This window comes from Streptococcus infantarius subsp. infantarius ATCC BAA-102 (assembly GCF_000154985.1).
GTDB lineage: Bacteria > Bacillota > Bacilli > Lactobacillales > Streptococcaceae > Streptococcus > Streptococcus infantarius.
The window spans coordinates 115344-230686 of record NZ_DS572692.1 but is presented as its reverse complement, the minus strand read 5'-3'; the positions used below and the strand labels follow the sequence as shown (position 1 = coordinate 230686).

Here is a 115343-nt window from a genome sequence, read left to right as displayed (position 1 = left end):
ACTGTCTGTGCTTATCTTTACAACAATACAGTCGAATTCAATCGTGGTGATGCTGGAACAACTGGACAAGGTGTCGTGATTGCAGCGCAACATTAGGGAATGACTGCAACGGTACTTCATAGCTCATCACAATTGTCAGCTGCACTGAAAGAAGGACATCATGTTCTGGCTGCTGTTCAACAAGATAAGTTCTCACCTTGGGGCTTTGGAACAAGTCACGAAATTGTTCTTAAAGGGTATTCAAATGGAAATACTTACGTTTATGACCCATATAATGCAGCAAACAACGGTTGGTATCCTATCGAATGGCTTTGGAGAGAACAAAGTACCCAATCAGGTGATATCAATGGTTTAGGCAATTCATTTGTTAAAGTGACAGATATTTAAAATGAAAAGGAAGTATTTATACTTCCTTTTTTACGTCGTACTTTTGCTAAAGTTTTTTGAAACTGCTATCATGGTATTAGAAAAAATTGAAATGGTGAAAAAGATGATAAAACTCATAGCAGTGGATATGGATGGAACTTTTTTAGATGAAAAAGGCCAGTTTGATGCCAAGCGTTTTGAGCAGCTATTGGATGAGCTGGATAAAAGAGGAATTCTATTTGTCGTGGCGACAGGCAATCAAATCTCTCGAATGAAGATTGTGTTTGGAAATTTGGCCAATCGTTTGGCTTATGTTGTTGGTAATGGTGGTCACTTACTTGTTAAGGATCAGACGATTTACCTCAAAAATCTAAACGCGCAGCAATTGCAACACTTTTTACAATACTATGAAAAACATTTTGACGACTATCATGTCGTGATCTCATCGCCCGAGCATTCTTACATGACAAAAGGAGCTTATAGCTGTCAGAATCTAGGCGATCCAGAGCGCTTGAAGTATTACAATGCCAGCTTTCCAAATGTGATTTTACTTGATAATATGCTTGAGTTGCCACATGAAAAGATTAATAAAAGCACCACGCAGCTCCCAATGGCTTTGTTTGAAAGTGTTATCCAGGATTTTAGAAAAGAATTTCCTGATTTAGTGCCAATGGCAAGCGGACTTGGGGCTATTGATGTGGTTTTGCCTGGTGTTGACAAAGCGCTAGGGATAAAAGAGCTGATGGCCTTAAAAGGCATTTCAGCTGATCAGGTCATGACATTTGGAGACGGTGATAACGATATCTCTATGTTACGCTTAGCGAAATATTCTTATGCCATGGAAAATGCTAGCAAGACAGTGAAAGCAGTTGCAAACTTTATAGCACCAACGAATGCTAAATCAGGTGTTTTTCAAATGATTGAACAATACCTAGAATCACATTAAAAAAGCACTCCTGAAATCATTCAGGAGTGTTTGCTTTATTTCATGCGAGCAAAATAGTTTTTTGTTTCACGGATAATAACTGGTGATAGAGCAAGCAGAGCAATAAGATTTGGTAGAGCCATGAGGCCATTAACGATATCAGCAATAATCCAGATAAGCTCAAGTTTTAAGAATCCACCAAGAGCAACCATGATGACAAAAATAACGCGGTAAAGTTTGATATGTTTTGTTCCGAAAAGGAATTCGAAACATCTTTCACCGTAGTATGACCAACCAAGAATTGTCGTAAAGGCAAAGAGAACAAGACAGAAAGTTAAAGCAAGAGCACCAGGAGTTCCAAAGATAGATGAGAATGCTGCTTGAGTCAGAGGGGCACCTTCTAGACCAGCTACAGTCCATTTTTCAGTAACGATGATTGAAAGACCAGTCAAAGTACAAATGATAATTGTATCAATAAAAGTACCAGTCATTGAGATAAGCCCTTGTTCAACAGGTTCTTCTGTTTTTGCAGCGGCAGCAGCTATTGGAGCTGAACCTAGACCAGATTCATTTGAGAAGACCCCACGCGCGATACCTTTTTGGATGGCTTCTTTAACAACGGCACCAGCAAAACCACCGACAGCAGCTGTACCAGTAAAAGCACCAGTGAAGATTTGACCAAATGTTGGAAGAATTTGATCGAAGTTTGTAAAGATTACGGCTAAAGTTGCGAGAATGTAGATAATCGCCATGAAAGGAACAACTTTCTCAGCAACTTTTGAAATTGATTTGATTCCACCGAAGATAATGATGGCAACAATTACAGCAACAATAATACTTACAATCTGTGGCGCTAAGCCAAATGAATTTTCAAGTGATGAAGTAATTGAGTTAACTTGTGAGAAAGTACCAATACCAAAGTAAGCAACAAGGATACCAGCGACAGCAAAGAAGATTGCAAGTGGTTTCCAGCGTTTGCCCATACCATTTAGGATATAGTACATTGGTCCACCAGAAACTTCGCCGTTATCATCGCGTGTGCGGTATTTGATAGCAAGAAGTCCTTCAGAGTATTTTGTTGCCATTCCAAAGAAAGCAGCAATCCACATCCAAAAGAGGGCTCCAGGACCACCAGCTTTGATAGCTGTTGCCACACCAACGATGTTACCAGTACCTATTGTTGCTGCAAGAGCAGTAGCAAGAGCGGCAAAACTAGAAATATCCCCTTGACCTTTATCGTCTGCGAAAATTAATTTAAAGGCTTTAGGTAATTTTAAAACCTGGAGTAAGCCAAGACGAATAGTTAAATAAATCCCTGTTCCCACCAAGAGAATAAGCAGTGGGGCACCCCAGACAATATCATCTAGCATTGTAAAAAAGTTTAGCATATACGAATAAGTCTCCTATAAAACATAGCGTCCTATGATGCCAGTTAGAATAGAAAAAAGGAGTTATCGTAGTGATAACTCCTGAAAAGTGATAAGAAGACTGACAAAGATAATACACCTTACCTGTTAATCGATTCTTATCTTCTGTCCTTTTGCCTGAGAGTTTGAGCTAGATGTGTATATCTAGCCTTGCCCCTTCGGCGCCTATCTAGTTCTTTCATGTTAGTATTACAATACTCAGTCCTTAAAAACATACTAACGAAAGATCACTAGTGTCATTTAAAAAATGACTAGGTCTCTCCAGAAGTCCGTCCATCACCCAGTCCTGTCTATGACACCTGAGAGCGTAACTCCTTCGGCGAAAGGCAAGCTTTCTTCTCCTGAATGACATCATTCGGTTTGCTATTTGATTTGAATACTATATTAAAGAAAAAACCGAACTTTGTCAATAGTATTTTTTGAATTGTTTGGAAAAAAATATAAATTACAAAAAATCAAAGAATGATTTGCGATAAAATATTAATGATCTTTTCGATATCTTGATTAGAAATATTAGCATAATTAACGATGAAAGACTTGTCAAAGTGCTTGTTTTCCCCTTGATAATAGTGAGAAATAGCTGTCATTTGCAATCCATTTGCTAGAGCTTGTTTGTAAATGTCATCTTCTGTTAGGTCACTTTTAATGGTCATAATAAAATGCAAACCAGACTCTTCTTCATGGATGCTGATGTAATTTTTCAAAGGACTTGCTAATAAATTTTGAATCAGATAATCACGTTTTTTCTGATAAAACAGGCGCATACGGTTTAAGTGTTTTTCAAAATACCCATCCTTTATAAAATAAGCCAGCGTATATTGCTGTAAATTAGAGACAGTATTGTTGTAAAAGCTGAGCTGTTTTTCAAAGCGTTCAAGTAATTGTGGTGGCAAAATCATGTAACTAATACGAAGTGTAGAAGCTAAGCTTTTGCTAAAAGTATTGATATAAATGACTTTTCCGAGGCTATCAATCTCTTGAAGGCTAGGAATCGGTAGCCCTTGAAAACGAAATTCACTATCGTAATCATCCTCAATGATATAACGATTGCCTTGATTTGCCCAACTTAAAAGTTCATAACGTTTGCTGATAGATAAAATAGCTCCTGTAGGAAATTGGTGCGAAGGAGAAAGGTGGACAATATCGGCATCTGTTTCTTTTAGTTGTGACATACTAAGTCCGTCATTTTCCATATCAATGAAGGTTTGTTTGACCTGAAATTGCTGATAAATTTTACGGATTTTTGAATAACTTGGCTCTTCTAAAGCAACTGTTTTATCAAGCCCAAGTAATTGAATGAGAATAGTATACAAATACTCGGTTCCTGCACCGATGATAATTTGGCGAGGGTCGACAGCCATTCCACGGTAATCGTTTAGGTGTTTAGCAATAGCTTGTCTTAGTAGTAGTACACCTTTACTTGGTGAGGGGTGAACAAGTTCATCTTGGCAGTTATTCAGAACTTGACGAACAATTTTTGACCACGTAGCAAATGGAAATGTTTCGGAATTGGTCTGGTTATTACTAAGTCGTAGATAAGTTTTGGCTTCATCTGGCCTGCTTTCTGGATTTGAAAGTAACCTTATGGTTTTTTCAACGGGCGGATGGTGTGGATTGATTTCTGAAACGAAGAATCCTTTTTTAGCTTGACTGTAAATGTAGCCTTCAGCTTTTAATTGTTCATAGCTGGTTTCAACTGTAACGATAGATATGCCAAGGTGTTTGGCAAGGTTACGTTTTGATGGTAATTTTTCTCCAGCTTTTAAAATCCCAATGGTAATATCTTTTTTGATTGCACGATAAAGTTGTTCGTAAAGGGGAATAGCACCCTTTTTATCCAATGAATATGTAAGCATAACATCTCCAATCTGACCCTATAAAAAAGTTTTTAAGTGACGCTTGATACCATATCAGTTTTTATTATAATGAAAAGCAATAAAAATGTAAATGAGGTGTTTTTATGGCAAACCAACGTTATCAACTTAACAAGCAACTAGCTCAAATGCTCAAAGGCGGAGTGATTATGGATGTGACCACTCCTAAACAAGCAAGAATCGCTGAAGCAGCGGGGGCTTGTGCCGTTATGGCACTAGAAAGAATTCCCGCTGACATCCGAGCTGCAGGTGGTGTCTCACGCATGAGTGACCCCAAAATGATTAAAGAAATTCAAGAGGCGGTTTCCATTCCTGTTATGGCAAAGGTTCGTATTGGGCATTTTGTTGAAGCTCAGATTCTTGAAGCTATTGAGATTGATTACATTGATGAAAGTGAGGTGCTATCACCTGCTGATGACCTTTATCATATTGACAAGACTCAATTTGACGTGCCTTTTGTGTGTGGGGCTAAAAATCTTGGCGAGGCTCTACGCCGTATTGCAGAAGGCGCTAGCATGATTCGTTCAAAAGGAGAACCAGGTACTGGTGATGTCATTCAAGCGGTTCGCCACTTACGTTCATTGAAAAAAGAAATTGCTCGTCTTAAGGCTCTTCGTTCGGATGAACTCTATCAAGCAGCAAAAGAATTGCAAGTTCCTTATGATTTAGTCAAAGAAGTTCATGAGACTGGAAAATTACCAGTTGTTTTGTTTGCGGCGGGTGGTGTGGCTACGCCAGCAGATGCTGCGTTGATGATGCAACTTGGTGCAGAAGGTGTTTTTGTTGGCTCTGGAATTTTCAAATCAGGTGACCCTGAAAAACGTGCGCGTGCTATCGTTCAAGCTGTGACAAATTATCAAGATAAGAAATTACTTGCCAAGTTATCAGAAAATCTAGGCGAAGCCATGGTCGGCATTAACGAAGAAGAAATTCAATTGCTTATGGCTGAACGTGGGATTTAGGAGGTTGATATGGTTTTAATTGGAGTGCTTGCCCTGCAAGGGGATTTTGCAGAGCATAAAGCAAAGTTAGCCTCATTAGGTGCACAGACAATTGAGATTCGTCAGCTAAAAGATTTGGAAAAGCCGCTAGACGGTTTGGTGCTTCCAGGTGGTGAATCAACGGTACAAGGAAAATTGTTAGCTGATTTAGGGCTTTTAGAACCTTTGCGAGAAAGGATTCAGCAGGGGTTGCCAGTTCTTGCGACCTGCGCTGGCTTGATATTACTAGCTGAAAATGTAGAAAATCAAGCAAAGCGTTATTTAGGAACTTTGCCAGTCACCGTTAAGCGCAATGCCTACGGTAGACAATTAGGAAGTTTTGCGACGGCGCTTGATTTTGCGGATTTAGGTCAAGTGCCAGCGACTTTTATCAGAGCACCATACATTAGTGAGGTAGAAGATGAAGTTGAGATTTTGTCAAAACATCAAGGGAAAATCGTCGCTGCTCGTTATCGCAATCAAATCGGACTTTCTTTTCATCCTGAAGTTGATGAGAATGACAGCATTCATTCTTATTTCTTGAAGATTTGTCAAACAAAGTGAAACCAGCCAACATTATTTCTTTAAAAAATGGTACAATAGAAAAGCATTGATTTTAATGAAATAATTAATATAGAGAGGAATAAATCTCGGATGGTTTTCTTGGCTAATGGGAGCTGATGGCAGAACCTCCGTGGTCTTTTATACGATGAATCCTTTATTAAATGGTATGAATGATAAGCAGGCTGAAGCTGTTAAAACGACAGAAGGTCCGCTTTTGATTATGGCAGGTGCGGGCTCTGGGAAGACTCGCGTGTTGACACACCGCATTGCCTATTTGATTGATGAAAAATTTGTAAATCCGTGGAATATCTTAGCGATTACCTTCACCAATAAAGCTGCGCGTGAAATGCGTGAACGTGCTATGGCCTTGAATCCAGCAACGGCTGATACGTTGATTGCTACCTTCCACAGCATGTGTGTGCGCATTTTGCGTCGTGATGCTGACCATATTGGTTACAATCGCAATTTCACTATCGTGGATCCAGGTGAGCAACGTACGCTCATGAAACGTATTTTAAAGAACCTCAACCTTGATCCTAAAAAATGGAATGAACGTGCCATCCTTGGAACCATTTCAAATGCCAAGAATGATTTGCTTGATGAGATTGCATATGAGAATCAAGCTGGTGATATGTACACGCAAATTGTTGCTAAATGTTATAAGGCTTATCAAGCGGAACTTCGTCAAAGCGAAGCTATGGACTTTGATGACCTTATCATGTTGACGCTTCGTTTGTTTGACCAAAATCCAGATGTTTTGGCTTATTACCAACAACGCTACCAATATATTCACGTAGATGAGTATCAAGATACTAACCATGCTCAGTATCAGTTGGTTAAACTCTTGGCATCTCGTTTTAAAAATATCTGTGTCGTCGGTGATGCTGATCAATCTATCTATGGTTGGCGTGGTGCTGATATGCAAAATATCCTTGATTTTGAGAAAGATTATCCTGAAGCCAAGGTTGTTATGTTGGAAGAAAACTATCGTTCCACTAAGAAAATATTGCAAGCAGCTAATGCCGTTATCAATAATAACCGCAATCGTCGTCCGAAAAAACTTTGGACACAAAATACTGACGGGGAACAAATTGTTTACTACCGTGCGCGTGATGAACGTGAAGAAGCAGTCTTCGTTGCTTCAACGATTGACAATATTGTCCGTGAACAAGGGAAAAACTTTAAAGATTTTGCGGTTCTTTACCGTACCAATGCGCAATCACGTACTATTGAAGAAGCGCTGCTCAAATCAAATATTCCTTATACTATGGTTGGTGGAACGAAATTCTACAGCCGTAAGGAAATTCGAGACGTAATTTCATACTTGAATGTTATTGCCAATACTGCCGATAACATTAGTTATGAACGTATCGTCAACGAACCAAAACGCGGTGTCGGTCCTGGTACGCTTGAGAAAATCCGTGACTTTGCTAATCTTCAAAATATGAGTTTGCTTGATGCATCAGCTAACATCATGCTTTCAGGTGTCAAAGGAAAAGCGGCACAAGCCGTTTGGGATTTGGCTAATCTTCTTATGAATCTTCGTACTGACTTGGACAAATACAGTGTTACTGAACTGGTAGAAACTGTTCTTGATAAGACAGGTTATCTTGATGCCCTTCGTGTGCAAAATACACTTGAAAGCCAAGCACGTATCGAAAATATCAAAGAATTCTTGACTGTTACGAAAAATTTTGATGAAAATCAAGACGATGCCCCAGAAGATGAATCTGGTATTGACAAACTAAGTCGTTTCTTGAATGATTTGGCTTTGATTGCAGATACAGATGATGGTAATGCTGAAACAGCAGAAGTGACTTTGATGACCTTGCACGCTGCCAAAGGTTTGGAATTTCCAATTGTCTTCTTGATTGGTATGGAAGAAGGGGTCTTCCCACTTTCACGTGCTGCTGAAGATCAAGATGAATTAGAAGAAGAACGCCGTTTGGCATATGTTGGTATTACGCGTGCTGAGCAATTGCTCTTTGTGACAAATGCCAATACACGTACCTTGTTTGGTAAGACAAGTTATAATCGTCCATCTCGCTTCATCCGTGAAATTGATGATGAGTTATTGCAATACCAAGGTTTGGCTCGACCTGCTAATTCTTCATTTGGTGTTCGTTATAGCAATAGCAGCGATCAATCAATGAGCTTTGGTAAAGGCATGAGCCTCCAACAAGCTCTTCAAGCTCGCAAAGCGAAAGTTCAACCGACATCACATGGAGCGCAGCCATATTCAAAAGCCGTCAAAGGAGTACCTTTTGGCCAATCAGCTAGTACTTCAAAAGAAGCAGTCGACTGGCAAATCGGAGATATCGCTCACCACAGAAAATGGGGTGACGGAACTGTCCTTGCAGTTACAGGCTCAGGCAAAACTCAAGAACTAAAAATCAATTTCCCAGAAGTTGGACTTAAAAAACTACTAGCCAGCGTTGCACCAATTGAGAAGAAATAATAGGAGAAGTAATACCAAAAGAAATCCAAGGAAAACTTGGATTTCTTTTTTTAAAATTCTCAATCAGCAACAGTTTTAGTAGAAGCTGACAATTTAAAGACAGCAACAGCTAAAGCTAGAAATGTAATCCAAGTAGATGTGATATTCCACGAAGATAAACTACTAAATAATACTGTTCCGACAGGAAGGAACAAGGTGAACAAAAAAGTTAGAAAACTATTTGTTTGTGCTAAGGTATTGGCTAGAAGATTGCTCAATAATTGAGAATTAATTTTAGGATTAACTTTTCCGACTAAATAACTGGCAAATGCTAGTAGTAAAATACCGATACTTAAGGGGAAGTGGATAAGATTTGAAAGACCGACAATTGATTTTTGAGAAAAATAATCGTGTGGTGTCAAGCTTCCAATCAAAATACCGCCGACTAAGATAAACTCAATAAGAAGCAGTGATTGGCTGTAGGATAGGTGACCAATTTTTGCAAGCAGTAGCCAAATATTATAAATAGCATTAAGTGAGCCACTGAGCATATTTAAGCAGAGAATTGCTAGGAGTAAGTGAATAAAATCAGCGCTATTAGTTTCGTTAAAAATCAACATAACATTATGGTATAAGTTAGAAAATTGTTCTTTGAATGATAGTTCATTATCGCTTGATAAAACATCGTAATCAGCGTCGTCTTTAATGATTAATATAACCAGAGCTGACAGCATAAAAGAGAGTGCTGGTATAACCATTGTTACATTAGCTACTCCTACCATAATTTTTGAATGAAAAACAGTTGCAGCATAGATGACGAAAACAATATTATATAGTGATGAACCAATAGTGTTTAAAAATCGAGAAACTGTTAGGAAGTGATATACCTTATTTGTAAAAAAACAATTTCATATTTTTGACTCCTTAACTGATTTTGTATCATTATAGTATTTTTTAATCAAGGAGTAAAAACGTTGAATATATTCAAAAGGAGTCCAGAGGACTGTTTTTAAACGAGCTACAAATAAGAAAATCAGTCATGTTCTTTAAAGAGTTTTTTGTAGATAAAAATAATAAAGAAAATATAAAAAAATAAGCTCTTGAATATATTCAATATTATAATCAATTTAAGTTTTCGCTGATTACTTTTTGCATTCCAGAAGAGTAATAATCGGCAGCTAATTGGCAATCTAAAATCTTTAAAATTTGGATTGCATCATTCATTTGTTTCAATCCATCTTGTTTATGCCCTTGCTTGTAATCAAACAAGCCCTTTGCCCATAAATAAATCGTACGGTAATATGCTTCGCTTTCTTTGTAAAAATGATTTTGGATTTGTTTGTTAAAATAATTAGCATTAATAAAATCATTTTCATCAATGCAAAGCATAAAACCATTTAGCAACATTGTATGAATAATTTTTCGGTTTTCGTCTAGTTCTCCTAAAAAATCAGTTTTTCGGAGACACTCTCTAGCATACATTGTAAATAGTTCAGGAGATAACAGAGTAGAACAAATCGAAAAGAGAGATAGTTCATGCTTTCCCCTGATTTCAGTATTAAAAAGATAATTATAAAGGAACGTTTCTTCTTCAGATGTTAGTTCTGTTGTTTCATCAAAGGCTTTCATGTGTGCTTTGATGATTATGGTGTAAAGCATCTTTGTATTTCTATTATTCTGCTTATTTTGCTCACTTTCATATAATTTCTGTAAACCACCTTGATCAAGCTTTTCTTCTAAAGAATAGATTTTTTCTTGTAATTCTACTAAATCACTTTTCAAAAATCCTCTTGTTAGATATAGAAATTCATTAATTTCAATATGTGCGTTTTCAAGAGCTATCAATAATTTTTGAGCAGAAAGGTCATGTTTCCCACTTTCAAATTTTGAAAGCATCGAAGGTGAGAAGTATCCACCAGTAGCATTTGCTAGCGAAATATGTCTTGCTTCTCTTAATTCTTTGAAGGCCTGTCCTAAATATTTCATGTATTACTCCAGTTTATTAAGAATTCTTTTGTAAAAATTATACCTCTTTTTATCAATTCACTGCAAAAATTGTGTCATTTTTCTGAAAATTATTGCGCTTTCAAGTTGAATGTGTTATAGTTATTCTGTAAATTTAATAAGACATTTGGGGTGCGTAAAAGCTGAGATTATACCCATTGAACCTGATGCAGTTAGAACTGACGAAGGGAAATGTGTAAGCAACAAAAAGCTGTTTTTTTGTTGTGCAAAAATCGATATAAGATAGTTCTTTTGTAAAGTCAAAAGAGCTGTTTCGCAGTTTTTAAATAGATAAACTCCATTTGAGATTTTTCAAATGGAGTCTTTTTATTTCTGTGAGCTTTTGGTGCATGTTAGTGTCAGGAAAGGAATTATTATGGCGAATAATCGTGTACACCGTTTAACTGTTCTGGCTATCATGATTGCTTTGGATTTTTTGCTAACACCGCTGTTTCGGATTGAAGGCATGGCATTTATGTCCAGTGTGATGAATATTATTGCGGCAACTTTCATGACGCCTATTTATGCTGTAGCTATGGCATTAATTGTTGCTATTATGCGGATTTTAACTCAAGCTGGTGTGGCTAGTGTAGCTCCATTAGCTATTATTGGATCTGTCCCAGGAGCTTTTTTAGCCACTTATTTTTACCGTTTAACGAAAAAGCCTGTCATGGCATGGTTCGGAGAGTTTCTTGGAACAGGGATTATTGGTTCGCTACTTTCTGCACCAGTTATGGTTTGGTTTTGGACCATGTCAGCTCATGGGGATGACGAGTTACTTGCAAAAGCAAGTCAGGCACAATCTTTGGTCTTTTTTACCCCACGATTTGTTTTGGCGACTTTGATTGGGGGCTTTTTGGCAATGGCTGTGCTTCGTGGCTTGAAGTATTCAACACATTTCATGAATTTGAAAAAATTATATGCCTTAGAAAGTCTCAAGGAGGATGGATTACAATGACAGATGCAAAAATGTTTGACGGTTACGCAGACGCGTATGACCAATGGTTTATGACAAATAGTAATGTCTTTGCCAGTGAATTAAAACTGTTGCACCGAGCTTTACATGATATTGAAAAAGAAACCATTCTATCAATTGGATGCGGTAGTGGTCTTTTTGAATCAGCTTTGCATAGACAATTCGGCATTCAGGTTAAATACGGTGTTGAGCCGTCAAATGATATGGCGACAATTGCTAGAAAACGTGGCATGACAGTCAAGATTGGGGATGCAGAGACAACGTCATTGTCAAAAGAAGCCTATGATGTGATTTATTTAAACGGTTGTTCGAGTTATATCAAAGATTTATCGTCAGCTTACCAGAATTGCCATCATGCTTTGAAAAAGGGAGGTCATTTGATTTTGTTGGATGTTCCAGTGGAGAGTGCTTATGGTATTTTGTATAAATTTGCTGCTCATGTTGGTGGTTATAATAAAGAAATTTTTCATAAAATTGCCCCAACTTTTCCTTATCCAATCGAGTTAGTCCGCTCTGCTGTTTTCCATTCTCCTCTTGAAAAAGAAGCGATTTTAAGAGATGAACTTGGCATGACAAATATTCGATATTTCCAAACCCTTGCAGTTCAGCCTATCTATACTAATGATTTTGTGGAGGAACCGATTGAGGGATATGACAAAGGAGGCTATGTTGCCCTTGTTGCCCAAAAGTAAAAGTGTTATTTTTCTTGATTTAGACGGTGTTATTTTTGATTCTTATGGTTTGTGGGATAAGGTGATTGAGAAGGTCTTGGCTTTAGCCAATATTTCCTATACTCAAACGATAAAAAAACACCTCTGGCGTTTAAATATGATTGAGTCGCAAGCTTATTTATCAGCTTTATTTGCCAAAGAAAACTTGACTTATCCAGAAAAGAAAACTCAGCAGTTACTTGAAGAGGCTTATCAAAAGGTTTCACTCATGCCGCAAGCTGTAGAGACCTTAGCCGATTTAGCTGAAGAAGATTTTTTGATTTATGCAGTCACATCAAATTATGATGATTTAGCCAAAATCGGTTTAGAATCGGCAGGGGTATTACAATACTTTTCTGGTAGTTATTCTTGTATTGCGCTAGGATTTCCTGATAAAACAGAAGATTTTTATCAAGCGGTACTTGAAACTGAAGCCTTATTTGACAAGACGATTTTTTATCTGGAAGATAGCACGCGCCACTTAAAAACAGCTCAAAAGTTTGGTATTCAAAGTGTCTATCTGTCAAATACTGATAACCCACAAGACAATCAAGAGCAGGCATTTCGCACCATTCGTCACTTAAAGGAATTCACAACAATAGTAAAGGAAGAAATGAATGATTAATGAAATGAAAGAACGTAGTCAAATCTTTATCGATAAGATTTTAGCAGATGATTTTATCAAGCAAATGATGGCGGGCAATTTGTCTGATGAGGCAATTTGCCATTACTTAAAAGCGGATGCTATTTATTTGGAAAAATTTGCTGATATTTATGCTCAGCTATTTGCCAAAATTTCCGATAAAGCAAGCAAAGACTTCTTTTTAGGACAGATTGACTTTATTTTTAATCATGAGGTTGGAGCTCACCATATTTTAGCTAAAGCAGTTGGAAGAGATTATCATGATTTTATTGCTGATAAAGCTTGGTATCCAAGTTCTGACCATTACATTAAGCACATGTACTATCAGCTAAGTCAAGATAATCCAGCTTACATCTTGTCAGCCATGCTTCCATGTCTATGGATTTATCAGCAGGTTGCTAAAAAAGCACTTGAGACTGGTAAGGTTGCAAGTGATAATTCATTTAAAGCATGGTTTGAGTTTTACGCAGCTGACGAAGTAACAGCTTGTTTACCGACGTATTTTGACCTACTAAAGCGATTTAGTAGTCAACTACCAGAAGAAAAAAGAAAAGAAATGATTCGTGTCTTTTTGGAAAGTTGTCAGCATGAACGCAATTTTTTCCAAATGGCAACTGATCAGGAAGAGTGCCCAGAGGAGGTAAGAAATGTCTAAATTACAAGTAGCTTTAACAATTGCTGGAACTGATCCAAGTGGTGGGGCGGGTATCATGGCTGATTTAAAGAGCTTTCAAGCGCGTGGGGTTTATGGAATGGCGGTTGCTACCAGTGTAGTTGCACAAAATACCCAAGGTGTTCAAGCTATTTGTAATCTTGATCAAATGATTCTTGATGAGCAGCTAAAAAGTGTCTTTTCTGATATTAATCCAGATGCTATTAAGACAGGGATGCTGGCGGAAGTTGAAACCATTGAATGCGTGAGTCAGTATTTAAATACTATGTCATGTCCTTACGTCCTCGATCCTGTCATGGTAGCAACAAGTGGCGATCGTTTGATTAGCCAAGAAGCAGTAGAGGCTCTTAAAGAAAAATTGCTTCCTTTGGCAACCATTATTACACCAAACTTACCAGAAGCTGAAGTACTTTTTGGACAAAAATTAAAAGATGAAGATGCCATTTTCAAAGCTGGAAAGTCTATTCAAGCTAAATACGGCGTTAAAAACGTTGTCATCAAGGGTGGCCATTTACAAAATGAAGCTAAAGATTTTCTCTTTTTAGAAAATGGTCAAGTGCAGACATTTACCTCTGAATGCATTGCGACCAAACATACACACGGAACAGGTTGTACCTATGCAGCAGTCATCACGGCAGAATTAGCCAAAGGTCGTTCTGTTCAAGAAGCAGTTGGAACAGCTAAGCGTTTTATCACCGAAGCTATCAGAACTGCTCCAGAACTTGGTCATGGAAATGGTCCAGTTAATCACGTCACATACAAAGGAGATTAAATGACTTATTTAGATGACTTACGAGAAAATAATCCTTTGACCATTTGTTTAACAAATCATGTGGTTAAAAATTTCTCAGCAAACGGACTTTTAGCTCTAGGAGCTTCCCCTGCTATGAGTGAGTATCAACCAGATTTGGAAGATTTTTTACCAAACGCTAGTGGTCTTTTGGTTAATATTGGTACTTTGCAAGAAGGAAGTTGGCAACTTTACAAGGACGCTCTAGATATTGCTGAGAAGTATTCGGTGCCAACTGTTTTGGATCCAGTTGCTGCTGGTGCTGGCCCTTATCGTAAGAAAGTTGCGTCTGATTTACTAAACCATCACAAGGTTTCACTTTTACGGGGAAATGCTGGTGAAATTGCTGCGCTAGTTGGACAAGATGTTAAAAGTAAAGGTGTTGATTCTACAGACGTTGATGACATTGGACATCTTGCTTGGTTAGCTAATCAAAAACTTGAAATTCCAGTTGTCATCACAGGAAAAACAGATGCCATTGCGGTCAATGGTCATGTTAAACTTCTTAAAAATGGTAGTCCCTTAATGCCACTTGTTACAGGAACAGGCTGCTTACTCGGAGCAGTGCTAGCTGCATTTATCGGCCTTGCTAAAGATGGCGACTTAATTGCTTGCTTAGAAGAGGCAATCTCGGTTTATAATATCGCAGGTGAGTTGGCAGAAGTTGCGGCAGGCAACGCCCTACCTGGAAGTTTTCAGATAGCATTTCTAGATGCTCTTTGCAAAATCACAAATCAAGATGTTGAACGCTTGAAGAGAGTTGAGGTGTATTGTGAATAAAGAACAATTACAGGTTTATTTTATTTGTGGCACGCCAAATTGTCCTAAAGGGAAATTTTTGGATATCTTAGAAGCAGCTTTTAAGTCAGGGGTGACCTGTTTTCAATTTCGTGAAAAAGGTCAAGGTGCACTTTCTGGGCAAGAAAAAAAAGAACTTGCTTTAAATGTTAAAAGCCTTTGTCGTAAGTATCACGTTTTATTTTTCATCAATGATGATATTGATTTGGCTTTAGAAATTGGTGTTGATGGTGTTCATCTAGGTCAAGATGATATGCCAGTTCGTGAGGCTAGAAAGTTGTTTCCAGATAAGTTGATTGGTCTATCGGTTGGAAATGCTAAAGAATATCATTTATCAGCTATTGATGTTGTTGATTACATTGGTGTAGGGCCTATTTTTCCAACTTCTTCAAAATCTGATGCTGGGCAAGTAATCGGATTAAATGGTCTGAGAGAAATGCGTGAATTGGATAAAGACATTCCAATTGTGGCAATTGGTGGCATTACATTTGGTGATGTAGCTGCTATTCGGCAATCTGGAGCAGATGGTGTTGCTATAATTTCAGCTATTGCTCAGTCCAAAGAAGTTGAACTTGATACGCAACGATTTGCCAGAGCATTTGACTAGGATATAGTTTGAAACTATACCTAGTCTTTTTTAATAAGTATTAGTCAATATTTTTAAAAGAGTGTAAAATTGTATGTACATTCAGAAAATTCAATGATTGGAGTACATGCCATGACACGAAAATATAACTTTGAAACTTTACAATTGCATGCTGGTCAAGAAGTTGACCCAACAACAAAATCTCGTGCTGTTCCAATTTACCAAACAACATCATATGTTTTTGATAATGCTCAAGAAGGTGAAGATTTATTTGGTTTGAAAAAACCAGGAAATATCTATTCACGTATCGGGAATCCAACGGTAGAAGTTTTTGAAAATCGTATTGCTGCCCTTGAAAATGGGGTTGGAGCAGTTGCAACATCATCTGGTATGGCAGCTATTACTTATGCTGTTCTTGGGCTTGCTCACGCTGGCGACCATGTGGTGGCAGCGACAACTCTTTATGGTGGAACATTTAACTTACTCAAAGAAACTCTTCCGCGTTATGGCGTGACAACAACATTTGTTGATGTGGCAAATCTTGAAGAAGTTGAAGCAGCTATCAAGGATAATACAAAACTTGTTTTGATTGAAACGCTTGGAAATCCTGTTATCAATATTCCTGATATCGAAAAAATTGCTGATATTGCGCATGCTCACAAGATTCCATTGGTAACTGATAATACCTTTGGTACACCATATCTAATCAATGTTTTCTCACACGGTGTTGATATTGCCGTTCATTCAGCAACAAAATTTATCGGTGGACATGGAACAACTATTGCAGGTGTAGTTGTGGATTCAGGAAACTTCGATTGGGAAACATCTGGTAAATTCCCACAATTTGTAGATGAAGACCCATCATATCACAATATCAGCTACACTCGTGATATCGGAGCTGCAGCTTTTATTACAGCCCTTCGTGTGCAATTATTGCGTGACACTGGTGCAGCTTTGTCACCATTTAGTGCTTTCTTACTTTTGCAAGGTCTTGAAACATTGTCACTTCGTATTGACCGCCATATTGAAAACACTAAGAAAATCGTTGACTTTTTGTCCAATCATCCAAAAGTTGAAAAAGTCAACTATCCAAGCTTGCCATCGAGTCCATATTATGACTTGGCTCAAAAATATTTCCCTAAAGGTGCTGGTTCGATCTTTACTTTCCACATCAAAGGTGGGCAAGAAGAAGCGCATAAATTTATCGATAACCTTGAAATCTTCTCTGATTTAGCAAACGTTGCAGATGCCAAATCTCTTGTTGTTCATCCAGCGACAACAACTCACCAACAACTTTCTGAAGAAGATTTGAAAGCTTGTGGAGTCACTCGAAATCAAATTCGTGTATCTGTTGGTCTTGAAAATGCTGAAGACCTGATTGAAGATTTGCGTCTAGCATTTGAAAAAATCTGATTGTTGATTCTTATTAAGTTCATAGGGTAAAAGCAAGCAGCCTGTATGCCAAACAGGCTGCTTTTTGGTAGGTAGAATGAAAGTGAAAAATAGCTTAGTTATTCTAAGGAGGAAGAAAGTTGTTAAAGCTTGAAGAAATGACTCGATTATTTGAAGAAAACGCTGATTCGGCAAAAGCGCAAGTTATGTCTGCCTACATGAAAAATCGATTTTCTTTTTATGGTATTCAAACACCAAAACGCCGAGCGCTTTACAAATCATTTTTAGCCAATGAGAAAAAATCAGAAAAGCTTGATTGGTTTTTTTTAAAGCAGGTCTGGCAAGATGATCACCGTGAGTGTCAGTATTTGGTTCTTGATTACTTGCGTACGATGCAAAGATTTCTGACTTATGATGATATTGAAAAGCTTGAATATTTTGCAAGAAGCAAACAGTGGTGGGCTAGTATTGACATACTAACCGTTGTTATTGGTCGCATTGGATTAACGGATGAGAGAGTTGATAAGGTGATGAAAGCGTGGGCACATGATGATAATATCTGGCTATGTAGACTAGCCATTCTTCACCAGCTTGGTAGAAAAGATCAGACTAAGATTGATTTACTCCAAGAGATTCTTCTGAGAAATCTAGGTTCAAAGGAATTTTTTATCAATAAAGCCATAGGTTGGGCTTTACGTGATTTGTCAAAAACTAACGCTGCTTGGGTTAGACAGTTTATCATGACAAACAAAGAACACTTATCACCACTTTCAGTTAGAGAGGCAAGCAAGTATCTTTAACTTTCAAGCATATTCTTCGTTTAAAAAGAGATTTTTTGGTAAAATGAAAGGAAAGTAAAAGGCTTTCTTTTCTTGCAAATAACAAAAAAACTCTCATAAATGGAAGGAATAAACGATGACAACTTTTCTTGGAAATCCCGTAACTTTAATTGGTAAACAACTAAAAATTGGTGAAACAGCACCAGATTTTTCATTGCGAGCATCTGATTTAAGTATTAAAAGCTTGTCTGATTTTGCTGGAAAGAAAAAAGTAATTAGCGTTGTGCCATCAATTGATACAGGTATTTGTTCAACACAGACACGTACGTTTAATAAAGAACTTTCAGCTATGTCTGATACCGTGGTAATTACGATTTCAGCAGACTTGCCATTTGCTCAAGCACGCTGGTGTGGTGTTGAAGGTCTTGATCAAGCGGTTATGTTGTCTGATTACTATGACAATGAATTTGGGAAGACTTATGGTCTTTTAATGGCAGAATGGCATCTTCTAGCGCGTGCTGTGCTTGTTTTAAATACGGATAATCAATTGGTTTATGCTGAATACTTGGAAAATGTTAACTCAAATCCAGATTATCAAGCGGCTCTTGCTGCCGTAAACTCACTATAGTTAAAAAATCTCACTTAAGCTAAAGTGAGATTTTCTTAGTATTATCATACCATTTTATTAAGCGAAGCAACTTTAAGGATTATATCAGTGACTTCTTCAGAACTTTCAAATCCACCATTACTTACCCAAAGAGAGATAATACTCTCAATGGAAGATAAATAAACTTCAAGCGCATATTGATAAGGAATTTCATAATAGCTCACGAGAATATCTTTGAAATCAGGGATAGTGAAAAGAAAGCTGTAAATAAAATCTTTGATAGTTTTAGAAAAATCGGAAGAAGATGATTTTGAAATGGCATAAACAAACTCAAAATTCCTGCGGATGTAGTCCAGACACTGGATGATAACAGTCCGACTATCAGAAAAAAGAGTGTCGTCATTTAGAATAGCTAATAACTCATCAAGTGTTTCATTTTTTAGTTGGTCCATCATGTCACATTTATCAACATAATGAAGGTAGAATGTTCCGCGATTAATGCCAGCAGTTTTGGTTAAATCTGAGACACTAATCTCCTCAAATCGTTTTTCCAACAAGAGTTTAGCTAAAGCTTGTTTAAGATAGTTCTTGGTTTCTGTTTGTCTCTTTGCCATAAAAATCAGCTCCTTTCTTAGTCCTGGTCTAAAATGAACAGTTTGTCTATTTTTGTCCTTGTTTAATAATTTATCAAATTATATAATATAGTCCAAATTAAATCAACAAGATGTCTAATTAAGAAAAAATAAAAAGGTGAATTTCATGGCTTATATTGAAATGAAACATTCTTATAAACGTTATCAAGCAGGTGAAGCTGAAATTGTGGCTAATAATGATATTAATTTTGCCATTGAAAAAGGGGAATTGGTCATTATTTTAGGGGCATCGGGAGCTGGAAAATCAACTGTCTTAAATATTCTTGGTGGTATGGACACGAACGATGAAGGGCAAGTTTTGATTGACGGTGTTGATATTGCTAAATATAATGCAAAAGAATTAACAACTTATCGTCGTAACGACGTTGGTTTTGTCTTTCAATTTTACAATTTGGTACCTAATTTGACCGCCAAAGAAAATGTGGAGCTAGCATCAGAAATTGTCAGCGATGCAAGAGATGCTGAGCAGACTTTGATTGATGTGGGACTTGGAAAACGTCTTAATAACTTCCCAGCACAGCTATCTGGTGGTGAACAGCAGCGTGTTTCAATTGCGCGTGCGGTAGCCAAAAATCCCAAACTATTGCTTTGCGATGAGCCGACTGGTGCCCTTGATTATCAAACCGGAAAACAAGTTCTAAAAATTTTGCAAGATATGTCACGCCATAAAGGTTCAACCGTGATTATTGTTACACACAACTCAGCTCTTGCTCCAATTGCTGACAGAGTGATTCATATGCATGATGCCACGGTAAGTAGTATCGAAGTGAACGAGCATCCTCAAGATATCGAAACACTAGAATATTGAGGTGGTGGCTATGTCAAAAAAGACTTATTGGAAAGATATCAGAAAATCAATCGGAAGTTCAAAAGGTCGTTTTTTATCTATCATGCTTTTGATGATGCTTGGAGCTTTTGCCTTTGTTGCTTTGAAAGTAACAGGACCTGACATGCAAAGGACAGCAAGTGCTTATCTTAAAAAGCAAAATACCATGGACTTGTCAGTCATTGCAAGCTACGGTTTTAGTGATAATGACCAAAAAGAGCTGGCAACGATCAAAGACAGCAAAGTTGACTATGGCTATCTGACGGATGTGACAATTAAAAATACCGATGATGCTATTCGTGTGTTTTCAAATAGCAAGCACATTTCAAAATATGAGTTAGTTTCAGGTGTTTATCCCAAAGCTACTGATGAAATTGCTTTAGCTTCAACCATGCAAGAGAAATACCACCTTGGTGATAATATCACCTTTACGCAGTCTGACGAACAAGGTATTTTGAAAAAAACGACATTCAAAGTTGTTGGCTTTGTCAATTCATCAGAGATTCTTTCAAAATCTAGCCTTGGAACATCAAGTGCTGGAAACGGAGTATTGAAATACTATGCCGTCGTTCCAGAATCAGCCTTTGACAGTGATTTTTACACGATTGCTAGAATTCGTTATGATGATTTAAAAAAACTAAATCCATTTTCTAAAACTTATAAGGAAAAATTAGCTAAAAAAGAAAAAGCTCTAGAGGATTTGCTTTCTGATAATCCTAGTCAACGTCTAGCACAATTAAAATCAGAAGCGCAAACCTCACTTGATTCTAATCAAGCAAAGGTCGATGCAGCTAAATCTCAACTGGAAGCCCAAAAAGCTATGCTCACTCAATTACCAAATGAGCAGCAATTAGCAGCACAAGAATCAATCAATCAAGCCCAAGCTCAAATTACTGAGAGTGAAAAGCAAGTCAACGAGGCTAAAGTTAATCTTGATGCTATGAAAGAGCCAACATATACATCGTATACTCGCTCAAGTTTGCCTGGTGGAGGAGGTTTTCAGACTTATGCTTCTAGTACCTCAAGTATTGGCAGCATCGGCAATGTCTTTCCTGTTGTATTATATGTTGTTGCTGCTTTAGTGACTTTCACAACAATGACGCGATTTGTAGATGAAGAGCGTACTAATTCAGGAGTGTTAAAAGCTCTTGGTTACAGTAACAGTGATGTTATTATGAAATTTGTTATCTATGGTTTTGTTGCTAGCATGACAGGAACAATCTTGGGAATTTTCTCTGGTCACTATGTTTTGTCACGAGTCATTGCTGAGATTGTTACAGGAGACACGACTTTAGGAAGTACGACTTATTATTTTTATTGGTCGTATACTTTGATTGCAATTGTATTTGCTCTTGTTAGTGCGGTTTTACCAGCCTTTATTATTGCTAGAAAAGAGCTTAGTGAGAAACCTTCTCAGCTTTTGTTGTCAAAACCACCAGTCAGAGGGTCAAAAATTTTCTTAGAACGTATCGGCTTTATCTGGCGCCCTTTGTCATTTACGCATAAAGTTACTGCCCGAAATATTTTCCGATACAAGCAGCGCATGCTGATGACCATATTTGGTGTTGCCGGTTCGGTTGCCCTTTTATTTGCTGGACTAGGCATTCAATCGTCATTAGGAAAAATCACTGATAATCAATTTTCACGTTTGATGCCTTATGACATGATTGTGGTCAATAGTGATGATAGCAGTAGCCAAAAAGAGTTGACGTCTGTTCTAGATTCTAAAAAAGTATCCAAATACCAAAGCGTATATTTATCACATGTCACAGAAAGTATTTCTGGATTGACAGATAAGCAAGACATTTCAATTTTGGTTAGTCAAGGTAAAAGTTTTGGTGACTTTATTCACTTGAAAGATGCTAAAACAGCACAAGACTTGACCTTAACAGATGATGGTGTTGTCCTATCAGAAAAATTAGCTGACTTATATCACATAAAAGCTGGTGATTCATTTGATTTTAAAGATCAAAATGGGAATAAGCATTCTCTTAAAGTCTCTGCAATTGCTGAAATGAATGTTGGTCATTATCTTTTTATGTCACAAAAAGCTTATGAAAAACTCTTCGATGAAGAGGTTAAAGATAATGCTTACCTTGTCACACTTAAAAATCATTCTAGTAAGAATATCGAAGATATATCTACAAGATTATTAGCCATGGATAGTGTATCAGCTGTTAGCCAAAATGCTTCACTGATTAAGAATGTTAACTCAGTCGTTGTCTCTCTTAATGGCGTAATGACGATTCTAATCATCATATCCATTTTACTTGCTGTAGTTATTCTTTATAATTTGACTAATATTAATGTGGCTGAACGTATTCGAGAATTATCAACGATTAAGGTTCTTGGATTTTATGATAATGAAGTGACCATGTACATTTATCGTGAAACCATTAGCTTATCACTAATTGGTATTGTAGTAGGATTGATTGGCGGAAAATACTTACATCAACTGATTATGAATATGATTGGTTCAGATTCAATTAAGTTTGGGACTGAAGTTGGCTTATCAATCTACATCATTCCAATTATCGTTGTTATTGGAATACTATTCTTGTTAGGTTGGCTTGTTAACCATATCCTAAAAACAGTCGATATGCTAGAAGCATTGAAATCAGTGGATTGAGTTATTGGAAAAAAACGAACAAATAGTAAAGGAGCAGCGAGTCTACTGCTCTTTTAACTTGTTTAATGTTCGGATTAGTATTATAATACTAACATGTAAGGAGAGATAGCTATGAGTGAATTGATTGAGAAATATGAAGCAAATCCGATTGCCAAAGTTTCTTTAAGTGACGTGACAGAGCATTTTAAAGGAAAGGCTGTTTCAAAATTAGGAGATACAGGAAATGTATCGGTTGTTAACTTAAGTGATATGACTGAGACTGATATTGATTATGACCATTTGAAAAAGATTGATGCTGAACAAGACAGTGTCTCACGTTACCTTTTAGAAGATGGAGATGTTTTAATTGCCTCAAAAGGAACAGTAAAAAAAGTTGCTGTTTTTCATGACCAAGATAGGGCAATCATTGCATCAGCTAACATCACTGTGTTAAGACCGACTGCTGACATTTCAGGGACATATATCAAATTATTCTTAGAATCTGAATTAGGTCAAGAACTTCTTGAGACAACTAATACCGGAAAAAATGTGATGAATTTGAATACGAAAAAGATTGTTAGTATTAAAATACCAAAACTTCAGCCACTCAAACAGGCTTTTCTCATTCAACGATATGAACAAGGTCTGAAAGATTACAAGCGAAAAATTACTAGAGCAAACCAAGAATGGCAACATATTCGTGATGATGTTGAAAAGAACCTATTCTAGATATATAGAAGAAGTCCTCGAGACTTCTTTTTGTTATAATAGGAGTAATTATAAAATCAAGCGAGGAAATTATGAATAACATTAAGTGTCCCCATTGTGGAACAGTCTTTACCATCAATGAAACAGAATACAGTCAATTGCTAGCTCAAGTCAGAAGTAGCGAATTCGACAAAGAAATTCATGAGCGTTTAGAAAAAGAAAAGGCACTTTTAGAAGAAAAATCAAAAAATGATTTGCAAGTTCAAGCTAGTGCTAAAGATAGAGAAATTGCAGATTTGACTACGCAATTAGAGCAAGTAAAACAAAGTCTAGAACTCGAAAATCAACGCCAACTAGCTAAGAAAGACCAAGAAATTCTCGAGTTAAAATCTAGCTTGGAAAATTTCCAATCAAATAAAGATTTGGAACTAACAAAAGCTTTAACGGAAAAAGATAAAGAGGTAGCTGAGCTTAAAAATCAACTCGAACGTTTATCACTTGAAAATAAAACAAGTCTGGTAGAAGCAGTTGCTAGCGTTGAAAAAGAACGTGATGATGTTAAGTCGAAATTAGCTCTCCAAGAAAAAGAAGCTGAATTATCTCTTGCATCTGTTAAAAGAGATTACGAAGCTCAATTGAAAGCTGCCAATGAACAAGTTGAATTCTACAAAAACTTCAAAGCTCAGCAATCAACTAAGGCAATCGGCGAAAGCTTAGAAGTTTATGCTGAAACAGAATTTAATAAAGTGCGTGCCTATGCTTTCCCAAATGCAACCTTCGATAAAGATAATGAAGTATCAAGCCGTGGCTCAAAAGGGGACTTCATTTATCGTGAAACTGATGAAAATGGTATTGAAATACTATCTATCATGTTTGAGATGAAAAACGAAGCCGATAAGACAAAAACTAAACACAAAAACAAAGATTTTTACAAAGAATTAGATAAAGATCGACGTGAAAAAAAATGTGAGTATGCGGTTTTAGTTACCATGTTAGAAGCTGACAATGATTACTTCAACACAGGAATTGTCGATGTTAGCCATGAATATGAAAAGATGTATGTGGTTCGTCCGCAATTATTCATCCAATTGATTGGTATTTTGCGAAATGCTGCGCTTAATTCTCTTAAGTACAAACAAGAATTAGCCTTGGTTCGTGAACAGAATATCGATATTACACATTTTGAAGATGACCTTGAAACCTTTAAAAATGCTTTTGCGAAAAACTACAATTCAGCAAGTAATAACTTCAAAAAAGCCATTGATGAAATTGACAAATCAATCCGTCGTATGGAAGAAGTGAAACGATTTTTAACAACAAGTGAAAACCAACTCCGCCTTGCAAATAATAAACTTGACGACGTTTCAGTCAAGAAATTAACCCGAAAAAATCCAACAATGCGAGCAAAATTTGAAGCTCTGAAAGATTAAAAAGATGTCATCTTTTATGACAGATGAAGTCAGTTTTAAAATTCTTGTGCTATAATGAACCTATCCCTAATAAAAGAGGTTATTATAATGAACAATATTATAGATTTGACAAGACCATTAGCTGAGGTTGTAAAAGAACACCCTGAGATTAAAGCTATTTTGGTTGATTTAGGTTTTAAACCGTTAGCGCAAGCGACTATGCTAAATACCGTTGGCAAAGTGACTTCTCTGAAAGCAGGAGCAAAACTGGCTAATGTCTCACTTGATAAAATTCAAAAAGTACTTGAATTTAACGGTTATGAAGTGATTGGAGGCAACAATGACTGAAAATCGTATTGAAGTACTAAAAGATATTTTGTTGCGTTTACACCATGGTGCTGATGCTGATTCAGTTCAAGAAGATTTTAATCAAACCTTTAAAGGAGTTTCTGCTCTTGAGATTTCAATGATGGAACACGAATTAATGGGAGATGAGACTGGCATCACCTTTGAGGATGTTATGGGCTTGTGTAATGTCCACGCTAACCTTTTTAAAGGAGCTGTGTCAGATGTTGATGTCCCAGATGCGGAACAAGAAGGGCATCCTGTTTATGTATTTAAGCAAGAAAATCTCGCTTTACGCTCTGCTATGTTGCGCATTCGCCGTATTATTGAAAACTATGAGAAACCTGAAAATGCAGACTTTCGTGATGATTTGTTACGTGGTTTGAAATTTCAAATGAGACTGCTAGGACAATTTGATAATCATTACAAGCGTAAAGAAGAGCTCTTTTTCCCATTGATGGAACAGCATGGTCATGATGCTCCGCCACGCGTCATGTGGGGTGTGGATGATGATATTCGTGAGCTCTTTAAAAAAGCACAAGCAGCAGTGGGTAAATTACCAGAAATATCAATTGCTGAAGTGTCACAAGCTTTTGAAACTTTTGCTCATGAATTTGAAGAAATGATTTTCAAAGAAGAAGCCATTCTCTTGATGATTCTTCTTGAAGTTCTTACCCAAGATGATTGGTTAGCAATTGCTGATGAAAGTAACGCGTACGGTTATGCCATTATTAAACCAACAGCTAAATGGCAACCAAAACGTGAATCATTTGACAGCGAGAAACCAGAATCCACTTCTGTAATAGTTAATTCTGATGATTTTTGTCAGACTAATGCTGAATCAAATGATAGTCAATTGACGAAAGTTATCGATACGCCAGAGGGACAGTTCACCATTAGCTTTACACCTAAAAAAGAAAAGCCAGCTGTTGATCGCACAACTGCTCAGCCATTTGGCAACGGGTATTTGTCAGTAGAACAAGCCAACCTGATTTTAAATCATCTCCCTTTGGAAATAAGCTTTGTTAATAAAGAAGATATTTTCCAATACTTTAATGACAATACTGTTCCAGAAAAAATGGTGTTTAAACGTACACCGAGTCAGATTGGACGTAATGTTGAACTTTGCCATCCACCAAAAGTGTTAGATAAAGTCAAAAAAGTCTTTAAATTTCTTCGCTCTGGCGAACGCGATAAAGTTGTCATGTGGTTTAAATCTGAAAAAATGGGAAAATTCATCCATGTCACATATGCAGCCGTTCGTGATGAAAATGGTGAATTCCAAGGTGTCTTAGAATACGTACAAGACATTCAAGAATTTTTAGACATTGACAGTGATGTCAAACGTGACATTTAAAAAAAAGCACAAACAAGTTAAAACAATGCAAAGTTTTAGCTTGTCTTTTTTTACTGAAAACGGTTATAATAGAAATTATGATTAACGGAATTATTAATTTGAAAAAAGAAGCTGGAATGACTAGCCATGATGCAGTCTTTAAGCTTCGTAAAATTTTACATGAAAAGAAAATTGGTCATGGTGGAACGCTTGATCCTGACGTTGTTGGAGTCTTGCCAATTGCTGTCGGAAAAGCAACACGTGTGATTGAATATATGACAGAAGCTGGAAAAGTATACCGTGGGCAGATTTGCCTAGGTTTTTCAACCACAACTGAAGATGCCAGTGGTGAAGTTGTTGAGAAGACTCCAGTTTCAACAGAGCTGACAGAAGATACCGTTGACCAAGCTATGGAAAGTTTTATTGGTGATATTACTCAGATTCCACCAATGTATTCTGCTGTTAAGGTCGATGGGAAACGATTATACGAATATGCTCGCGCTGGACAAACAGTTGAGCGACCTGAACGTCATGTGACAATCTATGATTTCAAACGCACTAGTCCATTAGAATTTAAAGATGATTGTTGTTATTTTGACTTTGAAGTTGCTTGTAGTAAAGGAACTTACATTAGAACCTTGTCAGTCGATTTAGGAAAATCACTTGGTTTTGGCAGTCATATGTCTTATTTGGAGCGCCAAGCTTCAGCTGGTCTTCAATTGGAAGATGCATTGACTTTGTCTGAAATCACTGAAAAAGTTGCGCAAGATGATTTTTCATTTCTTTTGCCAATTGAGTATGGCGTTATGGATTTGCCACGTGTAGCTTTGACAGAAGATCAAGTTACAGAGATTTCATTTGGGCGTAAAATTGCTTTAGATAGAACTGAAGAACAATTAGCTGCTTTCTATCAAGATAAAGTTGTTGCTATTCTAATTCCACGTGATGACCTATACAAACCAAATAAAGTGTTTATATAATGGAATGGAAAAAATGAATATTCAACATATAAAAGATGCTCGAGATATCAATCGTACTCGAGACAGTGTTTTAGTATTAGGCTACTTTGATGGCCTGCATAAAGGGCACAAAGCCCTGTTTGACCAAGCTAGATCAATCGCAAACCGCAATCAGCTAGACTTAACTGTTTTGACTTTTAATGAATCACCACGTCTAGCTCTTGCTCGTTTTACACCAGAATTATTATTGAATTTAACGGCGCCAGAAAAGAGTTACGAAAAATTTGCTGAGTATGGCGTTGATGACCTTTACTTAGTTGATTTTACATCAGCATTTTCAAAAGTGTCGTCAGAAGAATTTTTGAGGACTTATATCAAAGCTTTGCGAGCAAGAACTATTGTCGTTGGTTTTGATTATAAGTTTGGACACGATAGAAAAGACGCAGCTCATTTATCAGAAATTTTTGATGGTGATGTTATTGTAGTTCCTGAAGTTCAAGATAACGGAGAGAAGATTAGCTCTTCACGTATTCGTCAAGAGATTCTATCAGGGAATGTTTCTGAGGTAAATCGTCTATTAGGTTACGAGTTTTCAACCCAAGGAATTGTTGTTCATGGCGATGCTAGAGGTCGCACGATAGGATTCCCAACAGCAAATCTTGCTGTTTTAGATCGTGTTTATCTTCCAGGTGATGGTGTTTACGTGACAGATATTATTGTTTCAGGAAAACGCTACCGCTCAATGACAAGTATCGGAAAAAATGTGACTTTTGGTGGCCAAGATTTGCGACTGGAAGCAAATATTTTCGATTTTGAAAACGATATCTATGGCGAAACGGTCGAAATTATCTGGTTAGATAAAATTCGAGGTATGATTAAGTTCGCTGGAGCCGATGAATTGGTTGAACAGCTAAAATCTGATAAAAAATTTGCTCAAAATTGGGGAAAAAATAGAAAACTTTTTTAAAATTTTGTATAATTAAGTTAAGAAGATTAGAGAGGTGGTTTTATGATTACTTTATTTTTGTCACCAAGTTGTACAAGCTGCCGAAAAGCACGAGCTTGGCTTAATGAACACGATGTTAAATTTCAAGAACACAATATCATTACCAGTCCTCTTAGTCGCGATGAATTAATGGCTATCTTGGCCTTCACAGAAAATGGAACAGAAGATATTATCTCAACTCGTTCAAAAGTTTTCCAAAAGTTAGATATTGATCTTGACGAGTTATCTGTTTCAGAATTGATTGATTTAATTGCGAAGAATCCTGGTTTGCTTCGCCGTCCAATTATTTTGGATAACAAGCGCATGCAAATTGGATTTAATGAAGATGAAATTCGTGCATTTTTACCACGTGATTATCGTAAACAAGAATTGCGTGACGCAACGATAAAAGCAGAAATTGAAGGATAGAAAGGAATAACTCTTCAACAGGTTAATATCTGTTGAGCTATGGAAAACGATTCGTTTTCTTAAGAGTTTGGGCATCTTTGTATGAAAAACTACAGCTATCCACTTGATTTGTCTTGGAGCACTGAAGAGATAGCATCAGTGCTTCATTTTTTGAATCAGGTTGAGGCCGCATATGAAAAGAAAGTTGCTGTTAGCGATTTATTAGACAGCTACGCAACCTTTAAGACAATTGTGAAAAGTAAAGCACAGGAAAAACAAATTGATCGCGAATTTCAACAAAGCAGTGGCTATTCAACTTATCAAGCCGTAAAAGCTGCTAAAGCAAAGGAGAAAGGATATATTTCCCTTGGAAAATAAGTTTCAATTTGCTAAAGACATTATTCGTGACGCAGGAGACTTTATTAAGTCTAATATGGTTAAGGATCTCGAAATCGAAGAAAAAACGCGTTTTGATGATTTGGTAACGAATCTAGACAAAGCAACTCAAGAATTACTAATCACCAAAATTAAGCAAGCTTATCCAAGTGACCATATCTTGGCGGAAGAAAATGGTGTACATCACGATATTGTCGATGGTAATGTCTGGGTACTTGACCCGATTGATGGTACTGTCAATTTTGTGGCGCAAGGTACGCATTTTGCTGTTATGATTGCTTATTATGAAAATGGAGTCGGTCAATTTGGTTTGATTTATGATGTGATGAATGATACCTTGTATAGTGGTGGTGGTCAATTTGATGTTTATATGAATGATCAAAAATTACCACCGTTTCAAGATCGCCCATTGAACCGTTTCTTGGTAGGATGCAATGCAAACATGTTTGCTAATAATTATCATGGGCTTCGTGATATGATTGAGCAAACTTTGGGAGTTCGTGTTTATGGCGGTGCTGGTATCAGTATGGCAGCTGTTATGGCAGGACAATTGATGGCCTACTTTTCATATATTCAACCTTGGGACTATGCCGCTGCTAAGGTGATGGGTGGTAAGCTTGGCTATGTTTTGTTAACTATTGATGGTGAAGAACCTGATTTTACACATCGTCAAAAAGTCATGTTTGTTCCGAAAGTAAAATTATCAACGATACAAACTTACTTATCTCAAACCTAGTATTTTTACTAGGTTTTTCTTTTACAGCTATGGTAAAATAAGAATGAATTTACAGAAAACGTTTTTATTAGATAATATTGATAAAAGGAGATTTGTTTATGATGAATTGGATAATGACACAAAATGTTGTCTTTTTAGCCTTTTTAGCAGGCCTTTTTACTTGGGGATGTACCATTCTTGGATCTGCCGTTGTTTTTTTCTTTACTAAAGTTAGCCGAAAATTGCTAGATATTATGATGGGATTTGCCGCAGGTGTCATGATTGCAGCTTCTTTTTGGTCCTTGCTTGACCCAGCCCTTGCTTATGCTAAAGCAGATTATGGTAATCTAGCCTGGGTACCGGCAGCAGTTGGATTTCTTTTGGGAGCGTTTAGTCTTCGTTTAATTGACGCACTGGTTCCTCACTTGCATTTGGGAAAAGATATTTCTGAAGCTGAAGGGATTCAACCAAAGAAAAAACTCTCAAAAACGGCTTTACTCTTTCTAGCCATAACGATTCATAATTTTCCAGAAGGTTTGGCAGTCGGAGTAACTTTTGGGGCTCTTGCTTCTGGTAATATGACTAGTGCTGCGCTTATTGGTGCTTTGGGACTCGCTATTGGGATTGGTTTACAAAATATTCCTGAAGGGGCTGCTTTGTCAATTCCGATTCGAGCTGATGGAAGTTCTCGTTTTCGTGCTTTCTTTCTTGGTGCAATGTCAGCCATTGTTGAACCAATTGGAGCTGTTTTAGGAGCATCGCTTGTGATTATTATGCTACAAATCATACCTTATGCCCTTGCTTATGCAGCTGGTGCTATGATGTTTGTTGTAGTGGAAGAATTGATTCCTGAATCACAGACAAATGGAAATACAGACGTGGCCACTCTTGGATTAATGGTTGGTTTTGTTATCATGATGGTAATGGATGTAGCGCTGGGCTAATAACTTTATATTCAAAAAAGAGATTGAGATAAAATACCTCAATCTCTTTTTGCGTACAAATTATTTGAAACAGTTTTCAAAATTTATTAAAATGGACAAAAAAAGAAAAAGGTGATGCTATGGCAATTACAGTCAATTTATATTATAAAGGTGTAAACGGCAGTGTTAGACAGTTTGTGGAAGAAATGGAAAAATCTGGTATAGCAGATGCTATTCGTGCTGAAAAAGGTAATTTACGCTATGACTATTTCTTTCCGGCTAAAGAAACTGAGACAGTTTTATTGATTGATAGTTGGGAAAATCAAGAAGCCCTTGATATTCACCATGCTTCACCAATGATGACTACTTTAGCGAAATTGCGCGATAAATATGATTTGCATATGACAGTTAAACGTTATATTTCAGATAATAGTGACGTTTATGACAGTGCTTTTATTCGCCATTAATTTATCAATTACATCAATTATTAAGTTTTCTACAGGAGGTATTCAGATGACATCATTTGCATCATTTTTTACAGAAATTACTGCACAAGAAGCTAAAAAGTGTTTAGAAGTAGCAGAAGGTTTTATTCTCTTTATTGGTCGCCCTAGTTGTCCATATTGTCGCCGCTTTGAACCGAAGTTAACTCAAGTTGCTAAAGATAATCAACTTACTGTTTACTTTGTAAATAGTGAAGCAGCCGATTCTGATATTCAAGACTTAAGAACAGCATATAATGTTTCAACAGTACCAGGATTATTAGTTGCCAAAGCTGGTCATGTTAAAGTGGTGTGTGATTCGTCGTTGTCAGAAGAAGCAATTTTAGATTTTATCAAGAATTAGATTAGGAGAATATATGGACGTTAAGCAATATGACTATATTGTTATTGGTGGTGGTTCTGGTGGGATTGCTTCAGCTAATCGCGCAGCTATGCATGGTGCTAAGGTGATTCTTTTTGAAGCGAAAGAAGTTGGTGGTACCTGTGTCAATTTAGGATGTGTTCCTAAAAAAGTGATGTGGTACGGGGCTCAAGTCGCTGAGACGATTCAGACATACGCTAGCGAATATGGTTTTCACACGGCTGATGCTACCTTCGATTTCAAAACTTTAAAAGCTAATCGCGAGGCTTATATTGACCGTATTCATGGCTCTTATGAACGCGGATTTGATAACAATGGTGTTGAGCGTGTTTATGACTATGCTAATTTTGTTGATTCTCATACGGTTGAAGTTGCTGGTCAATACTATACAGCTCCGCATATTTTGATTGCGACTGGTGGTCATGCTCTTTATCCTGATATTCCAGGTGCTGAATACGGCATGATTTCAGATGACTTTTTTACCTTAGATAGTCTTCCAAATAGCGTTGCTGTTGTTGGAGCTGGCTACATTGCCGTTGAACTTGCCGGAGTCTTACATGCACTCGGTTCAAAGACAGACCTTTTTGTTCGTAATGAACGACCACTTCGTACGTTTGATAAAGAAATTGTTGAAACCCTTGTTAAATACATGGCCGAAAGTGGTCTACAATTACATACGCACTCAATTCCAAAAGAAGTTAAAAAAAATAACCGATGACTCTTTGACGTTAATTTTAGAAAATGGCGAATCTCACACGGTAGACGCTATCATTTGGGCAATTGGCCGTAAAGCAAATGTAAGTGGATTCGGACTTGAAAAAACAGGAGTAGAATTAACCAAGGGAGGTTTCATTAAAACAGATGCCTATGAAAACACCTCTGTTGACGGTATTTACGCTCTAGGAGATGTTAATGGCAAACTTGAATTAACGCCAGTAGCAGTTAAGGCAGGAAGACAATTATCAGAGCGTCTTTTTAACAACAAACCAAATGCAAAAATGGATTATAAAGACGTTGCCACAGTCATTTTTAGCCATCCAGCGATTGGTTCTATTGGCTATTCGGAAGAAAAAGCTACTGAAGTATTTGGAGCAGATAAGATTAAAGTTTATCGCTCAACTTTTACGCCCATGTACACTGCTCTAGGTAATCATCGCCAACCAAGTAAAATGAAATTGGTTACTCTAGGTGAGGATGAGAAAATTATTGGTTTGCACGGTATAGGCTACGGTGTTGATGAAATGATTCAAGGCTTCTCAGTTGCTATCAAAATGGGAGCTACTAAAGAGGATTTTGATAATACGGTAGCCATTCATCCAACAGGTGCAGAAGAATTTGTAACAATGAGATAACTTTTTTCGTTGCTATAACTTTATTTGATGCTTCAAAAGTCACATCTGTTGTCTGAATGCCTTCCATTTAAATTCCATTTAAATAGGAGAAAGAGTGTCCTCTTTCTCCTATCAAATCTTCCCCAAAGATTTGAAACTATTCATCCAACAGGTGCAGAAGAATTTGTGACGATGAGATAGATTTAAAATTTTTATAAACAAACAAAGCAGTTCGGATAAGAACTGCTTTTTATTGGTTAAATTGCTTATTAAATCAGTCATATGCTTATCTTAAAGTTGTAATTAACATGTGAAATTGTTATCATATAAGTATGAAATTACCTGATAAATTTATTGAAAAATACCGTAATCTTCTTGGACAAGAAGCAGATGATTTCTTGGCTACATTTGATCAAGAAGCCATTTCTGGATTTCGTGTAAATCCTCTGAAAAACACTCAGCATGTTTTTGAAAATCCTATTCCAAATACCCCTTGGGGTCATTATGGAAAAGTATCTGGTAAGTCTGCTGAACATGTTTCTGGTCTGGTCTATTCACAAGAACCTGCTGCTCAAATGGTTGCTCAAGTTGCAGCACCGGGTGAGCACATGCGCGTGCTTGATTTAGCAGCAGCACCAGGTGGAAAATCCACCCATCTTCTTAGCTATATGAATAATACTGGTGTTTTAGTAAGCAATGAAATTTCCAACAAACGTAGTAAGATTCTGGTTGAGAATGTGGAACGTTTTGGTGCTAAAAATGTTGTCGTAACCAATGAAAGCTCAGATAGATTAGCCAAAGTTTTCAAAGAATACTTTGATTTGATTGTTTTTGATGGACCTTGTTCTGGAGAAGGCATGTTTCGTAAGGAACCTCAAGCTACTCAGTATTGGCATGAAGGTTATCCCGCAGAATGTGCGAGTCTTCAAAAAGAGATTTTAGAAGAAGCGATGAAAATGCTAGCGCCTGGTGGCACTCTTGTTTACTCAACATGTACATGGTCTCCAGAGGAAAACGAAGGCGTCGTGAACTGGCTATTGTCAGAATACGACTATCTTGAGCTTCTTCCGATTGAAAAAATCAATGGAATGGCTGAAGGAATTGACATGCCAGAGGTTGCTCGCATGTATCCACACCGTTTTAAAGGTGAAGGACAATTTGTTGCTAAGCTACATGATACGAGAGAACCAGCTCACCGCAAAGTCAAACCTATAAAATCTAATCTAACAAAAGATCAGCTTAATTTATGGCAAGATTTCGCCAAAAAACATCTAAAAATTGAGCTAAATGGGCTCCTACAAACCTTTGGCGATAACCTTTATTTGTTGCCAGAAGGATTGCCTGATTTAGGTAAATTAAAAATTGCTCGCAATGGACTTCATCTAGGAACATTTAAGAAAAATCGTTTCGAACCATCTTTTGCATTGGGCTTAGCACTTTCACCAAATGACGTAGAACAGTTTGTAGAAATTGATATAGAACAGTTCAATGTTTATGTTACAGGAAATGTCTTAAACTTAGAAAATCCATTAAAAAATGGTTGGTATTTAGTTTCTGTAAACGGCAACGGCATAGGTTTTGCAAAAGTTACTGGGAATATTCTGAAAAATTACTTTCCAAAAGGACTTCGCTTTAATCCTTAAACTGTTATAGGTACTAATTTTTGAATGTGATGGCCTGAAAACTACTTTTCAAGCTTTCAGTGATATGTTACTATTTGCATATGAGGTGTTTGTAACACTTCATGTCAATTACTTTTTTATTTTCAAAAAGAAGTAGGAATCGCAAATGAAAAAAATGAAAATTCTTAGCTTTTTATTGCTAGCTACCTCAGTAGCCTTTGTATTATCTGGTTGTTCAAGCTGGATTGACAAGGGTCAGTCGATTACCAGCGTAGGATCGACAGCCCTACAACCACTTGTTGAAGCTGCCGCTGATGAGTTCGGATCGACGAATATTGGTAAGACAGTCAATGTCCAAGGTGGTGGATCTGGTACAGGTCTTTCACAAGTTCAGTCAGGGGCTGTTCAAATTGGTAATAGCGATGTTTTCGCAGAAGAAAAAGAAGGTATCAATGCCGACAAGTTGGTTGATCACCAAGTAGCAGTAGCAGGTCTTGCGGTTGTTGTTAACAAAAAGGTATCTGTTAACAATCTAACAACTGAGCAATTACACCAAATCTTCACTGGGAAAATTACTAACTGGAAAGAAGTTGGTGGGCCGGACTTAACTATTTCAATTATTAACCGTGCAGCAAGTTCGGGATCACGTGCGACATTTGATGGTATCATCATGAAAGGTGATCCAGCTATTCAAAGTCAAGAACAAGACTCAAACGGTATGGTTAAGTCAATTGTTTCGCAAACTCCAGGAGCTATTTCTTATCTTGCTTTTGCTTACGTTGATAGTTCTGTTAAGACTATTCGTCTAAATGGATATAAACCAACAACCGAAAATGTAACTAAAAACAAATGGCCACTTTGGTCATACGAACATATGTACACGAAAGGTAAACCAACAGGTTTGACCAAAGAATTTTTGGATTACGTCATGAGTGATGAAGTTCAAGAAGGAATTGTTGAACATATGGGCTACATTTCAGTCAATGAAATGAAAGTTACCAAATCAGCTGATGGCACCGTTACAGCAAAATAAGGAGATACTATGAGAAATCAAGATCTTGAGAAACAGTTAACAACGCCTTCAAAAAATTCTCGCCTTGAGAAGTTCGGAAAAGGCATCACATTCTTTTGTTTAGTACTAATTGTTTTCATCGTGGCAATGATTTTAATCTTCGTTGCCCAAAAAGGATTATCAACTTTCTTCATCGATGGTGTTAATCCAATCACATTCCTCTTTGGAAGTAAGTGGGATCCAAGTTCAGGATCATTCGGTGCTCTTCCAATGATTTTGGGATCGTTTATTGTAACTATTTTGTCTGCCTTGGTAGCAACTCCGATTGCTATTGGTGCGGCAGTCTTTATGACAGAAATTTCTCCAAAATATGGAGCCAAAATTCTTCAACCAGCTATTGAATTATTAACAGGTATTCCATCTGTTGTTTATGGATTCATTGGTTTGCAAGTTATCGTTCCATTTACACGTTCTATCTTTGGTGGAACGGGGTTTGGTATCTTATCTGGTGTCTGCGTTTTGTTTGTTATGATTTTACCAACGGTAACCTTCATGACAATCGATAGTTTAAAAGCAGTGCCAAGACATTATAAAGAAGCTAGTTTAGCGATGGGAGCCACTCGTTGGCAAACAATCTGGCGCGTTATTTTAAATGCTGCTAGACCTGGTATCTTTACCGCAGTTATTTTCGGTATGGCACGTGCCTTTGGTGAAGCCTTAGCTATCCAAATGGTTGTTGGTAACTCAGCCGTTGTTCCAACCTCTCTAACAACTCCAGCAGCAACCCTAACATCCGTTCTTACAATGGGAATCGGTAATACCGTTATGGGAACTGTTCAAAATAATGTTCTTTGGTCACTAGCGTTGGTTCTACTCATCATGAGCCTAGGATTCAACATGCTTGTTAAATTTATTACAAGAGAAAGAAAGAGAAACTATGCACGCTAAGAAATTTGATAAGTTAGCAACAGGAATTCTCTATACAATTGCTGGAATTATTGTTGCGATTTTGGCATCATTACTACTATATATCTTGGTAAATGGATTACCTCATGTTAACTGGTCATTCTTGACTGGTAAATCATCATCGTATGAAGCAGGTGGTGGTATTGGGATTCAATTGTATAACTCCCTCTTTCTTTTGGTAATCACATTGGTTATTTCTATTCCTTTATCAATGGGAGCAGGAATTTATTTGTCTGAATACGCGAAAAAAGGCCGCTTTACAAACTTCATCAGAACATGTATTGAAATTCTTTCATCTTTACCATCTGTTGTTGTCGGTTTGTTTGGTTATCTGATTTTCGTTGTTCAATTCCAATATGGATTCTCAATTATCTCAGGTGCCCTTGCACTTACTGTTTTCAACCTTCCTCAAATGACACGTAATGTTGAAGATGGTCTTCGTAATGTTCACCACACACAACTTGAAGCAGGTCTTGCGCTTGGTTTGTCACGTTGGGAAACAGTAGTTCATGTGGTCATTCCAGAAGCTCTTCCGAGTATTGTGACTGGTATCGTTCTTGCTTCAGGTCGTATTTTCGGTGAAGCAGCAGCGCTTATCTACACAGCTGGTCAATCAGCACCAGCTCTCGATTGGTCAAACTGGAATCCGCTAAGTGTTACAAGTCCAATTTCAATTTTCCGTCAAGCCGAAACTTTGGCTGTTCACATTTGGAAAGTTAATAGTGAAGGAACGATTCCTGATGCGACTCAAGTATCGCAAGGAAGTGCTGCAGTTCTCTTGATTTTCATCTTAATTTTCAACCTCTCAGCACGTTATATCGGTAAAAAACTTCATGCCAAATTAACGTCAGCAAAATAAAGGAGAAGAGATGACAAAGTATAACTGGAATGAAAGACATATTATTACTTTTCCTGAAGAAAAATTAGCCCTAGCTACAAAAGACCTTCATGTTTACTATGGTCAAAAAGAAGCTATCAAGGGAATTGATATGCAGTTTGAAAAAAATAAAATCACTGCTCTTATCGGACCTTCAGGATGTGGTAAATCAACTTTTCTTCGTAGCTTAAATCGTATGAACGATACCATTGATATTGCGAAAGTCACTGGACAAATTTTGTACGATGGTATTGATGTTAATGCCAAAAACATTAACGTTTACGAAATGCGTAAGCACATCGGAATGGTTTTCCAACGACCAAATCCATTTGTTAAATCAATTTATAAAAATATTACATTTGCCTATGAGCGTGCAGGTGTCAAAGATAAACAATTTTTAGATGAAATCGTTGAGACTTCTCTAAAACAAGCTGCTCTCTGGGATCAAGTAAAAGATGATTTGCACAAATCAGCCTTTACACTTTCAGGTGGTCAGCAACAACGTTTGTGTATTGCTCGTGCTATTGCAGTGAAACCAGATATTCTTTTGATGGACGAACCTGCATCAGCCCTTGACCCAGTTGCGACAATGCAACTGGAAGATACGATGTTTGAGTTGAAAAAAGATTACACAATTATTATTGTTACTCATAACATGCAACAAGCTGCACGTGCTAGTGATTATACAGCCTTCTTCTATTTGGGGGATTTAATCGAATACGATAAAACCAATAATATTTTCCAAAATGCAAAATTGCAATCAACTAGCGATTATGTGTCAGGACACTTTGGTTAGAAAGGCAAGACATGACAGAACCTATTTTAAAAGTAAGAGACTTATCTGTTTACTATAATAAAAAAAAAGCACTCAATAATGTCTCGATGGATTTCTATCCTAATGAAATCACAGCACTTATTGGTCCATCTGGTTCAGGAAAATCAACTCTTCTACGTTCAATTAACCGAATGGGAGATTTGAATCCAGAGGTGACTTTAACAGGCTCAATCGTTTATAATGGACATAACATTTATAGTCCACGAACAGATACGGTTGAACTTCGTAAAGAAATTGGAATGGTTTTCCAACAACCGAATCCATTTCCAATGTCAATCTATGAAAATGTTGTTTATGGCCTACGTCTAAAAGGAATTAAAGATAAGCAAGTTTTAGATGAAGCAGTTGAAAGTTCTTTGATTGGAGCTTCAATCTGGGATGAAGTAAAAGACCGTTTGCATGATTCAGCTCTTGGCTTGTCTGGTGGTCAGCAGCAACGTGTTTGTGTCGCGCGTGTTTTAGCGACAAGTCCAAAAATCATTTTGCTTGATGAACCAACATCGGCTCTTGATCCAATCTCAGCTGGCAAGGTTGAAGATACTCTTTATGGTTTGAAAGATAAATACACAATGCTTCTTGTAACACGTTCAATGCAACAAGCTTCACGTATTTCAGACCGTACAGGATTCTTCCTAGATGGTAAACTTATTGAATACGGAAAAACTCATGAAATGTTCATGAATCCTAAACGCAAAGAAACCGAAGATTATATCACTGGTAAATTTGGTTAGTTTTGGGGATACTCAAAAGGAGATGATACTATGTTAAGATCAAAATTTGATGATGAATTAGAAAAATTGCATAACCAATTCTATGCTATGGGCACTGAAGTGTTGTCACAAATTAACAAAACGGTTCAAGCATTCATCAGCCATGACCGTGAATTGGCAAAAGAAGTTATCGAGGGTGATGAAGTTGTCAATAACTTTGAAACTAAGCTTGAAAAAAAATCTCTCGAGATTATCGCTCTCCAACAACCTGTATCACAAGATTTGCGTACAGTTATCACTGTTTTGAAAGCTTCAAGTGATGTTGAACGTATGGGTGACCATGCAGCATCTATCGCAAAAGCCACTATTCGTGTTAAAGGCGAAGAGCGTTTGCCAGAAGTAGAAGCAGAAATCAAAAAAATGGGTAAAGCTGTTCGTAACATGGTCGAAGAAGCACTTGACGTTTATGTGATTGGTGATGAAGAACGTGCTTATGAAGTCGCTGCTTCTGATGAAGTGATCGATAATTACTTTAAAGAAATTCAAAATATGGCTGTTGAATCAATCCGCCAACAACCAGATACAGTATTTGCTGGTAAAGAATATCTTCAAGTTATCACTTACTTAGAACGTATTGGTGACTATGCTCGTAACCTTTGTGAATGGGTTGTTTACCTTAAAACAGGAAAAATAATTGAATTATAAACAAAAGAAAGGCTGCCTGCTAGTGGTAACCTTCTTTTGTTTACAAGATTTTTAAAACTGACATATATCATATTTTGTGATATAATGATGAAGTTTGAAAGTATTGTGTGTCAATTCTGACATTTGCAAAAAATGATAACAATACTTGGTACCAAACTTAAATTTTAAAAGATTAAGTGATATGGGGCAAACAATATGTTGGTCCTCATTCTATGTTTTAAAGGAGTTATATGAAAACTGTAGAACATTTTATTGAAAAGTTTGTTCCTGAAAATTATAATATTTTCCTTGATATCAACCGTCAAGCTAAAACTTTTTCAGGTAACGTTGCCATTAGTGGTGAAGCTTTAGATAGTGTTATTTCATTTCACCAAAAAGATTTAACGGTTGCTTCTGTCTTGTTAGATAATCAAAACCTTGAATTTACGATTGACAACGACAATGAAGCTGTTCATGTTGAGTTACCAGAAACAGGAATAATGACACTTGTTGTTGAGTTTTCAGGTAAAATTACTGATAACATGACTGGAATTTACCCATCATATTACACTGTTGATGGTGTTAAAAAAGAAGTAATCTTAACTCAATTTGAAAGTCACTTTGCGCGTGAAGCATTCCCATGTATCGATGAGCCAGAAGCAAAAGCAACATTTGACTTGAGTATCAAATTTGACCAAACAGAAGGTGAAATTGTTCTTTCAAATATGCCTGAAGTTGATGCTGAACGTCGTAAAGAAACTGGTCTATGGACATTTGATACAACACCTCGTATGTCATCATACTTGCTTGCGTTTGCTATTGGTGATTTGCAAGGAAAAACAGCTAAAACTAAGAACGGAACAGAAGTAGGAGTCTTCTCTACAAAAGCGCATGCTCTTAAAGCATTAGATTTCTCACTTGATATTGCTGTTCGTGTTATTGACTTTTACGAAGAATATTTCGGTGTTAAATACCCAATTCCATTGTCATATCACGTTGCGCTTCCTGATTTCTCGGCTGGAGCTATGGAAAACTGGGGATTGGTAACTTATCGTGAAGTTTATCTTCTTGTTGATGAGAACTCAACTGTTAAGAGCCGCCAAAGCGTTGCGCTTGTTGTTGCTCACGAATTAGCTCACCAATGGTTTGGTAACCTTGTTACAATGAAATGGTGGGATGATTTATGGTTGAATGAATCATTTGCCAACATGATGGAATACGTTTCTGTTGATGCTATTGAACCATCGTGGAATATCTTTGAAGATTTCCAAACAGGTGGTCTTCCATTAGCTCTTAAACGTGATGCTACTGATGGTGTTCAATCAGTTCACGTTGAAGTCAAACACCCTGATGAAATCAATACTTTGTTTGACCCAGCTATCGTTTACGCCAAAGGTAGTCGCTTGATGCACATGCTTCGTCGTTGGTTAGGAGATGACGATTTCCGTGCAGGTCTTAAAATCTACTTTGAAAAACACCAATATAGTAATACAATCGGTCGTGACCTTTGGGATGCTTTATCAGAAGCATCAGGAAAAGATGTTGCTGCTTTTATGGATGCATGGTTAGAACAACCAGGATATCCAGTGGTTACTGCTGAAGTGGTTGATGATACACTCGTTCTTAGTCAAAAACAATTTTTCATCGGTGAAAGTGTTGATGAAAACCGTATTTGGCCAATTCCACTTAATAGTAATTGGAAAGGACTTCCAGATACTCTAACAGAAGCTCGTCTTGAAATTCCTAATTACAGCAAGCTTGCTTCTGAAAATGATGGAGCTTTCCGTCTAAATACAGAAAATACTGCTCACTATATTACAAACTACAAAGGTGACTTGTTAGATACAGTTCTTGAACAATTGACTGAGCTTGATGCTGTTTCAAAACTTCAAATTATCCAAGAACGTCGTTTACTTGCTGAAAGTGGTGAAATTTCTTACGCTGAGTTAGTTCCACTTTTGACAAAACTTTCTGATGAAACATCATACTTAGTAGCGGAAGCTATTTCTCAAGTTGTTGAAGGTTTGGGTATCTTCTTAGAGGAAGGAAGTCAAGCACAAGCACAATTTAAAGCCTTGATTAGCCGTTTGATGCAAAAGAACTACGATCGTCTAGGATTTGAACCAAAAGCTGGGGAATCAGACGAAGATGAAATGGTTCGTCAAAACACTATTTCATTAATGTTGTATGCTGATAACGAAGATGCTGTCACAAAAGCGGAGGCTATTTTCCACCAACATAAAGACAATATCGAAGCGATTCCAGCCTCAATTCGTATGTCAGTTCTTGCTAACCAAATCAAACACGCTGAAACTGAAGAATTAGTATCTCTATACCTTGATACTTATGTGAAAACTAATGATGGTAACTTCAAACGTCAATTAGCATCAGCGTTGTCAAATACAAAAGAAAATGCAACAGTTGAACGTGTCTTGGCTGAATTGAAGAACAAAGACGTTGTTAAACCTCAAGACTTGGCAATGAGCTGGTACCGTCCATTCCTTGATAAACCATTCTCTCAGGGGGCATTTTGGACTTGGGCTCGTGAAAACTGGGATTGGATTAAAGCTACACTTGGTGGTGACATGAGTTTTGATAAATTCGTTATCTACCCAGCCAACTCATTCAAAACAACTGAACGTCTTGAAGAATACAAAGCGTTCTTTGAACCACAATTAAATGATATGGCCATCAGTCGTAACATCACAATGGGTATCAAAGAAATCTCTGCTCGTCTTGATTTGATTAGCACAAGTAAAGTTGCTGTCGAAGAAGCTCTTGCAGCTGTAAAATAGTAGAAAATATAAAGGGCGTTTGAGTGAAAACTCAGACGCTTTTTGTGTTTTTAGGAAATCTTAAGCTGCTTACGATATGCTTTTGATAAACTGACATTATTGTTTTAAATACTTAGACTTAAGGGTTAAGTAATGATATAATAAGACGAATAAGGGAGCAAGATATATGATTAAGATTTTATTAGTAGAAGATGATTTGAGTTTATCGAATTCAATCTTTGATTTTTTAGATAATTTTGCAGATGTTATGCAAGTCTTTGATGGTGAAGAAGGGCTTTATGAGGCAGAAAGTGGTGTTTATGACCTCATTTTGCTTGATCTGATGTTGCCAGAAAAAGATGGTTTCCAAGTTCTGAAAGAATTACGTGAACAAGGTATTACGACACCTGTCTTAATTATGACAGCCAAAGAAAGTCTTAATGATAAAGGACACGGTTTTGAACTTGGTGCTGATGATTATTTGACAAAACCATTTTATCTTGAAGAGTTGAAGATGCGTATTCAAGCGCTTTTGAAACGCTCTGGAAAATTCAACGATAATACTCTTTCTTACCACGAATTAACAGCTGATACATCAACTAACACAACAACTGTTAACGGTAAAAAGGTTGAGTTACTAGGTAAAGAATTTGATTTATTGGTTTATTTCTTGCAAAATCAAAATGTTATTTTGCCAAAATCACAAATTTTTGACCGTATTTGGGGATTTGATAGCGATACTACAATTTCAGTTGTTGAAGTTTATGTTTCTAAGATTCGCAAAAAATTAAAAGGAACAAGTTTTGCTAAAAATCTACAAACACTTCGTAGTGTAGGGTATATTCTAAAAGATGCTGAATAACATACACAAAAAATTATCAACAGGAACGTTTTCTAATTTTTTCCATTTCTTCATTGTATTTACAGGAATTTTCATCATTATGACCACGATTATCTTGCAGATTATGCGTTATGGTCTATATTCTTCTGTAGATACCACTTTAAAAAATGCAGCTGACAACGCAAGTGATTACGTCACACGAACAATGGAGCGTAGTGATTCCTTACAATCTAATAATAGTTTTAGTAATTCTGGAAAAGGAAAACCCAGCTCAAATGTGGCAAGTTTAAGTAATGTCAGTGTGCTATTGTACGATACAAATGGGAAAATCGTAAATGTAATTGATGCGTTTGTCCAGTTCGGGACATTAGCATCTAGTGTTGATGAAGACACTATTGGTGAGATTAAAGACGAGAAAATGACAACTATCTTTGGTCAAACCGAAAAATACCATGTTTTAACGGTTAGAGTGTATAGTAGTGACTATCCAACGATTGAATACGCGACTTTCTTAATCAGTGTTAGTCAGCTTGATGAGGCAAACGAACGTTATGTAACCATAACTGTTTCAGTCATGATTATTTTCTGGATGATTTCAATTTTAGCAAGTATTTACTTGGCAAATTGGATGCGTAAACCAATTTTAGAAAGTTATGAAAAACAAAAGCGTTTTGTTGAAAATGCTAGTCACGAATTAAGAACGCCGTTAGCGGTGCTTCAAAACCGACTTGAAAGTCTTTTTAGACGACCGAATGCAACAATTCTTGATAACAGTGAAAGTATTGCAGCGAGTCTTGACGAAGTTCGTAATATGCGTATTTTAACAACCAATCTTTTGAACCTTGCTAGGCGAGATGATGGATTGAAAGTTGAATTAGAAGAAATCCAACCTTCAATCTTTAATGAAATTTTTGAGAATTACAACATGATTGCCGAAGAAAATGGTAAAACTTTTGTTGCTCATAATTCTGCGGATCGTCCGATAAAAACTGATCGCACCTTGCTTAAACAATTGATGACAATCTTGTTTGATAATGCGATTAAGTACACTGATGACGACGGTTTTATTGAATTTACAGTTAAAACAACAGAACGCCAGACTATTCTAACCGTCGCTGATAATGGGCCGGGTATTAGTGACGCTGATAAAGCGAAAATTTTTGATCGCTTTTATCGCGTTGATAAGGCAAGGACACGTCAAAAAGGTGGCTTTGGACTTGGTCTATCCTTAGCTAAACAAATTGTTGATGCCTTAAAAGGTGATATTCAAGTTAAGGATAATCATCCAAAAGGAACTATCTTTGAAGTTCGTTTTAACCGACATAATTTTGGTAAATAAAAAAAGGATGCTTTAAGCATCCCTTTTAGTTTGTAAGAGTATTCATTAGAAAAAGAAAAACTCCATTTGGAGTTTTCATTGGATATTATTTAGCCAATTTAGCAGCAAGACGTGCTTTATCGCGGCTAGCTTTGTTTTTGTGAATCAAACCTTTTGATTCAGCTTTATCGATGCTTGCAGAAGCAGCACGGAAAAGCTCTTCAGATGGGTTAGCTTCAAATGCTTTGATAGCAGAACGCATAGCTGATTTTTGTGCTGAATTTTTTTCGTTTTGTTTAACGTTAAGTTCAGCGCGTTTGATAGCTGATTTAATATTTGCCAATGTTTTCACCTCCAAATTAATCTAACTATATTATTATATAGAATTTATTGCGTTTTGGCAAGTCTTAATCACTGTTTCAGGAAAATTTACTTATTTTTTCAAGTAAATGTGATCGATTTTGTGATTATCAGTTTTGTGTAAAATTAATTCTGCCCTATTTCGAGTGGGTTCAATATATTTTTCTAGGTTTACAAGATTGACAGTTTTCCAAACCATTTTGGCAAACTCTAACGCGTCTTTGTATGGCATTTTAACAAATCTATTATAGTAGTTTGTCTTGTCTGTCTTAGCAAGTTCTAGTAAGCTGTCAAAACGTTCTAGGTACCATTTTTCAATTATATCATTTTCAGCATCAATATAGATAGAAAAATCAAAGTAGCCAGTCATATAGATACGTTTGTTTTTTTGATTCTGAAAAACGTTGATACCTTCGACGATTAAGAAATCAGGTGCTTCGATAACTTGTTCTTGATCAGGAACTATATCGTAAACTTCGTGTGAGTAAACAGGAATGCGAGCTGTCATTCCATTTTTGACCGTGTCAAGAAAGTTTAAAAGAAGTTCCATATTATAACTTTCAGGAAATCCTTTACGGTCTAAGATATTTTGCTCTATCAAGACCTTATTGGGATAAATAAATCCATCAGTCGTTACCATTTCAACTTTGCTATCTTTAAATGTTCGAGATAGTAGAAGTTGTAGAAGACGACTGGTCGTTGATTTCCCAACAGCTACAGAACCAGAGATTCCGATAATAAAAGGTCGTTTACTCGCATCTTTTTTTAAAAAGATGCTTTTTGAAAACGAAAGGTTTTCTTGAGCGTTTTTGTAAATTTGAATCAAACTGATTAAAGGAAGATAAACTTCAACAACATCCTGGATGCTGATGTTATCATTTAAACTTTTAATCGATTCAAGCTCCTCAGCTGTGAGAAGCGGCTGAGTTTTTCGATGCAATTCCTGCCAAGTCTCGCGAGAAATAAGATCAAAATTAATAAATTCGTTAGTCATACGAAACTCCTTAAAGAGGTTATCTACTTTATTATAGCATTTTAAGCTTTAGTTGAAAACAGTTACAATGCTTGATATGATAGAAGAGTATGATAAAATAGAAGTGCATTATAAAAGAAAGTGATAGAAGAATGACTAAAATGTATTATGCAGAAAACCCTGATAGTGCTCACGACATTCAAGAATTAAAAGTTACCTTGCTTGGGCAATCGTTTACTTTTTTAACTGATTCAGGCGTTTTTTCTAAAAAAATGGTAGATTATGGGAGTCAAGTCCTTTTAAATACCCTAGATTTCGAAAAAGGAAAGATACTGTTAGATCTTGGTTGTGGGTATGGTCCTTTAGGAATTTCACTAGCAAAAGTTCAAGGTGTTAAACCAACTATGGTTGATATCAATAATCGTGCAATTGATTTAGCGAAACAAAATGCACAAAAAAATGGTGTCGAAGCTGATATTTTCCAATCAGATATCTATGAGAAAGTCAATGGAACATTTGATTATATCATCAGTAATCCGCCAATTCGTGCAGGAAAACAAGTTGTCCATACAATTATTTCTGAAAGTATTAACTATTTAAAAGTTGGTGGCAATTTGACAATTGTTATTCAGAAAAAACAAGGTGCACCAAGTGCAAAAGCCAAAATGGAAGAAGTTTTTGGAAATGTTGAGATTTTAAAACGTGATAAAGGCTATTATATTTTACGTAGTGAAAAAACAAAATAAGTGAATAAAAAATCTTTATTGAATTAGTTATTATTTCTAGTTCGATAAGGATTTTTTTGTTGAATTCCTTTAATGACAAGCTTTGTGACAAATGTCATAGAATAATTATGACATCGTAGTCACTTTTTAAAGTATAATTATTCACATAAAAATCATAAAATACACTAATATAAAGCGATTACAAAACCGAAAGTCACTAATTTTACGGTCGCAAAATCTTGTTGTTTATAGTAAAATGATAGGAAAAGGTTCAGAAATACCGAATATTACATATGACACATATATCATATTCAGTGCAAAAAGGTTGCTATAATAAGGTTTTTATATAGAAGTGAAACAAAATAAGCGTTTTAATGAATTTTCGGTTTTTGCCATTTTTACTCTTTATTAAAAAAATAGCAAAAAAGACTTACATTCTATCAAAAAAATGGTAGAATAGATAGAGTGTAATTATTAATGAAATGAAAATAACATTTTCAGGAAGGAATGGAAATTATATTAATGTCAATTAACAAATACATTGATCACACTTTATTGAAACCTGAAAGCACTCAAGATCAAATTGATAATCTTATTGCTGAAGCTAAAGAATACAACTTTGCTAGTGTCTGTGTTAACCCAACTTGGGTTTCTCATGCTTCAGAAGCCTTAAAAGATTCTGATGTAAAAGTATGTACTGTTATCGGATTCCCTCTAGGAGCTAACACAAGTCGTGTGAAAGCATTTGAAACAAAAGATGCTATCGAAAATGGTGCTGATGAGATTGATATGGTAATTAATATCGGTCGCTTGAAAGCAAAAGAGTATGATTTTGTTGAAAATGATATTCGTGCTGTTGTTGAAGCAAGCGGAGATAAATTAGTAAAAGTTATCATTGAAACATGTCTTTTAACTGATGAAGAAAAAGAAAAAGCATGTCAATTGTCAGTAGCCGCTGGAGCTGATTACGTTAAAACATCTACTGGTTTCTCAACTGCAGGAGCAAATGTACATGATGTTGCTCTTATGCGAAAAACGGTCGGTCCTAACATTGGTGTAAAAGCTGCTGGTGGTGCACGTTCATATGCTGACGCTGAAGCGTTTGTTAAAGCTGGTGCAACACGTATTGGAGCATCATCTGGTGTTGCAATCGTGAACGGTGAAACAGCTGCAGAAGGTAGCTATTAATCAGTACTTACTTTAAAAAGATAACTTATTTTCTATTTGGACGGTCGCGATGACGGTCAGGTGGTAACGATGCCACAGTTTCGTAGACTTAGCCTAAGTCTATTTTCAGAGTGTTCATCAAGCCAATTGGCTTGATAGATTTTAGCAACAAACGTTGCTTATAAGTTTTTTAGGAGGGTTCATTTTTCATGAACAAGAAAATTGTTGGTCTTGGACTTGCTGCAGTAGCAACATTAGCGCTCGGCGCATGTAGTCGTTCAAATTCATCTAGCTCTAGCTCAAAATCAAGCGTAAAAGCTGCGATTGTTACTGATACAGGTGGTGTTGATGATAAATCATTCAACCAATCTGCTTGGGAAGGTATGCAAGCTTGGGGTAAAGAAAACAAATTGAAAAAAGATACTGACTACACTTACTTCCAATCTGATAGTGAGTCAGACTATGCAACAAACCTAGACTCAGCTGTTTCAAATGGTTACAACCTTGTTTTTGCAATTGGTTACAACCTTCACGACGCTGTTGATGAAGCTGCACCTCAAAACAAAGATACAAACTATGTTATTATCGATGATGTCGTTGCAGACCACAAAAACGTTGAAAGTGTATTGTTTGCAGATAACGAAGGTGCTTACCTTGCGGGTATTGCGGCTGCAATGCAATCTAAAACAAAACACGTTGGTTTTGTAGGAGGTGTCGAATCTGATACAATCACTCGCTTTGAAACTGGATTCAAAGAAGGTGTTGCTTCAGTAGATAGCTCAATCAAAGTTGACGTCCAATATGCTGGTTCATACTCTGATTCAGCTAAAGGTAAAACAATCGCTGCAACAATGTATGCTAGTGGTGCTGATGTTATTTACCATGCTGCTGGTGGTTCTGGTACTGGTGTCTTCTCACAAGCCAAAGAAATCAACGAAAAATTACCAGCTGATAGCGACAAAAAAGTTTGGGTTGTTGGTGTAGACCGTGACCAAACTGAAGAAGGTAACTACACTTCATCTGATAAAGTGAAATCAAACTTTGTTTTGACTTCAACAATCAAAGAAGTAGGTCAAGTTGTTAAAGATATTGCTAACCGTCAACTCAAAGGTGATAAATTTGAAGGTAACACAACTAAAACATACGGTCTTAAAGACGGTGGTGTTGATCTTGTTACTAAAAACCTTCCAGATAACATCAAATCTGCTGTAGAAACTGCAAAAGAAAAAGTTATCAAAGGCGAAGTAAAAGTAGATGATGGCGTAAACAAATAATCGCTCTTTTGAAAAAAGCGACCAAATTGGTCGCCTTTTTTCAGGGACTGAGATAAATCTTATTTTTATCTCAGTTAAGTTCATTAAAACATGTTTTAATGGGCTTAACTGACCTAAAAATTATTATTAGACTGAAAGGGATCACACATGACACATGAAAACGTCATAGAAATGCGTGAGATTACCAAGAAATTTGGTGATTTTGTCGCAAATGACCATATTAATTTAGAAGTCAGAAAAGGTGAAATCCACGCTCTCCTTGGAGAAAATGGTGCTGGTAAATCAACTTTGATGAATATGCTTGCTGGTCTTTTGCAACCAACAAGTGGTCAAATCTTAGTAAAAGGTGAAGATGCAACGCTTGACTCACCATCTAAATCAGCTAAGATGGGTATCGGAATGGTTCACCAACACTTTATGTTGGTTGAAGCTTTTACAGTTGCTGAAAACATTATCTTAGGTAATGAAGTGACAAAAGGTCCTGGAATTCTTGACCTTAAAAAAGCAAGTAAAGAAATCAAAGAATTATCTGAAAAATACGGTTTAGCGGTTGATCCGTCTGCCAAAATTTCTGATATTTCAGTTGGTGCGCAACAACGTGTTGAAATCTTAAAAACACTTTACCGCGGAGCTGATATCATTATCTTTGATGAACCGACAGCTGTTTTGACACCTTCTGAAATCACTGAATTGCTTGATATTATGCGTAATTTGGTTAAAGAAGGCAAATCAATCATCTTAATCACTCACAAACTTGATGAAATTCGTGCTGTTGCTGACCGAGTTACAGTTATCCGTCACGGTAAATCAATTCAGACAGTTCCAGTTGCTGATTCAACAAGTAACGAATTGGCTGAAATGATGGTTGGTCGTGCTGTTTCATTTAAAACAGATAAAATTCCAGCCAATCCAAAAGACGTTGTTCTTTCAATCAAAGATTTGGTTGTTAACGAAAACCGTGGTGTTCCAGCTGTTAAAGAGTTGTCACTTGATGTTCGTGCAGGAGAAATTGTTGGTATCGCTGGTATCGATGGAAATGGTCAAACAGAATTGGTTGAAGCATTGACTGGTTTGCGTAAAGTTGAATCAGGTAATTTCTTCATCAAAGGTGTTGACATGATAAACCAACGACCGCGTAAGATTACTGAATTGGGTGTTGGACATGTGCCAGAAGATCGTCACCGTGATGGTATGGTCCTTGATATGACCATTGCTGAAAACATCGCTCTTCAAACTTACTACAAAGAGCCATTCAGTAAACATGGTTTCATGAACTATCATAAGTTGAACGAACATGCTCGTCAATTGATGGCTGAATTCGACGTTCGTGCCGCAAGTGAATTGGTATCAGGTGGAGCTCTTTCAGGTGGTAACCAACAAAAAGCGGTTATCGCTCGTGAAATCGACCGCAATCCTGATTTGCTTATCGTAAGTCAACCAACACGTGGACTTGATGTCGGTGCGATTGAATACATTCGTAAACGTTTGGTTGCCGAACGTGATAAAGGTAAAGCCGTTTTAGTTATTAGTTTTGAATTAGATGAAATCCTTGATGTTTCCGACCGTATTGCCGTTATTCATGATGGTAAAATTCAAGGTATCTTAGACGCTGCCACAACCAATAAACAAGAACTTGGTATTTTGATGGCTGGTGGAAAAGTGGAAAAGGAGGATTCTAATGTTAATGTCTAAGAAAACCCAAAAATGGGCTGTTCCATTGATTGCAGTATTCCTTGGAATGTTGCTCGGAGCAATCCTTATGCTTTGCTTCGGCTACAATCCTTTGTGGGCATATAATGATTTGCTTTACACTGCATTTGGTTCAGTAAAAAATATTGGTGAAATCTTCCGTGCAATGGGTCCACTTATCCTAATTGCCCTTGGTTTCTCAGTTGCTTCAAAAGCTGGCTTCTTTAATGTTGGTCTTCCTGGCCAAGCCTTAATGGGTTGGGTAATGTCAGTTTGGTTTGCTTTATCATTCCCTGATTTACCAAAACCAGTTTCAGTTATTTGTACTGTCTTAGTCGGTCTTATTGCTGGTGGTATCGCTGGTGCCATTCCTGGTATTTTACGTGCTTTCCTTGGTACAAGTGAGGTTATCGTTACAATCATGATGAACTACATCATCTTGTACGGAACCCAATATCTTATCCAAGATGTATTCCCAGATAAAATCATGCGTACAACAGAAGCAACTATCAAAGTTTCTGAAAATGCATCATATCAAACAGAATGGCTATCTGCTCTAACAGATAATTCACGTATTAACATCGGTATTTTCATCGCCTTATTTGCTGTCTTTATCGTATGGTTCTTAATGCGTAAAACAACATTGGGTTATGAAATTACTTCTGTAGGGATTAACCCACATGCTGCTGAATACGCTGGTATGTCAGCTAAACATTTGATTGTAGTTTCAATGATTATCTCAGGTGCTCTTGCTGGCCTTGGTGGTACTGTTGAAGGTCTTGGAACATTCGGAAATGTCTACTCTCAAACAAGCTCATTAAGTATTGGATGGGACGGAATGGCCGTATCTCTACTTGCTGTTAATACAGCTCTTGGTATTCCATTTGCATCATTCTTATATGCCGTTCTTTCAATCGGTAAAACAGGTATGATTGGTATCCCATCAGAAGTTATCGATGTTGTGTCAGCCTTTATCATTTTCTTTGTCGGAGCTGATTACTTGATTCGTCAATTTATTAAAACTAAAAAGAAGAAGGAGGAAAGTAAGATGAGTTTTTCAACAACGTTAGCCCTATTAGTTTCTTCCATGCTAATTTATTCTGCACCTTTGATTTTTACAAGTATCGGTGGAACATTCTCTGAACGTGGAGGTATTGTTAACGTCGGTCTTGAGGGAATCATGGTTATGGGTGCTTTCTCAGGTGTTCTTTTCAACCTCAGTTATGCTGATGTTTTCGGACATGCGACACCTTGGGTTGCTTCAATTGTTGCTGGTTTAGTTGGTCTTTTGTACTCACTTATCCACGCAGTAGCAACTATTAACTTACGTGCCGACCACGTTGTATCTGGTACAGTATTGAACTTGATTGCACCATCGTTTGCGGTTTTCCAATGCCGTCACTTGTTTGGTAAAGGTCAAACAGATACAATTACTCAAACATTCGGTCGTTTTTCATTTCCTATTTTAAAAGATATTCCATTTATCGGAAAAATCTTCTTTAACAATACATCTTTGGTAGCATACGTAGCTATCTTGGTATCATTTATTTCATGGTACATCATCTTCAAGACACGCTTTGGCCTTCGTCTTCGTTCAGTAGGTGAACACCCACAAGCAGCTGATACACTTGGTATTAACGTTTACCTTATGCGTTATGCAGGTGTTATGATTTCAGGTTTCCTTGGAGGAATTGGTGGTGCTGTTTATGCACAAACGATTTCAAACAACTTTGCGGTTACAACAATTGCAGGTCCAGGTTTCATCGCCCTTGCTGCTATGATTTTTGGTCGTTGGAATCCAGTCGGAGCAATGCTTTCAAGTCTATTCTTCGGTTTATCACAATCTCTTGCGATTATTGGAGCACAATTACCATTCTTCTCAAGCATTCCATCAGTTTACCTTAAAGTTGCGCCATATGTATTGACAATCGTTGTTTTAGCAGCCTTCTTCGGTAAAGCTGTTGCACCAAAAGCAGATGGTGTTAACTACATTAAATCGAAATAAAATAAATAAGTTGGTATTATGCCAATTTATTTTTTAAGCTAAATAATTGTAAGCGCTTCTAATATGTGATATAGTTATCTTAATAAATAAGATAATCGAGGTTACTTCTATATGAGTAAAATTGTTGTAATTGGAGCAAATCACGCTGGTACAGCTTGCATAAAAACGATGTTAACTAACTATGGTTCTGAAAACGAAGTGGTGGTATTTGATCAAAATTCAAATATTTCATTTTTAGGATGTGGTATGGCTTTATGGATTGGTCAGCAAATTTCAGGACCAGAAGGGCTTTTTTATTCAAATAAAGAAGAACTTGAGCAGTTGGGAGCAAGAATTTACATGAATTCTCCGGTAGAGTCAGTTGACTACGACAAGAAATTAGTAACAGCTCTGGTTGATGGGAAGCCTCACCTAGAAAGTTACGATAAATTAATTTTTGCGACAGGTTCAAGACCGATTATTCCACCGATTAAGGGAGTTGAGCTAAAAGAAGATAGCCAAGAATTTGAAGCTAAGTTGGAAAACATTCAGTTTGTAAAACTCTATCAAAACGCTCAAGATGTCATTGAAAAGCTTAAGGAAAAAGAGATTTCACGTGTTGCCGTAGTAGGTGCTGGTTATATCGGGGTTGAACTGGCAGAAGCTTTTCAGCGTAAAGGAAAGGAAGTAACTCTGATTGATGTTGCAGATACGTGTCTTGCAGGTTATTATGATGAAGATTTAAGTGCTATTATGGCAAATAATCTTCAAGCTCACGGCATCAAGTTAGCTTTCGGAGAAACAGTAAAAGAAGTTGTTGGCAAAACAAAAGTTGAGAAAATCATCACGGATAAAGCAAGTTATAATGTTGATATGGTTATCCTTGCTGTTGGTTTTAGACCAAATACAAGCCTTGCTGCTGGAAAAGTTGAACTTTTCAAAAACGGTGCTTTTCTCGTTGATAAAAAACAAGAAACAAGTCTCCCTGGCGTTTATGCAATTGGTGATTGTGCAACCATTTATAACAATGCTTCTTGCGAAACGGACTATATCGCCCTTGCTTCAAATGCAGTAAGAACTGGTATTGTTGCCGCTCATAATGCATGTGGTCATAATCTTGAAGGAATTGGAGTGCAAGGATCAAATGGTATTTCCATTTATGGCTTAAATATGCTATCAACTGGTTTAACGCTTGAAAAAGCAAAAATCAAAGGCTTTGACGCAGAAGAAGTAGAATACAGTGACAAACAAAAACCAGATTTCATCGAGAAGAATAACTTCGAAGTCACTTTAAAGATTGTTTATGACAAAGAAAGTAGACGTGTATTGGGTGCCCAGATGCTGGCTATGGCAGATATTTCATTAGGTATTCATCTTTTCTCACTAGCTATTCAAGAAGGTGTAACGATTGATAAATTAGCTCTCACAGATTTGTTCTTCTTACCTCACTTCAATAAGCCGTACAACTACATTACAATGGCTGCTTTAAATGCAGAATAAGACACAAAAAAGCTATCCGTAAGGATAGCTTTTTATTTAAAAACTAGAAATTAGTTTTTGCAAGCAGAAGCGAATTCTTCTTTAGAGAAAGCTTCGTCGATGATAGCTTTCAATTCTTTAGCAGAAGCTTCCATTTTTTGTTGTTCAGCGTCATTCAAAGGAATGTTAACTGGACGAACGATACCGTGAGCACCAACGATAGCTGGTTGACCGATGTAGCAGTCAGTTACGCCAGGGTATTGACCTTCTTGGAATACAGAAAGTGGAAGAACTGCATTTTCGTCATCAAGGATTGCTTTAGTGATACGAGCAAGCGCAGCAGCGATACCGTAGAATGTAGCACCTTTTTTGTTGATGATTGAGTAGGCAGCGTCACGAACACCTTCGAAAAGTTCAACCAATTCAGCTTCGTTAACGTTTTGAACGTCTTTAAGGTAGTTTTCAAGGTTTACACCGGCAACGTTAGCGTGTGACCAAACTGCAAATTCTGAGTCACCGTGTTCACCCATGATGTATGCGTGAACTGAACGTGCATCAACATCAAGTTTTTCAGCCAATGCTTGACGGAAACGAGCTGAGTCAAGTGAAGTACCTGAACCGATAACGCGTTCTTTAGGGAAACCAGAGAATTTCCATGTAGAGTAAGTCAAAACGTCAACTGGGTTAGCAGCAACTAAGAAAATTCCGTTGAAACCAGATTTAACAACTTCAGTTACGATTGATTTGTTGATAGCAAGGTTTTTACCAACAAGGTCAAGACGAGTTTCACCTGGTTTTTGAGGTGCACCAGCAGTGATAACAACAAGGTCAGCATCTGCACAGTCTTCGTATTTAGCAGCGTAGATTTTTTTAGGTGAAGTGAAAGCAAGAGCGTGGCTAAGGTCTTCAGCATCCCCAACAGCTTTGTCGAACAATTGTGGGATTTCGATGATACCAAGTTCTTGTGCGATTCCTTGGTTTACAAGTGCGAATGCGTAAGATGAACCTACGGCACCGTCACCAACAAGGATAACTTTTTTGTGTTGTTTAGTTGCAGTCATTTATCTAAACATCTCCTTAATTTTTTTAGGCTGACGCCTATACGAATAATATTTTAACACGTTAAGTGAGAAATGTCACGAACTTATTGTAAAAATTTGAAAAAAGAAGAAAGCAAAAATTTTAGGCGAAAACTCTCTATTTTTATCTTAAAAGTTAGTGAATTTTTCACAATGATTTTACTGATTTTTTGCCATATTATTATTTTGAAAATACTTAGGAAAACTTTGATAGCTAATCTTACATTTAGTTAATAAGACGTAAAAAGGGGATTGGTCAAGATATGGTTTTACCGTACTTTTGTGGTATAATATAGTTGAGTTTTACACTAGAAAAGGAGTGTTTTTCCTTAATGCAGGATAAGAATTTAATTGACGTAAATTTAGCTTCAGAAATGAAGACAAGCTTTATTGATTACGCCATGTCTGTTATTGTTGCTCGTGCTCTTCCTGATGTACGCGATGGATTGAAACCAGTTCATCGTCGTATCTTGTACGGGATGAATGAGCTCGGTGTAACGCCAGATAAACCTCATAAGAAATCTGCACGTATCACCGGTGATGTTATGGGTAAATACCACCCACACGGTGATTCATCAATTTATGAAGCAATGGTGCGTATGGCACAATGGTGGAGCTACCGCCACATGCTCGTTGACGGGCACGGAAACTTTGGTTCTATGGACGGAGACGGCGCAGCCGCACAACGTTATACAGAAGCACGTATGAGTAAAATCGCTCTTGAAATGCTTCGTGATATTAACAAGAATACTGTTGATTTCCAAGATAACTACGATGGTAGTGAACGTGAACCACTTGTTTTGCCATCACGTTTTCCTAACTTACTCGTTAACGGTGCGACAGGTATTGCCGTAGGTATGGCAACTAATATTCCGCCACACAACTTAGGGGAATCTATCGATGCCGTTAAACTGGTTATGGATAATCCTGATGTCACAACACGTGAGTTGATGGAAGTATTGCCTGGTCCTGATTTCCCAACAGGAGCTCTTGTTATGGGTAAATCTGGAATTCGTAAAGCCTATGAAACCGGTAAAGGTTCTATCGTTCTTCGCTCACGTACTGAAATCGAAACAACTAAGAGCGGTCGTGAACGTATTGTTGTCACAGAATTCCCATACGGAGTTAACAAGACTAAAGTTCACGAACACATCGTTCGTTTAGCACAAGAAAAACGTATCGAAGGAATTACTGCCGTTCGTGATGAATCAAGCCGTGAAGGTATCCGATTTATCATTGAAGTGCGTCGTGACGCATCAGCAAACGTTATTCTAAATAACTTATTCAAACTTACTAGCTTGCAAACAAACTTCAGCTTTAACATGCTTGCTATTGAAAATGGTGTTCCGAAGATTCTTTCTTTGAAACAAATCATTGTTGATTACATTGAACACCAAAAAGAAGTTATTGTTCGTCGTACAGAGTTCGATAAAGCCAAAGCTGAAAAACGTGCTCACATCTTAGAAGGTTTGTTAATTGCACTTGATCACCTTGATGAAGTTATTAGCATTATCCGTAATAGTGAAACAGATGTAATCGCTCAAGGCGAATTGATGAGTCGATTCAACTTATCTGAACGTCAAAGTCAAGCTATCCTTGATATGCGTCTTCGTCGTTTGACAGGATTGGAACGCGAAAAAATCCAAGCCGAATACGATGACCTTCTCACATTGATTGCTGATTTGGCTGATATTTTGGCAAAACCAGAACGTGTTATCACAATCATCAAAGAAGAAATGGATGAGATTAAACGTAAATACGCTGATCCACGTCGTACTGAATTGATGGTTGGTGAAGTTCTTTCACTTGAAGACGAAGATTTGATTGAAGAAGAAGATGTCTTGATTACTCTTTCAAATAAAGGATACATCAAACGTCTTGCTCAAGACGAATTCCGTGCTCAACGTCGTGGTGGACGAGGTGTTCAAGGAACTGGTGTTAATGACGATGACTTTGTTCGTGAATTAGTTTCTACAAATACCCATGACCATATATATTTCATGACCAATAAAGGACGTGTTTACCGCTTGAAAGGTTATGAAATTCCTGAGTATGGTCGTACGGCTAAGGGATTGCCAATTGTTAACCTTCTAAAACTTGATGAAGGTGAAACTGTTCAAACTATTATCAGTGAAAAAGGCAGTGATGATAACGAAAATTACTTGTTCTTTGTCACACGACAAGGTGTTGTAAAACGTACCAAAGAGTCTGAATTTAGCAATATCCGACAAAACGGTCTTAAAGCCCTTAACTTAAAAGAAGGTGACGAGTTAATCAACGTTATCCGAACAAACGGTAATGATGATATTATCATCGGAACTAAGACTGGTTATAGCGTTCGCTTTAACGAATCTGATGTTCGTAGCATGAGCCGTTCAGCAACTGGTGTTCGTGGTGTTAACCTTCGTGAAGGCGATGAAGTTATCGGTGCTTCACGTATTACAGATGACCAAGAAGTTCTTGTCATTACTGAAAAAGGTTATGGTAAACGTACACTAGCTTCTGAATATCCAACTAAAGGTCGTGGTGGTAAAGGTATCAAGACTGCTAATATCACTGAGAAAAATGGTCAATTGGCTGGACTTGTAACAGTTAACGGCGATGAAGATATCATGGTTATCACAGACACAGGTGTCATGATTCGTACAAGCGTCGCTGACATTTCTCAAACTGGTCGTGCAACATTGGGTGTTAAAATCATGCGCCTTGACCAAGATGCGAAAATCATGACTCTAGCTCTTGTTCAACCAGAAGAAGAACAAGAAACTGAAGAAGTAGAAGATTAGAATAATGAAAAAGAAGAAAACACATCGTTTTTTGACTTTCCTTAGGATTACACTTTGTTTAGTTCTATTGCTTTTAGGACTTGCCTTGATTTTTAATAAATCCATTTGTAATTTTTTGATTGGCCATCAGTCAAATCATTATCAAATCAATAAAGTCTCTAAAAAGAAGATTAAAGATAATCAAAATGCTAAAGTGACTTATGATTTCTCAGCAGTTGAACCTGTAACAGTCGAATCAGTGTTAAAAACTCAGTCGGCTAATGTTGACCTTCCTGTGATTGGCGGTATTGCCATACCAGATCTTGGTATTAATCTCCCGATTTTTAAAGGTTTGGGAAATACTGAGTTGTCCTATGGAGCTGGAACGATGAAAGAAGATCAAGTAATGGGTGGACAGAATAATTACGCCCTTGCTAGCCATCACGTTTTTGGTATTTCTGGTTCATCTAAGATGTTGTTTTCACCTTTAGAGAATGCTAAGGCTGGAATGAAGATTTACCTTACCGATAAATCAACAATTTACACCTACGTTATCACTGAAAAATTTTTAGTGACACCTGACCGTTCAGATGTTTTAAATGATGTTCCTGATCAAGCTTTGGTCACTCTAGTAACTTGTACAGATCAGCAAGCAACTGAACGAATTGTTGTTAGAGGTAGTTTAGAATCATCTATTGCCTATGATCAAGCATCAAATGACATTCACAAAGCCTTTGATTACTCTTACAATCAAATGACCTTTTAAAGAAAAAAGTTGAGAGTAAGTTTTATTCTCGGCTTTTTCTAAACATACATTAACAAGGAGATTTTTATGAAATTAAGCGCTGTTCACCATGTGGCACTTATCGTCTCTGATTATGACAAATCACGTGACTTTTACGTTAATAAACTTGGTTTTGAAATCATCCGCGAAAACCATCGTCCAAAACGTCACGATTACAAGCTTGATTTGAAGTGTGGTTCTATCGAACTTGAAATTTTCGGGAATAAGACATCAGATCCAGCTTATGTTGCACCACCAAAACGTGTTGGGCAACCAGAGTACCATATGGAAGCTTGCGGTCTTCGTCATTTAGCTTTTTACGTTGAAAATATTGAAGCCTATAAGGCTGAGCTCGAAGATATGGGAATTTACGTCCAACCTATCCGTCACGATGACTATACTGGCAAGAAAATGACGTTCTTCTTTGACCCAGATGGTCTTCCCCTAGAACTACACGAGTAGAATGTGAGTAAATAACAGTTTTTTTCAGATGCTTTAAACAAGAAGTGCTATAATTAAATACCTAAGTGAAAGGAATTAGTTAAGATGAAATTTAAAAAGACACTCATGGCTTGTGCGCTAGCATTATTCTCAACTCTTACAGTTAGTCACGTTCAAGCAGCAAGTAACTCAGTTCAAAATGTCATTGATGAAACATATGTGCAACCAGATTATGTGCTTGGTTATTCTTTATCGGATGACCAACGCAATCAAACCTTGTCATTGCTTGGTTATGATAGTTCAAAAGACACAAGTGTCAAAACGATTACAACAAGTGCTTATGCTAAGATTATGGATGTTGCTGATGACCCAAGTTTACAATTATACTCATCAGTTAAAATTCAAAAATTGGGATCTTCAGAGACATTAACGGTTAATATTGTCACTCCTGAAAATATCACAAAAGTAACGTCAGATATGTACCGTAACGCTGCAGTAACACTTGGTATCGAACACGCCGCAATCACTGTAGCCTCACCAATCCCTGTAACAGGTGAATCGGCTTTGGCTGGAATTTATTATTCACTTGAAGAAAATGGTGCTAAAGTTTCTGATGAAAGTAAGCAATTAGCACAAGAAGAATTGAATACCTTGTCTACTATCAATGCTGAAAATCAAGGTACAGATGGTTATGACGCTGACAAATTGAACGTTGCTTTAGCTGATATCAAATCAGCAGTAGCAGATGCCGGGTCTAACGTGACAAAAGATGATGTTCGTAAAATTGTTGATGAAACACTTGATAACTATAAATTGAAAGATGTGTTATCAAATAATCAAATCAACATGATTGTTAACTTTGCTTTCAACCTTTCAAAATCAAGCATCATTAATAGCAGTAGCTTCAAATCAGCCTTGGCTTCTTTGAAGGACAGTATTGTTTCAAATGCAGGTTCATCATTCAAGGGTATTAACTTGAATTTTGATTCATCAAGCGCTTTAGAATCAGGAAAAGGCTTCTTGGCTAACATCTGGCAAGCTATTGTCAACTTCTTTAAAAACTTGTTTTAATAGTAAGCTGGATTTTTAAAGAGCTTTTGACCCTAACTTATTTATATTACAATACAAATACCTCATGTTTTGTGAGGTATTTTTTCGTTTTTATAAAGAAACATGGTACTAAGGAGAATAGATGAGAAAATTAAAAGAACCTCCTTTAGCATTAGGTGGCTTAGGATTGAGCTTTTTTTCATTAGGAAACACCTTGAGAGATTATTCAACTCTTTTGCGTTATATACTAGGTGGTATAGCTTTTGTTTTATATTTACTATTACTAACGGCATTTGTAAAATCTTTTAAGAACTATAGACTTGCACTTAAAAATCCGCTAACGGCCTCAATTTTTCCGACACTCTTAATGCAAGGAATGCTGATGATTGTCTATCAGGATGTCTTTCCAGAATGGTATGGATTTACCGAGGAAATCTTCCGAACGATTTGGTGGCTGTCTTTTATTGCATTGATTAGTTACATTGTTATCTTTTCAAAAAGATTTCTATGGAATTTTGAGCTAAGTAACGTCTTTCCATCATGGGCAGTTCTATATATAGGAATAGGAATCTCTAGTTTAACTGTTCCCTGGACGGGATACTCTCAAAGGGTTTTCAGCCTTAACTTTTCTTTTGATTGTTACGGCAATTGCATTAAAAGGAGCAGTTAATTATTTTGAAGGTTTATATTTTTTGTATGTCATCGAGTTAGTAGTAGCAATCTTAACTTTGATTAGAGTGGTAGCAGGGTATATTAATTTTTTTACAGAATAAAGAGAAAGACGTATTTTTTAAAGAGACCGAGGATCTAGTTACCGGTCTTTTTTTGTGTTTCAAAATATATTTTTCAGTTTTTTCAGAAAATTTACGTAAAAAGGTTGACTTTCTTTAGTTTGAGTTGTAAAATAAATCTTGCACAATTCAGAATTATCTGAAAATTGAAAGTTTATTTAGAAAGAGGTCTAGTTTATGACTGAAAGCACAGAACAACAGTCGACCTGGCACACTAAACTTAAAGCACTTGGCCCTGGTATTCTAATGGCATCAGCTGCCGTTGGCGGCTCACATATCGTTTCTTCTACGCAAGCAGGAGCTATCTACGGATGGCAATTGGCTTTGCTAATCATTTTGATTAACATTTTCAAGTATCCATTTTTCCGTTTTGGTTCTCAATACACAATGGAAAATAACAAAAGCTTGATTGAAGGGTACGCTGAAAAAGGTAAAGGTTGGCTTGCTGTTTTCTTCGTTTTAAATGTCTTCTCAGCAATCGTCAATACCGCTGGGGTTGGTATTCTTTGCGCAGCAATTTTATATAATGTCTTCCCAAATGGTTTTGGATTGAGCATTTCACAATTGACTACTATCATTATTGTGATTATTTGGGCCATGTTACTGATCGGTGGTTATCGTTTCCTTGATTCGCTTGCGAAATGGGTAATGACTGCCTTGACTTTGGCAACTGTTTTGGCGGTTGTTGTTGCATTATTCAAACACCGTGAATACGTTCCAAACTTTGAAGCTCCAACACCATGGCGCATGGCAGCTTTACCATTTATCGTTTCATTAATGGGGTGGATGCCTTGTCCAATTGAAATCTCAGCCATCAATTCAATGTGGTCAGTTGAAAAACGTAAAACCGTCAATATGTCAGAGAAGGATGCTGTTTTTGATTTTAATATTGGTTACATTGGAACAGCAATCTTAGCACTTATCTTCTGTGCTCTTGGTGCCTTAATTCAATTTGGCTCTGGTGAAGAAGTACAAAGTGCATCAGCAGCTTACATCGCTCAATTCGTTAACATGTACGCTGAAGTACTTGGTGAATGGGCTCGCTTCTTGATTATTCTAATTGCCTTCCTATGTATCTTCGGTACAGTTATCACAGTTATTGATGGTTATTCTCGTGCTAACAACGAATCCCTTCGATTATTACTTGGTAAGGAAGAATCATCTCAAAAAGCTCTTTATGCTTGGATGACTGTGACAGCAGCAGTTGGTCTTATCATTGTTTATCTATTTGCTGGTAATGTGGCAACAATGCTCCGCTTTGCCATGATTGCATCATTCATTACAACACCATTCTTTGGTTACCTTAATTATTCTTTGGTTAATAACAAAGAACATCAAATCAAACCTTGGTTGAAAGTTCTATCAATCATTGGTCTTATTTACCTCTTTGGTTTTGCATTGTTCTTTATCATTGCTTGGCTAACTGGTAATATTTAATACGTTATTTCATGAAATGAACACTCCCTAAAAAACAAAAAAGAAACAGCACCTTATCTCCCTTGGGTGTTGTTTTTTGTATATAAATATATTTATGTAAACTGATTGGTGGTTGCCTTTTTAATATTAAATGATCTAATTTAGTGCGTAAAAAAACTCCTTCTAGAATAGAAGGAGTTTTAGAATATCTAACTAAAATTATTTAACAAATGCGTTAATTTCTTTTTCGATGTTAGCAATTTTAGCTTCAGCATCAGCTAAGTCAGAACCAACTGTTGCGATGTAGAATTTGATTTTTGGTTCTGTACCTGAAGGGCGAACAGCAATCCAAGAATCATCAGCAAGAACATATTTTAATACGTTGCTTGGTGGAGTTGTCAATTTTTCAACGCCATTTGCGCTTGTAGCAGTTTGAGCCAAGAAGTCTTCAGTTTTAACAATATCAGTTGAATTGAATTGAGCAGGAGCGTTGTCACGGAATTTATCCATGATTTTCTTGATTTCTGCAGCACCGTCAACACCGCTAAGAGTTACTGAGATAGTTTTTTCTGCGAAGTATCCGTATTCTTTGTAGATTTCTTCGATACCATCAGCAAGTGTTAAACCACGTGAGCGGTAGTAAGCAGCAATTTCAGCTACGATAAGAACAGCTTGAACGGCATCTTTATCACGTACGAAAGGTTTGATAAGGTAACCGAAGCTTTCTTCGAAACCAAACATATAAGTGTAGTTGTGTTTTTCTTCAAATTCTTGAATTTTTTCTGCGATGAATTTGAAACCAGTCAAGACGTTAAACATTTTAGCGCCGTAGCTTTCAGCGATTTTAGTTACCAATTCAGTTGATACGATTGATTTTGCCAAAGCTGCATTTTCTGGAAGAGTTCCAGCTGTTTTATGTGCTTCAAGAATGTATTTAGCAATGATAGCACCGATTTGGTTACCAGAAAGGTTACGATATGAACCGTCAGCTTGACGGATTTCAACACCAAGACGGTCAGCATCTGGGTCAGTTGCAACAAGAACGTCGGCGTCAACTTTACGACCAAGTTCTTCAGCAAGAGCAAATGCTTCTTGATTTTCTGGGTTTGGAGATTTTACAGTTGAGAAGTCTGGGTCCGGAACAGCTTGAGCTTCAACAACTTGTACAGATTGAAAACCAGCTTGTGCAAGAGCACGACGAGCAAGCATTTCACCAGTACCGTGAAGTGGAGTGTAGACAATCTTCATGTCTTTGCCGTATTCATCAATCAATTTTTGGTTGATGTTAACGTCTTTAACTTCTTTAAGGTATTCAGCATCGACATTTTCACCGATAACTTCAATAAGACCAGAAGCTTTGCTTTCTTCAAGATCAGCTAATTCGATGGCAAATGGATCATCGATAGCACGAATGAAGTCAGTCAAGGCATCAGCATCAGCAGGTGGCATTTGTCCACCATCTTCACCATAAACTTTGTAACCATTAAATGGAGCAGGGTTGTGACTTGCAGTAACCATGATACCAGCAAAAGTACCAAGGTGACGAACAGCAAATGACAATTCTGGAGTTGGGCGAAGTGATTCGAAAACATATGCTTTAATGCCATGTTTTGCTAAAACTTGAGCAGATTCGAAAGCAAATTCAGGTGAGAAGTGACGTGAGTCGTAGGCGATAGCAACACCACGTTTTTTAACATCTTCACCTTTTGTTTCGATAAGTTTTGCAAGACCTTCAGTAGCTTGGCGAACAACGTAAACGTTGATACGGTTAGTACCAACGCCGATAACACCACGCATACCTGCCGTACCAAACTCAAGATTTGTGTAGAAAGCATCTTCTTTTGTCTTTTCGTCCAAGGCTAACAATTCTTCACGGAGATAATCGGGAAGCCCCGCAAAATCGAGCCATTTTTGATAGTTTTCAGTGTAAGTCATTAATGGAACTCCTTTATATGTTCTTATAAACGCTTTCATTATACCACTTTGTAAAAATTATTTCTAGTAAAAATTTAATATTAGTAAAAATATCGTTAAATCAAGCTTTTTGAGTACTTTTGTCTAGTTACGCAAACGTTTGTGTAAAGTAAAAATTAACTATTTTTTTAACTTCATGTAACTAAAAAAACCACGGTTTTCCCGTGATTTTCATTATTTATGCTCTGATTTTCTGTAATTTTGGAACAATTGCAAGCGTTAAAATAGCTGAAATAATCATCTCTGCAATCGCATTTGTACCAAAGACAACCGCAAGTAGTGCTTTGATATCTCCACTATACACATTTGCAAAGAGGAAGAAAATACCACCTAAAACAAAAATTGTATTTGTCATAGAACCAATAGCACCAGCGACAATGATACCAAATCTATTATGAAGCCATTTGTAAACAAAGTATGGTGTGATACCAATCAGAATACGAGGTACCATGGCAACAATTAATGAAGAAAGATTACCATTTTCAACAAATGGAGAGAAGAGGTAACTTGTTGGTAGAAGAGTCAAAGTGTTCACTGTTACACTGATAACTCCCATTAAAGCACCGAGTGTGGCACCAATTCTCGGTCCGTAAACAATAGAAGCAATGATTACTGGAACGTGAATAAGTGTCGGCTTGATTGGCACAGGCCAAAGGTTAAAGACAAGGCTTGTTAAGAAATTAATAACAAGCATGATAGCAAAGAAAATTGCAACTGTGGCAATATTACTTGCTGCTTTACTGTTTTTCATAACTCCTCCTAAGAGATGACTTTTTTGGCTTCTATTTTGAAAGCCCAATACATTATACAAATTTACAGGTGTCTTGACGAGGGTAAAATTATAGACATTTTTCAATATGCTCGATAATTGTGTCAAGTTCAGCCAGCGCACCGCGACCAAGATCTCCACAAGCTAAAAGGCTTGAACGTGGCTCAATTTCTTCATAACCGACCTCTTTTAAGATCGATAAATTACGCTGGGTTAATGGATTTTCATACATTTTTGTGTTCATGGCTGCCGCAATTAATTTAGGTGTTTCAGCTGGTAAAGCAAGAGCAGTAGCTGTGACCATATTATCAGCTAAACCGTGCGCTAATTTTGCTAAAGTATTAGCAGAAGCAGGGGCAAGGATAAATAAATCAGCTTTTTTAGCTAATTCGATATGATTAACGCTCTTAGGATCCTCTTCGCTCATAACATCAAGATGAACAGTATTTTTTGACAAGACCTGAAGCGTCAGTGGCGTGATAAAATCAGTAGCAGCCTTGGTCATTAAAACATGAACATCATAGCCAAGTTTTGTTAATCGATTAGTTAAATCAGCTGCTTTATAGACAGAAATACTACCAGAAACAGCTAATAAAATACTTTTAGACATGATTTGTCACCCTTTCAAAAATCAAGTTTGCAATAGCTTTTTTAGTGTCCGCTTCATAGACATGAGATTCATCTAGCAAATAAGCATGGTGCTTATCTCCCTTAATCTCAGTTAAATCATTGGCAAGCATATAGCATGCTTTATTTTTTTGTAAACTCTCACGCGCAACAGTAAAAAGCTCGTCTTTGCTGACATTAACTAACAATTTAAAGCCAATTAAGCAAATATCAGGATTCCAAGTTTTCACTAAAGAAATCACTTTTGGTGTTTTTTTCATAAAAAGCACTTGGTAGTCTTCTTTAGAAGAAATCTTAGATTCTGTATTTTGACGATTTAGCAAATCCGAAACGTGTTCAGCCTGTTCAACTTCATTAAGATCTGTCATATAAACAGGCGTATAATCAGACACTGCCATGCTATGAATAAAGACATCATGCGTTTTGACGAGAGGCTCAAGCGTACTTAGCAAACTGTCAACATTTGTAATGATCTGAACAGTTAAAAGAGGGTGATCCTTTGGTTTAACAGCTTCTTTAGTTGTAACCAAAGTTACCTGATACCCTTTTTCTAAAAAAGCTTCAGCGATGTATTTTCCTAAAGTTCCTGTAGCATGGTTAGTAATGCCACGCACAGAATCTATCTTCTCGGTTGTTCCACCGGATGTTATTAAAATTTTCATAGCCTTATTTTACACAAAAACATTTTTTTCGTAAATTGTTTGACACACTTTTAATTTAGAAAGTACCTATTTATTCACAAATATTTACCTAAAAACGAACAATAACAACCTTTTCTCCTGAGAAGTTTGAAGAATGAAACAATTGATTTCAATGGTTTTCAAAACGAACAATCTCTAATAAATTCTGTTATTTCAAGGATTTTAAAAACGTTCTTTGTTATAACGAATGACTATAACTATTGATAAAAAAAGTTGCTTAATAACACTAAAACACGAATAATAATAATTGTTTCAATAAATATCGTGCGTTTTTAAAAAAGTATGTTATAATATTTTTATCAATCAAAAAATATCAGAGGAGAGTCCCCGTGAAATCAGATATCGAAATTGCACAAAGTGTTGAGCTTAAACCAATCACAGAAGTTGTTGAAAAAGTTGGTATCACATTTGATGATATTGAACTCTACGGTAAATATAAAGCAAAATTATCATTTGATAAAATCAAATCTGTTCAAGAAAATAAACCAGGTAAACTTGTCCTTGTCACAGCTATCAGCCCAACACCAGCTGGTGAAGGAAAATCAACAATGTCTATCGGTCTTGCTGATGCGTTGAATAAAATCGGCAAAAAAACAATGCTTGCTCTTCGTGAACCATCACTTGGTCCTGTTATGGGGATTAAAGGTGGTGCTGCAGGTGGTGGTTACGCCCAAGTTCTTCCTATGGAAGATATCAACCTTCACTTCACAGGTGATATGCATGCTATCACAACTGCAAATAATGCCCTTTCAGCAATTATCGATAACCACATGCACCAAGGAAACGAATTAGGTATCGACCAACGTCGTATCATTTGGAAACGCGTTGTCGACCTTAATGACCGTGCTCTTCGTCATGTCACTGTTGGTCTTGGTAGCCCAGTTAATGGTATTCCTCGCGAAGATGGTTTTGATATCACAGTTGCTTCAGAAATCATGGCTATCTTGTGCTTAGCAACAGATATTAAAGACTTAAAAGAACGTTTGGCAAATATCGTGGTTGCTTACCGTTACGACCGTACACCAGTTTACGTGCGTGACCTTAAAGTAGAAGGTGCTTTGACTCTTATCCTTAAAGATGCTATTAAACCAAACCTTGTTCAAACTATCTATGGAACACCAGCCTTCGTTCATGGTGGACCATTTGCCAATATCGCACACGGTTGTAACTCTGTTCTTGCAACAACAACAGCTCTTCACTTAGCAGATTACACAATTACAGAAGCTGGTTTTGGTGCTGACCTTGGTGCTGAAAAATTCCTTGATATCAAAACACCAAATCTTCCAACAGCACCAGATGCTGTGGTTATCGTCTCGACAATTCGTGCCCTTAAAATGCATGGTGGCGTAGCAAAAGCTGATCTTGGTGAAGAAAATGTTGAAGCAGTACGTGCTGGATTTGCTAACCTTAAACGCCACGTTGAGAACGTTCGTAAATTTGGTGTTCCAGCAGTTGTTGCAATCAACGAATTTGTTGCTGACACAGAAGCTGAAATTGCTGCACTTAAAGAACTTTGTGCCGAAATCGATGTTCCAGTAGAACTTGCTAGCGTTTGGGCAAACGGTGCTGACGGCGGTGTTGATCTTGCTAATGCTGTTGTAAACGCCGTTGAAAACGGAAACGCAAGCTACAAACGTCTATACTCAGATGACCAAAGCCTTGAAGAAAAAGTCACTAAAATCGTTACTGAAATCTACGGCGGTAACAAAGTTATCTTCGGCAAAAAAGCTAAAAACCAATTGAAACAATTTACTCAATTTGGTTGGGACAAATTGCCAGTATGTATGGCTAAAACACAATATAGCTTCTCTGACAATCCAACCCTTCTTGGAGCACCAGAAGGGTTTGATATCACAATTCGTGAATTTGTTCCAAAAACTGGTGCTGGATTCATCGTTGCTTTGACTGGTGATGTGATGACAATGCCAGGACTTCCTAAAAAACCAGCAGCGCTTAACATGGACGTTGCTGAAGGTGGAACAGCTATCGGATTGTTTTAATAAACTTACCACTAAAAGGTTGGCTTTTGCTGGCTTTTTCTATTTTTCCAGAAAAAAGTAGCCAGTAAAGTATGATATAATAGAAGTAAATGAAGAAAAAATGATGTGGAGGTTATGATTATCGACAATAAAAGTACTAATAAAATTAAAGCATTACGCTTATTAGATAAAAGCCGACGCAGTTTTCTTCGAGGAATTTTTAGTCGGACAACTGTCATTTCTATCCTGTTGATCTTGCAACTTTTGTTCATCATTGCATCATTTGCTTGGCTAGATCACTATCGTATTTGGGTCGCTATGATTGAACGTGCTCTTGCCATTGCAACTGTATTATATCTTGTAAACAGTGAAATGGACGCTCTATCACGTGTGACTTGGCTTATTCTGGTAATGATTGCACCTTTGTTAGGGTCACTTTTTCTCATTTATACCAAGCTTGATTGGGGTTATCGCGGTCTCAAACTTCGAATGAACCATTTGGTTGATGCTAGCAGCCAATATTTGCAAGATAATTTGGAAACATTGAGAGTTTTGAAAAGTAATACGTCGACGACCTATCATCTGGTTCAGTATTTTGACCGTAGTCGCGGTGACTTTCCAGCTTATCAAAATACCGAAGTGACTTATTTCCCAAGTGGAGAAGAGTTTTTCGAAGAACTAAAAAAACAATTGCTCAAGGCCGAAGAATACATTTTCATGGAATTTTTCATCATTGCAGAAGGTAAGATGTGGGGTGAAATTCTACGAATTCTAGAGCAAAAAGTCAGGGAAGGAGTGGAAGTTCGTGTCCTCTACGATGGCATGATTGAATTTTCAACCTTATCTTTTGATTATACACAACGCTTAGAGAAAATTGGTATCAAAGCCAAAGCTTTTTCACCAATTTCACCTTTTATCTCAACTTATTACAATTACCGTGATCACCGAAAAATCATTGTGATTGATGGTAAAGTAGGTTTCACCGGCGGAGTGAACTTAGCTGACGAATATATTAACAAAATCAATCGTTTTGGTCATTGGAAAGACACTGCTCTGATGCTTGAGGGTGAGGCAGTTGATAGTTTCTTAGTACTGTTCTTACAAATGTGGTCAATCACCGAAAGACAAATAGTTGTCAAACCTTACCTTGCTAAGCATAATAAAAAACGAAAAGCAAATGGTTATGTTATTCCATATGGTGATTCGCCACTTGATACCGATAAAATTGGTGAGAATGTTTATATTGATATTCTTAACCACGCCAGAGAATACGTCTACATCATGACACCTTATCTCATTCTTGATAGCGAAATGGAGCATGCGCTTTGTTTTGCGGCGGAACGTGGTGTAGATGTGCGAATTATTATGCCTGGAATTCCAGATAAAAAAGTTCCTTATATGCTAGCAAAAACTTACTTTAGCAAACTCATGCGCTCAGGTGTTAAAATCTATCTCTACACACCAGGATTTGTCCATGCTAAAGTCTTTATCAGCGATGACAGCAAAGCAGTAGTAGGAACGATTAACCTTGACTATCGTAGTTTGTATCACCATTTTGAATGTGCAACTTATATGTATAAAGTTGATGCTATTCGAGATATTTATGATGATTGCATTCAAACCATGCTAAAAAGTAAACGCGTCACTCAAGAGACGCTTGATAGTCGACCACCCCATGAAAAACTTATTGGATTACTGGTCAAAACTATCGCACCCTTGATGTAGAAACAAAGTATTTGCAAATCTTACCTTCTATGGTATACTAGGAACATGCGATGAGCCTAATTAACTCGATTTGAGAGTTTATTTGCGCAAGAGGAGGTCATTCTAGTTCGACTAGAAACGCAGGAGCGGACTTTGGCAATCTGTGTGAACCTTTTTGCCACATTCATTTTTGAATGCCTCATATCCCCACCAATTTTGGTGGGGATTTTTTTGTTGTCAAAATATTTTTAAAATTAAATAAAATTCAGACTTTTCTTTTGAGTTAAAAAATTGTATAATGTACCTACTATAATTTCTTAGAAAATTGAGAATAGTACACTATTTTTCAGGAAGAGGTATTGAAATGGGCTATACAGTCGCTGTCGTTGGTGCCACAGGCGCCGTTGGAACTCGCATGATTCAACAATTAGAACAATCAACACTCCCTATTGACAAAGTACGTCTTTTGTCATCTTCACGTTCTGCTGGAAAAGTATTGAAGTATAAGGGACAAGATGTTACTGTTGAATTGACAACCGAAGATTCATTTGAAGGCGTTGATATTGCTCTTTTCTCTGCAGGTGGTTCTGTGTCAGCAAAATTCGCTCCATATGCTGTTAAAGCAGGAGCAGTTGTTGTCGATAACACATCTTATTTCCGTCAAAATCCAGATGTGCCACTTGTTGTACCTGAAGTCAACGCACACGCTTTAGACGCACATAATGGTATTATCGCTTGTCCAAACTGTTCAACTATCCAAATGATGGTTGCTTTGGAACCCGTTCGTCAAAAATGGGGTTTGAGCCGTATCATCGTCTCTACTTACCAAGCCGTTTCTGGTGCTGGTCAATCAGCTATCAATGAAACACTTCGTGAAATCAAAGAAGTTGTTAATGATGGTGTTGAACCAAAAGACGTTCACGCTGACATCTTGCCATGTGGTGGTGATAAAAAACACTTCCCAATTGCATTTAACGCTCTTGCACAAATCGATGTCTTCACAGATAATGACTACACTTACGAAGAAATGAAAATGACAAACGAAACTAAGAAAATCATGGAAGAACCAGATCTTCCTGTTTCAGCAACATGTGTTCGTGTGCCTGTTCTTTTCTCACACTCTGAAGCAGTTTACATCGAAACAAAAGAAGTTGCTCCAATCGAAGAAGTGAAAGCAGCTATTGCTGGCTTCCCAGGCGCAGTTCTTGAAGATGATGTTGCTAATCAAGTATACCCACAAGCTGCTAACGCTGTGGGCAAACGTGAAACATTTGTTGGACGTATCCGTAAAGACCTTGATGTTGAAAATGGTATTCACATGTGGGTTGTTTCTGATAATCTTCTTAAAGGTGCTGCATGGAACTCTGTTCAAATCGCTGAAACACTTCACGAACGCGGTCTTGTCCACCCAACTAAAGAGCTTAAATTCGAACTAAAATAACAACTCAAACCAGTTTCTTTTAGAAGCTGGTCTTTGAGCATTTTTAATCAAACAGGTATAAATTCTTAGACAAAGAGGGAGAGTATTATGTCTATTGAAGATTTAAGAGATGTTAAAATCATCACCGCGATGATTACCCCATTTAACGAAGACGGTTCAATTAACTTTGACGCGCTACCAAAATTAATTGAACATTTGCTTGCACATCACACAGATGCTCTTTTGCTTGCTGGAACAACTGCTGAAAGTCCAACTTTGACACACGATGAAGAATTGGAGCTTTTTGCTGCAGTGCAAAAGATTGTTAAAGGTCGTGTGCCATTAATTGCTGGTGTTGGTACCAATGATACTCGCGATTCTATTGAATTTGCGCGTGAAGTTGCTGCATTTGGTGGTTTCGCTGCTGGTCTTGCCATCGTTCCATACTACAACAAACCATCACAAGAAGGCATGTATCAACACTTTAAAGCTATTGCTGATGCTAGTGACCTTCCAATCATTATTTATAACATACCTGGACGTGTTGTTGTTGAAATGACGCCAGAAACAATGTTACGTTTGGCAGAGCACCCAAATATCATCGGTGTTAAAGAATGTACGAGTCTTGCTAATATGGCTTATCTGATTGAACACAAACCAGATAATTTCTTGATTTATACTGGTGAAGATGGTGATGCTTTCCACGCTATGAATTTAGGTGCTGATGGGGTAATTTCTGTTGCTTCTCATGTTAACGGTGATGAAATGCACGAAATGCTAACAGTTATCGAAAACAGCGATATCAAGAAAGCTGCAGCTATCCAACGTCAATTCATTCCAAAAGTTAATGCTTTATTCTCATATCCAAGTCCAGCACCAGTTAAAGCCGTGCTTAATTATCTTGGATTTGAAACTGGACCATTACGTTTGCCTTTGGTTTGCTGTCCACCAGAAGATGCTAAACGTATCATCGATGTTGTTATCGATGGAGATGTGGAAGCAACAAAAGAAACCGTCAAAGGTGTTTTGCGTCCTGATTATTAATTTTCCTATTAACGATATAAAAAGCCAGAGATTCTGTTTCTCTGGCTTTTTATTTTATCGCTCACTTATCATTCTTAAAATGCTGAAAATATCCTGATTATTTGAAAGCTTAATGAATCGTTTTTCTGTCAAAGAAAGGTAGTTATCCTCCAGATAGTTGATTTTATCAGTGAATTTTAGGTCACCTAAGTGTTGGTCCTTAGGAAGTTCAAGTACCAATCCTTGAAGAGAGCTGCTGAAATGCTGAATCCTTGGAAAGTCAGCAAGAACGATATCAATTTTCTGCCTTTGTTTTTGAAAAACTTGCTTGAGGTAATTCAGATTTTTTTCAAACAAACCGCTATCCAGATAAAGCAATAGCGCTTTTTGCATGATAAGGTTGGTATCGTAGTCAATCATTTTCTTATGGTCAAGAAAAGCTTTTGTTAAAGCTGGTGGCAAGATAATGGTCCCCAAACGCAAAGCAGGAAAAATGGTCATTGAAAAGGACTTAAGGTAAATAACGTGACCAGAAGTGTCGTAATAATGGAGAGGCAAATCCGTTGATTTTGCAAAATCTCCCATGTAATCATCCTCGATGATGTAGACATCGTAGCGTTCAGCCAATTCAACAATCCTTTGCTTTTCACTGGTCGAATACGATAAACCAAGGGGATTTGAAAAGCGTGAAATAGTGTAGAAAAACTTGATATCACCAGTCTTAAACAATTCTTCTAGCCTTGCTAAATCAATCCCTTCAAAATCACGTTCAATGGTCTGATAAGGCAACTTTAGAGAAGTAACCAAATCATTCATTCGATGGTAAGTTGGCTGTTCCAAAAGAATCGTCTTCTTGTGATTTGGAAAAGGCAACTGCGAAAGGATGTAAAGCGCTTGTTGGGTCCCTGAAGTAACTAAAATGTCCTCTTTTTTGGCGTAAATGGCACTCTTTTCAAGATATTCTTGCAAGGAATCGATTAATTCTTGTAATCCTTCTTGATGATAGTAGTAGTTAAAGAGGTAATTCTCACGATTCACAAGGGTTTCTGTTAGGCACGTTGTAAAGTCTTCATAAGCCATGTTGTTGTAGTCAGATAAACTGAGATTCAGCGGTGTTTCCTTTTGACTTTTTCCTTCAAGGACATAATAACCACTTTTTTCAACAGCATAAATGTAATTTTTAAACTTTAATTCTAGCAAAGCTCGCTGAACAGTGTCTTTACTACAGTGGAATTTTTGGCTTAGACGGCGAATGGAAGGAATACGTTCACCTTTGTGAAATTTGCCATTTTCAATTTGGTCGATGATAGTTGTTAGGATTTCTTGGTATTTACTAGGCATAATCTGTCCCCGAACAGTTTCTTATGATACCTATTGTATAATAAATTGAATTTTCTTACAATATTTCTAAACTCTTATTTTAAAACCTTTTCAAGTTACTGAATCTGGTTTTGAGGCGAGATTAGAAAGTCGTTTATTATGAATCATGTTACACGTTCTGTGATTGTTGCCAACGATGTTGTTGGGGTTGGAAAAGTGGCGCTATCCAGTGCTTTGCCCGTTTTATCAACTTGTCAAATCGAAGTTATTCCTATGCCGACAGTTTTGTTATCTTCGCATACAGGTGGATTCGATAAGATTGCTATCACAGATTTGACTCAAGCAACAAAGGGATTTATCAACCAGTGGGAGACACTTGATTTTCCATGTCATGGTTTGATTACAGGGTATTTTAAAAACCAAACACAGTTAAAAGAGTTAGCTAAATTTGCTAGCAAGCATAAGCTGTCACGCTTTGTTGATCCTATTATGGCTGACAAGGGGCATTTATATGCGGGTTATGATCAAGATTTTGTACTAGCTATGCGAGAATTTTGTAAAAATGCCAATGTGATCACGCCAAATTTAACCGAAGCTTGTCTTTTAGCTGATTGTCCTTATCTTGGCGAGACTTATACAAAAACTGATATCGAGCAACTCTGTGAGCGTTTATCCCATCTTCATAATAAATACATTATCTTAACCGGAGTTTCTTTTGAATCTGATAATGTTGGATTAGCGCATTATGATAGCGAGAGTGGAGAAATCACTTATCATTTTTCGAAAGCCTATCCATATCATTTCTTTGGAACAGGGGATTTAGTAACGGCAGTTCTTGGGGCTGGTTATTTTCACGACTTAAGTCTAGATGATGTTGCCAAAGTTGCTCTAAACTTTATTGATAAGACCTTACAAAGGACTTTGTCATTAAAGCGAGATTTGCGTTTTGGCTTGTCGTATGAACCTTATTTGCCAGACTTAGCTTTACAAATCAAACAATTAATGGAGGAAAAAGCATGAAAAATCTTACCACACGTCAACTTGTTGAACTTAGTTTTTATTCAGCATTAATCTTTATCAGTGTTCAATTTTTACGTATTCCGCTGGGTGCTCAGTTTGTTCATTTTGGTAATGCCTTGGTTGTAATAGCGGTTCTACTATTTGGTTCAAGAATTGCAGCACTTGTTGCATCTATTGGGCTAGGCTTGTTCGATGTGCTTAATGGCTATGCTGCAGAAGTTTGGACTACGATTTTAGAATCATTAATTGTTTGTTTAGTTCTTCATTTTGTTTTTGAAAAACTTTTGCATTCTGATACTAAAACACGCAATGTGATCATTGTTGGGATCGTAGCTGCCATTACAAAAATCATTAGTAACCTTGTTAAATATACTTTGATTAATAGTCTTGTGGGTGGTCTACATTTGCAAGTAGCCTTTTTTACAGCTTTGGTTAAAATCGGTGGAACATTTGGTTCAGCGCTTGTCACAATCATCTCTGTACCAATTTTATACCCAATCTTAAAACAATTCTTCATTCCAGAAAAAAGTCATACTAAAGCGATTTCTGAATAAATCACAAAAGCCTTTTATAAAGGCTTTTTAGTTTGCGTTTTCAACAGCTAAAGTCATTGCTTTAGCTATCAAAATCATGCTATAATTGAAAAGATTATTATAAATAGGCTGTTTGCGCAGCTATTTTCAAAAAGAAAACAAACGAAAGAATATAAGAGATGAGTATTTTAGAAGTTAAACATTTAAGTCATGGCTTTGGTGAGCGTACGATTTTTGAGGATGTGTCTTTCCGTCTGTTGAAAGGTGAACATATCGGTCTTGTCGGGGCAAACGGTGAAGGAAAATCAACTTTCATGAGTATCGTAACTGGACATTTGCAACCTGATGAAGGAAAAGTTGAGTGGTCAAAATATGTCACTGCAGGTTACTTGGACCAACATACTGTACTGGAAGCAGGGATGACAGTACGTGATGTCTTACGTACAGCTTTTGATGAGCTTTTCAAAACAGAAGCACGTATCAATGACATTTACATGTCTATGGCTGATGAAGGCGCAGATATGGATGCTCTAATGGAAGAAGTAGGAGAGTTGCAAGACCGTCTAGAATCACGCGATTTTTACACTTTGGACACTAAAATTGATGAAGTTGCACGCGCTCTTGGTGTTATGGATTTTGGCATGGAGTCTGACGTCACAGAACTTTCTGGTGGTCAACGTACCAAAGTTCTTTTAGCAAAACTTTTGCTTGAAAAACCTGATATTTTGCTTCTTGACGAACCAATAAACTACCTTGATGCTGAGCACATTGAATGGTTGAAACGTTACCTTCAAAACTATGAAAATGCCTTCGTTTTGATTTCACACGATATTCCATTCTTAAATGACGTGATTAATATTGTTTATCACGTGGAAAATCACGATTTAGTTCGTTATACTGGTGACTATGATAACTTCCAAGCCGTTTATGCTATGAAAAAAGCACAGCTTGAAGCTGCTTACGAACGTCAACAAAAAGAAATTGCTGACTTGCAAGACTTTGTTAATCGTAACAAAGCGCGTGTTGCCACACGTAATATGGCTATGTCACGTCAGAAAAAATTGGACAAGATGGACCGCATTGAGTTGCAAGCTGAAAAACCAAAACCATCCTTTGAATTCAAAGAATCACGTACACCAAGTCGCTTTATCTTCCAAACACAAGACTTGGAAATTGGTTACGATCGTCCATTGACAAAACCACTTAACCTAACTTTTGAACGTAATCAGAAAGTTGCCATCATTGGTGCCAACGGTATTGGTAAAACAACACTTCTTAAGAGCTTACTAGGAATCATTCCGCCAATTTCAGGCAGTGTTGAACGTGGTGATTACATTGAACTTGGCTACTTTGAACAAGAAGTCGCTGCTGGTAATCGTCAAACACCGCTTGAAGCTGTCTGGGATGCCTTTCCTGCATTGAACCAAGCAGAAGTTCGTGCTGCTCTTGCTCGCTGTGGTTTGACATCAAAACATATCGAAAGTCAAATTCAAGTACTTTCTGGTGGAGAACAAGCAAAAGTGCGTTTTTGCCTGCTTATGAACAGCGAAAACAACGTGCTAGTACTTGACGAACCAACCAACCACTTAGACGTTGATGCTAAAGAAGAATTGAAACGTGCTCTTAAAGCCTACAAGGGTAGCGTCCTAATGGTTTGCCACGAGCCTGATTTCTATGAAGGTTGGACAGAAGTTTGGGACTTCAATGAATTAATGTAATGAAAAAGCTTGAGAAATTTCTCAAGCTTTTTTAGTTTTCTGAACTAATTCTGAAAAAACTAATGTATCCTTGATAAAAAAGGAGGTTAGCTTATGCAAATTCAAATTAAACATATCAAGAAAGTCTTCAAGGATAAGGAAGTTTTAAATGATATTTCATTTACCATCGAATCAGGTTCGATTTGTGGACTTTTGGGAGTCAATGGAGCTGGGAAATCTACATTAATGAAAATACTCTATGGTTTAGAAAGTCAGAGTGCTGGTGAAATTTTATTTGATGGAAAAACGAGTAAAGAGATAAAAGATGATAAAAAATTTGGTGCTTTAATTGAGTCACCAGCTATTTACATGAATTTATCAGCTTTTGATAATTTAAAAACTAAAGCACTGCTTTATGATATTCCAGACGAAACTATACAAGAAACCTTGAATTTAATTGGTTTAGCAAATACTGGTCGCAAAAAAGCTGGCAAATTTTCTTTAGGAATGAAGCAACGTTTAGGACTTGGTATGGCAATCATTACCAATCCAGAATTTCTGATTTTAGACGAGCCAACTAACGGCTTAGACCCAGATGGCATCAAAGAACTTTTAGATTTAATCAACTCTCTCAAGCAAAAAGAAATGACGATTCTCATCTCAAGTCACCAATTACATGAAGTTAGTAAGATTGCAGATGATATTGTTATCCTGCATCAAGGAAAAATTCATTACAATCAGCCCAATCAAGACAAACAAGATTTAGAAAAACTCTTCTTTTCTATTATCCATGGAGGTTATGAAAAATGAGAAAAATACTTCAATCAGAATGCCTAAAACAAAAACATGGTGCTTACTTTAAATTATGTTTAGTCTTACCATTTATCTCTCTGTTTATCGCTTTTTTGCTTTGCGGACCAACGATTCTAGAGAATTTTTCAATTTATTGGTGGGAAGCATTGTTTTTATTTACTTTGGCAGGATTGTTATTTGTTTATGATTATAAAGCTGAAGAAGGAGCTGGACATTTTCAAAACACACTTCAAGGTAAATTAACTGGAAAAATTAAAGTCGCAAAAGTCATGACGGCATTAAAAAACCTATTTTTAGCAAGTTGTGTTCTGTTACTTTTTCTTTATCTTGTCTCATTTGTTTTTTGCGGTGTGATGACTGTCCACTTTTTTCGTGACGCTTGGGTACTATTATTGATGCTTATCGCTTCTGCATGGAATGTCCCTCTCTTATTTTACCTTTCAAAATGGATTAATTGTTATTTGGTTTTAGTTCTAAATTCTTTTTTATGTTTGCTCGTTGCGCCATTTTTAGCACAAACGTCTTTTTGGTATTTATTTCCCTACACATATCATTATAAAATCGCCCAAGCTATTCTCCACTTAAAACCTTCTGGAGAAGTAGAAGTACTAAATCACCCTCATCCTGTAGGACTATGCATTGTAGCAATCAGTTTATCCGTCCTTTTATTTCTTATCTTCATCAAAGCACTAAAGGAGCAAAAACGTGGTTAAAATTTTAAAAAGCGAGTTCTTAAAATTAAAAAATTCGGCTATTTTATACCTGATGATTGGCTTATTTGCTTTAGAATGGTTAACCATACCAGTTTATTTATCAAATCATCAAACCTCCTACGCCCTAGAGGCGATGACCTTTTTACCCATGCTAGCTTATTGTTTAATGCTGACTATTGTCTCGCTGCTAACAATAGAGCAAGAAGAACAAGCTAATCACTGCCAAAATATCAACAGTAGTCACAATAGAGCTAAAATCTGGTTGCTTAAGTTGTTAGCGCGTGATCTTATTGTTATTCTGCCTTGTCTTATTTTATGGGGGAGCATTGGATATGTGATCAATGATATCTCTTATGCCTTTTATTCAGGAAGCTTGACTTGGCTTTTACTTGTCTTTCTCAATCATTTTCATCATTTACTTAGCTTATGGGCAGGAAAAGGTCTTAATCTCATTATCTCATTCGTGGAGTGTCTTTTTATCATTTTTGCTTCAAATCATGCTTTTATGGGCAATTTCTGGATTCCTATCATTTTGCCAGTTAATGCTATCTTAATGCCTGAAAAAAAGCTAATGATTAAGACTATTTTCATCTTGTTGACTTGGATACTGATGTTAGATGTTATAGCCGTTTTAACACTTAAACGCAATAAAAATGAGTGAAATCATGTTTCTTATAGTAAAATAGAAACAAATACAATTGAGGTGACAAAAGTGCACAAAATTTTAGTTGTGGACGACGATTTTGAAATTTTAAAACTAATGACTAATATTTTTGAAATGCAAAATTATGCTGTAACAACTTATCAAGTAGTAAACTCTCCTATTGATATCTATGATTTTATGGGATTTGACTTAATTTTACTCGATGTTATGATGCCAAATGTAGATGGCATGGCTCTTTGCCAAGAAATTCGCCATCGTATTGCAACACCAATTATCTTTGTTAGTGCTAAAGATAGCGAAGAAGATATCATTTCTGGTCTCAAACTCGGCGGCGATGACTACATCACCAAACCATTTAGTATTAAACAACTAGTCGCAAAAGTGGAAGCACATTTAAAAAGGGAAGAACGCCTTAAGCAGGCAAAAAAAGACTTTCAAGAATTTAAACGTTAGAATTTTCTACAATGACATTTTACTTGCAGGAAAAAAGCATTTACATTAATGGTGAACGCGTTCCTCTAACCAGTCGTGAATATCATATTCTAGAGCTCTTGTCTAGCCAGCCTAAAAAAGTTTTTACACGTGAAAATATCTACGAAAGCGTATATAACGATGATTCGGATACTCTTTTTAGATCTATTTCAGAATATGTTTATCAAATTCGTCAAAAATTTTCTCTCTATGACATTAATCCTATAAAAACAGTTCGAGGAGTGGGATATCAGTGGCATGATTAAAGCAAAAAAGATTAAAACATTAAAACAACGCATTTTTCAAACCGTCATTGAAGTGATTGTCGGAATCGTCCTTGTTATCTGTTTGATTTTAACCTTAACAAGTGTCCTTGCCTATACTAAACAAATCAGTCTCAGCAATCAGCTAAATATTAGTCTTTCAGATAAGGTCTCTAAAGATATGATTGTCAAAGAAATGACGAAAGTACCTTATGACTACGTTTTATATGACCAGACTGGGAAGGTCATTAAGCGAACAAACGTCACTGAGGATTTGATGTATTACCAAAAAGCTTTTAAAGAGAGAAAAAACTTAAACGAAAATGGGGTTACCTATTATCTTGCCCAAAATTCGCACTACGTTTTAGTTGTCCGACAATCTAGCATACCAGAGTTTTCAAATCATGCGCTTCGCTCAATTTCGTACAATACGCTGACTTACATCATCTTTATCATCGGCTTTTTGATGGTCCTTATTTTTGCAATCACAAGACTGCTCAAAGAATTCACTTCAAATTTTTATGCAATCCAAAAATCAACTCAAAATATGGGAACTAAGTCTCACTCTGATTTCCTAGAGTATTCTAGAATTGCGGAATTTGATGACACCTTAACTGTTTTAGCACAAAAAAGTGATGAATTAGCTGAACTGATTGAAAGAGAAAGAAGTGAAAAGAAAGATTTATCTTTTCAAATCGCTGCCTTAGCTCACGATGTCAAAACTCCGTTAACGATCATTAAGGGAAATATCGAACTGCTTGAAATGACACCACTTAACGAACAACAAACGAGTTTTCTAACATCAATCAATAATAGCCTTTTAGTATTTGAAAACTATTTCAACGCAATACTTAACTATAGTCGTCAATTAAGCGATAACGACCATAAAGAAAAGCTATTCTTAAAGCCTTTTTTAGCTGATTTATCGGTAAAAATTGAAGATATTCTAAAACCAAATGCAATTGATTTCAAGATGAGAAATACCTGTGCTACCGATTCTTTTTTAGCAAATAGCTTAAATCTTAAACGTGCACTGATTAATATCCTAGTAAACGCTACTCAACATGCCCCAAAAGGAAAAATTCGCCTTAGCATTTCAGAAGATGATAGTCATCTCATATTCTCCATTTGGAATGATGGTCAACCATTTTCAGATGAAGCTCTTAAAAATGCCGCAAAATTTTTCTTCACTGAACATAATAGCAGAAGCGGAAAACACTATGGTATTGGACTATCTTTTGCGAGAGGCGTAGCTGAAAAACATCATGGAGGTTTAAGAATTTCAAATCCTAGTAGAGGTGGAGCAGAAGTCATTCTTTCCATAAAAAAATAACCGTTCACGACGAAAAAACGACTATTTACGACATGGTCGTTTTTTTAGTGATTAATCTGATAAAATAGAGGATAGAGATATCACTTTTCATAAAAAGGAAAAAATGAAAGCTACTTATAAGGGAAAAGTTGCAGATGTTTGGCAAGTCAGCAAAGATAATCGAAATAGTCCTGACTGGGTAAAAGAAGCTTTTGCAAAAAAGATATTTTTGCTGGTTAGATAACCACCTTCGTGTTTTAACGGCTGGTTTAAAGCCATCGACAGTTAAAAACCTTAAAACAGGAGCGATTGGAAGCCTAGGTGGCGGATTTGCTGGCTACGGTATGTATGAATTGGCATACTTGGGCGATTATATTGATATTACCAATCGCCGTATTATTGCTCAAAAAACATTTGAAAAGGAATATCAGATTATTGATTAAAAGAGTCAATTCGTTTATAAGAAATCACCCTAAAACGACAGCAAAATTATGGCTAGGATACTGTGCTTTTTATTTAATCATGAGTTACGTTATGCTTGGTCAAAGTCACAATTGGTTTCATGTTTTATATTACCTAACGCTTACTAGTATTCCAATACTAATTTCACTACAAAAGAAAAAATAGACCCCATGTTTCTAAAAACACGGGGTTCTTTTAATTAATTGCGATACTTAATAATCACTTCACAGCGGTCAACCAAGAGTGAAAAACGTTCATCATCTGATTTTTCCTGATAGATGCCAGCTTTAGTCTCAAAGGCAAATCTTTCTGAAGCGAGCGTTTTTGAAGTTTCTTGATAAAGTTGCCATTTATCTTTATGACTTGAAAGTGCAATGAGAGCTTCGAGAACGAGAACTAAAGAAGCAATAATCACTGCCAACAATTTAAAGCAAGGAATTGGTAAAGTAGCTAAAATCGGGATTAAAGCTAAAGTAATGATTTGAATGACTTTAAACACGATAAACCAAGCACGGTGAAAACGAGCTTTCCTATCAGAGCTTTTAATTGCTTGCTCTAAACGCTCTGAAAGATAAGTTTCACTTGTTATTCCTTTGTAATCGTCCATTTGAATCTCCTTGATTGAAAGCTTTTTCCTATGTGATTTTATTGTATCGCCTTGCTAAGAGATAGTCAAGAATTGACTTTATGGTATAATAGAACGTGGTTTAAGATTTTAAAAATCTTAATAAAACAAGAATAAATAGAGTATCAAACACAAGCAAATAAAGCTTACTATGAAAGGATAAATATCTTAATGGCTACTATTCAATGGTTGAATGGGAGCCATGTGGAATTGCAAAATCAAAAAATAGGAAATATAGCCCAAAAGCCTTGATTTATCAGGGCTTTTACTATTTTTTTCTTTGGTAAGTAATTGTAGTGTTTAGCAATAATACGCAAAAATAATCAATTTTTGGTGCCTAGTTTGGTGCCTAGAATTTCACGAAAACATTTTAATAAGTGTTCTCGTTTTTTTATTTTCAGGAGGAAAATCATGCAAAAGGATGAAGAATCATCACGACAAATTATGATGTGTCATCTTATGGCTATCATGAGAATTGATATCGAGAAAGCAAAGAGGATTGTTGTTGAAATGGAAGAGTCTGGTTTAATCCAGTTTGATGACATGGGGAATGTTGGTTTGTTAGTGTTGGAGGGACAATCATGAAACGTATCACCGTAAATCACTATCAAACGTCAGAGCGTTACTATAAGCTCCCAAAACTCTTGTTTGAGAGTGAGCGCTACAAGGACATGAAACTTGAGGTTAAGGTTGCTTATGCTGTTCTCAAAGATCGCTTGGAATTGTCATTAAGTAGAGGATGGATAGATGAAGATGGGGCCATTTATTTGGTCTATTCTAACTCCAAACTCATGGCACTACTTGGCTGTTCCAAGTCAAAATTACTGACGATTAAGAAAACCTTACGAGAGTATGGTTTGATAGATGAAGTCCAACAGTCTTCCAGTGAAAAAGGACGTTTGGCGAATAAAATTTACTTAGGGGAGTTGGAACATGAACGCTACCCCAGGCTCAAATTCAGACGGGGGTAGTGTTCAAAAAATACCAGGGGGGTATCAAAATCAGCTGGGGCCAGTCTTAAATTCAGCCACTAGTGAGACTGAAGTTAGTGAGACTAATATGAGTGAAACTAAAGAGAGTGAGTCAGTCATTGAGGACGAGGAGGAGAAAGAAAGTCTAACAAGTAAGAAAAGTGACAATGACTATTTTCAACGTAAAGTAGACCGAGTCACAAGATACGACAAAGATTATATTTGGGGTTTGGTTCATGACCAGTTGAGACAAGTTGGTCTTTCACAGGCCGCAAGTGATTATGCCTTGATTTATTTTGATCATCGGTATCAGTACGCTTTAGAGAATATGAGGTTTGCGGATAAATTAGAAACGATAGCTGAATACGTCTTTAATGGCGTCTTATCCGAATGGACCAAGGTCCAACGCTTAAAAGAATTAAAAGAGGGTGAGTAAGATGTTTTGGTGGATATTATTAGGTATTTGGGGATTAGGAATGATTTGGTTTATTTTTGAACTTATCACTGCCCCAGAAATGGAAGATCATTGTTAAGAAAGGACGTTACGCAAGAAGTAAGGTCCTTTTTAATTTTGTCAGAAAGGAATGAGAGACATGAAGTTTTTAGATTTGTTTGCAGGAATTGGAGGTTTTCGACTGGGGCTAACCCGTCAGGGCCATGAGTGTATTGGCTTTTGTGAGATTGACAAGTTTGCGAGGAAATCTTACAAGGCCATCTATGAGACCGAAGGAGAAATAGAATTTCATGATATTAGACAAGTCACAGACCAAGACTTTAGACAACTTAGAGGGCAAGTGGACATCATCTGTGGGGGATTGCATTTTCACTCGCAGGCAGATGATTGGGATTTGAGGATACTAGGGGAACTTTGTTCTTTGAGATTGCTCGAGCGCCCAAACAGATCCAACCACGTTTTTTATTTCTCGAAAATGTCAAGGGCTTACTTAGTCACGACAAGGGAGAGACATTTCGAACAATCCTCATAGTAATAAAGAGAAAGGACGATTTGAATGAGCTATTCAAAACTTTTAAAAGAAATCATGTACGATGAAGATAATATTTCATATACAGAAAGAGGGATAAAACCACTTTTTTCTGCTCCAGAGACTGCTCAAATTATAATCATAGCACAAGCACCGGGTATTCGTGCTCAAGAGTTAGGTATATTTTTTAATGATTTAAGCGGCAATAAGCTTCGTGAATGGTTAGGTATTGATAGAGAATGTTTTTATGATTCTGGATATTTTGCAGTGGTCCCAATGGATTATTATTTTCCTGGAAAAGGTAAAACGGGGGACTTACCTCCAAGAAAAGGATTTGCAGAAAAATGGCATAAGAAAACATTAGATCTCATGCCAAATAAACAATTAATACTTTTGATTGGCACCTATGCTCAACGATATTACTTAAAACAGAGATCGACGGAGAAATTAACCAATACTGTAAAGAATTTCGATAGATATCTACCTGAATTTTTCCCCCTTGTGCACCCTTCGCCACGTAATAATATTTGGCAGTCTAAAAATCCTTGGTTTCTAGATCAGGTTATTCCTGCTTTGCAGGAACGTGTTAAAGCAATTCTTAAATAAAGATTCAGAAATATACAGAAGATCGTTTTTAAACAATCTACCAGGAATGGTAGGTTTTTTTATAGTCAAAATTTTTAGAAATAACACTATCGTAACCGAAGAGAATTATATAAATATAAGTCTATGATTAATATCATTAAATCAATTGAACATAGTTAGATGTATTTGAAACAATCTAGACATTCTAGTATTTTTAAAACTTGATATAAATCAATTCTTATATTTTTATACTCATTTATACTAGAGACAATAAGGGAGGTAGAAATCATGCAAAAATGGTTATCAGGTTATCGAAATTGGTTGACAGCAATAACTGGTGCTCTTATTATTCTTGCATTTTCATCCAAATGGGTTTTTAGTAGTGAGCAGCGATCAGCTTATCTACTGTTTGTAGCTTCATTAGTTGGCGGTTTACCAATTTTTGTTCAAGCCTATCAAGCTCTTAGAGTTAAGGTCATTAGCATCGATCTCTTAGTAACTCTTGCTATTTTAGGGGCATTTGTTATTAAAGAGTTTGAAGAATCAGCTATTGTAGCTTTTCTCTTCTTGTTCGGTGCATACTTAGAACAAAGAACATTAGCCAAGACACGTTCTGCGATTAAGAATCTTGTCGAGTTGGCGCCAGAGACTGCATTTCGGAAAGCACACAATAGTGACTTTGAAGAGGTGTCGGTTGAAGAAGTTGAAGAAGGTGACATTCTTATAGTAAAAACAGGTGGTAAGATCCCAGTTGATGGTGAAGTTATATTTGGTGTTGGTACCACAAATGAATCTAGCATAACAGGTGAGCCTATTCCAGTCTCTAAAGGTCTAGGAGATAAAGTTTTTGCTGGTACTATTCTCGAAAATGGGACCATACAACTTCGTACTGATAAAATTGGAGAAGACACAACTTTTGGGAAAATTATTGAATTAGTCGAAGAAGCACAAGACTCCAAATCAAAAGCTGAGAGATTTATTGACCAATTTTCAAAATACTATACACCTGCAGTTTTGGTGCTTGCTATTCTCGTTTGGCTTATTAGTCGCAATATTGAGTTAGCCGTTACTATTTTGGTTCTCGGATGTCCTGGTGCATTGGTTATTGGGGTACCAGTTTCAAATGTGTCAGGGATTGGAAATGGCGCACGACATGGTATTTTATTTAAGGGTAGTGATGTCATTACAAACTTTAGTAAAGTTGATACAATGCTATTTGATAAAACAGGAACATTAACTTATGGTAACCCTCAGGTTGCACAGACAATCTACTATAGCAGTGATAGGAGTCTTGCTGAGAGCTTACTGGCTAGTGTTGAGAGAGAATCAGATCATCCGCTCGCGAAAGCAATTGTGAAAAATTACTCAGGTTCTTTAGTAGAGGTAATTGACTCAACAGAGGTCGTTCAAGGTGGGGGAGTTGTTGCTCATATTCAAAATCACCAAGTTCTCGTAGGGAACTCTTATTTGATGAATCAATATAATATTCCTTTCACTAACCAGATGAAGAGCGACACAGCAGGGATGGAAGCAGAAGGGAATTCAATTGTCCTAACTGCTATTGATGGACAAATAGCTCTTATTGTAGGGATTCGCGACCAGATTAGACAAGGAGTCAAGGAGGATTTAGAGACGCTTAAGAATATGGGAGTAAAAAATCTCATTCTATTGTCTGGAGATAATCAAGGCACAGTTGATTTAGTTGCTAGTCAGTTAGGCTTAACCGAGGCTTATGGTCATCTACTACCAGAAGACAAGGCAGAATTTGTGAGAAAACGTCAGGCAAGTGGAGAAATAGTAGCATTTGTCGGAGATGGTATTAATGATAGCCCATCATTGGCCTTGGCAGATATTGGAATTGCCATGGGAAACGGTACAGATGTTGCCATTGAAACTTCAAATGTTGTTTTAATGAATTCGGATTTTCACAGAATCCCTCATGCGATCGGATTGGCTAAAGCTACACGACATAATATGATTGAAAATATCTTCATTTCATTGCTAGTCGTAGTAGTTCTTCTTATCAGCGTTCTCTCAAGTTCGTGGATGAATATGGCTATTGGCATGTTTGTTCATGAAGGTAGCATTCTCCTAGTTATTTTGAATGCTATGAGGCTTTTAAAATATAAAAGAAAATAGAGATTCTTGATATAAATCAATTTTTTATTCTAAATATCGTACTATACTAAAGATATAATAAGGAAAGGAAGTAAAGATGATGAAAAAAGCTATACTACAGCTTGAAACACTGGCTTGTCCAACATGTATGCAAAAAATTGAGGGAGCCATTAAAAGTGTGGCAGGTGTTGATAAAGACAGTGTTAAGGTTCTCTTCAACGCTAGCAAGGCAAAAGCAAATTTTGATACAAGTCTGACAAATATTGAAGAAATTGCGAATGCAGTACGAGCAATTGGCTATGATGTTCTAAAAGCATCAGAAAAATAATAGGGGGGAAGTTGTAATGTTAAAACAATTTTTTGAAGCAAATGATGAGATGCTTGATTTATATACTAATGCTATCACAAAAGCTCATGGGAAAAATCATCCAGAAGTTTTTGAAGTTCGCAAACTTTATGAAACAATTCAGCATAAAATTCAGGGCAATAATATGGACCTATCAAATGAATTTTCGGAACTGAGGGGTGTTACAAACGATTTTGCAATTCCAGATGATGTTTGTGAGACATTTACTAAAACCTATCAGCTCTTAAAACAATTTGTCGAATTATCTCAAGAGTAGGTTTCGTCAATTAGAAAGAGGTTATCCATGGTTCAACATCTTTGCGTGACACTTGTACCATTATTTAATTATCTGTCAGAAGATGAGCAGATTGAGATCAATCAATTGGCGAGACACCAACAATTTAAAAAAAATGAGATTATTTTCAAACCAGGAGATGAAAAACTAGATATTGTAGCTCGTGGAAGTATGAAAGTCTATCAACTGTCTCCGAATGGTAAGGAACAACTTTTACGAGTTGTTGAACCGGGTAGCTATGAGGGTGAAAATCAGTTGTTTGGTATAAAAAACGAGACACTTTTTGGTGAAGCTCTCGAAACAACTGAAATTTGTAGCTTGAGTAAACAAGCTTTTAATCACGTGATGCTTAGGAACCCACAGATTGCTCTTAAACTATTTGAGTTGAGTGCTCAAAAAATGGTTCAAGTGGAGAAACAAGCTCAGTTTCTATCTATGGAGCGTGTTGAGGAACGCTTAGCAACTTATCTTTTAGATTTATCAAAGGTGAATGGTTGTCATCAAATCAGCCTACCTATGAAAATGAAGGACATTGCTCAATATTTAGGAACGACTCCAGAAACTCTTTCTAGAAAGTTTAAGTACCTTGAGAATAATGGTTATATTGAACGGTCAGGAAGAAAAATTAGTATCCTCGATGGGGATGAACTACTTGATTTATGAAGTATGAAGTATAATGATAGGAAATCTTAGTATACATAATAGATTCTCTTGCAAACAATATATTAATTGTGATAAAATAAATTAATTCTTACCAAGTTTTAGATCATTCATAGTTATTTATCTGAATTTTGTGAGGTGGAATAAAAATAGTGGAGGATAAAGTATGTCTCAAATAGATAGAAATCTTCGTCATCGCTCAAGTATCTATGATAGTATGGTAAAATCGCCTAACCGTGCTATGCTAAGAGCTACTGGCATGACGGATGATAGTTTTGAAAAGCCTATTGTTGGGGTTATCTCAACTTGGGCTGAGAACACGCCATGTAATATCCACTTGCACGGTTTTGGTCAAATTGCCAAAGAGGGTGTCAAAGATGCGGGTGCCTGGCCAGTTCAATTTGGTACAATTACTGTTGCAGATGGTATTGCCATGGGGACACCAGGGATGCGTTTCTCATTGACATCTCGTGATATTATTGCTGACTCAATCGAAGCTGCTATGGGTGGTCACAATGTCGATGCCTTTGTTGCTATTGGTGGCTGTGATAAGAACATGCCAGGTTCAATGATTGCCATTGCCAATATGGATATCCCAGCTATTTTTGCTTACGGTGGTACTATTGCACCGGGTAATCTTAACGGTAAGGATATCGACTTGGTTTCTGTTTTCGAGGGTATCGGTAAATGGAACCACGGAGATATGACTGCCGAAGAGGTAAAAAATCTTGAATGTAATGCCTGCCCTGGCCCTGGTGGTTGTGGTGGTATGTATACTGCTAACACAATGGCAACAGCAATTGAGGTTATGGGGATGAGCCTTCCAGGATCATCATCTCACCCTGCAGAATCAGCTGAGAAGAAGGCTGATATCGAAGAAGCAGGTCGTGCAGTTGTGAAAATGCTAGAAATGGGACTTAAACCATCAGATATCTTGACACGTGAAGCCTTTGAAGATGCCATCACAGTTATAATGGCGCTTGGCGGTTCAACAAATGCCACTCTTCACTTGCTTGCTATCGCTCATGCGGCTAACGTTGATTTGACGCTTGAAGACTTCAACGATTTCCAAGAGCGCGTGCCTCACTTGGCTGACTTGAAGCCTTCAGGTAAATATGTCTTCCAAGACCTTTACAATGTTGGTGGTGTGCCAGCGGTTATGCGCTACCTCTTGGCTAACGGATTCCTCCACGGAGACCGTATCACATGTACAGGTAAAACAGTAGCTGAAAATTTAGAAAACTTTGCTGATTTGACACCAGGTCAAAAAGTTATCATGCCACTTGAAAATCCTAAACGTGCCGATGGTCCATTGATTATCTTGAAAGGTAACTTGGCTCCTGAAGGTGCCGTAGCTAAGGTTTCAGGTGTTAAGGTTCGTAACCATACGGGTCCTGCTAAGGTCTTTGACTCAGAAGAAGCTGCTATCGATGCGGTACTTTCAGATGACATCGTGGACGGCGACGTTGTTGTTGTCCGTTATGTAGGTCCTAAAGGTGGACCAGGTATGCCAGAAATGCTTTCCCTTTCTTCTATGATTGTTGGTAAGGGTCAAGGTGACAAGGTTGCCCTCTTGACTGATGGACGTTTCTCAGGTGGTACCTATGGCTTAGTCGTTGGACACATTGCTCCTGAAGCTCAGGATGGCGGTCCTATCGCCTATCTCCAAACTGGTGATATGGTAACAGTTGACCAAGATACCAAAGAAATCACCATGCATGTTTCTGATGAAGAAATAGCAGCCCGCAAGGAAACGACTGTCATTCCTCCACTATTCAGTCGTGGAGTTCTGGGTAAATATGCTCATATTGTATCTTCTGCCTCTAAGGGTGCTGTGACAGATTTTTGGAATATGGATCGTAGCGGTAAATCATAAATAGTCAGTATTTTGTCTCTTAATTAATACTCTCAGTAAACAATAAGACTTATAATGCTATTAATATTTTTATAGTCATTAATGATTCATTGTAATGGAGAGATGCATGCTCAAAAGTTTAAAGAAATATCTTCCTTACCAGGGGATGAAATATATCAAGCCAGAAAAAGCAGGGAACCTTACAGAAACAATGAGTAATCTACGACAATTAGCACAGTCTTCGAGGAATGAGTTTACCCTTTTAAGTCAATCTTTAGCTGAACGGGTAGGTCCTTTTAGAGCAGAGCGGGTTAGTCAGTGGATGAATCAAGCTCAGTATTGTCGACCGCATTTTTGGTGTTATTATCGTCTACCATCTAATCATCCTGATGATGTTGCAATGGCAATACGTCTCTTTGGCAACTATAATCATTTTGGAATTTCTGTAGAAGTAAGTTTTATTGAAAGGAAAAGGTCTGAAGAAAGCTTAAGGAAGCAAAATAAGGTACTTAGTATTCCAATTTCTTCACCCTTGTACTACATTGTACAGAAAGATGGTACTAGTTCTAAGATTGAAGGAACTGAAGAGAATCGTCAAATGTTAATCCAGAGTGTTAACAATGCCCAGGTTAGAAAGGTTCTAGTGAAAAAAGATGTAATTTATGATGATACACAAACAATGGAACAATTTCTTGATAAATTGTATAAAGCTTTCAATGAACTTTTACCTTATTATGAGGTAACAAAAAAATAAAAAAAGGTAGATATGCGTGTTAATTCGCATATCTACCTTTTTATTATTTTCGAGATTACCAAGGACTGATACGCAGTGCAATTCGTCCGAATCGGCTGATACGAGTCATTTTCCAAGCGGGATTATAGGTGACAATAACTTCAGCTGAGGCAACTTCAGGAATTTCTTTGATTTTATCAGCAACCTCAATTGGCAACGTGTCAGCACAGCCACAGTTAGTTTCTGTAAAAGTCATAACAAGCCTACAATGTCCTGTTTCATTGATATTAATTTCATAGACTAAGCCCAAATTATAAATATCTAGTTCTAATTCTGGATCAATGACGGTCAGTAATTTTGCTTTGATTTGAGGAGCTAATACTTTTGCTCTCTCATTTAATCTTATATCTTCGCGCATAAGAAACCTTTCTAAAGTATAAATGTTAATGTGATTGGTAAGTTAATTATAAGAAATCGAACTCTTCCCAAAATGATTTTAATAGCTGGATTTTTTTACCTTTTCTATTTATTAATCCTTTTTCTTGAAATACTTTTAGTTTCCGGGAGATAGACTCTGGGCTAGTAGCTAAATAACTTGCTAATTCCTTCATTGAGACTGGCACTGTCACCGTCTCATTGTCAATAATAGTTGGCAAAGAAGACAATTGACTTAGATAAGAGGCTAAGCGATCCTCGATATGATCAATTGCTAAAAGCTGAAGCTGCTTTTCGACTTCTAAGGACTTTAGTGCATTTAATTGAAGTAATTTACATCCAAGTTGAGGGTATAGCTCAATTAGCTTATTGAAGTCAGATTTAAAAAGGATACAGACTTTGGTTTCTTTTATAGCTTCTGCATAAAGAGTTTCATTAGTAAGACCAAAGAGATAATTTTCTCCATCGTACTCACCTTCTCTTACAATACGTATGAGCTGTTCTTTACCTGTTCTGCTTAATTTATAAATTCGCATAGCCCCAACGGAAACAATAGATAATTGTTCTTGACTGTCAGGAGAAAATACTATCTCCCCTTTTTGAAATGTTTTGTGATGTAATAGATTTTGAACACCGCTTTGTTCATCCTTGGCAAGGTTACTAAAAAGTGGAACTCTATGAACACACCCTATATTAGCCATATCTTTTATCTCTCTAAAAATAATAAATAATTTCAAAAAAACTTGACTATTGTCAATTTTTTTTAGTTAGGGATTATATATAATATAAATACCATATATAGTATTCAATGTAACAACAAAACACCATATATAGATATTATACACAATAGGAGAACAAAATGCAAACTATCCAAGTATACTACATCAGTCTAAGTGGAAATACAACTAGTTTTCTCGAAAGGCTGGATAGATACCTACAAAAAGAATTTCAAGAAAGCCTGAATTATATAAATGTAAAAGACTTGGTCAATAGTGGTGAACCTTCGACATTCAAAATTAATGATCCCTATTTTGCATTTCTGCCTGCCTATCTTGAAGGGGGGAATGGTCTTGATACGGGGGATGTTGAAATTTTAACGACTCCATTGCGTAGGCTTATAGCTCATAAAGATAATAGCAAACACTGTCTTGGAATTATTGGGAGTGGGAATCGAAATTTTAATAAACAATTCTGTCTTACAGCTCATCAATATTCTGAAGAATTTGGTTTTCCTGTGCTAGATGAATTTGAGTTGAGAGGCACTGAGGAAGACATAAAACGAATTGCTCATAGATTAAATATGAGAATGATAGAGTGGAGATATAGTTCAGAACTTGTTTCATATAGGCGGTTGCCAAACATGACAGCAACTACAATTCTGCATGCTTTACGTCATAGACATAATACCAAGAGTGGGACTTGGGGAAAGATGACAATTCTTTCGGGAGAATTGAAGTTTTATGAGCTAAAAGAAGACGGACAAGTTATTGCAGAACATGTTTTTAATTGTGAAAATCAACCTCCATTTGTTGAACCACAAGCCTGGCATAAGATTAATCCTCTTTCTGAAGATCTTGAATTCTATATTGAGTTCTACTGTAAAAAAGAGGATTTATTAGCTAAACAGTCAGAATATTCCCCACTTGGTGGAGCAAGAATATAAATAAGAAAAGGAAAAATTAAATGACACAAGATTACTTTATTCTTAACAATATGTTAAATGTACCAGTGGAAGGGCAGATTCCCTTGCACTACGACAAAGAAGCGCTATACGAATATTTAAATACCGAAATTAAAAATAATTTGAAGTCCTTCGATAACATTGATGCAAAACTAAATTATCTTATCGCACATGATTATATTGAAGAAAGTATCATTGATTCTTATGGTAAAAATAGCAGAGCATTTGTTAAGGAACTCTTTGATTTTGCCTATAACTACGGATTCGAGTTTAAGAGTTTCATGGCAGCTTATAAATTCTATAATCAGTATGCAATGAAAACGAATGATTCGAAATATTATTTAGAAAACTTTGAGGATCGTGCTGTATTTAATGCTTTGTATCTTGCGAATGGGGATAGGAATCTTGCTCATAAGATACTAGAAGAACTTATTTCCCAAAGATATCAACCTGCAACACCAACATTTCTAAACGCAGGTAAGAAGAGGCGGGGAGAAATGGTTTCATGTTTTCTTATTGATATTGAAGATTCTATGCTATCGATTGGTCGGAATATTAATTCAGCTTTACAGCTTTCTAGAATAGGTGGAGGCGTAGGGGTTAATCTATCCAATCTACGTGCAACAGGATCCCCTATAAAAGAAATTGAGAATGCTTCTTCGGGTGTGCTGCCTGTTATGAAATTACTGGAAGATTCATTTTCCTATAGTAATCAACTAGGACAACGAAATGGTGCAGGAGTAGTGTATCTTAATGTTTTTCACCAAGATATTCTGGAATTTTTATCTACTAAAAAAGAAAATGCAGATGAGAAAATTCGAGTTAAGACATTATCGCTAGGATTAGTAGTACCTGACAAATATTATGAGCTGCTTAAAACAAATGAACCAATGTATCTTTTTAATCCTTATCACGTTGAGCGAGTTTATGGTATCCCGTTTTCTTATGTTGATCTGACGAAAGAGTACGATACTATGGTGGATAATGATGAAATAGAAAAAACTGTAATTAATGCTCGTGAATTAGAACAGGAAATTTCACGTTTACAACAAGAATCTGGTTATCCATATATTTTAAATATTGATACAGCTAATCGAACTAATCCTGTAAAAGGAAAAATTATTATGAGTAATCTTTGCTCAGAAATCCTTCAACCACAAGAACCGTCTATATTAAATCCAGATTTAAGTTATAAAAAGGTGGGGACCGATATTTCTTGCAACCTTGGTTCAATGAATATGGTAAATCTTATAAAATCTAAAGATTTTGGAAAGTCTATAGAATATGCGATTCGGGCGCTTACCACTGTTACTGATCGGGGTGCAATCAGTGAAGTTCCAACTGTGGCTAATGGAAATTCGCTCTATCATACAATTGGGCTTGGTGCAATGGGACTTCATACAGTTTTAGCTCTTAATGGTATTGACTATGAATCTGATGAAGCTTTAGAATTTGTAGATGCTTTCTTTCTGGCTATGAACTATTACTCTTTAAAGGCCAGTCACCAAATTGCAGTGGAAAAGAACGAAACTTTTCATGATTTTGAAAACTCTCGCTATGCTGATGGAAGCCATTTTGATTATTATCTAGCGAAGGAATTTCATTTTACATCTGAAAAAGTGGCAAAGATATTTGAAAATATCTTATTACCGACAATTGAAGATTGGCAGTTATTAAAAGAAGATGTCATGAAAGATGGTCTCTACCATCGAAATAGACTAGCTATTGCTCCTAATGGTTCTATTTCTTATATCAATGAGACTAGTGCATCTCTTCACCCAATTACTCAATTAATTGAAAATCGTCAAGAGAAAAAAGTTGGTTCAATCTTTTATCCTGCTCCATACTTGTCGAATAAAACACTTAAATATTATAAGACAGCTTACAACATGGATCAACGAAAAATTATTGATATCTACGCTAAAGCTCAGCAACATATTGATCAAGGAATGAGCTTGACACTCTTCATGCGTTCTGTATTACCTGAAGGTATCTATGAGTGGAAGAAGCAAGGAAGTTCAAAATTAACAACTCGAGACTTAAATCGTCTTCGTAATTATGCTTGGACAAAAGGGATTAAGTCACTCTACTATGTTCGGACATATACGGAAGATGACGAATTCAATAGTGTAAATAATTGTGAATCTTGTATGATTTAAGGAGGTACCATGTCAAAAAACTATTTATATTATAGAGCCATTAACTGGAATGTTGTCGAGGATGAATTTGACAATGCAGTATGGGAAAGAGCTACATCACTGTTTTGGTTGGATACCCGGATTCCAATTGAAAATGATTTTACGAATTGGGTAAAGCTTAATTTGGAGGAACAAGAACAATTAAAGCGTTTACTGATACTTTTAACGAATTTGTCTACTAATCAGTCCATAGAGGTAGGTGAAATTGTTCGAAATGGTAAGTGTTCGCAACAAGAAGTTGCTATTTTAAATAATATTCAATTTATCGAGATGGTCAATACCAAAGCTTATAATCGAATATTGCTCACCTTTGATAAAGAGATTAATCTTAAAAAGTCATTTGAGTGGGTTGACAATGAATCACGTGTACTGGAATATTTGAATGATATTAATACTGTTTATAGAGAATCGAGTCTAGTTAAAAAAAGGTTCATAGCGCTATGTATAGAAGGTCTCCTGAACTATGCTTATCTTGCATACCTTTTTGAGTTATGGATTAATAAAGAATTTAATAACCTCGGAAGTATGTTGGAGATGATTATCCGTAATGAGTCCTTGCATTGCTTTTATTTTAGTCATAAGATAAAGCTTCTACTAAAAGAATCAGACCTGCAAGAGGTTGAACGCTTCAAAGCATGGGGTTATGAAACTGTCAACCACTTTGTAAAGTTGGGGATTAATTTAATTGGTGACTTTTATTATTTGAAGGAGAGTAAAATAATCGCTAAAAACTTAATATTGCAGGAAGCTAATAATATTCTCATGGGGATTGGATTGAAAGAGCAATTTAATTTTAATGCTGAGGTGTTGAAAGGAATAAATTTTCGGTTAAATAACTTACGCAGGCATCATTTATCCATCTCTAGTAACAAATCAGCTTCAACCGATGAAGAGATTATGGAAGAATCTGATTACGAGTTCTAGAGGAGAATATGTAATATAGGGATATAGGCTTAATTTGGTAATTAAACTAGAAATTAGGATTAGTGTCATTGATTTGGAATTAGTCTATGATACATATTTTTAAGGAAAAGGGGTGATAGATACCGTTATCATATTAATGAAAAAGGATAACAATAGATTGATCAATCTTATTACTGACTAGATATATATCGTATTAAAATCAATAATAGTGGTTTCAAGTCTTTATGATTAAGTAGGGGGAGGAACTTGCTTAGTAATTAGAAGGATAAGTTATTATGCATAAATTGCATTAGAGACTTGTTAGAAAAAAGTGATAATAGAGGGTAGAAATAAATAAAACTACTGTTTAAGAAAGGAATTATATTATGACAACATTTTTTGGGAAAACCGTTACAGTTTCAGCAGAGAGACAATTACATGTTGGTGATACAATGTCAGATTTTACACTAATGTCAAGTGACTTAACTCTTAAAAGTTTAAGTGATTTTGATGGGAAGAAGAAAGTTATCTCAATTGTTCCCTCACTGGAGACTGATTTATGTTCAACACAAACACGTACATTTAACAAGGAATTATCAGAACTAGAGGATACGGTTGTTATCACTGTATCAGTTGATTTACCATTTGCTCAGGCGCGGTGGTGTGGTGCTGAAGGATTAGATGTCGTTTTACTTTCTGACTATTATGATAATAGTTTTGGAAAAGCATTTGGTGTTCTCATGGATGAGTGGCATTTACTAGCTAGGGCAGTCTTGGTTCTAGATTCTCAAAATACTGTTCAATATACAGAATATCTTGAAAATATCAATGAATCTCCTAATTATGATCAGCCTATTGAGGTTGTTAAATCACTATAAGTGTGTGTTTTACGTACATCATATACTATTGATATATTGGTAATATTAATAAGTACAAAGGTAAGGGGAAAAGAATGCTAAATAAAACAATGAATTGGCAGCTTATAGAAGATGAATTAGATGAATATGTCTGGGATAAGGCAACTGCGCAGTTCTGGTTGGATACAAGGGTTCCTGTTTCGAATGACCTATTAGATTGGAGAAAACTTTCTGATATGGAAAAGGAGGTGGTGAAAAAAGCAGTTGGAGGACTTGCCTTATTGGATACGTTACAATCCGAAGAGGGCTTATATGCATTAAAGAAAAATGCAAGAACCTTAAAAGAGAGGGCTGTGTTGAGCGACTTCACCTTTATGGAATCCATCCATGCCAAAACATATGGAACTATTTTAATTTCACTTAATACATTCAAAGATATAGAAGAAATATATAATTGGATGAACAATGACCGTAGAATGCAATTTAAAGCTAGAAAGATTAATGAGATCTATCAGAACGGTACACCTATGCAGGTTAAGGTTGCAAGTGTCTTTTTAGAAGGAATATTGTATTATAGCAATTTCTTTATCCCCCTTTGGTACCGAGGTCAGAATAAATTAGCTAACTTAGCAGAACTCATTAAATTGGTTATACGAGATGAATCAGTACATGGTACATATTTAGGGTATAAGTTTAGACAGGACTTTAACGAGTTAGCCATTACTGAACAAGAAAACTTTACTAATTGGATGTATTCCTTTCTAGAGGAGCTGTTAGACAATGAGTTTGCATATACTGAAGAAGTGTATTCTGAAATCGGACTAGTGGAAGATATTAAAACATTCGTGAAGTACAATGCAAATAAATCTCTGCAGAATATGGGATTTGATATATATTTTAAAGACGCCTCAGCAAATGATGTAAATCCAATTGTAATGAATGGCATTTCTATTGAAACAGCAAATCATGATTTCTTTTCACAGGTTGGTGCAGGATATCTAATGGGAGAAGCAGAGGAAATGCTTGATGATGATTATATTTTTTAAAAGGAACAACTAAAACGAGAGCTCATTAGATGAAAACAACTAAACAACACAAAAAAGTTATCCTTGTTGGTGGCGGTGCCGTAGGTTCTCCATATGCCTTCGCTCTTATTAACCAAGGAATTGCTCAAGAACTTGGAATTATTGAAATTCCTCAACTGTTTGAAAAAGCTGTAGGCGATGCACTTGATCTTAGCCATGCACTTTCGTTTACCTCGCCTAAAAATATTTATGCTGCATAATACTCAGACTGCGCGGATGCTAACCTTGTTGTCATTACTGCGGGTGTACCTCAAAAACCGGGTGAAACCCGTCTGGATCTTGTCGACAAAAACCTTGCTGTCAACAAATCCATTGTTACTCAAGTAGTTGAGTCTGGTTTTGATGGTATTTTCCTTGTGGCTGCCAATCCGGTTGATATTTTAACTTACTCAACATGGAAATTTTCGGGTTTCCCTAAAGAACGTGTTATTGGGTCAGGGACATCACTTGATACTGCTCGATTTCGTCAAGCCCTTGCGGAAAAAATTGGAATTGATGCCCGATCTGTTCATGCTTACATAATGGGTGAACACGGTGACTCTGAGTTTGCTGTATGGTCACATGCGAATGTTGCTGGTGTGAAACTGGAACAATGGCTACAAGAGAATCGTGATATTGATGAAGAAGGGCTTGTCAGACTGTTTGAATCTGTTCGTGATGCTGCTTATTCCATCATTAACAAAAAGGGTGCTACATTTTATGGTATTGCAGTGGCGTTCGCTCGGATTACGAAAGCTATACTGAATGATGAAAATACTGTTCTTCCCTTATCTGTTTATCGGTATGGGCAATATCAAGGTGTCAAAGATGTGTTTATTGGACAGCCAGCAATTATTGGTGCTCGTGGCATTGTTCGACCGGTTAATCTGCCATTGAACGATGCTGAATTACAAAAGATGCAATCTTCTGCAGGACAAGTAAAACGAATTATTACTAATTTCTTTTAGGATAGGTATTTCTTAACATTATAAAAGTAAATTAGACTAAGAAATAATATAGAGGAACACATCTGATATATCACTGTCCACGCTGAGATAGCGTGGAATAAAAATCTATCATAGATACTAATGAAAATATTAGTTAGGATGGGGGAGAAAAATATTGAAAAGTAATGATAATTTGACAAAGGAACTTTTACTTGAATCAGTTAGTAAATTTGCGGATCTAGAGATAGCTCAGTACTAGAAATTTATAGATGAAACTGGAAATCTATCAGAAGGATTATTCGCTAAAATGGTGAATTTTGGCTTTTTATCTCTGACAATACCCGAAGAATATGGTGGCTCTGGTTTTGATTATGATATTGCCTGGGAGGTGGTTTATGAAATTTCGAAAAGAAGTGCTTCAATTGGTTGTATACTTGAAGGACACTATAAAACTATTGATCAGATAAAAAGATTTGCGGAAGATAGGCTAAAGGAGCAATATCTTCCGCAGAGAAACCAATGTATATTTGGCTTTTCCTCAACTGAACCATCGGGTGGAACCAATATACGTAATATGAGAACTGAAGCTTTCTATCAAGATAATTATTGGATAATTAACGGGAGTAAAGTAATGATTACAAATGGTGGTCTTGCAGAGGTATATTGTGTAATTGCAAAAGCAGGTACCAAGTTCCACGAAGGTAAGTCTAGATCCTAATACACATAATTTAAAGAGAAATGGGACCATAGGGATAATGAATCCCTATGATAAGAATGCAATTGAAGTTGTACTAAGCCTGAGAGAATATTATGGCGGTCAAGTTATTATACTTTCAATGGGACCGGAGGAGAATAAAAAGTCCATTCTGTTAACAGTGATAGAAATGCGCCTATTTTTGATATCTCTGATTATGCCTATGTTGGGGATGTAAAGGAGTTTTTAACAGAATTAAATTTACAAATTTAATAAGTCTTTGAATTACAGTGTTGAATAGAAAATTCACTGAAAGGCTAAGTGCAGCTAGATATGAACTATCCAAAAGTACTACTCTTGTGATTAAATCAGGACGGCACCCGTTGAGTTATGAAACTTAATGAGTGCTTTTTTTATTTTCCTTTCATAAACTCGTTCTATTTATGCTCTAGTACTCTTTCTTAATCATTTGAGCAATCATGTTAAGGTCGACATTAAAAAATATGCCAATTTAGAATAAATCACACACTTCACTAAAGGACAGCGGGTGAAATGCCCATGAATGATTTAACCAATCATACCCACGGAAGTTAATAATATAAAATAGAGAGAAACTAATATGAAAATTAAATTTGTATCGGTTGAGAATAGCATAGCTGAGTGGGCAGATAAAAAAGCTATATTGAGGAGATGGGAAGGTCTAAATCAATATACACTGAACAGATGGTTAGGTGAAATGAGAGATAATAAGCAGTTTAAAGATTACGTGATCAACCCAACTCATAAACTAGTCTTTATTAATTTGGAAGACTTTGAAGAGTTTTTAAGATGGAAACAAAGGGCGGTAAAATAAAAAGAATCATGATATAATATAAAATGGTTATATTTCTATGATTGATTTTTCTTTTCAAGTTTAAGGAAACGAAAATGTACTATAGAACAAAAACTAATTCAAAAGGAGTTACTCGATACGAAGTTGTAGATAAATATAAGGATCCACTAACTGGCAAGTGGAAGACAGCTGTTGTAAGTTATCATAAAAACACGAGTCGCGCTCGAAAACAAGCAGAACGTAAGCTCAAAGATAAAATTGAGAGATTAGTTAATGGCAGTGAAGCTCAATTTAATTCCCAGTTGATAAGAACTTTCGGAGAGTTAAAGATGAGTTGGCTAGAAACCTGGTCGGTATCAGTAAAACCTCAGACAATAAAAAGAGAGGCTTTTGTGATAGAACGTCTTGGTGAAATTATTGGTGATGATTATTTACTCGAACGCTTAACACCATTATTGATGAAAAGGTGTTTGACTACCTATAAAAAGCACTTGTAACAAAATTTTTAACCATGGTGTTCTTTATAATGTTATTCAGTTCTCACCAATGTCTGTAATAAAGCTAGAAACGTCCCTTGAGAAAAAGCGTGAAACAAAGAAAAAACGAGAAGCAGAGTTTTTATAAATTCATGAAATTAGAGCTTTCTTTGAAACACTAAGTCGAAGAAGAAACCCGAATTACTATGACTTGGCTATAGTTTTACTATTTTCAGGACTGCGAATCGGGGAAGCTGCTTTTACAAAGAAAGATTTTGATGCTGAGAGAGGTATACTACATATTGATAAGGGTTTACAATATCATGATTTGAAAGTTTCAGAATTCTACTTTGATGAAACTAAAGCAATAAATGCTGATCGAGATGTTGCTTTACCTAAAGTGGCTTGTGATGCTATATTAAGGACTATACAACGAAGTGAAGAGTTTGACCGCTATGCGATTGAAAATCCTTGCGAAGCATTTACATTCTCTGAGAGTGTTTTTAGAACAGAATATGGTTCACCAATAACTTCGCATTCTTTCCGGGAAGTACTTACTCGTGTTGAAACTGATCTTATTAAAAACTGCGAAGAGAGATACGGTTTCAAACCGACAAAGCATGTAACCCCTCATTCCTTTAGACATATCCATATTACCTATTTACAAAGTGAAGGTATGAAAGTTGCTATAAAAGAAATTATGGAACGTATTGGACATGCTAATTATGAAACAACTATGTTGTATACTCATAGTCAAGGAATATCTCAAAACCAAACAGTTAAAGCCTTAGATAAATTTATTGATAGAAATAATTTTAGATTTGAAGCATTAAAATCTTGGTCTAGCAAATATTCCAAAATATTAAATGATGAAATAGAAAATAATCTTGATTCAAAAATGATTGAATTTTCTTTAGATGATTTTAGAGACAAACTTGGTCTAAAATCAACCTATACACCTAGGCATATAACTGCAAATATAATTCCTAAGCTTAAGAAAGAAATATCAAAATATTACAAGTCATTTGATATTTCTTATTTAAGAGAAGGAAAACAAAAGGTTGTTGGTTATAGGTTAACTTGGTGAATATAAAATCTTGGTGCCTGTTTGGTGCCTAATAAAAAATAGGCAGGTTTTTCAAAAAAAAACTTGCTACGAAAGGATTTATAAACTTATGGCTACTATTCAATGGTTCCCAGGTCACATGTCTAAAGCTCGTAGACAAGTGCAAGAAAATATTAAACACGTAGATTTCGTGACTATTTTGGTCGATGCTCGTTTGCCACTATCAAGTCAAAATCCAATGCTAACTAAAATCGTTGGTGATAAACCAAAACTTATGATTTTAAATAAAGCTGATTTGGCTGATAGCAATCGTACAAAAGAATGGCGTCGTTATTTTGAAAGCCAAGGAATTAAAACTCTTGCTGTCAACTCAAAAGAACAAGCAACTGTAAAATTAGTTACAGAAGCAGCTAAATCTTTAATGGCTGACAAATTAGCTAAATTGCGTGAACGTGGTATTCAAAAAGAAACTCTTCGTACGATGATTATCGGTATTCCAAATGCAGGTAAATCAACTCTTATGAACCGCTTAGCTGGTAAGAAAATCGCCATTGTCGGAAATAAACCTGGTGTCACAAAAGGACAACAATGGCTTAAATCTAATAAAGATTTGGAAATTCTTGACACCCCAGGGATTCTTTGGCCAAAATTCGAAGACGAAGTGGTTGGTCTAAAACTTGCTCTTACTGGAGCCATCAAAGACCAACTCTTACCAATGGACGAAGTAACTATCTTTGGACTTAATTTCTTCAAAGAACATTACCCAGAACGTTTGATTGAACGTTATAAAGGCATTGACTTGGAAGAAGAAGCACCAGAAATTATCATTGCTATGACACAGAAACTTGGTTTTCGTGATGACTATGATCGTTTCTACGCTCTTTTTGTCAAAGATGTTCGTGAAGGTAAACTTGGACGCTACACATTAGACATTGTAGGAGATGTTGAAAATGGCGACCGTTAAAGAAATCAAAGAAGCGCTAGCAGAGATTGATAGTCTTGATGACGTACGCTGGCAATCCTATGAGGAAGATAGTCGAGCTGGCGTGCAAAAAGCTATTATCCAGCGTAAAAAGGTTATTCAAGCCGATATCGACGAAGACTTGCGTTTGGAAAATATGTTGCGCTACGAAAAAGAGCTTTATCAGGCTGGTTATGAAGCTATCGGAGGCATTGATGAAGTAGGACGTGGGCCATTAGCGGGTCCTGTCGTGACTGCCTGCGTTATTCTGCCTAAGAATTGTAAAATCAAGCATCTTAATGATTCCAAGAAAATTCCTAAAAAACATCACGAAGAAATTTATGAAGAAGTTCTTGCGCGTGCTTTAGGAGTTGGTATTGGTGTTATTGATAATAATGTTATCGATGATATCAACATTTATGAAGCGACAAAAGTTGGTATGCTCCAAGCAATTGACCAAATCAAGGGACAAGTGACTAAACCCGATTATCTTTTAATTGATGCCATGCACTTAGACACTGACATTCCTCAGCAATCACTTATCAAAGGAGATGCTAATTCTTTATCAATTGCGGCAGCCTCTATCGTTGCCAAAGTCACTCGTGACCGCATGATGGCGGATTACGCCAAAGAGTATCCTGGCTATGCATTTGAAAAAAACGTCGGTTACGGTACTAAAGACCATCTTGTAGGCCTTAAAGAACACGGTATTACACCAATTCACCGTAAAACATTTGAACCAATTAAATCTATGTTGAAGGAGAACTAAATGACAAGCGAAAAAGAAAAAATGCTAGCTGGTCAGCTATATGATGCTGGTGACAGTGAGCTACTTGCCATGCGTTTACATGCCCGTAAACAAATCACACTCTTTAATAATGAAGAAGACCGTCAGAAACGTAAAGAAATTATCAAATCATTATTTGGTTCTACAGGAGATAACTTGCTAATGGAGCAGCGTTTTGTCTGCGATTACGGGTCAAATATCTACATTGGTGAGAACTTTTTCGCTAATTATAACTGTACCATGTTAGATGTCTGCGAGATTCACATTGGAGACAACGCTATGATTGGTCCGAATTGTCAGTTTTTAACTCCTCTTCACCCACTAGATGCAAAAGAACGTATTTCTGGTTTGGAATATGGAGCGCCAATAACTATTGGTGATAATGTATGGCTTGGTGGTGGGGTAACCATTCTACCAGGTGTCACTTTAGGTGATAATGTCGTTGTTGGTGCTGGCGCTGTTGTAACCAAATCATTTGGAGATAATGTGGTTATCGCCGGAAATCCAGCTAAAATCATCAAAATATTAGATTAACTCAAAAAATCTCACAAAGTCCTATGGTTATAGGACTTTTTTTCGAATAGAAAAGTAGTGAGGTGACTAATGAATAATTTTGAACTATTTAAATTAAAACAAGCAGGACTAACAAATCACAATATTCTAACCATTTTAGATTATCAAAAGCGAGAGAAGAAATCTCTTTCCTTGCGCGATATGGCTGTGGTGTCCAAATGTAAGAATCCTATTTTATTTATAGAAAAATACAAAGATTTGGATAGTAAAACTTTGCGAAAAGTCTTTAACCAATACCCTAGTATTTCAATACTAGATGACGACTATCCGCTGGAATTAAAACACTCTTATAATCCGCCTGTTTTGCTTTTTTATCAAGGCAATATTGAGCTACTAAATCGTCCAAAAATTGCAGTAGTAGGAGCACGCACAGCCACACAGACAGGAACCAAGTCCGTTCAAAAAATTATCAAAGAACTTGGAAATCAATTCGTCATTGTCAGTGGCCTAGCTAGAGGAATCGATACCAGCGCACATATTTCAGCCCTAAAAAATGGCGGGGCGACAATAGCAGTTATTGGCTGCGGTCTTGACGTCTATTATCCCAAAGAAAATAAACAGTTACAGGACTACCTTAGAAAAAATCATTTGATTTTAAGTGAATACACAGCAGCAGAAGCGCCGCTAAAATACCATTTCCCAGAACGCAATCGCATTATCGCAGGGCTATCCCAAGGCGTCATAGTAGCAGAAGCTAAGTTGCGATCTGGCAGTTTAATTACTTGTGAGCGCGCTCTAGAAGAAGGACGAGACGTTTTTGCCATTCCAGGTAATATTTTGGACGGAAAATCTGACGGATGTCATCATTTAATCAAAGAGGGCGCAAAGTGCATCACATCAGGCCTAGACGTCCTTTCAGAATACCAATTGTAAACAAGTTTTTTCTATTAAATACAACTTTTTTATTGACAGTTTGGAAAAAGCGGGGTATTATGTTATAAGTTTATTACTGATAGGAAGTGAGCTTATGGCAACGACTACTACAAAAGCCCAAACAGCTGTTAAAAAGACAAGTAAAAAAACAACAAAGAAAAAAACAGCTGCCAAGAAAAACTTGGTTATTGTGGAATCACCAGCTAAAGCAAAAACCATTGAAAAATATCTAGGACGCAACTATAAAGTTGTCGCTTCAGTTGGTCATATCCGTGATTTGAAAAAATCAAGCATGTCTATTGATTTTGAAAATAATTATGAACCGCAATATATTAATATCCGCGGTAAAGGTCCTCTGATTAACGATTTGAAAAAAGAGGCTAAAAAATCTAAAAAAGTTTATCTCGCAAGTGACCCGGACCGCGAGGGAGAAGCTATTTCATGGCATTTGGCACACATTTTGGGACTTGATGAAATCGAGAAAAACCGTGTTGTTTTCAATGAAATCACCAAAGACGCTGTCAAAAATGCCTTTGTTGAACCACGCCAAATCGATATGGATTTGGTAGATGCGCAACAAGCCCGTCGAGTTCTTGACCGTATTGTTGGGTATTCTATCTCACCATTGCTTTGGAAAAAGGTTAAAAAAGGTCTTTCTGCAGGTCGCGTTCAGTCTGTTGCATTAAAACTCATTATCGACCGTGAAAATGAGATTAGAAACTTTAAACCTGAAGAATACTGGACAATTGATGGATTCTTCAAAAAAGGAACTAAAAAATTCCAAGCTGCTTTTTATGGCATCGATGGTAAAAAACTAAAACTTAGCACTAACGAAGAAGTGCAAGAAGTTCTTGCTCGTCTTACTAGTGATGAATTTAACGTAGCAAAAGTTGAAAAGAAAGAGCGTCGTCGTAACGCACCACTTCCATATACAACATCATCTCTTCAACAAGATGCTGCTAACAAAATCAACTTCCGTACACGTAAGACTATGATGGTTGCTCAACAGTTGTACGAAGGGATTAGTCTTGGTAAGAGTGGTACACAAGGTTTGATTACTTACATGCGTACCGACTCTACACGTATCAGCCCTGTTGCGCAAAATGATGCTGCAGGCTTTATTACTGAACGTTTCGGTGAAAATTACTCTAAACACGGTAATCGTGTGAAAAATGCTTCAGGTGCTCAAGATGCCCACGAAGCTATTCGCCCATCAAACGTTAACTTAACACCAGAATCTATCGCAAAACACTTGGACAAAGACCAATTGAAACTCTACACATTGATTTGGAATCGATTTGTCGCAAGTCAAATGACAGCTGCGGTGTTTGATACCATGAAAGTTAACTTGGAGCAAAATGGCGTGCGCTTCACAGCTAACGGTAGTAAAGTCAAATTTGACGGTTACTTGGCTGTCTACAACGATTCTGATAAGAATAAAATGTTGCCCGACATGGTTGAAGGCGATGTTGTTAAGAAAGTTTCAACAAGTCCTGAACAACACTTTACTCAACCACCTGCACGTTATTCTGAAGCCACTCTGATTAAAACCCTTGAAGAAAACGGTGTTGGTCGACCATCAACTTACGCACCAACACTCGATGTCATCCAAAGACGTTACTACGTTCGCTTGGTTTCAAAACGCTTCGAACCAACTGAATTAGGCGAAATCGTTAATAACTTGATTGTTGAATTCTTCCCAGATATCGTTGATGTCAAATTTACCGCTGACATGGAAGGTAAACTTGATGAAGTCGAAGAAGGAAAAGAACAATGGCAAAAAGTCATTGATGCTTTTTACAAACCATTTGAAAAAGAACTAGCAAAAGCAGAAACTGAAATTGAAAAAATTCAAATCAAAGATGAGCCTGCTGGTTTTGACTGTGACGTTTGTGGACACCCAATGGTAATCAAATTAGGACGCTATGGTAAATTCTACGCTTGTAGCAATTTCCCAGAATGTCACAATACCAAAGCCATCACAAAAGAAATTGGTGTGACTTGTCCAATTTGTGGCGAAGGTCAAGTGATTGAACGTAAGACAAAACGTAATCGTCTTTTCTATGGCTGTGACCGATATCCTGAGTGTGAATTCACTTCATGGGATAAACCAGTCGGACGTTCTTGTCCAAAATGTGGTCAATTCCTCGTTGAGAAGAAAATTCGTGGCGGTGGTAAACAAGTCGTCTGCAGCAGCGAAGAATGTGACTACGAAGAAGCAAAAGTTAAATAAATCTTTCAAACCTTGCAAATTTTCTTTGTGAGGTTTTTTAGGTCAGTTTTTATTGCCATTATAATAGACCTATAAGAGAGGTGGTCTATGAATTATTTTGCATTAATTGGCGACATTATTGATTCAAAGAAAATCGATAATCGATACCAAGTTCAAAAAATATTAGAAACTTGCTTAAATGATTTGAATACAGAATTTAAAGAAGTATTGGTTTCAAAATTATCTATTACATTGGGAGATGAATTTCAAGGATTATTGACGCTTGATGCCCCTTTATTTCAAATCATTGATCGTATTAATCTTGCTATGCAACCTTATCAGGTACGTTTCGGAATTGGGATGGGAAAAATTCTAACAGATATCAATCCCGAACAAAGTATTGGTGCTGATGGTCCAGCTTACTGGCATGCCAGAAAAGCCATTAACTATATTCATCAAAAAAATGACTACGGCAATACACAAATTGCGGTTTCTTTTGATGATGAGAATCAAGTCAGCGTTGTTAATACCTTGATTGCAAGCAGCGAAGCTATTAAATCAGATTGGCGAGCAAGTCAAGAAATAATTTTAAAAGAACTGTTAACTCTAGGCATATATGATGAACAGTTTGATCAGCAAATACTTGCAAAACGCTTAGAACTAACAACCAGTGCTTTATCAAAACGGCTTAAAAGCAGCAATATCAAAATTTACCTTCGCGCACGTAAAACGGCTTTAAAATGCCTTAAACATCATGGAGAGGAGTTAGCTTAATGCCTATTACTGGACTTTCTCACTATCTCATTCAAAATCCCATTTTGGCACTTTTCTTAATCTGTCACTTTTTATCTGATTTTCACCTACAAGGTCAAACAGTTGCAGATCGTAAAAACACAGATAAAAAGTACCTTTTGATTCACCTATTAGGTGTTGCTTTACCTTTGGTCTTAGTAACTTGCTTTTTACCAAGTCTATGGTTGACGAGTCTGCTTATCTTACTTAGCCATGCTATCATTGATTTTAGAAAATCCTGTGTCGCTAAGTGGCTTCGTCTCAACGCTATGTCGACTTTTTTAGCAGATCAAATGCTTCACTTAGTGATTATCGTGTTATTAACAGGAAGCATTTTTTGTCCTTATCTGACTGTCAATGCTACAACAGCACAAATTTTAAACATGATTCTATTTCTTATTCTCATCACTAAGCCAACAAATGTTGTTTTCAAGATTTTCTTTCAAAAATATCAGCCTCAAGACGATCAAAAAATGGATACCATTCCAGGTGCTGGGGCAATCATCGGTCTTTTAGAACGTGTTGTCATGAGTATTTGCATCATCTTTAATCAATTTGCCTCAATTGGGCTTGTCTTTACAGCAAAACCGATTGCACGCTACAATAAAATAAAAATATCTGAAAGTCCTACTTTTGCAGAATACTACTTAATTGGATCACTTTTTAGCATATTTAGTGTTTTACTAGCTGCTTGAATTTGCCTCTTCTGATGATTAGAGCTTAAATTGGTTAATAATATTTACATAATTTAAGTTATGTCATATGATTCGATATTTTATTTGTATTTCACTGATTTTATGTTATGATAGTCAAGTATCAAAAATAGAAAGATTCAGATATGGGCCAACTCCCACATCTGGAAAATGAGTTTTAGGCTTTTCTAAGCTCATTTTTGGAGGTATTAGTATATTGTCTCAATCATCATACATTAACGTTATTGGAGCTGGTTTAGCTGGTTCTGAGGCTGCTTATCAGATTGCTAAGCGCGGTATTCCAGTTAAACTTTATGAAATGCGTGGGGTCAAACCAACACCTCAGCATAAAACTGATAAATTTGCTGAACTTGTTTGTTCGAATTCACTACGTGGTGACAGTTTGACAAACGCGGTCGGTCTTCTTAAAGAAGAAATGCGCCGTTTGGATTCTGTTATCATGAAAGCTGCTGAAAGCACGCGCATCCCTGCTGGTGGCGCTCTTGCAGTTGACCGTGACGGATTCTCACAAATGGTAACTGACGAAGTCACAAATCATCCACTTATCGAAATCATTCGCGAAGAAATCACTGAAGTCCCAAATGATGCTATTACAGTTATCGCTAGTGGACCACTTACTTCAGATGCTTTGGCTGCAAAAATCCACGAATTAAATGGTGGCGATGGTTTCTATTTCTACGATGCAGCAGCACCGATTGTTGATAAAAGTTCTATCGACATGGATAAAGTTTACCTTAAATCACGTTATGACAAAGGGGAAGCTGCTTACCTTAACTGCCCAATGACAAAAGAAGAATTCATGGCTTTCCACGAAGCTCTTGTCAATGCTGAAGAAGCTCCGCTAAATTCATTTGAAAAAGAAAAATACTTCGAAGGTTGTATGCCAATCGAAGTCATGGCAAAACGAGGCATTAAAACAATGCTCTATGGTCCTATGAAACCTGTCGGACTAGAATATCCAGAAGATTATAAAGGACCACGTGATGGCGAGTTTAAAACACCTTATGCCGTTGTTCAATTGCGTCAAGACAATGCAGCTGGTAGCTTATTTAACATCGTTGGTTTCCAAACACACCTTAAATGGGGAGAACAAAAACGTGTGTTCCGTATGATTCCAGGCCTCGAAAATGCTGAATTTGTACGTTACGGCGTTATGCACCGTAACTCATACATGGATTCACCAAACCTTTTGACTGAAACATTTGCTACACGTCAAAATCCAAATCTTTTCTTCGCTGGTCAAATGACTGGTGTTGAAGGTTATGTTGAATCTGCTGCATCAGGTCTTGTAGCTGGTATCAATGCTGTGCGTCGTTTCAAGGGTGAAGAACCTGTTATTTTCCCTCAAACAACAGCTATCGGTGCTTTACCACACTACATCACTCATGCTGAAAGCAAACATTTCCAACCAATGAACGTTAACTTTGGTATCATTAAAGAACTCGAAGGACCACGTATCCGTGATAAAAAAGAACGTTACGAAAAAGTTGCTGAACGTGCCTTGAAAGATCTGGAAGAATACCTTAACGTTTAATACACTATCTTAGAAGAGGTGACAAAATGTTTCCAATTCAATTAGGACTAAAAGCTAGCTGTGCCCCTGAACAAGTAGCTAGTCGCTTAAAATATCATCCTGATGTTTTTGAATTTTTTACAAGCGAAGTTGATTATACAGCTGATGGTTTAGAAAAACTTGAAGAAGCCATTCAAAAAGTCAAATCAAGTAGTGTAAAGACTATTGTTCTTCATCACCCTATGAAGTACCAAGGAAAGCGTTTGGAATTAGTAGCTCATCCAAAAAATAATGCTGAATTGGTTAACTTTATCGATTTTTCAACACAAAAATTACTTGATTTAGCAAAAAAATACGACTGTAAAGTGCTGGTTCACGGCTCTTACGAGTTAGAAGAAGCTGAACTATTAGAACCTTTTGCTTCAATCGAGGATGCTCGTCAGTATCTTTTCTCTCGCATGGATCACTTTTGTCATATTGGCAAAGACTATATCATGTTTGAAAATGGTATTTCAAAACTCTATTCATATGGAAATCCTGATTTTGATCGCTTACTTGCTCAAAAAGCTTACCCGCTTGCCTATGATGTTTCACATGCTTTTATCTATCTCCACGGTGATAATGAGGCTCTTCAGCAGTCTCTAAAGACTTTGAAAGATCATATCGTTCATTACCATTTGGTAGACTCACTTGGGCAAACGCATGATAGCTTAACGCTGGGGCATGGAAAAATTGATTGGGCGAAAGCTTTGCCACTCTTTAATGAGACAGCAAGTAGCATCTACGAAATTAACTTAAAAGATTTGACGAATCCAGTTGAACAACTCGAAAGTCATGCTTACCTAAAACAGATTGCACAAAACTTGTAAGATAATATAAAACACAGAAGTATTGGCTTCTGTGTTTTTCTTACATTTTTGTAAGATTTCATCCCCAAAACTGTAAGAAAAAAAGAGTTGATTTCCGATAAACTAAAGATGTCAATAAGAAAGGAGTAGCAGTATATGAAAGAAGAATTTAAACACTATCTTAGCCTATGGATTCATTTTTTCATTTGGATTGTATTGCTATTTCTTGGATCTATTGTTTATATCATCTCATATGCCTTTCGCATAACAAAGTAGAAGGAGGTGCTTAGTATGATTGAGCTATATAGTCTGATAACTATTCTACTTATCATCATAGTAGGAGTAGCAAGCTTAGCTTTTTGGTACTGGAGTGGGAGAAGACCGTTAAAAAAGCACTAAAAAGTTTTAAAAAGTAAAGACTAACTAAGCATTTCTGAGCTTGAAAGGGTATAATGAAAAAAAGGAGAAATTATGTTACTGGAAATCAATCACCTCGAGAAATTTTTTCGCACGCGTTTTTCAAAAGAAGTTACACGTGCATTGCAAGATGTCGACTTTAAGGTAGACAAGAATGAATTCATCGCCATCATGGGTGAATCAGGTTCTGGGAAAACAACATTGCTAAATATTCTAGCAACACTAGAAAAACCTACTAACGGTTCCGTTATTTTGAATGGTGAAGAAGTCACGAAAATCAAAGAAAGCCAATTGGCTGAATTCCGTTTGAAAAATCTCGGCTTTGTCTTTCAAGATTTTAACTTATTGGACACCCTATCAGTCAAGGATAATATTTTCTTGCCACTAGTACTTGGGCGCCTTCCCTATCAAGAAATGGAAAAACGTATCACAAGGCTAGCTCCAAAATTACACATTGAAGAGTTGCTTGAAAAACGTCCTTTTGAATTATCTGGTGGTCAAAAACAACGTGTTGCCATTGCTCGTAGTTTAATTACTAATCCGCAGCTTCTTTTGGCTGATGAACCAACCGCAGCGCTTGACTATCGTAATTCAGAAGATATCTTAAATCTTTTTGAAGACATTAACAGCTATGGCCAAACAATACTTATGGTAACTCACTCAGCCAACGCCGCAAGCCATGCTAAACGTGTGCTTTTTATCAAAGATGGTCGTATTTTCCACCAAATTTACCGTGGTAACAAGACCAATCAAGAATTTAGTAAAGACATTTCACTTGCCATGACAGCCCTTTTAGGAGGTGAATAAGATGTTCTATGCTAAACTAGCTTGGTCAAATTTGAAAAAATCACTTGATATTTTCGGCCCATTTTTACTCGCCAGTGTAGTCCTTTTTATCCTTGACTGTTCAACCTTGTTAATTCTCTTTAGTCCAGTATCAGACGACATGCGTTACAGTAACACCGTATTAGGGCTGGCTATTGTTGTTTTGATGATTTTTACAGTCATCATGGAGATTTATAGTTATAATTTCTTGCTCAAGCAAAGAAGTAGGGAATTTGGTCTTTACAATATCCTTGGGATGAATAGACGTCAGGTCGGTTTGGTGTCAACAATTGAATTAGCTATTATGTTTATAGGTGTTATCGTAATTGGCAGCATCTTATCAGCCATATTTTCACAATTGTTCTACCTAATTTTTGTTAATCTCTTACATTATGATAAGTTTGTTTTGACATTATCACCACTTGCGTTTATTTTGGCATCAGTAGCTTTTGCCGCTATCTTTGCTTTGCTAGAAGTGATTAATATTATTATCATTTATCGTTCATCACCTCTTGCTTTGTTTAAACGTCAAGAAAAAGGTGAAAAAGAACCTCGTGGAAATATAATTTTAGCTTTGCTAAGTATTATCAGCCTAGGTATTGGCTATTACATGTCTATTTCCTCTGTAAAAGTAGCTGCGCTTGTGGTTGTCTATCGTTTCTTCATTGCAGTAGTGCTTGTTATTATTGGGACTTACCTATTTTACGTCAGCTTTATGACATGGTATCTCAAACGCCGTCGTAAGAATAAAAACTATTTTTACCAACCAGAACACTTTGTCACAACTGCACAAATGATTTTCAGAATGAAACAAAATGCCGTTGGTCTTGCCAATATCACTTTGCTTGCTACAATGACTTTTGTAACCATCGCAACAACAACTTCTTTATATGTTAGTGGTCAAAATCAAGCCAATATTCTATTTCCTAAAAATACACAAATAACCTTTTCTAATAATGGCTATGTCGAGAAGGATTCTAGAATAATCTCTGAGGATGAATTTAAAGAAGAATTCCAAAATCAAATCGTCGATAAACTGGATAAGCCAAGCAGTGATTACATAACTTATCAGTCAGCCATGTCTTCAGCTTGCCTTGCAAATGAAAAAGTAATGGCTATTAATGACGATTCAATCAAACATCCCGATGTCAATACGTTTGGTGCTCTTTATTTAACAACTCAGGACGCTATTCAAAAACTCGGAAATGATCTTCCAAAATTAAAAGACAATCAAATTGCTTTTTACAAACAAAAGGGAGACAGTCAACTTGAAACATTGACATTGTTTGATAAAAAATTTGAAAACGTCAAAAACTTTAAAAATCTCAAATTTCCTGAGTTAGGAAATACCTATAATCCGAGTGTTATTATTTTCAGTAATAATGTGGTTATGGAAGAAATGCTAGAGCTTTTCAAACAACATGATCTCATGTTTCAAAGTACTTTTACAGCTTATGCTGATCTTTCAACTAAAGACATTTCAACAATCTCTGACGGATTAAAATCAGATAAAAACAGTGAAATCCAAAGTGATATTTACACTAAGAAAACCTTTATGAATGACATGTATGCTATTACTGGAGGTTTCTTGTTTACAGGATTCTTACTAGGACTCAGTTTCTTGCTTGGTGCAGCCTTAATCATTTACTACAAACAACGTACAGAAGGAATTGAAGATAAAAAATCTTATAAAATCCTGCAAGAAGTCGGAATGAGCAAAGAAGCAGTGAAACGAACAGTTAATTCACAAACATTACTTGTTTTCTTCATGCCACTTGGCGTTGCTATCTTACATTTTGTTTTCGCTTTAACTATGCTAAAACAAATGCTCTTACTCTTTGGAGTAGCTGGTTCAAGTATGGTTACTGTAAGTGGTATTACAATACTATGCTTGGTTATCATTTACTTCTTTATCTATAAACTAACAAGCCGAACTTATTATAAGCTCATCAATCGTTAGTTACTGAAAACTACTTTCTTTAATAAGACTAACTACAAATATTTTGATAAGAAACTCAGCTAAAAATGGTCGTAAAGACCATTTTTTGTTAGAATGAAGCTATGAAACAAGGAAAAATTTATATCGTAGAAGATGACAACACCATTGTAACTCTATTAAAACAGCATTTAAGCAAAGTTTATGATGTCTTTAGCGTTAATAATTTTCGTGCGATTAAGCAAGAAATCGAAGAAATTAAGCCTGATTTGATTTTGATGGATATCACTTTGCCTTATTTCAATGGTTTTTATTGGACAACAGAAATTCGTAAAACGATGACTTTACCAATTATCTTTATCTCATCCAGCGATGATGAAATGGATACTGTTATGGCACTTAATATGGGAGGAGACGATTTTATTTCTAAACCCTTCTCATTGACTATCTTAGATGCTAAGATATCAGCTTTTTTGCGTAGAGCCTATCAA

106 protein-coding genes, 9 pseudogenes and 2 riboswitches (2 of these 117 cut by a window edge) are annotated in these 115343 nt (G+C 36.6%); of the genes and pseudogenes, 99 read left to right on the top strand and 16 right to left on the bottom strand.

The window, feature by feature from the left end; all coding sequences use genetic code 11:
• The 3 genes from STRINF_RS10590 to STRINF_RS06395 form a co-directional block, all read left to right on the top strand.
• A protein-coding gene (locus STRINF_RS10590) for a GBS Bsp-like repeat-containing protein (RefSeq protein WP_006532245.1) crosses the window boundary here: on the top strand, positions 1 to 96 show its end. The gene continues 1083 nt to the left of window position 1, outside the view; the window shows 96 of its 1179 coding nt (coding positions 1084–1179); the start codon falls outside the window, past its left edge; it ends in the stop codon at positions 94 to 96.
• Between the two features lie 3 nt (positions 97 to 99).
• Positions 100 to 387: a cysteine peptidase family C39 domain-containing protein gene (locus STRINF_RS10585; RefSeq protein ID WP_006532244.1), complete on the top strand. Its 288-nt coding sequence runs from the start codon at positions 100 to 102 to the stop codon at positions 385 to 387.
• 70 nt (positions 388 to 457) lie between these two features.
• Positions 458 to 1312: a Cof-type HAD-IIB family hydrolase gene (locus STRINF_RS06395; protein WP_223903569.1), complete on the top strand. Its 855-nt coding sequence runs from the start codon at positions 458 to 460 to the stop codon at positions 1310 to 1312.
• Between the two features lie 35 nt (positions 1313 to 1347).
• Here STRINF_RS06395 and STRINF_RS06390 read toward each other — a convergent pair whose 3' ends face one another.
• Together STRINF_RS06390 and pdxR are read right to left on the bottom strand one after the other, a co-directional pair.
• Positions 1348 to 2679 carry an alanine/glycine:cation symporter family protein gene (locus STRINF_RS06390; RefSeq protein WP_006532242.1) on the bottom strand — a complete coding sequence of 444 codons (1332 nt, stop codon included), beginning with the start codon at positions 2677 to 2679 and terminating at the stop codon, positions 1348 to 1350.
• Between the two features lie 134 nt (positions 2680 to 2813).
• Positions 2814 to 2993, bottom strand: a riboswitch (glycine riboswitch).
• A 180-nt stretch (positions 2994 to 3173) separates the two neighbouring features.
• Complete coding sequence (pdxR, locus tag STRINF_RS06385) at positions 3174 to 4574, bottom strand: MocR-like pyridoxine biosynthesis transcription factor PdxR (protein WP_006532241.1); 1401 nt, start codon at positions 4572 to 4574, stop codon at positions 3174 to 3176.
• Between the two features lie 104 nt (positions 4575 to 4678).
• On the opposite strand from pdxR, the gene pdxS reads away from it, so the two are divergent.
• The 3 genes from pdxS (at position 4679) to pcrA (ending at position 8594) form a co-directional block, all read left to right on the top strand.
• A complete protein-coding gene (pdxS, locus tag STRINF_RS06380; protein ID WP_006532240.1) occupies positions 4679 to 5554 on the top strand; it encodes a pyridoxal 5'-phosphate synthase lyase subunit PdxS in 876 nt (291 codons plus the stop codon).
• A gap of 9 nt (positions 5555 to 5563) precedes the next feature.
• Positions 5564 to 6136, top strand: coding sequence for a pyridoxal 5'-phosphate synthase glutaminase subunit PdxT (gene pdxT, locus STRINF_RS06375; RefSeq protein ID WP_006532239.1), 573 nt, complete (start codon positions 5564 to 5566; stop codon positions 6134 to 6136).
• A 145-nt stretch (positions 6137 to 6281) separates the two neighbouring features.
• Positions 6282 to 8594, top strand: coding sequence for a DNA helicase PcrA (pcrA, locus tag STRINF_RS06370; protein ID WP_043878388.1), 2313 nt, complete (start codon positions 6282 to 6284; stop codon positions 8592 to 8594).
• A 59-nt stretch (positions 8595 to 8653) separates the two neighbouring features.
• Here pcrA and STRINF_RS06365 read toward each other — a convergent pair whose 3' ends face one another.
• Both STRINF_RS06365 and STRINF_RS06360 read right to left on the bottom strand, forming a co-directional pair.
• A complete protein-coding gene (locus STRINF_RS06365; protein WP_223903568.1) occupies positions 8654 to 9331 on the bottom strand; it encodes a hypothetical protein in 678 nt (225 codons plus the stop codon).
• Between the two features lie 364 nt (positions 9332 to 9695).
• Positions 9696 to 10559 (bottom strand): helix-turn-helix domain-containing protein, encoded by an 864-nt coding sequence (locus STRINF_RS06360; RefSeq protein WP_006532236.1) that lies wholly within the window; start codon positions 10557 to 10559, stop codon positions 9696 to 9698.
• Positions 10560 to 10695: 136 nt separating this feature from the next.
• A riboswitch (TPP riboswitch) is annotated at positions 10696 to 10785 on the top strand.
• A gap of 168 nt (positions 10786 to 10953) precedes the next feature.
• On the opposite strand from STRINF_RS06360, the gene thiW reads away from it, so the two are divergent.
• From thiW to tpx (STRINF_RS06310), 10 genes are all read left to right on the top strand, one after another.
• Positions 10954 to 11535, top strand: coding sequence for an energy coupling factor transporter S component ThiW (thiW, locus tag STRINF_RS06355; protein ID WP_014334806.1), 582 nt, complete (start codon positions 10954 to 10956; stop codon positions 11533 to 11535).
• On the top strand, positions 11532 to 12245 hold the full coding sequence (locus tag STRINF_RS06350; protein ID WP_006532234.1) for a class I SAM-dependent DNA methyltransferase: 714 nt from the start codon (positions 11532 to 11534) through the stop codon (positions 12243 to 12245). Before thiW ends, STRINF_RS06350 begins: the two co-directional genes overlap by 4 nt.
• Positions 12232 to 12888, top strand: a complete 657-nt coding sequence (locus STRINF_RS06345; protein WP_223903567.1) for an HAD family hydrolase — start codon at positions 12232 to 12234, stop codon at positions 12886 to 12888. Before STRINF_RS06350 ends, STRINF_RS06345 begins: the two co-directional genes overlap by 14 nt.
• Positions 12881 to 13561, top strand: a complete 681-nt coding sequence (gene tenA, locus STRINF_RS06340) for a thiaminase II (RefSeq protein ID WP_006532232.1) — start codon at positions 12881 to 12883, stop codon at positions 13559 to 13561. Before STRINF_RS06345 ends, tenA begins: the two co-directional genes overlap by 8 nt.
• Entirely contained in the window at positions 13554 to 14351 is a 798-nt protein-coding gene (gene thiD, locus STRINF_RS06335) for a bifunctional hydroxymethylpyrimidine kinase/phosphomethylpyrimidine kinase (RefSeq protein ID WP_006532231.1), read from the top strand. The genes tenA and thiD overlap by 8 nt, the downstream gene beginning before the upstream one ends.
• Positions 14352 to 15149 carry a hydroxyethylthiazole kinase gene (gene thiM / locus STRINF_RS06330; protein ID WP_006532230.1) on the top strand — a complete coding sequence of 266 codons (798 nt, stop codon included), beginning with the start codon at positions 14352 to 14354 and terminating at the stop codon, positions 15147 to 15149. It abuts the gene before it with no gap.
• Positions 15142 to 15774: a thiamine phosphate synthase gene (gene thiE, locus STRINF_RS06325; protein ID WP_006532229.1), complete on the top strand. Its 633-nt coding sequence runs from the start codon at positions 15142 to 15144 to the stop codon at positions 15772 to 15774. Before thiM ends, thiE begins: the two co-directional genes overlap by 8 nt.
• A gap of 111 nt (positions 15775 to 15885) precedes the next feature.
• Entirely contained in the window at positions 15886 to 17166 is a 1281-nt protein-coding gene (locus STRINF_RS06320; RefSeq protein WP_014334800.1) for an O-acetylhomoserine aminocarboxypropyltransferase/cysteine synthase family protein, read from the top strand.
• Between the two features lie 137 nt (positions 17167 to 17303).
• A complete protein-coding gene (locus tag STRINF_RS06315; RefSeq protein ID WP_006532227.1) occupies positions 17304 to 17945 on the top strand; it encodes a DNA alkylation repair protein in 642 nt (213 codons plus the stop codon).
• 115 nt (positions 17946 to 18060) lie between these two features.
• Positions 18061 to 18552 (top strand): thiol peroxidase, encoded by a 492-nt coding sequence (gene tpx / locus STRINF_RS06310; protein ID WP_006532226.1) that lies wholly within the window; start codon positions 18061 to 18063, stop codon positions 18550 to 18552.
• A gap of 44 nt (positions 18553 to 18596) precedes the next feature.
• Here tpx (STRINF_RS06310) and STRINF_RS06305 read toward each other — a convergent pair whose 3' ends face one another.
• On the bottom strand, positions 18597 to 19145 hold the full coding sequence (locus tag STRINF_RS06305) for a TetR/AcrR family transcriptional regulator (RefSeq protein ID WP_006532225.1): 549 nt from the start codon (positions 19143 to 19145) through the stop codon (positions 18597 to 18599).
• A 145-nt stretch (positions 19146 to 19290) separates the two neighbouring features.
• Here STRINF_RS06305 and STRINF_RS06300 point away from each other — a divergent pair, with 145 nt between their 5' ends.
• The 25 genes and pseudogenes from STRINF_RS06300 to STRINF_RS06180 all read left to right on the top strand — a co-directional run bounded on the left by STRINF_RS06300 (position 19291) and on the right by STRINF_RS06180 (position 44657).
• Complete coding sequence (locus STRINF_RS06300) at positions 19291 to 19992, top strand: ABC transporter ATP-binding protein (RefSeq protein WP_006532224.1); 702 nt, start codon at positions 19291 to 19293, stop codon at positions 19990 to 19992.
• Between the two features lie 10 nt (positions 19993 to 20002).
• A complete protein-coding gene (locus STRINF_RS06295) occupies positions 20003 to 22639 on the top strand; it encodes an ABC transporter permease (protein WP_006532223.1) in 2637 nt (878 codons plus the stop codon).
• A 111-nt stretch (positions 22640 to 22750) separates the two neighbouring features.
• Positions 22751 to 23347, top strand: a complete 597-nt coding sequence (locus tag STRINF_RS06290) for a restriction endonuclease subunit S domain-containing protein (RefSeq protein ID WP_006532222.1) — start codon at positions 22751 to 22753, stop codon at positions 23345 to 23347.
• A gap of 71 nt (positions 23348 to 23418) precedes the next feature.
• A complete protein-coding gene (locus STRINF_RS06285) occupies positions 23419 to 24756 on the top strand; it encodes a DUF2130 domain-containing protein (RefSeq protein WP_006532221.1) in 1338 nt (445 codons plus the stop codon).
• Between the two features lie 87 nt (positions 24757 to 24843).
• A complete protein-coding gene (locus tag STRINF_RS06280; protein ID WP_043878377.1) occupies positions 24844 to 25083 on the top strand; it encodes a DUF1858 domain-containing protein in 240 nt (79 codons plus the stop codon).
• Positions 25076 to 26437, top strand: a complete 1362-nt coding sequence (locus STRINF_RS06275) for a DUF438 domain-containing protein (protein ID WP_006532219.1) — start codon at positions 25076 to 25078, stop codon at positions 26435 to 26437. Before STRINF_RS06280 ends, STRINF_RS06275 begins: the two co-directional genes overlap by 8 nt.
• A gap of 77 nt (positions 26438 to 26514) precedes the next feature.
• Positions 26515 to 27396 (top strand): tRNA pseudouridine(55) synthase TruB, encoded by an 882-nt coding sequence (gene truB / locus STRINF_RS06270; protein ID WP_006532218.1) that lies wholly within the window; start codon positions 26515 to 26517, stop codon positions 27394 to 27396.
• A 13-nt stretch (positions 27397 to 27409) separates the two neighbouring features.
• Positions 27410 to 28342, top strand: a complete 933-nt coding sequence (locus STRINF_RS06265; protein ID WP_284702728.1) for a bifunctional riboflavin kinase/FAD synthetase — start codon at positions 27410 to 27412, stop codon at positions 28340 to 28342.
• A gap of 42 nt (positions 28343 to 28384) precedes the next feature.
• On the top strand, positions 28385 to 28789 hold the full coding sequence (locus tag STRINF_RS06260; protein WP_006532216.1) for a Spx/MgsR family RNA polymerase-binding regulatory protein: 405 nt from the start codon (positions 28385 to 28387) through the stop codon (positions 28787 to 28789).
• 81 nt (positions 28790 to 28870) lie between these two features.
• Positions 28871 to 29146: a UPF0223 family protein gene (locus STRINF_RS06255; protein WP_006532215.1), complete on the top strand. Its 276-nt coding sequence runs from the start codon at positions 28871 to 28873 to the stop codon at positions 29144 to 29146.
• The gene (locus tag STRINF_RS06250) at positions 29136 to 29900 is read left to right on the top strand and encodes an inositol monophosphatase family protein (RefSeq protein ID WP_006532214.1); all 765 of its coding nucleotides are present in this window, start codon (positions 29136 to 29138) and stop codon (positions 29898 to 29900) included. The genes STRINF_RS06255 and STRINF_RS06250 overlap by 11 nt, the downstream gene beginning before the upstream one ends.
• Positions 29901 to 30001: 101 nt before the next feature.
• Positions 30002 to 30823, top strand: a complete 822-nt coding sequence (locus tag STRINF_RS06245) for a ZIP family metal transporter (RefSeq protein WP_174221235.1) — start codon at positions 30002 to 30004, stop codon at positions 30821 to 30823.
• Between the two features lie 119 nt (positions 30824 to 30942).
• Positions 30943 to 31269: a putative quinol monooxygenase gene (locus tag STRINF_RS06240; RefSeq protein WP_006532212.1), complete on the top strand. Its 327-nt coding sequence runs from the start codon at positions 30943 to 30945 to the stop codon at positions 31267 to 31269.
• A gap of 46 nt (positions 31270 to 31315) precedes the next feature.
• Entirely contained in the window at positions 31316 to 31648 is a 333-nt protein-coding gene (locus tag STRINF_RS06235; protein ID WP_014334792.1) for a thioredoxin domain-containing protein, read from the top strand.
• A gap of 13 nt (positions 31649 to 31661) precedes the next feature.
• Positions 31662 to 33018 (top strand): annotated as a pseudogene (gene gorA, locus STRINF_RS06230) (glutathione-disulfide reductase).
• Between the two features lie 311 nt (positions 33019 to 33329).
• Positions 33330 to 34640, top strand: a complete 1311-nt coding sequence (locus STRINF_RS06225) for an RsmF rRNA methyltransferase first C-terminal domain-containing protein (RefSeq protein ID WP_006532207.1) — start codon at positions 33330 to 33332, stop codon at positions 34638 to 34640.
• A 145-nt stretch (positions 34641 to 34785) separates the two neighbouring features.
• Positions 34786 to 35652: a phosphate ABC transporter substrate-binding protein PstS family protein gene (locus tag STRINF_RS06220; RefSeq protein WP_006532206.1), complete on the top strand. Its 867-nt coding sequence runs from the start codon at positions 34786 to 34788 to the stop codon at positions 35650 to 35652.
• A 9-nt stretch (positions 35653 to 35661) separates the two neighbouring features.
• Positions 35662 to 36579, top strand: coding sequence for a phosphate ABC transporter permease subunit PstC (gene pstC / locus STRINF_RS06215; protein ID WP_006532205.1), 918 nt, complete (start codon positions 35662 to 35664; stop codon positions 36577 to 36579).
• The gene (gene pstA / locus STRINF_RS06210) at positions 36569 to 37456 is read left to right on the top strand and encodes a phosphate ABC transporter permease PstA (RefSeq protein ID WP_006532204.1); all 888 of its coding nucleotides are present in this window, start codon (positions 36569 to 36571) and stop codon (positions 37454 to 37456) included. The genes pstC and pstA overlap by 11 nt, the downstream gene beginning before the upstream one ends.
• Before the next feature lie 10 nt (positions 37457 to 37466).
• Positions 37467 to 38270 (top strand): phosphate ABC transporter ATP-binding protein PstB, encoded by an 804-nt coding sequence (pstB, locus tag STRINF_RS06205; RefSeq protein ID WP_006532203.1) that lies wholly within the window; start codon positions 37467 to 37469, stop codon positions 38268 to 38270.
• 11 nt (positions 38271 to 38281) lie between these two features.
• Entirely contained in the window at positions 38282 to 39040 is a 759-nt protein-coding gene (gene pstB, locus STRINF_RS06200) for a phosphate ABC transporter ATP-binding protein PstB (protein WP_006532202.1), read from the top strand.
• A 30-nt stretch (positions 39041 to 39070) separates the two neighbouring features.
• Positions 39071 to 39724 (top strand): phosphate signaling complex protein PhoU, encoded by a 654-nt coding sequence (gene phoU, locus STRINF_RS06195; RefSeq protein WP_006532201.1) that lies wholly within the window; start codon positions 39071 to 39073, stop codon positions 39722 to 39724.
• Between the two features lie 230 nt (positions 39725 to 39954).
• A complete protein-coding gene (locus tag STRINF_RS06190; protein WP_006532200.1) occupies positions 39955 to 42498 on the top strand; it encodes a M1 family metallopeptidase in 2544 nt (847 codons plus the stop codon).
• 166 nt (positions 42499 to 42664) lie between these two features.
• Positions 42665 to 43339: a response regulator transcription factor gene (locus STRINF_RS06185; RefSeq protein WP_006532199.1), complete on the top strand. Its 675-nt coding sequence runs from the start codon at positions 42665 to 42667 to the stop codon at positions 43337 to 43339.
• Positions 43329 to 44657 (top strand): sensor histidine kinase, encoded by a 1329-nt coding sequence (locus STRINF_RS06180; protein ID WP_006532198.1) that lies wholly within the window; start codon positions 43329 to 43331, stop codon positions 44655 to 44657. Before STRINF_RS06185 ends, STRINF_RS06180 begins: the two co-directional genes overlap by 11 nt.
• Positions 44658 to 44742: 85 nt before the next feature.
• Here STRINF_RS06180 and rpsT read toward each other — a convergent pair whose 3' ends face one another.
• Together rpsT and coaA are read right to left on the bottom strand one after the other, a co-directional pair.
• Positions 44743 to 44994, bottom strand: coding sequence for a 30S ribosomal protein S20 (gene rpsT / locus STRINF_RS06175; protein WP_004231769.1), 252 nt, complete (start codon positions 44992 to 44994; stop codon positions 44743 to 44745).
• Positions 44995 to 45069: 75 nt separating this feature from the next.
• Entirely contained in the window at positions 45070 to 45990 is a 921-nt protein-coding gene (coaA, locus tag STRINF_RS06170; protein WP_006532197.1) for a type I pantothenate kinase, read from the bottom strand.
• Between the two features lie 131 nt (positions 45991 to 46121).
• On the opposite strand from coaA, the gene STRINF_RS06165 reads away from it, so the two are divergent.
• From STRINF_RS06165 to nox, 7 genes and pseudogenes are all read left to right on the top strand, one after another.
• A complete protein-coding gene (locus STRINF_RS06165) occupies positions 46122 to 46715 on the top strand; it encodes a class I SAM-dependent methyltransferase (RefSeq protein ID WP_006532196.1) in 594 nt (197 codons plus the stop codon).
• Between the two features lie 501 nt (positions 46716 to 47216).
• Positions 47217 to 47882, top strand: coding sequence for a deoxyribose-phosphate aldolase (gene deoC / locus STRINF_RS06160; protein ID WP_043878375.1), 666 nt, complete (start codon positions 47217 to 47219; stop codon positions 47880 to 47882).
• 188 nt (positions 47883 to 48070) lie between these two features.
• Entirely contained in the window at positions 48071 to 49135 is a 1065-nt protein-coding gene (locus STRINF_RS06155) for a BMP family lipoprotein (RefSeq protein WP_006532194.1), read from the top strand.
• Between the two features lie 147 nt (positions 49136 to 49282).
• Positions 49283 to 50827 (top strand): ABC transporter ATP-binding protein, encoded by a 1545-nt coding sequence (locus STRINF_RS06150; RefSeq protein WP_006532193.1) that lies wholly within the window; start codon positions 49283 to 49285, stop codon positions 50825 to 50827.
• Positions 50820 to 51872 (top strand): annotated as a pseudogene (locus STRINF_RS10340) (ABC transporter permease); the annotation flags it as partial. The gene STRINF_RS06150 and the pseudogene STRINF_RS10340, both read left to right, overlap by 8 nt.
• A complete protein-coding gene (locus STRINF_RS10335; protein WP_014334780.1) occupies positions 51873 to 52829 on the top strand; it encodes an ABC transporter permease in 957 nt (318 codons plus the stop codon). It abuts the pseudogene before it with no gap.
• A gap of 111 nt (positions 52830 to 52940) precedes the next feature.
• Positions 52941 to 54308 carry a H2O-forming NADH oxidase gene (gene nox, locus STRINF_RS06135; protein ID WP_006532191.1) on the top strand — a complete coding sequence of 456 codons (1368 nt, stop codon included), beginning with the start codon at positions 52941 to 52943 and terminating at the stop codon, positions 54306 to 54308.
• A gap of 50 nt (positions 54309 to 54358) precedes the next feature.
• Here the strand turns inward: nox and STRINF_RS06130 are convergent, their stop codons facing one another.
• Complete coding sequence (locus STRINF_RS06130; protein ID WP_006532190.1) at positions 54359 to 55348, bottom strand: L-lactate dehydrogenase; 990 nt, start codon at positions 55346 to 55348, stop codon at positions 54359 to 54361.
• 350 nt (positions 55349 to 55698) lie between these two features.
• On the opposite strand from STRINF_RS06130, the gene gyrA reads away from it, so the two are divergent.
• The 6 genes from gyrA to STRINF_RS06100 all read left to right on the top strand — a co-directional run bounded on the left by gyrA (position 55699) and on the right by STRINF_RS06100 (position 62634).
• The gene (gene gyrA, locus STRINF_RS06125) at positions 55699 to 58152 is read left to right on the top strand and encodes a DNA gyrase subunit A (RefSeq protein ID WP_006532189.1); all 2454 of its coding nucleotides are present in this window, start codon (positions 55699 to 55701) and stop codon (positions 58150 to 58152) included.
• A gap of 1 nt (position 58153) precedes the next feature.
• Positions 58154 to 58897 (top strand): class A sortase, encoded by a 744-nt coding sequence (locus STRINF_RS06120; RefSeq protein ID WP_223903573.1) that lies wholly within the window; start codon positions 58154 to 58156, stop codon positions 58895 to 58897.
• 66 nt (positions 58898 to 58963) lie between these two features.
• Positions 58964 to 59377, top strand: a complete 414-nt coding sequence (gene gloA2 / locus STRINF_RS06115; RefSeq protein WP_006532187.1) for an SMU1112c/YaeR family gloxylase I-like metalloprotein — start codon at positions 58964 to 58966, stop codon at positions 59375 to 59377.
• Between the two features lie 84 nt (positions 59378 to 59461).
• Positions 59462 to 60427, top strand: coding sequence for a DUF1002 domain-containing protein (locus STRINF_RS06110; protein WP_006532186.1), 966 nt, complete (start codon positions 59462 to 59464; stop codon positions 60425 to 60427).
• A gap of 121 nt (positions 60428 to 60548) precedes the next feature.
• Entirely contained in the window at positions 60549 to 61076 is a 528-nt protein-coding gene (locus STRINF_RS06105; protein ID WP_006532185.1) for a TDT family transporter, read from the top strand.
• 298 nt (positions 61077 to 61374) lie between these two features.
• Positions 61375 to 62634, top strand: a complete 1260-nt coding sequence (locus STRINF_RS06100) for an NRAMP family divalent metal transporter (RefSeq protein ID WP_006532184.1) — start codon at positions 61375 to 61377, stop codon at positions 62632 to 62634.
• Positions 62635 to 62832: 198 nt separating this feature from the next.
• Here STRINF_RS06100 and STRINF_RS06095 read toward each other — a convergent pair whose 3' ends face one another.
• The 4 genes from STRINF_RS06095 to STRINF_RS06080 form a co-directional block, all read right to left on the bottom strand.
• A complete protein-coding gene (locus STRINF_RS06095; RefSeq protein ID WP_014334775.1) occupies positions 62833 to 64548 on the bottom strand; it encodes a phospho-sugar mutase in 1716 nt (571 codons plus the stop codon).
• Positions 64549 to 64765: 217 nt separating this feature from the next.
• Complete coding sequence (locus tag STRINF_RS06090; protein ID WP_014334774.1) at positions 64766 to 65338, bottom strand: ECF transporter S component; 573 nt, start codon at positions 65336 to 65338, stop codon at positions 64766 to 64768.
• 88 nt (positions 65339 to 65426) lie between these two features.
• Positions 65427 to 65966 carry a phosphopantothenoylcysteine decarboxylase gene (coaC, locus tag STRINF_RS06085; protein ID WP_006532181.1) on the bottom strand — a complete coding sequence of 180 codons (540 nt, stop codon included), beginning with the start codon at positions 65964 to 65966 and terminating at the stop codon, positions 65427 to 65429.
• Complete coding sequence (locus STRINF_RS06080; protein ID WP_006532180.1) at positions 65959 to 66645, bottom strand: phosphopantothenate--cysteine ligase; 687 nt, start codon at positions 66643 to 66645, stop codon at positions 65959 to 65961. Before STRINF_RS06080 ends, coaC begins: the two co-directional genes overlap by 8 nt.
• 368 nt (positions 66646 to 67013) lie before the next feature.
• Between STRINF_RS06080 and STRINF_RS06075 the strand changes: the two genes are divergently transcribed.
• The 4 genes from STRINF_RS06075 (at position 67014) to dapA (ending at position 72831) form a co-directional block, all read left to right on the top strand.
• A complete protein-coding gene (locus STRINF_RS06075) occupies positions 67014 to 68684 on the top strand; it encodes a formate--tetrahydrofolate ligase (RefSeq protein WP_006532179.1) in 1671 nt (556 codons plus the stop codon).
• Positions 68685 to 68798: 114 nt separating this feature from the next.
• A complete protein-coding gene (gene cls / locus STRINF_RS06070; protein ID WP_006532178.1) occupies positions 68799 to 70388 on the top strand; it encodes a cardiolipin synthase in 1590 nt (529 codons plus the stop codon).
• Positions 70389 to 70731: 343 nt separating this feature from the next.
• Positions 70732 to 71808 carry an aspartate-semialdehyde dehydrogenase gene (locus tag STRINF_RS06065; RefSeq protein ID WP_006532177.1) on the top strand — a complete coding sequence of 359 codons (1077 nt, stop codon included), beginning with the start codon at positions 70732 to 70734 and terminating at the stop codon, positions 71806 to 71808.
• Positions 71809 to 71895: 87 nt separating this feature from the next.
• The gene (gene dapA / locus STRINF_RS06060) at positions 71896 to 72831 is read left to right on the top strand and encodes a 4-hydroxy-tetrahydrodipicolinate synthase (protein ID WP_006532176.1); all 936 of its coding nucleotides are present in this window, start codon (positions 71896 to 71898) and stop codon (positions 72829 to 72831) included.
• A 54-nt stretch (positions 72832 to 72885) separates the two neighbouring features.
• Here dapA and STRINF_RS06055 read toward each other — a convergent pair whose 3' ends face one another.
• Positions 72886 to 74151, bottom strand: a complete 1266-nt coding sequence (locus STRINF_RS06055; protein WP_006532175.1) for an aminotransferase-like domain-containing protein — start codon at positions 74149 to 74151, stop codon at positions 72886 to 72888.
• Between the two features lie 138 nt (positions 74152 to 74289).
• Between STRINF_RS06055 and STRINF_RS06050 the strand changes: the two genes are divergently transcribed.
• The 9 genes and pseudogenes from STRINF_RS06050 to STRINF_RS06010 all read left to right on the top strand — a co-directional run bounded on the left by STRINF_RS06050 (position 74290) and on the right by STRINF_RS06010 (position 82059).
• A complete protein-coding gene (locus STRINF_RS06050) occupies positions 74290 to 75150 on the top strand; it encodes a pyridoxamine kinase (protein WP_006532174.1) in 861 nt (286 codons plus the stop codon).
• Positions 75147 to 75704 (top strand): ECF transporter S component, encoded by a 558-nt coding sequence (locus tag STRINF_RS06045; protein WP_006532173.1) that lies wholly within the window; start codon positions 75147 to 75149, stop codon positions 75702 to 75704. The genes STRINF_RS06050 and STRINF_RS06045 overlap by 4 nt, the downstream gene beginning before the upstream one ends.
• 158 nt (positions 75705 to 75862) lie before the next feature.
• Positions 75863 to 77401 (top strand): ABC-F family ATP-binding cassette domain-containing protein, encoded by a 1539-nt coding sequence (locus tag STRINF_RS06040; protein WP_006532172.1) that lies wholly within the window; start codon positions 75863 to 75865, stop codon positions 77399 to 77401.
• A 93-nt stretch (positions 77402 to 77494) separates the two neighbouring features.
• Positions 77495 to 78190 carry an ABC transporter ATP-binding protein gene (locus STRINF_RS06035; RefSeq protein ID WP_006532171.1) on the top strand — a complete coding sequence of 232 codons (696 nt, stop codon included), beginning with the start codon at positions 77495 to 77497 and terminating at the stop codon, positions 78188 to 78190.
• Positions 78187 to 78906 carry a lantibiotic immunity ABC transporter MutE/EpiE family permease subunit gene (locus STRINF_RS06030; protein WP_006532170.1) on the top strand — a complete coding sequence of 240 codons (720 nt, stop codon included), beginning with the start codon at positions 78187 to 78189 and terminating at the stop codon, positions 78904 to 78906. The genes STRINF_RS06035 and STRINF_RS06030 overlap by 4 nt, the downstream gene beginning before the upstream one ends.
• Positions 78899 to 79567: an ABC-2 family transporter permease gene (locus tag STRINF_RS06025; RefSeq protein WP_006532169.1), complete on the top strand. Its 669-nt coding sequence runs from the start codon at positions 78899 to 78901 to the stop codon at positions 79565 to 79567. The genes STRINF_RS06030 and STRINF_RS06025 overlap by 8 nt, the downstream gene beginning before the upstream one ends.
• A 51-nt stretch (positions 79568 to 79618) precedes the next feature.
• Positions 79619 to 80307 (top strand): annotated as a pseudogene (locus STRINF_RS10820) (response regulator transcription factor).
• Positions 80300 to 81637 (top strand): sensor histidine kinase, encoded by a 1338-nt coding sequence (locus STRINF_RS06015; RefSeq protein ID WP_006532166.1) that lies wholly within the window; start codon positions 80300 to 80302, stop codon positions 81635 to 81637. Before STRINF_RS10820 ends, STRINF_RS06015 begins: the two are co-directional and overlap by 8 nt.
• Positions 81638 to 81740: 103 nt before the next feature.
• Positions 81741 to 82059, top strand: a pseudogene (locus STRINF_RS06010) (hypothetical protein).
• Positions 82060 to 82277: 218 nt separating this feature from the next.
• Here the strand turns inward: STRINF_RS06010 and STRINF_RS06005 are convergent.
• A complete protein-coding gene (locus STRINF_RS06005; protein ID WP_006532163.1) occupies positions 82278 to 82685 on the bottom strand; it encodes a DUF4231 domain-containing protein in 408 nt (135 codons plus the stop codon).
• A 429-nt stretch (positions 82686 to 83114) separates the two neighbouring features.
• Between STRINF_RS06005 and STRINF_RS10200 the strand changes: the two genes are divergently transcribed.
• The 10 genes and pseudogenes from STRINF_RS10200 to STRINF_RS05960 all read left to right on the top strand — a co-directional run bounded on the left by STRINF_RS10200 (position 83115) and on the right by STRINF_RS05960 (position 91270).
• Positions 83115 to 83288 (top strand): hypothetical protein, encoded by a 174-nt coding sequence (locus tag STRINF_RS10200; RefSeq protein ID WP_006532162.1) that lies wholly within the window; start codon positions 83115 to 83117, stop codon positions 83286 to 83288.
• A pseudogene (locus tag STRINF_RS06000) lies at positions 83285 to 84110 on the top strand (replication initiator protein A). The gene STRINF_RS10200 and the pseudogene STRINF_RS06000 overlap by 4 nt, the downstream one beginning before the upstream one ends.
• A gap of 157 nt (positions 84111 to 84267) precedes the next feature.
• Positions 84268 to 84665: pseudogene (locus tag STRINF_RS05995) on the top strand (DNA cytosine methyltransferase); the annotation flags it as partial.
• A gap of 19 nt (positions 84666 to 84684) precedes the next feature.
• A complete protein-coding gene (locus tag STRINF_RS05990) occupies positions 84685 to 85263 on the top strand; it encodes a uracil-DNA glycosylase family protein (protein ID WP_006532158.1) in 579 nt (192 codons plus the stop codon).
• Between the two features lie 267 nt (positions 85264 to 85530).
• Entirely contained in the window at positions 85531 to 87381 is a 1851-nt protein-coding gene (locus STRINF_RS05985; protein ID WP_006532157.1) for a heavy metal translocating P-type ATPase, read from the top strand.
• A gap of 79 nt (positions 87382 to 87460) precedes the next feature.
• Positions 87461 to 87688 carry a heavy-metal-associated domain-containing protein gene (locus STRINF_RS05980; RefSeq protein ID WP_039670561.1) on the top strand — a complete coding sequence of 76 codons (228 nt, stop codon included), beginning with the start codon at positions 87461 to 87463 and terminating at the stop codon, positions 87686 to 87688.
• 16 nt (positions 87689 to 87704) lie between these two features.
• Positions 87705 to 87983: a hypothetical protein gene (locus STRINF_RS05975; protein WP_006532155.1), complete on the top strand. Its 279-nt coding sequence runs from the start codon at positions 87705 to 87707 to the stop codon at positions 87981 to 87983.
• A gap of 27 nt (positions 87984 to 88010) precedes the next feature.
• Positions 88011 to 88664 (top strand): Crp/Fnr family transcriptional regulator, encoded by a 654-nt coding sequence (locus STRINF_RS05970; RefSeq protein ID WP_006532154.1) that lies wholly within the window; start codon positions 88011 to 88013, stop codon positions 88662 to 88664.
• Between the two features lie 163 nt (positions 88665 to 88827).
• The gene (gene ilvD / locus STRINF_RS05965; RefSeq protein WP_043878374.1) at positions 88828 to 90537 is read left to right on the top strand and encodes a dihydroxy-acid dehydratase; all 1710 of its coding nucleotides are present in this window, start codon (positions 88828 to 88830) and stop codon (positions 90535 to 90537) included.
• Positions 90538 to 90643: 106 nt separating this feature from the next.
• On the top strand, positions 90644 to 91270 hold the full coding sequence (locus STRINF_RS05960) for an HI_0552 family protein (protein ID WP_006532152.1): 627 nt from the start codon (positions 90644 to 90646) through the stop codon (positions 91268 to 91270).
• 55 nt (positions 91271 to 91325) lie between these two features.
• Here STRINF_RS05960 and STRINF_RS05955 read toward each other — a convergent pair whose 3' ends face one another.
• Positions 91326 to 91667 (bottom strand): metal-sulfur cluster assembly factor, encoded by a 342-nt coding sequence (locus STRINF_RS05955; RefSeq protein WP_006532151.1) that lies wholly within the window; start codon positions 91665 to 91667, stop codon positions 91326 to 91328.
• Between the two features lie 46 nt (positions 91668 to 91713).
• Positions 91714 to 92385 (bottom strand): Crp/Fnr family transcriptional regulator, encoded by a 672-nt coding sequence (locus STRINF_RS05950; RefSeq protein WP_043878373.1) that lies wholly within the window; start codon positions 92383 to 92385, stop codon positions 91714 to 91716.
• A gap of 158 nt (positions 92386 to 92543) precedes the next feature.
• Here STRINF_RS05950 and nrdI point away from each other — a divergent pair.
• The 22 genes and pseudogenes from nrdI to STRINF_RS05840 form a co-directional block, all read left to right on the top strand.
• Positions 92544 to 92981, top strand: a pseudogene (nrdI, locus tag STRINF_RS10815) (class Ib ribonucleoside-diphosphate reductase assembly flavoprotein NrdI); the annotation flags it as partial.
• A 3-nt stretch (positions 92982 to 92984) separates the two neighbouring features.
• The gene (locus STRINF_RS10810; RefSeq protein ID WP_317978280.1) at positions 92985 to 93347 is read left to right on the top strand and encodes a DUF1971 domain-containing protein; all 363 of its coding nucleotides are present in this window, start codon (positions 92985 to 92987) and stop codon (positions 93345 to 93347) included.
• Between the two features lie 20 nt (positions 93348 to 93367).
• Positions 93368 to 95524, top strand: coding sequence for a class 1b ribonucleoside-diphosphate reductase subunit alpha (nrdE, locus tag STRINF_RS05940; RefSeq protein WP_006532148.1), 2157 nt, complete (start codon positions 93368 to 93370; stop codon positions 95522 to 95524).
• Between the two features lie 9 nt (positions 95525 to 95533).
• Positions 95534 to 96487 (top strand): ribonucleotide-diphosphate reductase subunit beta, encoded by a 954-nt coding sequence (locus STRINF_RS05935; protein WP_006532147.1) that lies wholly within the window; start codon positions 95534 to 95536, stop codon positions 96485 to 96487.
• 365 nt (positions 96488 to 96852) lie between these two features.
• Positions 96853 to 97344 carry a thiol peroxidase gene (gene tpx / locus STRINF_RS05930; RefSeq protein ID WP_006532146.1) on the top strand — a complete coding sequence of 164 codons (492 nt, stop codon included), beginning with the start codon at positions 96853 to 96855 and terminating at the stop codon, positions 97342 to 97344.
• A 74-nt stretch (positions 97345 to 97418) separates the two neighbouring features.
• Complete coding sequence (nrdF, locus tag STRINF_RS05925) at positions 97419 to 98369, top strand: class 1b ribonucleoside-diphosphate reductase subunit beta (protein ID WP_006532145.1); 951 nt, start codon at positions 97419 to 97421, stop codon at positions 98367 to 98369.
• 29 nt (positions 98370 to 98398) lie between these two features.
• Positions 98399 to 99355 (top strand): annotated as a pseudogene (locus STRINF_RS05920) (L-lactate dehydrogenase).
• Between the two features lie 244 nt (positions 99356 to 99599).
• Positions 99600 to 100052: an acyl-CoA dehydrogenase family protein gene (locus STRINF_RS05915; RefSeq protein WP_223903572.1), complete on the top strand. Its 453-nt coding sequence runs from the start codon at positions 99600 to 99602 to the stop codon at positions 100050 to 100052.
• 595 nt (positions 100053 to 100647) lie between these two features.
• Positions 100648 to 100881, top strand: a complete 234-nt coding sequence (locus STRINF_RS05910; protein ID WP_006532140.1) for a hypothetical protein — start codon at positions 100648 to 100650, stop codon at positions 100879 to 100881.
• 74 nt (positions 100882 to 100955) lie between these two features.
• Positions 100956 to 102423 (top strand): annotated as a pseudogene (locus tag STRINF_RS10185) (tyrosine-type recombinase/integrase).
• 88 nt (positions 102424 to 102511) lie between these two features.
• Entirely contained in the window at positions 102512 to 103366 is an 855-nt protein-coding gene (gene ylqF, locus STRINF_RS05900) for a ribosome biogenesis GTPase YlqF (RefSeq protein ID WP_043878372.1), read from the top strand.
• Complete coding sequence (locus tag STRINF_RS05895; RefSeq protein WP_043878371.1) at positions 103353 to 104132, top strand: ribonuclease HII; 780 nt, start codon at positions 103353 to 103355, stop codon at positions 104130 to 104132. The genes ylqF and STRINF_RS05895 overlap by 14 nt, the downstream gene beginning before the upstream one ends.
• A complete protein-coding gene (locus STRINF_RS05890) occupies positions 104133 to 104684 on the top strand; it encodes a sugar O-acetyltransferase (protein WP_006532135.1) in 552 nt (183 codons plus the stop codon).
• 69 nt (positions 104685 to 104753) lie between these two features.
• Positions 104754 to 105596: a DNA-processing protein DprA gene (gene dprA / locus STRINF_RS05885; RefSeq protein WP_006532134.1), complete on the top strand. Its 843-nt coding sequence runs from the start codon at positions 104754 to 104756 to the stop codon at positions 105594 to 105596.
• 94 nt (positions 105597 to 105690) lie between these two features.
• Positions 105691 to 107829, top strand: a complete 2139-nt coding sequence (gene topA, locus STRINF_RS05880; protein WP_043878370.1) for a type I DNA topoisomerase — start codon at positions 105691 to 105693, stop codon at positions 107827 to 107829.
• A gap of 87 nt (positions 107830 to 107916) precedes the next feature.
• Positions 107917 to 108582, top strand: a complete 666-nt coding sequence (locus STRINF_RS05875; protein WP_006532132.1) for a SatD family protein — start codon at positions 107917 to 107919, stop codon at positions 108580 to 108582.
• Complete coding sequence (locus STRINF_RS05870) at positions 108582 to 109295, top strand: DUF3307 domain-containing protein (RefSeq protein ID WP_006532131.1); 714 nt, start codon at positions 108582 to 108584, stop codon at positions 109293 to 109295. The genes STRINF_RS05875 and STRINF_RS05870 overlap by 1 nt, the downstream gene beginning before the upstream one ends.
• A 214-nt stretch (positions 109296 to 109509) precedes the next feature.
• Positions 109510 to 110847 (top strand): methylenetetrahydrofolate--tRNA-(uracil(54)-C(5))-methyltransferase (FADH(2)-oxidizing) TrmFO, encoded by a 1338-nt coding sequence (gene trmFO, locus STRINF_RS05865; RefSeq protein WP_006532130.1) that lies wholly within the window; start codon positions 109510 to 109512, stop codon positions 110845 to 110847.
• A gap of 26 nt (positions 110848 to 110873) precedes the next feature.
• Positions 110874 to 111695 (top strand): sugar phosphate isomerase/epimerase family protein, encoded by an 822-nt coding sequence (locus tag STRINF_RS05860; protein WP_006532129.1) that lies wholly within the window; start codon positions 110874 to 110876, stop codon positions 111693 to 111695.
• A gap of 450 nt (positions 111696 to 112145) precedes the next feature.
• Positions 112146 to 112898, top strand: a complete 753-nt coding sequence (locus STRINF_RS05850; protein WP_006532128.1) for an ABC transporter ATP-binding protein — start codon at positions 112146 to 112148, stop codon at positions 112896 to 112898.
• 1 nt (position 112899) lies between these two features.
• On the top strand, positions 112900 to 114876 hold the full coding sequence (locus STRINF_RS05845) for an FtsX-like permease family protein (protein WP_043878368.1): 1977 nt from the start codon (positions 112900 to 112902) through the stop codon (positions 114874 to 114876).
• Between the two features lie 101 nt (positions 114877 to 114977).
• Positions 114978 to 115343, top strand: partial view of a DNA-binding response regulator gene (locus STRINF_RS05840; RefSeq protein WP_006532126.1) — the 5' portion only. The gene runs 297 nt beyond the window's last position; 366 of the gene's 663 nt are visible here — the first part of the coding sequence; the start codon lies at positions 114978 to 114980; its stop codon lies beyond the right edge, outside the window.

Excerpts from the sequence above, each read along its gene's own strand:
- STRINF_RS10585 (WP_006532244.1), top strand. The coding sequence starts at position 100 with ATGACTGCAACGGTACTTCATAGCTCATCACAATTGTCAGCTGCACTG.
- STRINF_RS06395 (WP_223903569.1), top strand. The coding sequence starts at position 458 with ATGGTATTAGAAAAAATTGAAATGGTGAAAAAGATGATAAAACTCATA.
- STRINF_RS06390 (WP_006532242.1), bottom strand. The coding sequence starts at position 2,679 with ATGCTAAACTTTTTTACAATGCTAGATGATATTGTCTGGGGTGCCCCA.
- pdxR (WP_006532241.1), bottom strand. The coding sequence starts at position 4,574 with ATGCTTACATATTCATTGGATAAAAAGGGTGCTATTCCCCTTTACGAA.
- pdxS (WP_006532240.1), top strand. The coding sequence starts at position 4,679 with ATGGCAAACCAACGTTATCAACTTAACAAGCAACTAGCTCAAATGCTC.
- pdxT (WP_006532239.1), top strand. The coding sequence starts at position 5,564 with ATGGTTTTAATTGGAGTGCTTGCCCTGCAAGGGGATTTTGCAGAGCAT.
- pcrA (WP_043878388.1), top strand. The coding sequence starts at position 6,282 with ATGAATCCTTTATTAAATGGTATGAATGATAAGCAGGCTGAAGCTGTT.
- STRINF_RS06365 (WP_223903568.1), bottom strand. The coding sequence starts at position 9,331 with ATGGTTATACCAGCACTCTCTTTTATGCTGTCAGCTCTGGTTATATTA.
- STRINF_RS06360 (WP_006532236.1), bottom strand. The coding sequence starts at position 10,559 with ATGAAATATTTAGGACAGGCCTTCAAAGAATTAAGAGAAGCAAGACAT.
- thiW (WP_014334806.1), top strand. The coding sequence starts at position 10,954 with ATGGCGAATAATCGTGTACACCGTTTAACTGTTCTGGCTATCATGATT.
- STRINF_RS06350 (WP_006532234.1), top strand. The coding sequence starts at position 11,532 with ATGACAGATGCAAAAATGTTTGACGGTTACGCAGACGCGTATGACCAA.
- tenA (WP_006532232.1), top strand. The coding sequence starts at position 12,881 with ATGATTAATGAAATGAAAGAACGTAGTCAAATCTTTATCGATAAGATT.
- thiD (WP_006532231.1), top strand. The coding sequence starts at position 13,554 with ATGTCTAAATTACAAGTAGCTTTAACAATTGCTGGAACTGATCCAAGT.
- thiM (WP_006532230.1), top strand. The coding sequence starts at position 14,352 with ATGACTTATTTAGATGACTTACGAGAAAATAATCCTTTGACCATTTGT.
- STRINF_RS06320 (WP_014334800.1), top strand. The coding sequence starts at position 15,886 with ATGACACGAAAATATAACTTTGAAACTTTACAATTGCATGCTGGTCAA.
- STRINF_RS06315 (WP_006532227.1), top strand. The coding sequence starts at position 17,304 with ATGACTCGATTATTTGAAGAAAACGCTGATTCGGCAAAAGCGCAAGTT.
- tpx (WP_006532226.1), top strand. The coding sequence starts at position 18,061 with ATGACAACTTTTCTTGGAAATCCCGTAACTTTAATTGGTAAACAACTA.
- STRINF_RS06305 (WP_006532225.1), bottom strand. The coding sequence starts at position 19,145 with ATGGCAAAGAGACAAACAGAAACCAAGAACTATCTTAAACAAGCTTTA.
- STRINF_RS06300 (WP_006532224.1), top strand. The coding sequence starts at position 19,291 with ATGGCTTATATTGAAATGAAACATTCTTATAAACGTTATCAAGCAGGT.
- STRINF_RS06295 (WP_006532223.1), top strand. The coding sequence starts at position 20,003 with ATGTCAAAAAAGACTTATTGGAAAGATATCAGAAAATCAATCGGAAGT.
- STRINF_RS06290 (WP_006532222.1), top strand. The coding sequence starts at position 22,751 with ATGAGTGAATTGATTGAGAAATATGAAGCAAATCCGATTGCCAAAGTT.
- STRINF_RS06285 (WP_006532221.1), top strand. The coding sequence starts at position 23,419 with ATGAATAACATTAAGTGTCCCCATTGTGGAACAGTCTTTACCATCAAT.
- STRINF_RS06280 (WP_043878377.1), top strand. The coding sequence starts at position 24,844 with ATGAACAATATTATAGATTTGACAAGACCATTAGCTGAGGTTGTAAAA.
- STRINF_RS06275 (WP_006532219.1), top strand. The coding sequence starts at position 25,076 with ATGACTGAAAATCGTATTGAAGTACTAAAAGATATTTTGTTGCGTTTA.
- truB (WP_006532218.1), top strand. The coding sequence starts at position 26,515 with ATGATTAACGGAATTATTAATTTGAAAAAAGAAGCTGGAATGACTAGC.
- STRINF_RS06265 (WP_284702728.1), top strand. The coding sequence starts at position 27,410 with ATGAATATTCAACATATAAAAGATGCTCGAGATATCAATCGTACTCGA.
- STRINF_RS06260 (WP_006532216.1), top strand. The coding sequence starts at position 28,385 with ATGATTACTTTATTTTTGTCACCAAGTTGTACAAGCTGCCGAAAAGCA.
- STRINF_RS06255 (WP_006532215.1), top strand. The coding sequence starts at position 28,871 with ATGAAAAACTACAGCTATCCACTTGATTTGTCTTGGAGCACTGAAGAG.
- STRINF_RS06245 (WP_174221235.1), top strand. The coding sequence starts at position 30,002 with ATGAATTGGATAATGACACAAAATGTTGTCTTTTTAGCCTTTTTAGCA.
- STRINF_RS06240 (WP_006532212.1), top strand. The coding sequence starts at position 30,943 with ATGGCAATTACAGTCAATTTATATTATAAAGGTGTAAACGGCAGTGTT.
- STRINF_RS06235 (WP_014334792.1), top strand. The coding sequence starts at position 31,316 with ATGACATCATTTGCATCATTTTTTACAGAAATTACTGCACAAGAAGCT.
- STRINF_RS06225 (WP_006532207.1), top strand. The coding sequence starts at position 33,330 with ATGAAATTACCTGATAAATTTATTGAAAAATACCGTAATCTTCTTGGA.
- STRINF_RS06220 (WP_006532206.1), top strand. The coding sequence starts at position 34,786 with ATGAAAAAAATGAAAATTCTTAGCTTTTTATTGCTAGCTACCTCAGTA.
- pstC (WP_006532205.1), top strand. The coding sequence starts at position 35,662 with ATGAGAAATCAAGATCTTGAGAAACAGTTAACAACGCCTTCAAAAAAT.
- pstA (WP_006532204.1), top strand. The coding sequence starts at position 36,569 with ATGCACGCTAAGAAATTTGATAAGTTAGCAACAGGAATTCTCTATACA.
- pstB (WP_006532203.1), top strand. The coding sequence starts at position 37,467 with ATGACAAAGTATAACTGGAATGAAAGACATATTATTACTTTTCCTGAA.
- pstB (WP_006532202.1), top strand. The coding sequence starts at position 38,282 with ATGACAGAACCTATTTTAAAAGTAAGAGACTTATCTGTTTACTATAAT.
- phoU (WP_006532201.1), top strand. The coding sequence starts at position 39,071 with ATGTTAAGATCAAAATTTGATGATGAATTAGAAAAATTGCATAACCAA.
- STRINF_RS06190 (WP_006532200.1), top strand. The coding sequence starts at position 39,955 with ATGAAAACTGTAGAACATTTTATTGAAAAGTTTGTTCCTGAAAATTAT.
- STRINF_RS06185 (WP_006532199.1), top strand. The coding sequence starts at position 42,665 with ATGATTAAGATTTTATTAGTAGAAGATGATTTGAGTTTATCGAATTCA.
- STRINF_RS06180 (WP_006532198.1), top strand. The coding sequence starts at position 43,329 with ATGCTGAATAACATACACAAAAAATTATCAACAGGAACGTTTTCTAAT.
- coaA (WP_006532197.1), bottom strand. The coding sequence starts at position 45,990 with ATGACTAACGAATTTATTAATTTTGATCTTATTTCTCGCGAGACTTGG.
- STRINF_RS06165 (WP_006532196.1), top strand. The coding sequence starts at position 46,122 with ATGACTAAAATGTATTATGCAGAAAACCCTGATAGTGCTCACGACATT.
- deoC (WP_043878375.1), top strand. The coding sequence starts at position 47,217 with ATGTCAATTAACAAATACATTGATCACACTTTATTGAAACCTGAAAGC.
- STRINF_RS06155 (WP_006532194.1), top strand. The coding sequence starts at position 48,071 with ATGAACAAGAAAATTGTTGGTCTTGGACTTGCTGCAGTAGCAACATTA.
- STRINF_RS06150 (WP_006532193.1), top strand. The coding sequence starts at position 49,283 with ATGACACATGAAAACGTCATAGAAATGCGTGAGATTACCAAGAAATTT.
- STRINF_RS10335 (WP_014334780.1), top strand. The coding sequence starts at position 51,873 with ATGAGTTTTTCAACAACGTTAGCCCTATTAGTTTCTTCCATGCTAATT.
- nox (WP_006532191.1), top strand. The coding sequence starts at position 52,941 with ATGAGTAAAATTGTTGTAATTGGAGCAAATCACGCTGGTACAGCTTGC.
- STRINF_RS06130 (WP_006532190.1), bottom strand. The coding sequence starts at position 55,348 with ATGACTGCAACTAAACAACACAAAAAAGTTATCCTTGTTGGTGACGGT.
- gyrA (WP_006532189.1), top strand. The coding sequence starts at position 55,699 with ATGCAGGATAAGAATTTAATTGACGTAAATTTAGCTTCAGAAATGAAG.
- gloA2 (WP_006532187.1), top strand. The coding sequence starts at position 58,964 with ATGAAATTAAGCGCTGTTCACCATGTGGCACTTATCGTCTCTGATTAT.
- STRINF_RS06110 (WP_006532186.1), top strand. The coding sequence starts at position 59,462 with ATGAAATTTAAAAAGACACTCATGGCTTGTGCGCTAGCATTATTCTCA.
- STRINF_RS06105 (WP_006532185.1), top strand. The coding sequence starts at position 60,549 with ATGAGAAAATTAAAAGAACCTCCTTTAGCATTAGGTGGCTTAGGATTG.
- STRINF_RS06100 (WP_006532184.1), top strand. The coding sequence starts at position 61,375 with ATGACTGAAAGCACAGAACAACAGTCGACCTGGCACACTAAACTTAAA.
- STRINF_RS06095 (WP_014334775.1), bottom strand. The coding sequence starts at position 64,548 with ATGACTTACACTGAAAACTATCAAAAATGGCTCGATTTTGCGGGGCTT.
- STRINF_RS06090 (WP_014334774.1), bottom strand. The coding sequence starts at position 65,338 with ATGAAAAACAGTAAAGCAGCAAGTAATATTGCCACAGTTGCAATTTTC.
- coaC (WP_006532181.1), bottom strand. The coding sequence starts at position 65,966 with ATGTCTAAAAGTATTTTATTAGCTGTTTCTGGTAGTATTTCTGTCTAT.
- STRINF_RS06080 (WP_006532180.1), bottom strand. The coding sequence starts at position 66,645 with ATGAAAATTTTAATAACATCCGGTGGAACAACCGAGAAGATAGATTCT.
- cls (WP_006532178.1), top strand. The coding sequence starts at position 68,799 with ATGATTATCGACAATAAAAGTACTAATAAAATTAAAGCATTACGCTTA.
- STRINF_RS06065 (WP_006532177.1), top strand. The coding sequence starts at position 70,732 with ATGGGCTATACAGTCGCTGTCGTTGGTGCCACAGGCGCCGTTGGAACT.
- dapA (WP_006532176.1), top strand. The coding sequence starts at position 71,896 with ATGTCTATTGAAGATTTAAGAGATGTTAAAATCATCACCGCGATGATT.
- STRINF_RS06055 (WP_006532175.1), bottom strand. The coding sequence starts at position 74,151 with ATGCCTAGTAAATACCAAGAAATCCTAACAACTATCATCGACCAAATT.
- STRINF_RS06050 (WP_006532174.1), top strand. The coding sequence starts at position 74,290 with ATGAATCATGTTACACGTTCTGTGATTGTTGCCAACGATGTTGTTGGG.
- STRINF_RS06045 (WP_006532173.1), top strand. The coding sequence starts at position 75,147 with ATGAAAAATCTTACCACACGTCAACTTGTTGAACTTAGTTTTTATTCA.
- STRINF_RS06040 (WP_006532172.1), top strand. The coding sequence starts at position 75,863 with ATGAGTATTTTAGAAGTTAAACATTTAAGTCATGGCTTTGGTGAGCGT.
- STRINF_RS06035 (WP_006532171.1), top strand. The coding sequence starts at position 77,495 with ATGCAAATTCAAATTAAACATATCAAGAAAGTCTTCAAGGATAAGGAA.
- STRINF_RS06030 (WP_006532170.1), top strand. The coding sequence starts at position 78,187 with ATGAGAAAAATACTTCAATCAGAATGCCTAAAACAAAAACATGGTGCT.
- STRINF_RS06015 (WP_006532166.1), top strand. The coding sequence starts at position 80,300 with ATGATTAAAGCAAAAAAGATTAAAACATTAAAACAACGCATTTTTCAA.
- STRINF_RS06005 (WP_006532163.1), bottom strand. The coding sequence starts at position 82,685 with ATGGACGATTACAAAGGAATAACAAGTGAAACTTATCTTTCAGAGCGT.
- STRINF_RS10200 (WP_006532162.1), top strand. The coding sequence starts at position 83,115 with ATGCAAAAGGATGAAGAATCATCACGACAAATTATGATGTGTCATCTT.
- STRINF_RS05990 (WP_006532158.1), top strand. The coding sequence starts at position 84,685 with ATGAGCTATTCAAAACTTTTAAAAGAAATCATGTACGATGAAGATAAT.
- STRINF_RS05985 (WP_006532157.1), top strand. The coding sequence starts at position 85,531 with ATGCAAAAATGGTTATCAGGTTATCGAAATTGGTTGACAGCAATAACT.
- STRINF_RS05980 (WP_039670561.1), top strand. The coding sequence starts at position 87,461 with ATGAAAAAAGCTATACTACAGCTTGAAACACTGGCTTGTCCAACATGT.
- STRINF_RS05975 (WP_006532155.1), top strand. The coding sequence starts at position 87,705 with ATGTTAAAACAATTTTTTGAAGCAAATGATGAGATGCTTGATTTATAT.
- STRINF_RS05970 (WP_006532154.1), top strand. The coding sequence starts at position 88,011 with ATGGTTCAACATCTTTGCGTGACACTTGTACCATTATTTAATTATCTG.
- ilvD (WP_043878374.1), top strand. The coding sequence starts at position 88,828 with ATGTCTCAAATAGATAGAAATCTTCGTCATCGCTCAAGTATCTATGAT.
- STRINF_RS05960 (WP_006532152.1), top strand. The coding sequence starts at position 90,644 with ATGCTCAAAAGTTTAAAGAAATATCTTCCTTACCAGGGGATGAAATAT.
- STRINF_RS05955 (WP_006532151.1), bottom strand. The coding sequence starts at position 91,667 with ATGCGCGAAGATATAAGATTAAATGAGAGAGCAAAAGTATTAGCTCCT.
- STRINF_RS05950 (WP_043878373.1), bottom strand. The coding sequence starts at position 92,385 with ATGGCTAATATAGGGTGTGTTCATAGAGTTCCACTTTTTAGTAACCTT.
- STRINF_RS10810 (WP_317978280.1), top strand. The coding sequence starts at position 92,985 with ATGAGAATGATAGAGTGGAGATATAGTTCAGAACTTGTTTCATATAGG.
- nrdE (WP_006532148.1), top strand. The coding sequence starts at position 93,368 with ATGACACAAGATTACTTTATTCTTAACAATATGTTAAATGTACCAGTG.
- STRINF_RS05935 (WP_006532147.1), top strand. The coding sequence starts at position 95,534 with ATGTCAAAAAACTATTTATATTATAGAGCCATTAACTGGAATGTTGTC.
- tpx (WP_006532146.1), top strand. The coding sequence starts at position 96,853 with ATGACAACATTTTTTGGGAAAACCGTTACAGTTTCAGCAGAGAGACAA.
- nrdF (WP_006532145.1), top strand. The coding sequence starts at position 97,419 with ATGCTAAATAAAACAATGAATTGGCAGCTTATAGAAGATGAATTAGAT.
- STRINF_RS05910 (WP_006532140.1), top strand. The coding sequence starts at position 100,648 with ATGAAAATTAAATTTGTATCGGTTGAGAATAGCATAGCTGAGTGGGCA.
- ylqF (WP_043878372.1), top strand. The coding sequence starts at position 102,512 with ATGGCTACTATTCAATGGTTCCCAGGTCACATGTCTAAAGCTCGTAGA.
- STRINF_RS05895 (WP_043878371.1), top strand. The coding sequence starts at position 103,353 with ATGGCGACCGTTAAAGAAATCAAAGAAGCGCTAGCAGAGATTGATAGT.
- STRINF_RS05890 (WP_006532135.1), top strand. The coding sequence starts at position 104,133 with ATGACAAGCGAAAAAGAAAAAATGCTAGCTGGTCAGCTATATGATGCT.
- dprA (WP_006532134.1), top strand. The coding sequence starts at position 104,754 with ATGAATAATTTTGAACTATTTAAATTAAAACAAGCAGGACTAACAAAT.
- topA (WP_043878370.1), top strand. The coding sequence starts at position 105,691 with ATGGCAACGACTACTACAAAAGCCCAAACAGCTGTTAAAAAGACAAGT.
- STRINF_RS05875 (WP_006532132.1), top strand. The coding sequence starts at position 107,917 with ATGAATTATTTTGCATTAATTGGCGACATTATTGATTCAAAGAAAATC.
- STRINF_RS05870 (WP_006532131.1), top strand. The coding sequence starts at position 108,582 with ATGCCTATTACTGGACTTTCTCACTATCTCATTCAAAATCCCATTTTG.
- STRINF_RS05860 (WP_006532129.1), top strand. The coding sequence starts at position 110,874 with ATGTTTCCAATTCAATTAGGACTAAAAGCTAGCTGTGCCCCTGAACAA.
- STRINF_RS05850 (WP_006532128.1), top strand. The coding sequence starts at position 112,146 with ATGTTACTGGAAATCAATCACCTCGAGAAATTTTTTCGCACGCGTTTT.
- STRINF_RS05845 (WP_043878368.1), top strand. The coding sequence starts at position 112,900 with ATGTTCTATGCTAAACTAGCTTGGTCAAATTTGAAAAAATCACTTGAT.